Source organism: Salinifilum ghardaiensis, assembly GCF_054491345.1.
The window spans coordinates 3,767,126-3,881,030 of the sequence record NZ_CM137101.1 but is presented as its reverse complement, the minus strand read 5'-3'; the positions used below and the strand labels follow the sequence as shown (position 1 = coordinate 3,881,030).

The 113,905-nt window shown below is 73.4% G+C and carries 102 protein-coding genes and 1 pseudogene (2 of these 103 cut by a window edge); 74 read left to right on the top strand and 29 right to left on the bottom strand.

Annotated features, from left to right (window positions below; all coding sequences use genetic code 11):
* Positions 1-630, top strand: the end of a protein-coding gene (locus ACVGV0_RS17685; RefSeq protein ID WP_459156803.1) for an FtsK/SpoIIIE family DNA translocase. 2,058 nt of this gene lie to the left of the window's left edge; 630 of the gene's 2,688 nt are visible here — the last part of the coding sequence; its start codon lies off the left edge, out of view; it ends in the stop codon at positions 628-630.
* 34 nt (positions 631-664) lie between these two features.
* Here ACVGV0_RS17685 and ACVGV0_RS17680 read toward each other — a convergent pair whose 3' ends face one another.
* From ACVGV0_RS17680 to ACVGV0_RS17670, 3 genes are all read right to left on the bottom strand, one after another.
* Positions 665-1,252, bottom strand: coding sequence for a phospholipase (locus tag ACVGV0_RS17680; RefSeq protein ID WP_459156802.1), 588 nt, complete (start codon positions 1,250-1,252; stop codon positions 665-667).
* 119 nt (positions 1,253-1,371) lie between these two features.
* Complete coding sequence (locus tag ACVGV0_RS17675) at positions 1,372-1,893, bottom strand: amino-acid N-acetyltransferase (RefSeq protein WP_459156801.1); 522 nt, start codon at positions 1,891-1,893, stop codon at positions 1,372-1,374.
* A gap of 171 nt (positions 1,894-2,064) precedes the next feature.
* Positions 2,065-2,568, bottom strand: coding sequence for an amino-acid N-acetyltransferase (locus tag ACVGV0_RS17670; RefSeq protein WP_459156800.1), 504 nt, complete (start codon positions 2,566-2,568; stop codon positions 2,065-2,067).
* 270 nt (positions 2,569-2,838) lie between these two features.
* Between ACVGV0_RS17670 and pgsA the strand changes: the two genes are divergently transcribed.
* From pgsA to ACVGV0_RS17640, 6 genes are all read left to right on the top strand, one after another.
* The gene (gene pgsA, locus ACVGV0_RS17665) at positions 2,839-3,468 is read left to right on the top strand and encodes a CDP-diacylglycerol--glycerol-3-phosphate 3-phosphatidyltransferase (protein WP_459156799.1); all 630 of its coding nucleotides are present in this window, start codon (positions 2,839-2,841) and stop codon (positions 3,466-3,468) included.
* Positions 3,465-3,965, top strand: a complete 501-nt coding sequence (locus ACVGV0_RS17660) for a CinA family protein (protein ID WP_459156798.1) — start codon at positions 3,465-3,467, stop codon at positions 3,963-3,965. Before pgsA ends, ACVGV0_RS17660 begins: the two co-directional genes overlap by 4 nt.
* 242 nt (positions 3,966-4,207) lie before the next feature.
* Positions 4,208-4,705, top strand: coding sequence for a helix-turn-helix domain-containing protein (locus ACVGV0_RS17655; protein WP_459156797.1), 498 nt, complete (start codon positions 4,208-4,210; stop codon positions 4,703-4,705).
* A gap of 347 nt (positions 4,706-5,052) precedes the next feature.
* Positions 5,053-5,883 carry a PspA/IM30 family protein gene (locus ACVGV0_RS17650; protein WP_459156796.1) on the top strand — a complete coding sequence of 277 codons (831 nt, stop codon included), beginning with the start codon at positions 5,053-5,055 and terminating at the stop codon, positions 5,881-5,883.
* Between the two features lie 11 nt (positions 5,884-5,894).
* Positions 5,895-6,773 (top strand): phage shock envelope stress response protein PspM, encoded by an 879-nt coding sequence (pspM, locus tag ACVGV0_RS17645; protein ID WP_459156795.1) that lies wholly within the window; start codon positions 5,895-5,897, stop codon positions 6,771-6,773.
* A gap of 198 nt (positions 6,774-6,971) precedes the next feature.
* On the top strand, positions 6,972-8,234 hold the full coding sequence (locus ACVGV0_RS17640) for a uracil-xanthine permease family protein (protein WP_459156794.1): 1,263 nt from the start codon (positions 6,972-6,974) through the stop codon (positions 8,232-8,234).
* A gap of 30 nt (positions 8,235-8,264) precedes the next feature.
* Here ACVGV0_RS17640 and ACVGV0_RS17635 read toward each other — a convergent pair whose 3' ends face one another.
* Complete coding sequence (locus tag ACVGV0_RS17635) at positions 8,265-9,101, bottom strand: ParA family protein (protein WP_459156793.1); 837 nt, start codon at positions 9,099-9,101, stop codon at positions 8,265-8,267.
* Positions 9,102-9,203: 102 nt separating this feature from the next.
* On the opposite strand from ACVGV0_RS17635, the gene ACVGV0_RS17630 reads away from it, so the two are divergent.
* Complete coding sequence (locus ACVGV0_RS17630) at positions 9,204-9,935, top strand: class I SAM-dependent methyltransferase (RefSeq protein WP_459156792.1); 732 nt, start codon at positions 9,204-9,206, stop codon at positions 9,933-9,935.
* A gap of 232 nt (positions 9,936-10,167) precedes the next feature.
* Positions 10,168-10,581 (top strand): DUF3040 domain-containing protein, encoded by a 414-nt coding sequence (locus tag ACVGV0_RS17625; protein ID WP_459156791.1) that lies wholly within the window; start codon positions 10,168-10,170, stop codon positions 10,579-10,581.
* Positions 10,582-10,750: 169 nt separating this feature from the next.
* Here the strand turns inward: ACVGV0_RS17625 and ACVGV0_RS17620 are convergent, their stop codons facing one another.
* The 3 genes from ACVGV0_RS17620 to ACVGV0_RS17610 form a co-directional block, all read right to left on the bottom strand.
* Positions 10,751-13,012, bottom strand: a complete 2,262-nt coding sequence (locus tag ACVGV0_RS17620; RefSeq protein ID WP_459156790.1) for a transglutaminase family protein — start codon at positions 13,010-13,012, stop codon at positions 10,751-10,753.
* Complete coding sequence (locus ACVGV0_RS17615) at positions 13,009-14,253, bottom strand: DUF58 domain-containing protein (protein WP_459156789.1); 1,245 nt, start codon at positions 14,251-14,253, stop codon at positions 13,009-13,011. Before ACVGV0_RS17615 ends, ACVGV0_RS17620 begins: the two co-directional genes overlap by 4 nt.
* A gap of 78 nt (positions 14,254-14,331) precedes the next feature.
* Complete coding sequence (locus ACVGV0_RS17610) at positions 14,332-15,468, bottom strand: AAA family ATPase (RefSeq protein WP_459156788.1); 1,137 nt, start codon at positions 15,466-15,468, stop codon at positions 14,332-14,334.
* Positions 15,469-16,050: 582 nt separating this feature from the next.
* On the opposite strand from ACVGV0_RS17610, the gene mraZ reads away from it, so the two are divergent.
* From mraZ to ACVGV0_RS17540, 14 genes are all read left to right on the top strand, one after another.
* A complete protein-coding gene (gene mraZ / locus ACVGV0_RS17605) occupies positions 16,051-16,482 on the top strand; it encodes a division/cell wall cluster transcriptional repressor MraZ (RefSeq protein ID WP_459156787.1) in 432 nt (143 codons plus the stop codon).
* A 414-nt stretch (positions 16,483-16,896) separates the two neighbouring features.
* A complete protein-coding gene (gene rsmH, locus ACVGV0_RS17600; protein WP_459156786.1) occupies positions 16,897-17,904 on the top strand; it encodes a 16S rRNA (cytosine(1402)-N(4))-methyltransferase RsmH in 1,008 nt (335 codons plus the stop codon).
* The gene (locus tag ACVGV0_RS17595; RefSeq protein WP_459156785.1) at positions 17,904-18,785 is read left to right on the top strand and encodes an FtsB family cell division protein; all 882 of its coding nucleotides are present in this window, start codon (positions 17,904-17,906) and stop codon (positions 18,783-18,785) included. Before rsmH ends, ACVGV0_RS17595 begins: the two co-directional genes overlap by 1 nt.
* Complete coding sequence (locus tag ACVGV0_RS17590; RefSeq protein WP_459156784.1) at positions 18,785-20,647, top strand: peptidoglycan D,D-transpeptidase FtsI family protein; 1,863 nt, start codon at positions 18,785-18,787, stop codon at positions 20,645-20,647. The genes ACVGV0_RS17595 and ACVGV0_RS17590 overlap by 1 nt, the downstream gene beginning before the upstream one ends.
* A gap of 376 nt (positions 20,648-21,023) precedes the next feature.
* Positions 21,024-22,742 (top strand): IlvD/Edd family dehydratase, encoded by a 1,719-nt coding sequence (locus tag ACVGV0_RS17585; RefSeq protein WP_459156783.1) that lies wholly within the window; start codon positions 21,024-21,026, stop codon positions 22,740-22,742.
* An 87-nt stretch (positions 22,743-22,829) separates the two neighbouring features.
* Entirely contained in the window at positions 22,830-24,512 is a 1,683-nt protein-coding gene (locus ACVGV0_RS17580) for a UDP-N-acetylmuramoyl-L-alanyl-D-glutamate--2,6-diaminopimelate ligase (RefSeq protein ID WP_459156782.1), read from the top strand.
* Positions 24,509-25,969 carry a UDP-N-acetylmuramoyl-tripeptide--D-alanyl-D-alanine ligase gene (locus ACVGV0_RS17575; RefSeq protein ID WP_459156781.1) on the top strand — a complete coding sequence of 487 codons (1,461 nt, stop codon included), beginning with the start codon at positions 24,509-24,511 and terminating at the stop codon, positions 25,967-25,969. The genes ACVGV0_RS17580 and ACVGV0_RS17575 overlap by 4 nt, the downstream gene beginning before the upstream one ends.
* Entirely contained in the window at positions 25,966-27,048 is a 1,083-nt protein-coding gene (gene mraY / locus ACVGV0_RS17570; protein ID WP_459156780.1) for a phospho-N-acetylmuramoyl-pentapeptide-transferase, read from the top strand. The genes ACVGV0_RS17575 and mraY overlap by 4 nt, the downstream gene beginning before the upstream one ends.
* A gap of 200 nt (positions 27,049-27,248) precedes the next feature.
* On the top strand, positions 27,249-28,670 hold the full coding sequence (murD, locus tag ACVGV0_RS17565) for a UDP-N-acetylmuramoyl-L-alanine--D-glutamate ligase (RefSeq protein ID WP_459156779.1): 1,422 nt from the start codon (positions 27,249-27,251) through the stop codon (positions 28,668-28,670).
* 8 nt (positions 28,671-28,678) lie between these two features.
* A complete protein-coding gene (gene ftsW, locus ACVGV0_RS17560; protein ID WP_459156778.1) occupies positions 28,679-30,058 on the top strand; it encodes a putative lipid II flippase FtsW in 1,380 nt (459 codons plus the stop codon).
* Positions 30,055-31,185 (top strand): undecaprenyldiphospho-muramoylpentapeptide beta-N-acetylglucosaminyltransferase, encoded by a 1,131-nt coding sequence (gene murG / locus ACVGV0_RS17555; RefSeq protein ID WP_459156777.1) that lies wholly within the window; start codon positions 30,055-30,057, stop codon positions 31,183-31,185. Before ftsW ends, murG begins: the two co-directional genes overlap by 4 nt.
* Positions 31,186-31,286: 101 nt before the next feature.
* Positions 31,287-32,681: a UDP-N-acetylmuramate--L-alanine ligase gene (gene murC / locus ACVGV0_RS17550; RefSeq protein WP_459160046.1), complete on the top strand. Its 1,395-nt coding sequence runs from the start codon at positions 31,287-31,289 to the stop codon at positions 32,679-32,681.
* Complete coding sequence (locus tag ACVGV0_RS17545) at positions 32,678-33,421, top strand: cell division protein FtsQ/DivIB (protein WP_459156776.1); 744 nt, start codon at positions 32,678-32,680, stop codon at positions 33,419-33,421. The genes murC and ACVGV0_RS17545 overlap by 4 nt, the downstream gene beginning before the upstream one ends.
* A 51-nt stretch (positions 33,422-33,472) precedes the next feature.
* Positions 33,473-34,681, top strand: a complete 1,209-nt coding sequence (locus ACVGV0_RS17540; RefSeq protein WP_459156775.1) for a nitric oxide synthase oxygenase — start codon at positions 33,473-33,475, stop codon at positions 34,679-34,681.
* Between the two features lie 29 nt (positions 34,682-34,710).
* Here ACVGV0_RS17540 and ACVGV0_RS17535 read toward each other — a convergent pair whose 3' ends face one another.
* On the bottom strand, positions 34,711-35,577 hold the full coding sequence (locus tag ACVGV0_RS17535; RefSeq protein WP_459156774.1) for an esterase/lipase family protein: 867 nt from the start codon (positions 35,575-35,577) through the stop codon (positions 34,711-34,713).
* A gap of 608 nt (positions 35,578-36,185) precedes the next feature.
* On the opposite strand from ACVGV0_RS17535, the pseudogene ftsZ reads away from it, so the two are divergent.
* The 12 genes and pseudogenes from ftsZ to ACVGV0_RS17475 form a co-directional block, all read left to right on the top strand.
* Positions 36,186-37,217, top strand: a pseudogene (ftsZ, locus tag ACVGV0_RS17530) (cell division protein FtsZ); the annotation flags it as partial.
* A 795-nt stretch (positions 37,218-38,012) separates the two neighbouring features.
* Entirely contained in the window at positions 38,013-38,753 is a 741-nt protein-coding gene (pgeF, locus tag ACVGV0_RS17525; protein WP_459156773.1) for a peptidoglycan editing factor PgeF, read from the top strand.
* Complete coding sequence (locus tag ACVGV0_RS17520) at positions 38,750-39,478, top strand: YggS family pyridoxal phosphate-dependent enzyme (RefSeq protein ID WP_459156772.1); 729 nt, start codon at positions 38,750-38,752, stop codon at positions 39,476-39,478. The genes pgeF and ACVGV0_RS17520 overlap by 4 nt, the downstream gene beginning before the upstream one ends.
* Positions 39,479-39,550: 72 nt before the next feature.
* Entirely contained in the window at positions 39,551-40,171 is a 621-nt protein-coding gene (locus tag ACVGV0_RS17515; protein WP_459156771.1) for a cell division protein SepF, read from the top strand.
* Between the two features lie 18 nt (positions 40,172-40,189).
* Positions 40,190-40,474, top strand: a complete 285-nt coding sequence (locus ACVGV0_RS17510) for a YggT family protein (RefSeq protein WP_459156770.1) — start codon at positions 40,190-40,192, stop codon at positions 40,472-40,474.
* Between the two features lie 46 nt (positions 40,475-40,520).
* Positions 40,521-41,432 (top strand): DivIVA-like cell division protein Wag31, encoded by a 912-nt coding sequence (gene wag31 / locus ACVGV0_RS17505; protein WP_459156769.1) that lies wholly within the window; start codon positions 40,521-40,523, stop codon positions 41,430-41,432.
* Between the two features lie 106 nt (positions 41,433-41,538).
* Positions 41,539-42,249: a hypothetical protein gene (locus ACVGV0_RS17500; protein ID WP_459156768.1), complete on the top strand. Its 711-nt coding sequence runs from the start codon at positions 41,539-41,541 to the stop codon at positions 42,247-42,249.
* A gap of 338 nt (positions 42,250-42,587) precedes the next feature.
* The gene (gene ileS, locus ACVGV0_RS17495; protein ID WP_459156767.1) at positions 42,588-45,761 is read left to right on the top strand and encodes an isoleucine--tRNA ligase; all 3,174 of its coding nucleotides are present in this window, start codon (positions 42,588-42,590) and stop codon (positions 45,759-45,761) included.
* Positions 45,762-45,890: 129 nt separating this feature from the next.
* Positions 45,891-46,139, top strand: coding sequence for a hypothetical protein (locus tag ACVGV0_RS17490; RefSeq protein WP_459156766.1), 249 nt, complete (start codon positions 45,891-45,893; stop codon positions 46,137-46,139).
* 26 nt (positions 46,140-46,165) lie between these two features.
* Positions 46,166-46,840, top strand: a complete 675-nt coding sequence (gene lspA / locus ACVGV0_RS17485) for a signal peptidase II (RefSeq protein WP_459156765.1) — start codon at positions 46,166-46,168, stop codon at positions 46,838-46,840.
* 41 nt (positions 46,841-46,881) lie between these two features.
* Positions 46,882-47,769 (top strand): RluA family pseudouridine synthase, encoded by an 888-nt coding sequence (locus ACVGV0_RS17480; protein ID WP_459160045.1) that lies wholly within the window; start codon positions 46,882-46,884, stop codon positions 47,767-47,769.
* A gap of 86 nt (positions 47,770-47,855) precedes the next feature.
* The gene (locus tag ACVGV0_RS17475) at positions 47,856-48,191 is read left to right on the top strand and encodes a hypothetical protein (RefSeq protein WP_459156764.1); all 336 of its coding nucleotides are present in this window, start codon (positions 47,856-47,858) and stop codon (positions 48,189-48,191) included.
* Between the two features lie 30 nt (positions 48,192-48,221).
* Here ACVGV0_RS17475 and ACVGV0_RS17470 read toward each other — a convergent pair whose 3' ends face one another.
* Together ACVGV0_RS17470 and ACVGV0_RS17465 are read right to left on the bottom strand one after the other, a co-directional pair.
* Positions 48,222-49,247: an AsnC family protein gene (locus ACVGV0_RS17470; protein WP_459156763.1), complete on the bottom strand. Its 1,026-nt coding sequence runs from the start codon at positions 49,245-49,247 to the stop codon at positions 48,222-48,224.
* A 221-nt stretch (positions 49,248-49,468) separates the two neighbouring features.
* Positions 49,469-51,454 (bottom strand): arabinofuranosyltransferase, encoded by a 1,986-nt coding sequence (locus ACVGV0_RS17465; RefSeq protein WP_459156762.1) that lies wholly within the window; start codon positions 51,452-51,454, stop codon positions 49,469-49,471.
* A gap of 280 nt (positions 51,455-51,734) precedes the next feature.
* On the opposite strand from ACVGV0_RS17465, the gene ACVGV0_RS17460 reads away from it, so the two are divergent.
* Positions 51,735-52,346, top strand: a complete 612-nt coding sequence (locus ACVGV0_RS17460) for a DUF2567 domain-containing protein (RefSeq protein ID WP_459156761.1) — start codon at positions 51,735-51,737, stop codon at positions 52,344-52,346.
* A gap of 182 nt (positions 52,347-52,528) precedes the next feature.
* Positions 52,529-53,230 carry an LON peptidase substrate-binding domain-containing protein gene (locus tag ACVGV0_RS17455; RefSeq protein ID WP_459156760.1) on the top strand — a complete coding sequence of 234 codons (702 nt, stop codon included), beginning with the start codon at positions 52,529-52,531 and terminating at the stop codon, positions 53,228-53,230.
* 46 nt (positions 53,231-53,276) lie between these two features.
* Here the strand turns inward: ACVGV0_RS17455 and ACVGV0_RS17450 are convergent, their stop codons facing one another.
* The gene (locus ACVGV0_RS17450; RefSeq protein WP_459160044.1) at positions 53,277-53,942 is read right to left on the bottom strand and encodes an NUDIX hydrolase; all 666 of its coding nucleotides are present in this window, start codon (positions 53,940-53,942) and stop codon (positions 53,277-53,279) included.
* Positions 53,943-54,107: 165 nt separating this feature from the next.
* On the opposite strand from ACVGV0_RS17450, the gene nadA reads away from it, so the two are divergent.
* The 4 genes from nadA (at position 54,108) to ACVGV0_RS17430 (ending at position 58,604) form a co-directional block, all read left to right on the top strand.
* The gene (gene nadA, locus ACVGV0_RS17445) at positions 54,108-55,121 is read left to right on the top strand and encodes a quinolinate synthase NadA (protein ID WP_459156759.1); all 1,014 of its coding nucleotides are present in this window, start codon (positions 54,108-54,110) and stop codon (positions 55,119-55,121) included.
* The gene (locus ACVGV0_RS17440) at positions 55,118-56,710 is read left to right on the top strand and encodes an L-aspartate oxidase (RefSeq protein WP_459156758.1); all 1,593 of its coding nucleotides are present in this window, start codon (positions 55,118-55,120) and stop codon (positions 56,708-56,710) included. Before nadA ends, ACVGV0_RS17440 begins: the two co-directional genes overlap by 4 nt.
* A complete protein-coding gene (gene nadC, locus ACVGV0_RS17435; protein WP_459156757.1) occupies positions 56,707-57,564 on the top strand; it encodes a carboxylating nicotinate-nucleotide diphosphorylase in 858 nt (285 codons plus the stop codon). The genes ACVGV0_RS17440 and nadC overlap by 4 nt, the downstream gene beginning before the upstream one ends.
* 122 nt (positions 57,565-57,686) lie before the next feature.
* Positions 57,687-58,604: a CPBP family intramembrane glutamic endopeptidase gene (locus tag ACVGV0_RS17430; RefSeq protein ID WP_459156756.1), complete on the top strand. Its 918-nt coding sequence runs from the start codon at positions 57,687-57,689 to the stop codon at positions 58,602-58,604.
* Between the two features lie 112 nt (positions 58,605-58,716).
* On the opposite strand, the gene ACVGV0_RS17425 is transcribed toward ACVGV0_RS17430, so the two are convergent.
* The 3 genes from ACVGV0_RS17425 to ACVGV0_RS17415 all read right to left on the bottom strand — a co-directional run bounded on the left by ACVGV0_RS17425 (position 58,717) and on the right by ACVGV0_RS17415 (position 61,728).
* Positions 58,717-59,307 (bottom strand): rhodanese-like domain-containing protein, encoded by a 591-nt coding sequence (locus ACVGV0_RS17425; RefSeq protein WP_459156755.1) that lies wholly within the window; start codon positions 59,305-59,307, stop codon positions 58,717-58,719.
* Positions 59,308-59,358: 51 nt separating this feature from the next.
* Positions 59,359-60,795, bottom strand: a complete 1,437-nt coding sequence (locus tag ACVGV0_RS17420; protein WP_459156754.1) for an MBL fold metallo-hydrolase — start codon at positions 60,793-60,795, stop codon at positions 59,359-59,361.
* Between the two features lie 141 nt (positions 60,796-60,936).
* Positions 60,937-61,728 (bottom strand): carbon-nitrogen hydrolase family protein, encoded by a 792-nt coding sequence (locus ACVGV0_RS17415; protein WP_459156753.1) that lies wholly within the window; start codon positions 61,726-61,728, stop codon positions 60,937-60,939.
* A gap of 375 nt (positions 61,729-62,103) precedes the next feature.
* Here ACVGV0_RS17415 and ACVGV0_RS17410 point away from each other — a divergent pair, with 375 nt between their 5' ends.
* Positions 62,104-62,262 (top strand): hypothetical protein, encoded by a 159-nt coding sequence (locus ACVGV0_RS17410; protein ID WP_459156752.1) that lies wholly within the window; start codon positions 62,104-62,106, stop codon positions 62,260-62,262.
* Between the two features lie 27 nt (positions 62,263-62,289).
* Here ACVGV0_RS17410 and ACVGV0_RS17405 read toward each other — a convergent pair whose 3' ends face one another.
* A complete protein-coding gene (locus ACVGV0_RS17405) occupies positions 62,290-63,603 on the bottom strand; it encodes a hemolysin family protein (protein ID WP_459156751.1) in 1,314 nt (437 codons plus the stop codon).
* Positions 63,604-63,900: 297 nt separating this feature from the next.
* Between ACVGV0_RS17405 and ACVGV0_RS17400 the strand changes: the two genes are divergently transcribed.
* From ACVGV0_RS17400 to ACVGV0_RS17385, 4 genes are read left to right on the top strand one after another with little or no spacing between them, the layout of a single operon-like run.
* Positions 63,901-64,929 (top strand): NAD(P)-dependent alcohol dehydrogenase, encoded by a 1,029-nt coding sequence (locus ACVGV0_RS17400; protein ID WP_459156750.1) that lies wholly within the window; start codon positions 63,901-63,903, stop codon positions 64,927-64,929.
* A 40-nt stretch (positions 64,930-64,969) separates the two neighbouring features.
* On the top strand, positions 64,970-66,004 hold the full coding sequence (locus ACVGV0_RS17395; protein WP_459156749.1) for an amidohydrolase family protein: 1,035 nt from the start codon (positions 64,970-64,972) through the stop codon (positions 66,002-66,004).
* Complete coding sequence (locus ACVGV0_RS17390; protein ID WP_459156748.1) at positions 66,001-66,714, top strand: iron-sulfur cluster assembly protein; 714 nt, start codon at positions 66,001-66,003, stop codon at positions 66,712-66,714. Before ACVGV0_RS17395 ends, ACVGV0_RS17390 begins: the two co-directional genes overlap by 4 nt.
* Positions 66,711-67,529, top strand: coding sequence for an IclR family transcriptional regulator (locus tag ACVGV0_RS17385; RefSeq protein ID WP_459156747.1), 819 nt, complete (start codon positions 66,711-66,713; stop codon positions 67,527-67,529). The genes ACVGV0_RS17390 and ACVGV0_RS17385 overlap by 4 nt, the downstream gene beginning before the upstream one ends.
* A gap of 68 nt (positions 67,530-67,597) precedes the next feature.
* Here ACVGV0_RS17385 and ACVGV0_RS17380 read toward each other — a convergent pair whose 3' ends face one another.
* Complete coding sequence (locus tag ACVGV0_RS17380; protein WP_459156746.1) at positions 67,598-68,419, bottom strand: class I SAM-dependent methyltransferase; 822 nt, start codon at positions 68,417-68,419, stop codon at positions 67,598-67,600.
* Positions 68,416-69,168 (bottom strand): YqeB family protein, encoded by a 753-nt coding sequence (locus tag ACVGV0_RS17375; protein ID WP_459156745.1) that lies wholly within the window; start codon positions 69,166-69,168, stop codon positions 68,416-68,418. Before ACVGV0_RS17375 ends, ACVGV0_RS17380 begins: the two co-directional genes overlap by 4 nt.
* A 207-nt stretch (positions 69,169-69,375) precedes the next feature.
* Between ACVGV0_RS17375 and hisD the strand changes: the two genes are divergently transcribed.
* The 4 genes from hisD to ACVGV0_RS17355 all read left to right on the top strand — a co-directional run bounded on the left by hisD (position 69,376) and on the right by ACVGV0_RS17355 (position 72,775).
* Entirely contained in the window at positions 69,376-70,749 is a 1,374-nt protein-coding gene (hisD, locus tag ACVGV0_RS17370; RefSeq protein WP_459156744.1) for a histidinol dehydrogenase, read from the top strand.
* 78 nt (positions 70,750-70,827) lie between these two features.
* Positions 70,828-71,970, top strand: a complete 1,143-nt coding sequence (locus ACVGV0_RS17365; protein ID WP_459156743.1) for a histidinol-phosphate transaminase — start codon at positions 70,828-70,830, stop codon at positions 71,968-71,970.
* A complete protein-coding gene (hisB, locus tag ACVGV0_RS17360; protein WP_459156742.1) occupies positions 71,967-72,587 on the top strand; it encodes an imidazoleglycerol-phosphate dehydratase HisB in 621 nt (206 codons plus the stop codon). The genes ACVGV0_RS17365 and hisB overlap by 4 nt, the downstream gene beginning before the upstream one ends.
* Before the next feature lie 32 nt (positions 72,588-72,619).
* Positions 72,620-72,775, top strand: coding sequence for a hypothetical protein (locus tag ACVGV0_RS17355; RefSeq protein WP_459156741.1), 156 nt, complete (start codon positions 72,620-72,622; stop codon positions 72,773-72,775).
* 47 nt (positions 72,776-72,822) lie between these two features.
* On the opposite strand, the gene ACVGV0_RS17350 is transcribed toward ACVGV0_RS17355, so the two are convergent.
* A complete protein-coding gene (locus ACVGV0_RS17350; RefSeq protein ID WP_459156740.1) occupies positions 72,823-74,295 on the bottom strand; it encodes a cation:dicarboxylate symporter family transporter in 1,473 nt (490 codons plus the stop codon).
* 170 nt (positions 74,296-74,465) lie between these two features.
* On the opposite strand from ACVGV0_RS17350, the gene ACVGV0_RS17345 reads away from it, so the two are divergent.
* Both ACVGV0_RS17345 and ACVGV0_RS17340 read left to right on the top strand, forming a co-directional pair.
* A complete protein-coding gene (locus ACVGV0_RS17345) occupies positions 74,466-76,091 on the top strand; it encodes a sensor histidine kinase (RefSeq protein WP_459156739.1) in 1,626 nt (541 codons plus the stop codon).
* The gene (locus ACVGV0_RS17340) at positions 76,088-76,768 is read left to right on the top strand and encodes a response regulator (protein ID WP_459156738.1); all 681 of its coding nucleotides are present in this window, start codon (positions 76,088-76,090) and stop codon (positions 76,766-76,768) included. The genes ACVGV0_RS17345 and ACVGV0_RS17340 overlap by 4 nt, the downstream gene beginning before the upstream one ends.
* A 205-nt stretch (positions 76,769-76,973) precedes the next feature.
* Here the strand turns inward: ACVGV0_RS17340 and soxR are convergent, their stop codons facing one another.
* Complete coding sequence (gene soxR, locus ACVGV0_RS17335) at positions 76,974-77,447, bottom strand: redox-sensitive transcriptional activator SoxR (protein ID WP_459156737.1); 474 nt, start codon at positions 77,445-77,447, stop codon at positions 76,974-76,976.
* 88 nt (positions 77,448-77,535) lie between these two features.
* Here soxR and hisH point away from each other — a divergent pair, with 88 nt between their 5' ends.
* The 5 genes from hisH (at position 77,536) to hisI (ending at position 80,474) form a co-directional block, all read left to right on the top strand.
* Positions 77,536-78,162 carry an imidazole glycerol phosphate synthase subunit HisH gene (gene hisH, locus ACVGV0_RS17330; RefSeq protein ID WP_459156736.1) on the top strand — a complete coding sequence of 209 codons (627 nt, stop codon included), beginning with the start codon at positions 77,536-77,538 and terminating at the stop codon, positions 78,160-78,162.
* A complete protein-coding gene (locus tag ACVGV0_RS17325; RefSeq protein ID WP_459156735.1) occupies positions 78,159-78,356 on the top strand; it encodes a hypothetical protein in 198 nt (65 codons plus the stop codon). The genes hisH and ACVGV0_RS17325 overlap by 4 nt, the downstream gene beginning before the upstream one ends.
* 56 nt (positions 78,357-78,412) lie before the next feature.
* Positions 78,413-79,147, top strand: coding sequence for a bifunctional 1-(5-phosphoribosyl)-5-((5-phosphoribosylamino)methylideneamino)imidazole-4-carboxamide isomerase/phosphoribosylanthranilate isomerase PriA (gene priA / locus ACVGV0_RS17320; RefSeq protein WP_459156734.1), 735 nt, complete (start codon positions 78,413-78,415; stop codon positions 79,145-79,147).
* 212 nt (positions 79,148-79,359) lie between these two features.
* Positions 79,360-80,127: an imidazole glycerol phosphate synthase subunit HisF gene (gene hisF / locus ACVGV0_RS17315; RefSeq protein WP_459156733.1), complete on the top strand. Its 768-nt coding sequence runs from the start codon at positions 79,360-79,362 to the stop codon at positions 80,125-80,127.
* Entirely contained in the window at positions 80,124-80,474 is a 351-nt protein-coding gene (hisI, locus tag ACVGV0_RS17310; RefSeq protein ID WP_459156732.1) for a phosphoribosyl-AMP cyclohydrolase, read from the top strand. Before hisF ends, hisI begins: the two co-directional genes overlap by 4 nt.
* 103 nt (positions 80,475-80,577) lie before the next feature.
* On the opposite strand, the gene ACVGV0_RS17305 is transcribed toward hisI, so the two are convergent.
* Positions 80,578-81,228: a TetR/AcrR family transcriptional regulator gene (locus ACVGV0_RS17305; protein ID WP_459156731.1), complete on the bottom strand. Its 651-nt coding sequence runs from the start codon at positions 81,226-81,228 to the stop codon at positions 80,578-80,580.
* A gap of 139 nt (positions 81,229-81,367) precedes the next feature.
* Here ACVGV0_RS17305 and ACVGV0_RS17300 point away from each other — a divergent pair, with 139 nt between their 5' ends.
* From ACVGV0_RS17300 to ACVGV0_RS17270, 7 genes are all read left to right on the top strand, one after another.
* Complete coding sequence (locus tag ACVGV0_RS17300) at positions 81,368-82,942, top strand: anthranilate synthase component I (RefSeq protein ID WP_459156730.1); 1,575 nt, start codon at positions 81,368-81,370, stop codon at positions 82,940-82,942.
* Positions 82,939-83,544 carry a Trp biosynthesis-associated membrane protein gene (locus ACVGV0_RS17295; protein ID WP_459156729.1) on the top strand — a complete coding sequence of 202 codons (606 nt, stop codon included), beginning with the start codon at positions 82,939-82,941 and terminating at the stop codon, positions 83,542-83,544. The genes ACVGV0_RS17300 and ACVGV0_RS17295 overlap by 4 nt, the downstream gene beginning before the upstream one ends.
* Positions 83,545-83,871: 327 nt before the next feature.
* Positions 83,872-84,681: an indole-3-glycerol phosphate synthase TrpC gene (gene trpC, locus ACVGV0_RS17290; RefSeq protein WP_459156728.1), complete on the top strand. Its 810-nt coding sequence runs from the start codon at positions 83,872-83,874 to the stop codon at positions 84,679-84,681.
* Between the two features lie 29 nt (positions 84,682-84,710).
* Positions 84,711-85,967, top strand: a complete 1,257-nt coding sequence (trpB, locus tag ACVGV0_RS17285; protein WP_459156727.1) for a tryptophan synthase subunit beta — start codon at positions 84,711-84,713, stop codon at positions 85,965-85,967.
* 11 nt (positions 85,968-85,978) lie between these two features.
* The gene (gene trpA / locus ACVGV0_RS17280) at positions 85,979-86,776 is read left to right on the top strand and encodes a tryptophan synthase subunit alpha (protein WP_459160043.1); all 798 of its coding nucleotides are present in this window, start codon (positions 85,979-85,981) and stop codon (positions 86,774-86,776) included.
* 217 nt (positions 86,777-86,993) lie between these two features.
* Positions 86,994-88,043, top strand: coding sequence for a prolipoprotein diacylglyceryl transferase (lgt, locus tag ACVGV0_RS17275; RefSeq protein ID WP_459156726.1), 1,050 nt, complete (start codon positions 86,994-86,996; stop codon positions 88,041-88,043).
* Between the two features lie 48 nt (positions 88,044-88,091).
* Positions 88,092-88,277 (top strand): hypothetical protein, encoded by a 186-nt coding sequence (locus tag ACVGV0_RS17270; RefSeq protein ID WP_459156725.1) that lies wholly within the window; start codon positions 88,092-88,094, stop codon positions 88,275-88,277.
* A gap of 63 nt (positions 88,278-88,340) precedes the next feature.
* Here ACVGV0_RS17270 and ACVGV0_RS17265 read toward each other — a convergent pair whose 3' ends face one another.
* The 3 genes from ACVGV0_RS17265 to ACVGV0_RS17255 all read right to left on the bottom strand — a co-directional run bounded on the left by ACVGV0_RS17265 (position 88,341) and on the right by ACVGV0_RS17255 (position 91,361).
* Positions 88,341-89,156 carry an ABC transporter ATP-binding protein gene (locus ACVGV0_RS17265; RefSeq protein WP_459156724.1) on the bottom strand — a complete coding sequence of 272 codons (816 nt, stop codon included), beginning with the start codon at positions 89,154-89,156 and terminating at the stop codon, positions 88,341-88,343.
* A complete protein-coding gene (locus ACVGV0_RS17260; RefSeq protein ID WP_459160042.1) occupies positions 89,153-90,148 on the bottom strand; it encodes a FecCD family ABC transporter permease in 996 nt (331 codons plus the stop codon). The genes ACVGV0_RS17265 and ACVGV0_RS17260 overlap by 4 nt, the downstream gene beginning before the upstream one ends.
* A 172-nt stretch (positions 90,149-90,320) precedes the next feature.
* Complete coding sequence (locus ACVGV0_RS17255) at positions 90,321-91,361, bottom strand: ABC transporter substrate-binding protein (RefSeq protein WP_459156723.1); 1,041 nt, start codon at positions 91,359-91,361, stop codon at positions 90,321-90,323.
* Between the two features lie 606 nt (positions 91,362-91,967).
* Between ACVGV0_RS17255 and gltB the strand changes: the two genes are divergently transcribed.
* Both gltB and ACVGV0_RS17245 read left to right on the top strand, forming a co-directional pair.
* Entirely contained in the window at positions 91,968-96,530 is a 4,563-nt protein-coding gene (gene gltB / locus ACVGV0_RS17250) for a glutamate synthase large subunit (protein WP_459156722.1), read from the top strand.
* A complete protein-coding gene (locus ACVGV0_RS17245) occupies positions 96,523-98,025 on the top strand; it encodes a glutamate synthase subunit beta (protein WP_459156721.1) in 1,503 nt (500 codons plus the stop codon). The genes gltB and ACVGV0_RS17245 overlap by 8 nt, the downstream gene beginning before the upstream one ends.
* A 33-nt stretch (positions 98,026-98,058) precedes the next feature.
* Here the strand turns inward: ACVGV0_RS17245 and ACVGV0_RS17240 are convergent, their stop codons facing one another.
* A complete protein-coding gene (locus ACVGV0_RS17240) occupies positions 98,059-98,847 on the bottom strand; it encodes an IclR family transcriptional regulator (protein WP_459156720.1) in 789 nt (262 codons plus the stop codon).
* Between the two features lie 152 nt (positions 98,848-98,999).
* On the opposite strand from ACVGV0_RS17240, the gene ACVGV0_RS17235 reads away from it, so the two are divergent.
* From ACVGV0_RS17235 to hxlB, 4 genes are read left to right on the top strand one after another with little or no spacing between them, the layout of a single operon-like run.
* The gene (locus ACVGV0_RS17235) at positions 99,000-100,298 is read left to right on the top strand and encodes an MFS transporter (protein WP_459156719.1); all 1,299 of its coding nucleotides are present in this window, start codon (positions 99,000-99,002) and stop codon (positions 100,296-100,298) included.
* Positions 100,295-101,236, top strand: a complete 942-nt coding sequence (locus tag ACVGV0_RS17230; RefSeq protein ID WP_459156718.1) for a sugar kinase — start codon at positions 100,295-100,297, stop codon at positions 101,234-101,236. The genes ACVGV0_RS17235 and ACVGV0_RS17230 overlap by 4 nt, the downstream gene beginning before the upstream one ends.
* A gap of 2 nt (positions 101,237-101,238) precedes the next feature.
* Positions 101,239-101,865, top strand: coding sequence for an orotidine 5'-phosphate decarboxylase / HUMPS family protein (locus ACVGV0_RS17225; protein WP_459156717.1), 627 nt, complete (start codon positions 101,239-101,241; stop codon positions 101,863-101,865).
* Complete coding sequence (gene hxlB, locus ACVGV0_RS17220) at positions 101,862-102,416, top strand: 6-phospho-3-hexuloisomerase (protein WP_459156716.1); 555 nt, start codon at positions 101,862-101,864, stop codon at positions 102,414-102,416. Before ACVGV0_RS17225 ends, hxlB begins: the two co-directional genes overlap by 4 nt.
* An 87-nt stretch (positions 102,417-102,503) precedes the next feature.
* Here the strand turns inward: hxlB and ACVGV0_RS17215 are convergent, their stop codons facing one another.
* The 3 genes from ACVGV0_RS17215 to ACVGV0_RS17205 form a co-directional block, all read right to left on the bottom strand.
* Positions 102,504-104,807 carry a HelD family protein gene (locus ACVGV0_RS17215; protein WP_459156715.1) on the bottom strand — a complete coding sequence of 768 codons (2,304 nt, stop codon included), beginning with the start codon at positions 104,805-104,807 and terminating at the stop codon, positions 102,504-102,506.
* A gap of 288 nt (positions 104,808-105,095) precedes the next feature.
* Complete coding sequence (locus ACVGV0_RS17210; RefSeq protein ID WP_459156714.1) at positions 105,096-106,094, bottom strand: transglycosylase SLT domain-containing protein; 999 nt, start codon at positions 106,092-106,094, stop codon at positions 105,096-105,098.
* Positions 106,095-106,285: 191 nt separating this feature from the next.
* Entirely contained in the window at positions 106,286-108,643 is a 2,358-nt protein-coding gene (locus ACVGV0_RS17205; RefSeq protein ID WP_459156713.1) for an ATP-binding protein, read from the bottom strand.
* Between the two features lie 271 nt (positions 108,644-108,914).
* Between ACVGV0_RS17205 and ACVGV0_RS17200 the strand changes: the two genes are divergently transcribed.
* The 3 genes from ACVGV0_RS17200 (at position 108,915) to tesB (ending at position 112,324) form a co-directional block, all read left to right on the top strand.
* Complete coding sequence (locus ACVGV0_RS17200; RefSeq protein WP_459160041.1) at positions 108,915-109,601, top strand: DUF2461 domain-containing protein; 687 nt, start codon at positions 108,915-108,917, stop codon at positions 109,599-109,601.
* Positions 109,602-109,823: 222 nt separating this feature from the next.
* Positions 109,824-111,245 carry a pyruvate kinase gene (gene pyk / locus ACVGV0_RS17195; RefSeq protein WP_459156712.1) on the top strand — a complete coding sequence of 474 codons (1,422 nt, stop codon included), beginning with the start codon at positions 109,824-109,826 and terminating at the stop codon, positions 111,243-111,245.
* Between the two features lie 140 nt (positions 111,246-111,385).
* Positions 111,386-112,324, top strand: a complete 939-nt coding sequence (gene tesB, locus ACVGV0_RS17190; RefSeq protein ID WP_459156711.1) for an acyl-CoA thioesterase II — start codon at positions 111,386-111,388, stop codon at positions 112,322-112,324.
* Positions 112,325-112,396: 72 nt separating this feature from the next.
* On the opposite strand, the gene ACVGV0_RS17185 is transcribed toward tesB, so the two are convergent.
* Positions 112,397-112,831 (bottom strand): VOC family protein, encoded by a 435-nt coding sequence (locus tag ACVGV0_RS17185; RefSeq protein ID WP_459156710.1) that lies wholly within the window; start codon positions 112,829-112,831, stop codon positions 112,397-112,399.
* Between the two features lie 206 nt (positions 112,832-113,037).
* Positions 113,038-113,541: an Lrp/AsnC family transcriptional regulator gene (locus ACVGV0_RS17180; protein WP_459156709.1), complete on the bottom strand. Its 504-nt coding sequence runs from the start codon at positions 113,539-113,541 to the stop codon at positions 113,038-113,040.
* Between the two features lie 91 nt (positions 113,542-113,632).
* On the opposite strand from ACVGV0_RS17180, the gene ACVGV0_RS17175 reads away from it, so the two are divergent.
* A protein-coding gene (locus tag ACVGV0_RS17175) for a LysE family translocator (RefSeq protein WP_459156708.1) crosses the window boundary here: on the top strand, positions 113,633-113,905 show its start. 375 nt of this gene lie beyond the right edge of the window; 273 of the gene's 648 nt are visible here — the first part of the coding sequence; the start codon lies at positions 113,633-113,635; the stop codon falls past the right edge of the window.

Sequence of the window (113,905 nt, the reverse complement as noted above, 5' to 3'; positions counted from 1 at the left end):
GTCGTGCGGATCACGCAGAAGGCGCGCGCCGCCGGGATCCACCTGGTGCTGGCGACGCAGCGGCCGTCGGTGGACGTGGTGACCGGTCTGATCAAGACGAACGTGCCGTCGCGGCTGGCGTTCGCGACCTCCTCGCTGACCGATTCGCGCGTGATCCTGGACCAGCCGGGAGCGGAGAAGCTCATCGGCATGGGCGACGGGCTCTACCTGCCGATGGGGGCGTCGCGTCCGATCCGCGCGCAGGGCTCCTACGTCTCCGACGAGGAGATCAACCGCCTGGTGGCCTTCGCCAAGGACCAGGCGGAGCCGGACTACGCCGACGGCGTCACCACCGCCAAGGCGAGCGGGGAGGGCAAGCAGGTCGACTCGGACATCGGCGAGGACCTGGAGGTCCTGCTGCAGGCCGCGGAACTGGTGATCACCAGCCAGTTCGGGTCGACGTCGATGCTGCAGCGCAAGCTGCGGGTCGGGTTCTCCAAGGCGGGGCGGCTGATGGACCTGCTCGAATCGCGCGGTGTCGTCGCCCCTTCCGAGGGGTCGAAGGCGCGCGAGGTGCTGATCAAGCCGGAGGAGCTGGACAGCGCGTTGACCGCGATCCGCGGCGGCCCGGCCGAGGACTCCGGGGAGTGAACCGGAGGTCGGCCGGGCCCGCCGTGCGGTGGCCTCAGCGCGCGGTGAAGGTGACGGGATCGCCGGACTCGTCGACGGCCCGGAAGCCGACGATGCGGCCGTCGGCGTGCACCGGCCGGATGCGCGCCCGCTCGACGGCGTCCGATGTGGACGTGGCGACGTCGCCGAACTCCCGCACCGCCCAGTAGTAGACCTGCGCGGTGCCGTGGCACAGCGGGTTCACGCCGCACGTGCCGGTCATGTCCGCGCGGAAGTTCTCGTCGATGCGGGCGCGGTTGTCCTCGCTGAACCGCTGCTGCAGCTGGTAGTTGCGGTAGCCGAAGTCGTGGCGCCAGCAGCTGGCGGTGAAGTCGAAGCCCAGCGGCTCGTCGGGGGCCACCGAGCACCCGTCCGAGGACCAGTCGAGCTGGTCGGCGTGCGGAGCTCGTTCGTGCGCGGCGGCGAAGTCGTCGAGTCCGGTGTGGAACAGGTACTCGTCGGTGGCGGCCCGCAGCTGCGGCGGGTCGAGGGCGGCGGAGGCGACGGGGCCGGTGACGGGCAGGCTCGCGGCGGCGGCGACGGCGACCAGGCCGCGGCGGAGGCGTCCGCGCGTGCGGGTGCTTCGCTGAGTGGTCGTGATCACGGACGGTGTTATACCGCGTCGCGATCATGCTGTCTGCGTGTTCGCGGCCGAGATCGCCGGAACGCGGGATGCGCGGCCGCGTCGAGCTGGTCCGCCCGGGTGATCGCGCGGTTCCGCGCTCACCCGCCGTCGAGGTCGAGCAGCATGCGCGTGTTGCCGAGGGTGTTGGGCTTCACGTGGGCCAGGTCGAGGAATTCGGCCACGCCCTCGTCCTGGGAGCGGCGCATCTCGGCGAAGACCTCGGGGCTGACCGGGGCGCCCTCGATCGGCCGGAAGCCGTGCCGCGCGAAGAACGCGGTTTCGAAGGTGAGCACGAACAGGCGGGGGAGGCCGAGTTCCTCGGCCAGACCGATGAGCCGTCCGACGAGGTGGTGGCCCACGCCGTGCCCGCGGGCGGCGGGGCTCACCGCGACGGTGCGGATCTCCGCGAGGTCCTCCCAGAGCACGTGCAGGGCACCGCAGCCGAGGAGGGCGTCGCCGCGCTCGGCGACCCAGAACTCCTGGACGTCCTCGTAGAGGGTGACGAGCTCCTTGGCGAGCAGGACGCGACCGGCGTAGGAGTCGACGAGGTCCTTGATCCCGGGGACGTCGTGGATCCGCGCACGCCGGATGTTTATGTCTGACCCTGCATAGTCATTCATGCGCTCATCGTAGACCTCGCGTCGAGCCTCCTCCCGGCGCGTCCCGGCACGCGCTCCGGTGCGGGGGTCTCGGTGCGCGTCCCGACGCGCGGGCGGCCCCGTGCGGATGTGGCCCGGTGCGCGCGCTCCGGGGCCTTCGGAGATGGCAGGGGTGCGCCTGCCGCGCGGCCGCTACGCCGCGTCGAGTTCGAGCAGCATGCGCGTGTTGCCCAGCGTGTTGGGCTTGACGCGGGTGAGGTCGAGGTACTGCGCCACGCCTTCCGAGTGCGCGGGCTCCGTGGCGCCGTCGGCGGGCAGCGGCGTTTCGCGCACGGACTGGAAGCCGTGCCGGCCGAAGAACCGGGTCTCGAAGGTGAGGGCGAACAGCCAGCGCAGGCCCCGTCCGCGGGCGCGCTGCAGCAGCAGGTCCAGCAGCGCGCGCCCGATGCCGGCGCCGCGGTGCTGCGGGTCGACCGCCACCGTGCGGATCTCGCCGAGCTCGGGTCGGAGCACGTGCAGCGCGCCGCAGCCGACGAGGGTGCCGCGGAGCTCGGCCACGGAGAACTCCCCGAGGTTCTCGTGCAGCGTGGCCAGGTCCGCGCCGAGGACGGCCGTGCCGGCGTAGTGGTCGACGAGCCCCTTCACGGCCTCGACGTCAGCCGCTCGAGCTGGCCGCACCTGTACCGATTCATTCACGTTTTTCCAGGGTAACGTGCCGAATGGCGGGCGATGCGGGTGGTCGGAACTGCGGCGGCGGGCCCCGCGCCCGGCAGCGGCGCGGTCCGAGGAGGACCCCGACGTGGACGCTCCGGGACCCGTGCTCGATCCTGGGAGGGTCGCCGATGGGCGAAGTGTCACGCTGCCGCGTGATCGCCGGCGACGCGGCGTGATCACGGAAGGGCGAGCGGCACCCGTCGGAGCACGAGTGGTGACCGCGGTCCCAAGAGCACGGTTCGGGGAGTGACGATGACGGCCGACCGCGCGGCATCCGACCCAGCAGCCGGAGGGGCTGGTGGGTCCGGGGCGTCTCCCGTGCCGCTGCTCAACATCGCCAACGTGCTGACCGTGGTGCGGCTCGTGCTCGTACCGGTGTTCCTCCTCGCGCTGTTCTGGGCGGGCGGGCACGACGCGCTCTGGCGCGTCGTGGCCACGGCCGTGTTCGTGCTCGCCGCGGTCACCGACCGCGTCGACGGCGACCTCGCCCGCAGGCGGGGGCTGGTCACCGACTTCGGCAAAGTGGTCGACCCCATCGCGGACAAGGCGCTGACCGGTTCCGCCCTGCTCGGGCTCAGCGTGCTCGGCGAGCTGTGGTGGTGGGCCACCGCGGTGATCATCGGGCGCGAGGCGCTGGTCACGGTCCTGCGCTTCTGGGTCATCCGGCACGGTGTGATCCCCGCCAGCCGGGGTGGCAAGCTCAAGACGCTGCTGCAGACCGTCGCGATCGTGCTCTACCTGGTCCCCGTGGACGCGCTGGACCCCGCGCGCTGGGCGCTGCTCGCGGCCGCGTTGCTGGTGACCGTCGGCACGGGCGCCGACTACGCCGTGCAGGCGGTGCGCCTCCGCGCCGCGAGCCGGCGGGGCGGGGAGGGCCGATGAGCCCGGAGGCCCTCGGGCTCGACCCCGCAGCGGTGGCGCGCGTGCTCGACCGGTTGCGCGCGCGGGGCGAGACGGCGGCCACCGCCGAGTCGCTCACCGCGGGACTGGTGACCGCGGCGCTGACCGGCGTCGCCGGTGCGAGCGAGGTCGTCCGCGGTGGACTCGTGGTCTACGCGACGGACCTGAAGGCCGAGCTCGCCGAGGTCGACCGCGCGGTGCTCGACGAGCACGGCGCGGTGCACCCGCAGGTGGCCCGGATGCTCGCGGCGGGAGCGCGCCGTCGCTGCGCAGCGGACTGGGGAGTGGGGCTGACCGGGGTGGCCGGCCCGAGCGAGCAGGACGGCGTCCCGCCGGGCACGGTGCACGTCGGCGTGGCAGGTCCGGACACGAGCGCGGTGCGCAGCGTCCGCCTGCCGGGAGATCGGCACGAGGTCCGCGCTGCCGCCGTTCGGGTGGCGTTGGAACAGCTGGACCGGTCGGTGCGTTCTACCCAGTAGTGTGGGCGGGACGGGGCACCGCCTCCGCCGCCGTGCCGAGGTGGTGGGGCCTGCCGAGGTGGTGCCGTGCGGAGTCGACCGACGCCGCAGCGAGGATCGCGAGACGGAAGGGTTGTGCACGCGTGCGAGTCGTTCGCCCTCGGCGGACTTGGCTTGGATCGTTCTCGTTAAGGCCGCTGGATGAGTAACGTAGGGTGCGTTCACACGTCGCGACGGAGGCGACGGACGAAGGGAGGCGCGCGATGACCGTGATGTTGCGGGAAGCGGTCGGAGAACGGCTGCGCCGCGCCAGGGCCGCTCAGTCCCGCACCCTGCGGGACGTCTCGCACGCGGCTCGGGTGAGCCTCGGCTATCTCTCCGAGGTGGAGCGAGGACGCAAGGAAGCCTCCAGCGAGCTCCTCGCGTCCATCTGCGACGCGCTGGACCTCCCACTTCCGGAACTCCTGGTGACCGTCGCCGGCGATCTGGACAAGGGCGTGGTCGCGCCGGAGGTCGTCGGCCAGGGCGCCACCGGGGGCGACCAGCTCGTGCCGAGCCTGCTCGGTGCGCAGCTGCCCGAGGGGGAGCTGGCCGGCGCCGCCGCCCGGTCCGGAGCGGCCGGTTCCGACTGGGCCGACGAGCTCGTCGATGCGGAGCCACGGGCCACCGCGGACGGGAGCGCCGGAGACCTGTACCTCCAGTCGATGCTCAGCCACCGCATCGACGCACCGGTGCGCAAGGACGTCGTCGTCGCCGCCTGAGCGGCGGCACCCGGCGCGGGGCGCGCTGCGTCCCGCGCCGGGAAGCGCCCGTGCCGGGCGTGCGTTCCGCCCGGGGCGGTTCCTGCGGGGAGTTCGGCGGGCCTTCGCGCTGCGGGCTGTCGCTCCGCGGTGCGGGGCTGTCGCACTGACGAGCGAAACGAGGCCCCTGCGGGCGCGCAGTGGTGATCCTCGTTAAGCTCGCGGCAAATTTCCGAAGATCTTCCCGGCTCGGTGGAAGCGGTGGCGGTCACCTGACACGATGGACACGTGGGGCAGCCCACGTGCACGGGGTCGTGCTGTGGTCCGGCGACGGCAGCCGAGCAGGGGACAGAAGGCAGGCGGAGGAGATGGCCAACCCGTTCGTGAAGTTCTGGAAGTACCTGATGGCGTCGTTCTCGTCGAAGGTCGACGAGCACGCCGATCCGAAGGTGCAGATCCAGCAGGCCATCGAGGAACTGCAGCGGCAGCACCAGGACCTCTCGCAGCAGGCCGCCTCGGTCATCGGCAACCAGCGGCAGCTGGAGATGAAGCTCAACCGCCAGCTCGGCGAGGTGGAGAAGCTCCAGTCCTCGGCCAAGCAGGCGCTGCAGATGGCCGAGGACGCCCGGGCGCAGGGCGACGAGGAGCAGGCGCAGAAGTACGAGCAGAGCGCGCAGCAGTTCGCGAGCCAGCTGGTCAGCGCCGAGCAGAGCGTCGAGGACCTCAAGTCGATGCACGACCAGGCCCTGCAGGCCGCCGAGCAGGCCAAGCAGGCCGTGGAGCGCAACTCCCAGCAGCTGCAGCAGAAGATCGCCGAGCGGACGAAGCTGCTCAGCCAGCTGGAGCAGGCCAAGATGCAGGAGCAGGTCTCGTCCTCGCTCAAGCAGATGAACAACATGAACACCGCGGACAGCAGCACGCCGACGCTCGACGAGGTGCGGGACAAGATCGAGAACCGCTACAGCACCGCCCTCGGTGAGGCCGAGCTGGCGCAGAACAGCGTCGAGGGCCGGATGGCCGAAGTCGAGCAGGCCTCGATCGACGCGGCGGGGGCGAACCGGCTCAACCAGCTGCGCGCCTCGCTGGGCAGCAGCGGGACGAAGGACCAGCAGCAGGTCACCGGTGGCGCGAGCGGCGCTGCGGACGAGCCCGCGGCGCAGCCGCAGCAGCGGCAGAACCCGCAGGCCGACCAGGCCTGAGGGGAGTCGTCGTGGGCCGGGGTAAGCGCGAGCTGGTCGAGTGGGGGTTCTCCACGGCCACCCGCGTCGGCCAGGAGGTGCTGCCCGAGGTGCGCAAGCGGGTCGCGCGGTGGCGCGACCCCCGCGCGCGCTTGCTGCGCAAGCGCCGCTGGGCCAAGCGCACGGCCACCGGTGGCGGTCTCGCGACGGGTGTGTTCGGCGCGGGCGCGGTCGGTTCGGGGATGGCCGACTTCGTCCCGGCCCTCCTGCAGTACTCCGCGGCCACGGGTTTCGGCGGTCTGGCCGTGCTCAGCGGCGCCGGTGCCGTGGGGGCGGGCCTGCGCTACCGCAGGCTCAAGCGCGAGCCGCTGCCCGAGGCCGCGCCGGAGCCGGTGGAGCTGCCACCGAGCGACTCCGCGGCGCGGGAGCCGATGCGCCGGCTGCGCGACGCGGAGCAGAGCCTGCACCAGGCCCTGGAGCGGTTGCGCGGGGCCGCTGTCGTCTCCGACAGCGTCGCGGTCACCGAGGCGCGGGGCACGGCGGACGCCACGGCCCGGGAGTTGCGGCACGGTGCGGACCGGCTCGTCGCCGTGGAGGCCGCGCGCGAGCACGTCCCGGACGAGCAGCGGGCGCAGCTGGACGAGGACGTGCGGCGGCTGCGCGGCGAACTGGACGAGGGCGTCGAGGAGTACGGCAAGCTCGTGGCCGCGGCCGGGCGCGCGGTCGCGGCCAGCGACGCGCCGGAGCAGCGGGACCTGCTGCAGGACGCCACCGACCGGTTGGCCGGTCTCGCCGCGGGGTTGCGCGAGGTCCTCGGCGATGCGGGCGCGGGAGGAACCGCGCCACCGCTGGAGCGTCCCCCGCAGGGGGAGCCGCTGGAGCGGCCCTCGCAGGAGGACGAGTCCCGCTGAGTCGCCGCAGGGGCTCCGGCACCAGGGCCCCGGCATTCGGAGGCCGACCGCGCTCGGTCACTCGTCGTAAACCAGTGTGGTTCTCCTCGCCTACCTCAATGGCTTGATTGTGTGAGCTGATCGAGTAATCTCCCCGATGTCGCTACTAGGCGTGACAGCTCGTCGTTCTGATGCCTGGAATGTGTCGGGGGAGGCAACGTGGCGTTGTGGACCGTGCACGGCAACGGTCGGCGCCCGCTGCGCGATGCTGTCGTCGCTACCGAGGAGCGGCTGAGCTGGCCGGTCACGATCGGTTTCGGGATCCAGCACGCGGTGGTGATGTTCGGCAGCACGATGCTGGTGCCGCTGCTGACGGGCTTTCCCGCGTCCACCGCGCTGCTGTTCTCCGGACTGGGCACGCTGCTGTTCCTGGTCCTCACGCGCTACCGCGTGCCCGCCTACCTCGGTGCCTCGCTGGCGTTCGTCGTGCCGCTGAACGCTGCGGTGGAGCACGGGCGGGCCAGTCCGGCGGCGCTGCTCGGCGGCATCGTGACGGTGGGGCTGGCCGTGGTCGCCGTGGGCGTGGCCGTGAAGGCGCTCGGGGTGCGTCTGCTCGAAGCCGCCCTGCCACCGGTGATCACGGGGACCGTGGTGCTCATGTTCGGGGCCAGCCTCGCCCCCCGCGCGGTCTCCGCGTTCGACGGCCGCGCCGCTCCGGGAGTGGTCACCGTGGGCACCATCGTGCTCGTCACCGCGTGCAGCCGGGGCGTGCTGCGCCGCAGCGGCGTGCTGCTCGGCGTCGCGGCGGGCTGGGCCCACGGCGCGCTCACCGGAGCGGTCCCGGCCGAGCGGGCGGCGCGGCTGGACGCGGCGCCCTGGGTGGGGCTGCCGGAGTTCGTCGCGCCGGAGATCCACCTGACGGTGATGCCCTACCTGCTGCCGCTGGTGATCGTCCTCGTCGCCGAGCACGTCGCGCACATCAAGGCGGTCGCGGTCAGCAGCGACCGGGACCTCGACCCGCACATCGGCAACGCGCTCATCGGGGGCGGGGCGGCCACGGCGCTCTCCGCAGCGGGCGGTGGTGCCGCGCTGAGCAACTCCGGGCCGAACGTGGGGCTCATGGCGGCCACGCGCGTCTACTCCACGGCCGCGTGCTTCGCCGCGGCGGTCGTGGCGGTGCTCGTGTCGTTCTGCCCGAAGGTCAGCGCGCTGCTGAACACGATCCCGCCCGGCGTGGTGGGAGGCGTGCTGCTCGCGCTGGGCGGTCTGCTGGCGCTGGTCGGGGTGCGGGTGCTCGCCGAGTCCGGAGCGGACCTGGCCGATCCGGTGAACCTCCTCGTGCTCGGGACGGCGCTGCTCGCCGCGGTGGGCGACCTGACGCTGTCGCTCGGCGGGCTGCGCATCCCCGGACTGGTGTGGGGCTCGGTCGGCATCGTCGTGCTCTACCCGCTGCTGCGCCGGATCGCCGACCTGCGCGGCTGAGCCGCACCGCCCCCTCGGCGTCCCGGCACGTCAGACCTCGAGGTCCTCCTCGTCGGGTTCGTCGTCCTCCGGCGCGGCCTCGGAAGCGGGCCGGCCGCCGGCGCGCAGGGTCCGGGCGAGCAGCAGGTTGAAGCCCAGCGCGATCTCCCGGGCCCCGGGGGTGTCCCAGCGGTGGATCGGCACGCAGGCGCCCTGGGTCTGCTGCACGGCGAGCCGGTCCGGCAGCGACACCGGCATGACGAGCGGGCCGAAGATCTCGCGCAGCTCCTCCACGCGGAACTGGTGCTCCTGCGAGCGCGCGCGGATCCGGTTGACCACGACCCCGAGCGGCTGCAGGTCCGGGTTGCGCGCCTCCCGCTCGGCCTGCACCGCTTCGAAGGCGCGCTGGACCCCGGACACGGCGAAGATGGTCGGTTCGGTGACGAGCAGCGCGCGGTCGGCGGCGACGAGCGCCGCGCGGGTCGTCCGCTCCAGCGAGGGAGGGCAGTCCACCAGGACGAGCTGGTAGGGCGGTTCGTCCTGCTCGGCGGCCAGCGCCGACAGCGCCGCGGTCAGCCCGGTGAGGTGCGCGCCGCCGTCGCCGTCGTGCTGCGCGCCGCCCTCGGAGCCGACGAGGACGTCGACGTCCTCGTCCCACGAGGTCGGGCTGATCGCGGCGCGCAACGTCGCCGCGCCGGGGTCGGCGAGGACGTCGCGGAGGTCGGCCTCGGTCTCCCCGGGTTCCAGGCACGCCGTCGCGTTGCACTGCGGGTCGAGGTCCACCACGAGGGTGCGCACACCGCGGCGCATCGCGGCCGAAGCCAGTCCGAGCGTCACGGTCGTCTTGCCTACGCCGCCTTTGAGGCTGAGCACTGCCACCGTCTGCACGGTTCCGCAGCCTACGGGCCGCTCGGGAGTGTTGGGCAGGCGTCGTGATCGCACCGGCACGCCGCCGCGAGGTGCGCTGCGGGCTCGGATTACGCTCGGGCCATGCGATCCGACGCAGTCCACCGCGTGCTGGAAGACGAACTCGCCGAGGCGCGGCACCGCAGGGGAGGTGACCCGCCCCAGGTGCTCGACGTCGGTGGTGGCAGCGGCGTGTGGGCCGTGCCGCTCGCAGCGACGGGCTGCGTGGTCACGGTCGTCGACCCCAGCCCGAACGCGCTGGCGATGCTGCAGCGCCGCGCGGCGGAGGCGGGCGTCTCCGAGTGGATCAACCCGGTGCAGGGGGACACCGATGCGCTGGAGAACCCGCCCCTGCAGGGCGGGGCGGACCTCGTGCTCGGCCACGGGCTGCTGGAGTACGTCGACGACGTGGCTGCTTCGCTGCGCACCATGATCGCGGCGACCGCGCCCGCGGGTGCGGTGTCGGTCCTCGTCGCCAACCGGTACGCGGCCGTGCTGGGGCGCGCTCTCGCGGGGCGCCTGCCGGACGCGCTGAGCCTGTACCGCAATGCCGACGGACGGGTGCCGGACTCGGCCGAGCCGCTGCAGCGGCGGTTCGACACGGAGAGCCTCACCGCGGCGCTGACGGAGTCGGGGCTGGACGTGGAGCTGATCCAGGGGCAGGGCGTGCTCAGCGACCTGGTCCCGGGTTCCACCGTTGAGACCAACCCGAAGGCGCTCGAGGCGCTGCTGGAGCTGGAGCGCGCGTCCTCGGCGCAGCCCCCGTTGCGGGACATCGCGACCCGGTTGCACGGCATCGGACGCGTGGTCGGCTGATCCCGGGCATCCCCCGGTTGCGCTGGCGTACCGCCGCGATGGCAAGATCATTGCCCCGAGGGGATGATGTCGGCAACCTCGCACCGCCTCGGCACCGGGACCGGGTAGTCGTCGCGTCGCGGGCACCGTATCCTCGTAAATGACGCCCCCAAGCGTTCGCCGGACCGGCTCGCACCCAGGTGGTGGTGCGGGTTCCCGGCGCCACCGACAGACCTGTGCCGGAGGAGGAGCCATGCCACTCTCCGAGCACGAGCAGCGAATGCTCGACCAGATCGAGCGCGCGCTCTACGCCGAAGACCCGAAGTTCGCGTCCACCGTCCGTGGACGAGTGCACCGGCCGTCCCGCCGGCGCCGCCTGCAGGGCGGCGTCGTGTTCGCGCTCGGCCTGGTGCTGCTGGTGGTCGGTGTCGTGATACCGGTCAAACCGGCAGACATCCCCGTCGTGAGCGTGGTCGGCTTCCTCGTGATGTTCGCCGGAGCGGTGTTCGCCTTCACCGCCATGCGCGGTGGTGGCGACGAGGAGAACGGCGCACAGGGAACAGGTGAGCGAGAGGGCGGGGGTGGACGAAAAAAACGTGAGCCACGTGCTCGCGGTTCGCTCTCGCAGCGGATGGAGGACCGCCTCCGACGGCGGTTCGAGCAGTAGGGCCCCGGCGGCAGCAGGAACCCCGACGACAGCCCCAACGACAGCAGAGCCCCGGTGACAGCGGAGTCCCGGTAGTGCCGTCCTCGCCGGCCGCGCCGAGTCGCGGCCGGCGAATTCGTGCGCGCGGCGAGCGCTCCAGCACCGCGGGAGGCCGGCACCGCGGGAGGGATCAGCGCCGGGGGAGGAGGCCGCGCCGTCCCACCAGCACCGACCGGGGGAACAGCCGCCGGTGCCACGGCAGCGGTGCGGCCCGGTGCAGCCCGTCGAGGACCGCGTCCACCGCGGTCCGCAGCTCGTCCGGGGCGGGCTGCGGCACGGCGGGCGTTCCGGCCGGGGCGTACCAGGCGTGCTCGGTGACGTGGACCAGCTGCCGCAGCGCGCGCCGGCTCGGCTCGTCGAGCCCGTGCTGCTCGGCGAGCCGAGCCGCGGCCGTCCGCGCCGTCTCCGAGGAACCGAGCACCGACCCGCGGTCGGCGAACGCGTCCTCCACCTCGCGCCACGCCTGCCCCGCGGCCTCGGCACCGCCAGCTGCGGCGTCGCGGCGCCGCCGCTCCCGCCGCAACCGCCGCACCCCGGCGGGAACGCCGCACGCGGCAGCGGCGAGCACGAGCACGCTGGCGAGCACCGCAGGCCAGGCGGGCGCGTCGCCGCGCCCGCCCGCGGCGTCCGGCTGCGGAGGCTCGGGACGGTCCTGGGGTGCGGGGGTGCCGGTCTCCTCCGGTGGGGGGGAGTCCTCCCCGCTCGGCGGGGTGCCGTCCGGCGGGGGCGGCGGCTGCTGGTCGAGATACTGCGGCACGTCGGTGCGCCCGTCGTCCAGCGGTGTCGGGTCGAACGTCTGCCACCCCCAGCCGGGGAAATAGGCCTCCACCCAGGCGTGCGCGTCCTGCGTGGTGATGCTGCGCTCACCCTCCCCGTTCGGCGTTCCGGGGGTGAAGCCGACGGCGACGCGCGACGGGATGCCCACTTGCCGCAGCATCGCCGCCATCGCGGAGGCGTACTGCTCGCAGTAGCCGCGCCGGTTGCGGAACAGGAACTCGCTCAGACCGTCGGTCCCGGAGGCCGGTCCGGTGCTCTCGTCGTAGGTGAAGCCGTTCCGCGAGTCGGTGAAGAACCGGTTGAGCGCGACCGCGCGGTCGAAGTCGGTGGGCGCGTCGGCGGTGATCCGCCGGGCGAGGTCGCCCGCCCGGCGCGGGATCCCGCGCGTGTCCAGGTACGCGGGCGCGACCGCCACCGGGCCGTCGGCGTTGCGCAGGTCCTCGGCGCTGGGAGCGGGCAGCACCATCCGCTCGGTGTAGGCCTGGCTGTCCTGCTTGCGCTGGGTGAACACGATCCCGGCGGCGGGGTCGTAGCGCCACCCGGGCCCCATGCCGGACACGCCGGTGGGGGTGCCGAAGACCGGCAGCCACGGGTCGCGGTAGCTGACCGGCTGGATCCGCACCCGGGCCCGCTCGCCCTCGGTGATCGAGGTGCCCTCGGGCGTCGGCAGCTGCGGGCCGGCCGGGACGCCGCGGGTGAGCCCCGCCAGCGACCAGCCCCGGCGCGGGTCGAAGTTGCGCAGCGTCATCGCGCGCAGGTACGTGCCCTCCGGAAGTCCGCGCACGCGGAACAGCTCGGTCGGGTCGTCCTGGGTGAGCTGGCCGCGCAGCGAGGTGAACGGGCGCAGCCCGATGCCCTCGGTGCGGGTCGTGCTGTTGGGGCCACCGACGGGGAACCGGCCCTGCGTGCCCACTCCGGTGAACACCACGCCGCTGAGGAGGCCGAGGACGGCGGCGATCGCCACCGCGCTCAGCCCGGCGGGGCCGAGCAGGCCGCGGAGCACGCGACCGGGGCGCTCCCGCGCGCGCCAGTGGTGCTGCCGCGGGTCGGCGGTGAGCAGCAGGGAGAACCCCGCGGCGGCCAGCGCGAAGGTCCACCACGGCAGCAGGTCGCCCGACAGCGCCGAGGGGATCGCGAACACGCACAGCAGCACCAGCCCGGCCACGGCCGCGGAACGGGCGGCGACGACGATCGCGTCCACCGCGACCGCCACGATCCCCAGGCTCAGGCACAGCAGGCAGCGCAGCGCGCGCTCCGCCGGGACCGGGGGTGTTCCGGTGCGCACCACCTCGCCCGCCCGGCCGAGCAGCTCCGCGAACTCGCCGAGGCTGTCCGCGGTGGGCACGAACCCGAGCAGCGCGCGGTCGGAGAACAGCGCGCTCAGCAGCAGCGCCAGCCCGACGAGCTGGGCGAGCACGACCAGCGCCGGGTGCCAGTGCAGGGCGCGGGCGAGCACGCCGACGAGCACGACGCCGAGCACGGTGCCGAACGCCGGGGCCACCCAGGAGACGTCGGCCAGCACACCGGCGAACGCCGCCGAGGCGCACAGCACGGCCGCCGCGCCGGCGAGCGCGGCCAGCAGCGACGTGTCCAGCCGCCACGAGCGCGGGTTCACAGCGTCACCCCTTCCGCGGCCTCGGCGCCCTCGGCCGAGCACAGCAGCTGCCACGCCGCCGCCACGGACGTGCCGGGCGTGGCGACCACCGCGGTCCAGCCGCTCGCCCGCAGCCGGTCCGCGGCGCGGTACGGATCGGCGCCGCCGAACGGCTGCCCGGACCAGCGGCCCACGTCCAGCAGCAGCGCCAGGCTCTGCGTCCCCTCCGGGCGCAGCCGGCTGAGCTCGGCCACACCGGGGGCGGTGAGCTCGCCGAGCACGGCGATGAGCTCCTGCCCGTCACCGGGGTCGTCGGTGAAGCCGAGGTCGCGGTGCGCGCTGGTGCGCACCCCGGCCAGCGCGTCGAGCACGCGGTCATCGCCGTTCGGTCCGGCGGCCGCGGTGTCCAGCTGCTGGTCGTCCTCGGTGATCAGCTGCACCGGGCGGCCCGAGGCGCGCAGGTGCAACCAGATGCTCGCGGCGGCCGAGACGGCCCACTCGACGCTCGACTCGGCGCCGCTGCCGCGGTGGGCGGGGCCCCGGCGGTCCAGCAGGACGGTGGTGCCGCCGTGCCAGGGGTGCTCGTCGACCCGCACCATCAGCTCCTGGCGGCGCGCCGTGGACTTCCAGTGCACCCGGCGCATGTCGTCGCCGCGGCGGTACTCGCGCACCATCGCGTCCTCCACGCCCTGCCCCGGGTGCGGGCGGCTGCGCCCGCGGGCTCCCTGGCCGTGGCCCGCGCCGGGCGACATCCCCCGCAGCGGCACGGTCCGCGGCAGCACCGTCAACCGCGAGGGCCCGGCGATCTCCTCGCGCGCCTCGGACATGCCGAGCGGGTCGGCCACGCGGGTGGTCAGCGGCCCCAACCGGTAGTGGCCCCGCAGCCGGGGGTGCACGGTGTAGTGCACCGCAGCGGGGGCGTGCCGGGGCAGCGCGTCCAGCCGGAAGTGGCTCGCCGCGGGCAGGCCGTGCGGGGTGTGGTCGGACAGGACCAGTCCGCCGGAGGGCAGGCGGCTGGTGGCGGTGATCTCCAGGCGCACCCGCACCGGCTGCCCCGCTTCCACCCGCGCCGGTGCGACCTCACGCCGGGCGCGCAGCGCGCGCCGGGTGCGCAGGGTCCACGTCGCGGCCAGCAGCGGGAGGGCGAGCACGAAGGCGGCCACGCGCAGCAGGTCGCGCTCGTCGAGCAGGAGCGCGCTCACCACCGCGGCCAGTCCGGCCGCCAGCAGGCAGCGCCCGCGGAGCGTCAGGCCCGACAGCATCAACGATCAGTCTCGCCCCTCATTCGGATCGCACGCGGTGGGATGGTGGTGACGCCGCCGGAGCCCGGCACGCGCACTCTATCCCGCGTTGCGCGGCACCGGGACGTCCCGGAGCAGCCGCCGCACCAGCTCCGCTGCCGACTTGCGCGCGGAGCGGGCCTCGCTGGTGAGGACGAGCCGGTGCGCCAGCACCGGCACGGCGATCTCGTGGAGGTCGTCGGGGATGACGTAGGAGCGCCCCGACAGGGCGGCGTGCGCGCGGGCGGCGCGCACGAGGTGCAGCGTGGCGCGGGGGGAGGCGCCCAGGCGCAGCTCGGACAGCGACCGGGTGCCCGCGACGAGCTCGACGGCGTAGCGGCGCAGCTCGGTGCTGATGTGGATCACGCGCACGGCCCGCGCGAGCTCGTGCACCCGCTCGGCATCGGTCACCGGCGAGAGCTCCTCGAGGGGCTGGTGGCCGGAGTGCTCGTCGACCATGGCCAGTTCCGCCTCGGCGGTCGGGTAGCCGACCGACACGCGGGCGGTGAACCGGTCGCGCTGGGCTTCGGGCAGCGCGTAGGTGCCTTCCAGCTCCACCGGGTTCTGCGTGGCCACCACCATGAACGGCGCGGCCAGCGGGTACGTCTGGCCGTCCACTGTGACCTGATCCTCCTCCATGCACTCCAGCAGCGCCGACTGGGTCTTGGGGGAGGCGCGGTTGATCTCGTCGCCGACGACGATGTTCGCGAAGACCGCACCCGGGTGGAACTCGAAGGAGTCCGAGTTGCGGTCGTAGACCGATACGCCGGTGACGTCGCTGGGGAGCAGGTCGGGTGTGAACTGGATGCGGCTGACCGAGCAGTCGATCGAGCGCGCCAGCGCCTTCGCCAGCGAGGTCTTGCCGACCCCGGGCACGTCCTCGATGAGCAGGTGTCCTTGGGAGAGCAGGGTGATCAGGGCGATGCGCACGACCTCGGGCTTGCCGACGACGACGCGTTCCACGTTCGCGGCGATGCGGTGGATCGTGTCGGCCAGGGCCGCCGCGTCCGGTTCGACGCCCCGGTCGGTGCGGCTGCTGCCGGTCCCGGTGGTGCTGCCGGACTCCGCGTTGTGTCCGGACCCGGTGCCGTGCCCGGACCCGGCGAGGGGTTCGGTGCTCTCGCCGCGGGCGCGACCGCCGGAGGGCGCCGACTGCCCGCTCGTCTCGGCGAGACGGGAGGGGAACGGGTCGCGCATGGGTGGCCTCCAAGGACGGGTCGGACTCGGGCGGTCGTGCTCGGCGAGGGGCGCTCGCGGCCGCGCTGGTGCACCGGGCGTGCTGCGTTGTGCTGTTGCTCGGCCGGTGGCGCGGCGTCCCCGCCGTCCGCCGGCGACCGGTCCGAGGGCGACAGCCGAGCATAACCGCCGGAGGTGCCGCCCGGATCATGCCGTCGGCTCCGCGCGGGCGCGGCGCTCGGGTCCCGCGCCCGCGGTCGCGACGCGCCGGGCGGCGGAGCTCCCCACCGCCGCCCCACTGTCTCCCACCTGCTTTCACCAGCACAAATGCCTCGAAGGAGTGCGGTCGTGCCGCGGTGTTTCGTGTTGACGGTGGAGCGAAGTGGGGTACTGTGGTGCGCAGTGGGGAGATCGAATCGCAGGCTGTCGGTTCACGGGGTGGGTGCCGGTTCACGAGGTTCCGGTCCAACCGGGAGTGATCGAGGTTCCCGCGGACGGTAGCCGGTGCGTCCGCCGTGCTCGGGTCGTCCGGGGCGCCCCGGGTGGTCGGCGCGTTCGTCCGGAGCGGTGCGGAGTGTCCTCACTGTGGGGAGGTGGCCCGGGATGTTCCTCGGAACCCACCACCCACGACTCGACGACAAGGGCCGGCTCACGCTGCCGGCGAAGTTCCGGGAAGCGCTCGCAGGGGGGTTGATGGTCACCAAGGGGCAGGACCACTGCCTGTTCGTGTTCCCCCGCGCGGAGTTCGAGCAGATGGCGCGCAAGCTCGCCGAGGCCCCGTTCACGAACGAGACCGTGCGGGCCTACCAGCGCTACCTGTTCGCCGGGACCGACGAGCAGCAGCCCGACGGGCAGGGCCGCATCTCCATCGCTGCGGAGCTGCGGCGCTACGCCGATCTCCACAAGGAGTGCGTGGTGATCGGCGCGATCAACCGCCTCGAGGTCTGGAACGCCGAGCGCTGGCAGTCCTACTTGGACGAGCACGAGGAGGCGTGCGCGCAGGCGCAGGAGGAGGTGTTGCCCGGCGTGTTCTGAGGCCGGGACTTCCGGCGCGGCGCCACCGTTTCGGGTGCCGTTCGGCCTCGGTCCGCTCGGTTATCGCACGCCTGACGCACCTTCCCCGGCGTCAGGACGCGACGAGCGGGCGGGGACCTGGCGGTATCCGTCACGCGAGGACGAGGGCGCCGGCACGCCATCGGCGTGCGCGCAGGTGGGAGGTTCCGCGTGCAGGCGTGTTCGGTGGGTTGCGCGGCTCCGGGTGCAGCGTCCCGCGAGCACGCCGCGGAGCACGTCCGGAAGTCGCGCCCGCCGCGCGGGAGCGCCGCGGCAGGGCGCGTCCGCGAGCCCGCGGGGGAGCGTCGCGGGCCGAGCCGAACAACAGCGCACCGCACCGGCGAGGGGCCGGCAGGTGCACCGCATTCCGGCGCACGGGAGAGAAGGGGGACAGCCGTGGCCGAACGACGCGACGAGGGGGGATCCGGCGCCTCTCCTGCGGACCGGCACGTTCCGGTCCTGCTGGAGCGCACGCTGGAACTCCTCGCGCCGGCGCTGCGGCGGGAGTCCGCCGTGGTCGTCGACGCGACCCTGGGCATGGGCGGGCACGCCCTGGCGCTGCTGCAGGCGCACCCCGGTGTCACGCTGCTCGGGCTGGACCGCGACCCGGCGGCGCTGCGGATGTCCGGGCAGCGGTTGCGCGGCTACGCCGACCGGACGCGCCTGGTGCACGCCCGCTACGACCGGCTGGCCGAGGTGCTCGCCGAGCACGAGGTGTCCACGGTGGACGCCGTCCTGTTCGACCTCGGCGTGTCCTCGCTGCAGCTCGACGAGGCCGAGCGGGGTTTCGCCTACGCCCAGGACGCGCCGCTGGACATGCGGATGGACACCACGGCTGAGCGCACCGCTGCGGAGGTGCTCAACACCTATTCCGCCGGGGAGCTCACCCGCGTGCTCAAGACCTACGGCGAGGAGAAGTTCGCCGCGCGCATCGCGCAGGCGATCGTGCGGGGGCGCGCCGAGGAGCCGTTCGAGCGCAGCGAGCGCCTCGTGCGGCTGATCTACGACGCCGTGCCCGCCGCAGCGCGCCGCACCGGTGGCCATCCGGCGAAGCGCACGTTCCAAGCGCTGCGCATCGAGGTCAACGGCGAGCTGGAGGTGCTGGCCGACGCGCTGCCGGCGGCCGTGGACGCGCTGGCGCCGGGCGGTCGGATGGCAGTGCTGTCGTACCACTCGCTCGAGGACCGGGCGGTCAAGCGCGAGTTCGCCGAGCGCTCCCGGTCCCGCACGCCGGTGGACCTGCCCGTCGAATTACCGGGGCACGGCCCGGAGCTGCGGTTGCTGACCCGCGGCGCCGAGCAGGCCGGCGAGGAGGAGAGAGCGGCCAATCCACGAGCGGCGTCAGTGCGGCTCCGTGCTGTCGAGCGCATTCCGCCGGACGCCGACGACGCTACGGAGGCGTGATGACCGCACCGACGCGGAACAACCGGACCGGGCAGAAGCGCTCCCAGTCAGCCCGGAGCGCCACCGAGGACACCGCCCCCCGCGAGGAGCGCCGGTCCCGCGCGAACGCGGGGCAGCGCACCTCGCGCCGCGGCGGGCGGAGCGCGCCCTCGGGGAAGGGGCAGGGCACCAAGTCCGCGGAGCGGACGGCTCAGGGCACCAAGTCCGCGGGGCGGACGGGGCAGGGAGCCAAGTCCCGGCAGGCGGTGAAGGGGACGCCGCAGGGCGCGCAGCGGTCGGCGCGGTCCCAGCGCGCGGCCCCGCAGTCCTCCCCCGCGGTGCTGCGGCTGCGCAGCGCGGTGGACCGCATCCCGCTGGTGGGCGTGGTCATGACGCTGCTCGGCGTGGGGCTGGCCGCCACGCTGTGGTTGTCGATCGCCGCGGTCAGCGGCAGCTACCACCTGCAGCAGGGGCAAGCCGAGTTGAACTCGTTGAGCGAGCGCAAGGAGGAGCTGGTGCGCGAGGTCAACACGCTCAACTCGAGTCCGATGATCCAGCGCCGCGCCGAGCAGCAGGGCATGGTTCCCGGTCCGATGCCGGCGCACCTCGTGCAGCGCCCGGACGGTTCCGTGCAGGTGATCGGTGAGCCGGAGCAGGCGCAGGCCCCGGCACCGCCACCACCTCCGCGCGAGCCCGCCGGTCAGCGGGGCGAGCAGAACGGTCGCGGGGGCGGGCCGCAGTCCGATCAGGACGGTGGACGAGCTGCGCAGGACGCGCCGGACCAGGCCGCCGGGCTCGCCGGCGAGGGCCGGGGCGCCGACGGCGGGAACGCGCGGGGCGCTGCGCAGTCCGCCTCGGGTGCGCAGGAGACCCCCGGGACGCGTTCCGCGGGAGTTCCGTGATGGCGCGTGGCAGGCGGGGTTTCCCGCGGCGCAAGAAGTCCGGCCGGCCCGAGGTCGGGGGCAGCCGGCTGCGGCTGCGCACCGCGTCCGTGGTCATGGTGACGCTGCTCGCGCTCACCACGGTCAAGCTCGTGCACGTGCAGGCCTTCGAGGCCAGCGCGCTGTCCGAGCAGGCCGAGCAGCAGCGGGTCAGCAAGCAGGACGTCCCGGCCGAGCGCGGCACGATCAGCGACCGCCACGGCGCGGTGCTGGCGTTCAGCGGGGAGAGCCAGCAGCTGTACGCGAATCCGCAGCAGCTGACCGAGACGCTGCGCGAGGAGCGCGCCAAGGACCCGTCCTCGCCCACGCCGAAGCAGTACAAGGACGAGATCGCGCGGTTCGTCGCGAAGGTGACCGGCGGCCGGATCCCGGCGAAGGAAGTGCGCACGGCGCTGTTCAGCGATGACCAGTTCACCTACTTCGGCACGCCGATCGACTCCGGCCAGGCCCGCAAGATCACCGAGGAGTACCCGCAGATCGGCTCGGAGTACCGGGCTTCGCGGGAGTACCCGGCGGGCAGCGTGGCCGGGGACATCATCGGTGGCGCGAACTGGCGCATGGACGAGCGCAAGATCCGCGGGCTGATCGGGTTGGAGATGTCCCTGGACGACGAGCTCGCGGGCAAGAACGGGGTGCAGATCGCCGACACCGCGCGCGGCACGTCGGACGTGGTCATCCCGGGGACCCAGGAGTTGGAACCCGCGGTTCCGGGGTCGGACTTCCGGCTCACGATCGACGCGGACCTGCAGTTCATGGTGCAGCGCAAGCTCGCGGACTACGCGCGGCGGGTGCAGGCCGAGAGCGGCAGCGCGGTGGTGCTGGACGCCAAGACGGGGCAGGTGCGCGCGCTGGCCAACGACCGCACCTTCGATCCGAGCTCGAACGACTGGGGCGGGGACGGCCTGGGCAATCCGGCGGTGAGCTCGCCGTTCGAGCCGGGATCGGTGAACAAGGTGATCACGGCGGCGGCGGCGATCGAGAACGGCATCGTCCGCCCGAACCAGGTGCTGCAGGTGCCGGGGAAGATCAAGGTGGCGGACCGGACGATCGGCGATGCCTGGCAGCACGGCACGATTCCGCTGACGTTCACCGGTGTGCTCGGCAAGTCCTCCAACGTGGGCACGCTGCAGGTGGCGCAGGAGCTGGGGCCGGAGCGGTTCAACGAGATCGCCGAGAAGTTCGGGCTGGGGCAGAGCACCGGCATCGAACTGCCCGGCGAGTCCGCGGGCACGTACCCGGACCGCGAGGACTGGTCGGGCACCACGTTCGCCAACCTGCCGATCGGGCAGGGGTTGTCGATGACCGCGCTGCAGATGGCGAGCATGTACCAGGCGATCGCCAACGACGGGGTGCGCGTGCCGCCGCGCATCATCCGCTCCGAGGAGAAACCGGACGGCACGACGGTGCGGCACCAGCCGCCGGAGGGCGTGCGCGTGGTGAGCCCGCGGACGGCGAGCACCGTGCGGGACATGCTGCGCGCGGTCGTGCAGTCCCCGAACGAGGTGCAGGAGGGCACCGGGTCGGACGCGGCGCTGCCCGGCTACCAGGTCGCGGGCAAGACCGGTACCGCGCAGCAGGTCGACCCGGAGTGCGGCTGCTACAGCCAGTCGAAGCACTGGATCACGTTCGCGGGGATGCTCCCGGCGGACAACCCGCGGTACGTCATCGGGATCATGCTCGACAACCCGCGAGCGGGCGGCCACGCCTCGACGACGGCCGCGCCGCTGTTCCACGACATCGGCGCCTACCTGGTGCAGCGCCACCACCTGCCGCTGTCACCGCCGGCGCCGGAGCAGAAGCTGCGCGCGGACAAACCGCTGTGAGGCCCGGTCGCCGCGGCGGCGGGGCTCGGCCCTCGTCGCCGAGGTAGCGAGGTCGGCACATCGCGGGATCCGGCAGCCCGTGCTGCCGGCACCGTTCCCGGCTCCGCGGCGCATCGGGGAAGGGACCCGGGTGGTGCAGCAGCGTGCCGTCCCCGGTGGACAGCTGGTTCACCGGGGCGTCGAGCTCGTGCTCGAGGCGCTGCTGCCGCGCGGCCAGGCGGTGGGCGGTCCCGCCGCCCGCCGCCTCGCTGTTCGTGATCGCGTTCAGCATCCGAGGACACGAACATTTTTGCCGCGAGCTCTTGCCGCGCCGGGTGCGCTCCTGGTTGTCTCGCCGTGCACAACGGGTCCGCCGGAAGCAACGGAGAGGCAACGGATGAGCACCTCGCGGCGCAGCGCGGAATGGTTCGGCGCGTTCGGACGTGCCGGGATGCACGCGCGGTCGTGGTTGAAGAACCAGGGCCACACCGACGACGTCTTCGACGGCCGCCCGGTCATCGGCATCGCCACCACCTGGTCCGAACTCGCGCCGTGCAACGCGCACCAGCAGCGCATCGCCGAGTCCGTCAAGCAGGGCGTGTGGCAGGCCGGCGGGTTCCCCCTCGAGTTCCCGAACATGGCCCTCGGCGAGACGCTCATGCGTCCCACCGCGATGCTCTACCGAAACCTGCTGGCCATGCAGGCCGAGGAGACCATCCGCGCCAACCCGCTCGACGGTCTGGTGCTGCTGTCCGGTTGCGACAAGACCACTCCCGGGCTGCTCATGGGTGCGGCCAGCGTCGACCTGCCCACGGTCGCGCTCACCGGCGGGCCGATGCTCAACGGCAAGTACCGCGGTGGCGAGGTCGGCTCCGGAACGGCCGTGTGGCAGGCGGAGAACGACCTCATCGCCGGGCGGATCACCCAGCAGGAGTGCTACTTCCTCGAGGGGTGCATGTCCCGCTCCAACGGGCACTGCATGACCATGGGGACCGCCTCGACCATGGCGAGCATCGTCGAAGCGCTCGGCATGCAGCTGCCCGGCGCCGCGGCCTGGCCCGCCGTCGACGCGCGCCGCTACGCCACGGCCCGGCGCACCGGCCAGCGCATCGTCGACGCGGTCGACGAGGACCTCAAGCCCTCCGACCTGCTGACCCGCAGCGCCTTCGACAACGCCGTCCGCGTCAACGCCGCGATCGGCGGCTCCACCAACGCGGTCATCCACCTCATCGCCATCGCGCACCGCGTCGGCGTCGACCTCGGCGTCGACGACTTCGACCGCCTCGCCCGCGAGGTGCCCACCCTGGTGAACCTCATGCCCAGCGGCGAGCACCTCATGGAGGACTTCTGCTACGCGGGCGGCGTGCCCGCGGTCATGCGGGAGATCGAGGACCTGCTCGACACCGGGGCGCGCACGGTGACCGGAGCGACGATCGCCGAGAACATCGCCGACGCCGAGGTCCACGACCGCCGGGTGATCACCTCGCGCTCCGAGCCGTTCCAGCCGGAGGGCTCCGGCACGGCCGTGCTGCGCGGCAGCCTCGCCCCGGACGGCGCGGTGGTCAAGCAGTCCGCCGCCTCGCCGCGGTTGCTGAAGCACGAGGGCGCGGCCCTCGTCTTCGACGACGTCGACGACTACTACGCCGTCTGCCGCGACGACGACCTGGACGTGGACGAGAACAGCGTGCTCGTCGTGCGCAACCTCGGGCCGAAGGGATTCCCCGGCATGCCCGAGCTCGCCAACGTCCCGGTGCCGAAGAAGGTGCAGGACCGCGGGTTCGACGACATCGTGCGGATCTCCGACGGGCGCATGAGCGGGACCGCCTACGGCACCGTCCTCCTGCACGTCGCGCCCGAGTCCGCAGCGGGCGGTCCGCTGGCGTTCGTCCGCACCGGTGATCGGGTCGTCATCGACGTGCCGGGCCGCACGCTCGACCTCGACGTCCCCGCCGAGGAGCTCGAGCGGCGGCGGGCCGCGTGGCGCGCTCCGGAGAACCCCTACCCCCGCGGTTACCAGCGGCTGTACTGGGACCACGTGATGCAGGCCTCCGACGGCGCCGACCTGGACTTCCTGCTCGGCGGGTCCGGCAGCTACGTCCCCCGCGACGGGCACTGAGGCGGCACCTCGCTCGGGTGATCCCCGGTGACTTCTGCGGTGACCTTGCGCAGGTGCTGCCGAGGTCGACCGGTAGTCTTCCCAGACGTGCCATCCCCGGTCGCGACAGCCCCGCCCAGGCCCCGTCACGTCGTCCCCGTCGACGTCTCGGCCCTCGCCGAGACCGTCGGCGCGCGCCTCGTCCCGCCCGAGGGCGGCCCGGCCGGAACCGCGCGCGCCGTCACCGGGGCGACCCTGCGCGCCCAGCACGTGCAGGGCGGCGATCTCTTCGCCGCCCTGCCCGGCTCCCGCGCGCACGGGGCGGACTTCCTCGCCGACGCCGTGCGGGCCGGCGCCGCGGCGGTGCTCACCGATCCGGCCGGCGCCGAACGCGCCCGCGGCAGCGACGCGGTGCGCTCGGGCGAGGTCGCGCTGCTGGTGCACGAGGACCCGCGCGGCGTGCTGGGACGCGCCGCTTCCGCCGTCTACGGCGACCCCTCGCACCGGCTGAGCGTGGTCGGTGTCACCGGAACGTCCGGCAAGACCACGACGACATACCTCGTGGAGTCCGTGCTGCGGGCGGCCGGGCACACCACGGGGCTCGTGGGCACCGTGGAGACCCGGGTCGCAGGCGAGCGGTTGGACAGCGCGCTGACCACGCCGGAAGCACCGGACCTGCAGGCGCTGCTCGCCGTCATGGTCGAACGCGGGGTGACACACGTGCCGATGGAGGTCTCCAGCCACGCGCTGGCGCTCGGCCGCGTGGACGGAACGCGCTTCGCCGTCGGCGCGTTCACCAACCTCTCCCAGGACCACCTGGACTTCCACCGCGACATGGAGGACTACTTCGCCGCGAAGGCGCTGCTGTTCGACGGCCGCGCCGCCCGCGAGGTGGTCGCGGTGGACACCGGCTGGGGCCGCAGGCTCGTCGGGCCGGAGACCACCACCGTCACCGCGCGGGCCGCGGAGGGGCCGGAGGACGACGGCCGGACGGCCGACTCCCCGGAGGGCTCCGCCCCGCGGGCCACGTGGTCGGTCTCCGACGTGACCGCCTACCCCACCGGGGAGCAGACCTTCACCGCGCACCACCGCGCGGGCCGCTCCCTGGCGGTGCGCCTGCGGCTGCCGGGGACGTTCAACATCGCCAACGCCGTGCTGGCCGTGGCGGTGGTGGACGCGCTCGGCGTGCCGTCCGAGGCGGTCGCCCGCGGGCTGGCCGAGGTCGACGTGCCCGGCCGGATGGAGCGTGTCGCGGTCGGGCAGGACTTCACCGCGGTGGTGGACTACTCGCACAAGCCCGGTGCCGTGGCCGCCGTGCTCGAAGCCGCGCGGGCGCAAGTGGCCGGGCGCGTGCTCGTCGTGCTCGGCTCGGGCGGCGACCGGGACACCGCGAAGCGGCCGCTGATGGGCGAGGCGGCGGCGCGGCGGGCCGATGTGCTCGTGGTGACCGACGACAACCCCCGGGGGGAGGACCCGGCCGCGATCCGCCGCGCGGTGATCGACGGGGCGCACGCGGTGCCGCGGGCCGAACGTGGTGAAGTGTGGGAGATCGGTGACCGGCGCGCGGCGATCGCCGAGGCGGTCGAGCGCGCCGCGGCCGGCGACATCGTGGTCGTCGCCGGCAAGGGACACGAGACGGGGCAGGAGGTGGCCGGCGTGGTGCACCCGTTCGCGGACCGCGATGAGCTCGCCGCGGCGCTGCGGCGAGCCACCGACCCGGCGGCCCCGCACCCCGCCGGGGACGGCCCCGAGCTGCTCACCCGGGGGCAGGGCGATGAGGAGGCAAGGTGATCCGGCTCAGCCTCGCGGAGATCGCACGGGCGGTCGACGGAGAGCTCGTGCACGCGGACGGTTCCGAGACCGTCACCGCGAGTGTGGAATTCGACTCCCGCGAGATCCGGCCCGGCGGCCTGTTCGTGGCCGTGCCGGGTGAACGGGTCGACGGGCACGACTTCGCCGCGCGGGCGGTGGCCGACGGCGCGGCCGGGGTGCTCGCCGCGCGCGCGGTGGATGCTCCCGCCGTGCTGGTGCCGCCGGTGCCGTCCGGCAGCGCGGACGTGATGGCGCTGGCGGGGGACGCCGATGGTTCCGGCGCGGCCGTGCTGCACGCGCTGGCGAAGCTGGCCCGGTACGTGGTGGACCGGCTCGACGAGCTGACGGTCATCGGTCTCACCGGTTCGTCCGGGAAGACCTCCACGAAGGACCTGGTGGCCCAGCTGACCGAACCGCTGGGGCCGACCGTGGCCCCGCCCGGCTCGTTCAACAACGAGCTCGGCCACCCGTGGACCGTGCTGCGCTCCGACGAGGACACGCGGCACCTGGTGCTGGAGCTGTCCGCGCGCGGCGTGGGGCACATCGCGGCGCTGACGCGGGTCGCGCCGCCGAAGATCGGCGTGGTGCTCAACGTCGGTCACGCCCACGTCGGCGAGTTCGGCTCCCAGGAGGCGGTGGCCCGCGCCAAGGGGGAGCTGCCCGAGTCGCTGCCCGCCGACGGCGTGGCGGTGCTCAACGCCGACGACCCGCTGGTCGCGCCGATGGCCGAGCGCACCGCCGCGCGGGTGGTGCTCTTCGGCGAGTCGCCGCAGGCGCGGGTGCGCGCCGAGGACGTCCGCATCGACGAGCAGGCGCGGCCGCGGTTCACGCTCGTCGTCCCGGACGGCCGGGCCGCGGTCGCGCTGCCGCTGCACGGCGAGCACCACGTGAGCAACGCGCTCGCCGCGGCGGCGGTGGCCACCGAGCTCGGTGCGAGCGCGGAGTGGATCGCGCAGCGGCTCGGCGAGGTGCGCCCGGTGTCGGCGCGGCGCATGGAGGTCGTCGAAACGCCGGGCGGGGTGACCGTCGTCAACGACGCCTACAACGCCAACCCGGAGTCGATGCGGGCCGCGCTGAAAACCCTCGCGGAGATGACGCGGCACGGTCCGGGCCGGTCGTGGGCGGTGCTCGGACCGCTGGCCGAGCTCGGCGAGGAGGAGACCGAGGCCCACGACGGGATCGGCCGGTTGGCCGTGCGGCTCAACATCGAGCGCCTGGTCGTCGTCGGCGAGCAGGCCCGGGCGATGCACCAGGCCGCCTGCCACGAGGGGTCCTGGGGAGAGGAGTCCGCACTGGTGCCGGATGTCGACGCGGCACTCGAGCTGCTGCGCAACGAACTGCGCCCGGGTGACGTCGTGCTCACCAAGGCGTCGAACTCCGCCGCGCTGTGGCGGGTCGCCGACGCGCTGCTCGCGAACCAGGAGGGCTCGGCGTGAAGGCAATTCTGGTCGCCGCCGCGGTCTCGCTGGTGGTGTCGATCCTGTTCACCCCCTACCTGATCCGGCTGTTCTCGAGGCAGGGCTTCGGGCAGGAGATCCGGGAGGAGGTGCAGGCCTCGCACTCCTCCAAGCGGGGCACGCCCACGATGGGCGGCATGGCGATCATCGTCGCCATGTGGGCCGGCTACATCGTCACGCACCTGAGCGTGAGCATCGAGCCGCCCAGCGTGACGGCGCTGCTCGTGCTGGGGCTGACCACCGCGCTCGGCCTGGTCGGCTTCCTCGACGACTTCATCAAGATCCGCAAGCACCGCAACCTGGGGCTGAACAAGACGGCGAAGCTCCTCGGGCAGCTGGCGGCCGCGGTGCTGTTCGCGGTGCTGGCGATGCGGTTCCCGGACGCCAACGGGGTGACCCCGGCCTCGGAGCACCTGTCGTTCATCCGCGACATCGCGGTGATCTCGTTCGGCGCGGTCGGCTTCGTCATCTTCGCCTACGTGGCCATCAGCGGCTGGTCGAACGCGGTGAACTTCACCGACGGCATGGACGGGCTGGCCGCCGGCACCGCGGCGATGGTGCTGGCCACCTACGTGCTCATCTCGTTCTGGCAGCTGCGCAACTCCTGCTCGCCGCCGTCCGGGCCGATGCCCGCCTGCTACACGGTGCGCGACCCGCTGGACATCGCGATCGTGGCGGGCGCGGCGATGGCGGCGTGCGTCGGCTTCCTGTGGTGGAACGCGGCGCCGGCCAAGATCTTCATGGGCGACACCGGCTCGCTGGCCCTCGGCGGGCTCATGGCGGGGCTGTCCATGGTCACCCGCACCGAGCTGCTGATGATCATCATCGGCGGGCTGTTCGTCGTCGAGGCCCTGTCGGTGGTGCTGCAGATCGTGGTGTTCCGCACCACACGCAGGCGGTTGTTCCGCATGGCGCCGTTCCACCACCACTTCGAACTCGCCGGGTGGGCCGAGACCTCGGTGATCATCCGGTTCTGGATCCTCGCGGCGATCAGCTGCATGTTCGGCGTGGGGCTGTTCTACGCCGACTGGTTGGCCGGGGCGGGCGCGACGTTCTGACCCGGGCTGCGGCCCGCTCGGCGGGAACGCCGGGGCGGTGGCCGGGCTCGCTGATCCACCCGGCACCATGGCGGTGCGGGCGGCGCACCGGCGCCGCACCGGGGGCCGGGCGTTCCCGGCGCCGCGGACGGCGACCGCGCGGCGGTCGCTCGAACCCCGCCGCGTGCTGCGGCGCGAGCACGGTACGAGGAGGCGACGAGGTGGCGAGTCTCAGCGGCAGCCGGGTGGTGGTCGCCGGCGCGGGCATCTCCGGCAGGTCCGCGGCGGAAGCGCTGGTCGCGGCCGGGGCCTCGGTGACGGTCACGGACGCGTCCAGCGAGCGGCTCGCCGCGCTGGCCTCGCTGCACGCGCAGGACGTCCGGCTGGAGCCCGGGTTGGGCGAACCGCCCGCGGGCACCGACCTGGTGGTCACCAGCCCCGGCTGGCGCCCGGACGCACCGCTGCTGCACGCGGCCGCGCAGGCCGGCGTCCCCGTCTGGGGCGAGGTGGAGCTCGCCTGGCGGCTGGACCGCGAGTCGGCGCAGCCGGCCACGTGGCTGGCGGTGACCGGGACCAACGGCAAGACCACCACCGTCGGCATGCTGGAGGCGATCCTGCGCGCCGCGGGGGTCGACGCGGTCGCCTGCGGCAACGTGGGCCTGCCCGTGGTCGACGCGGTGCGCTCGGAGCACCGGGTGCTGGCCGTGGAACTGTCCAGCTTCCAGCTGCACTGGTCGCAGAAGCTCGCCCCGCGGGTCGGCGCGGTGCTCAACCTCGCCGAGGACCACCTCGACTGGCACGGCACGCTCGCCGAGTACGGCGCGGCGAAGGCCCGGATCTACCGGGGCAACGACGTGTCCGTGCACAACGCCGACGACGCGCGCGCGTCGCAGCTGGCACCGGTCCCGGACGGGGGGCACGCCGCCGGGGTCACCCTGTCCGAGCCGGAGCCCGGCATGCTGGGCGTGCTGCCCGGCGGGCGGGACGGGCGCGGCCTGCTCGTCGACCGCGCCTTCGGCGACGGAAGCGTGCTCGCCGACGTGGCCGATGTGCACCCGCCCGGGCCGCACAACGTGGTCAACGCCCTGACCGCGGCCGCGCTCGCCCGCGCCCACGGGTGCGCGCCCGCGGACGTCCGCGCCGGGTTGCGCGCGTTCGACCCGGGGGCGCACCGCTCGGTTCCGGTCGCCGAGTCCGGGGGTGTGTCCTACGTGGACGACTCCAAGGCGACGAACCCGCACGCCGCGGATGCCGCGCTGCGGGCGCACCCGCGGGTAGTGTGGATCGCGGGCGGGCTGCTCAAGGGCGCCGAGGTGGACGACCTCGTCGCGGCGAACGCGGAACGGCTCGACGCGGTCGTGCTGCTGGGCCGCGACCGCGCGCGCTTCGCCGAGGCCCTCGCCCGGCACGCGCCGGACGTACCGGTGCGCGAGGTGGCAGAAGGGGGCGAAGCCGGCATGGCGCAGGCGGTGCGGTTGGCGAGCGAGCTCGCGCGGCCGGGGGCGGTCGTGCTGCTCGCACCCGCGGCCGCGTCGATGGACATGTTCACCGACTACGCCCACCGCGGCCGGGCGTTCGCCGAGGCGGTCCACGCGATCGCGGGTGCCCCTGACGAGGTCGCGCGGCCGGCGCACGGCGGGTGAGTCCCGTGGTGGCCACCGGCACCGACTCCAGCAAGCGCCGCCGCTCCGCGCGCGGCGTGCTCAACCCGCTGACCGCGTGGCTGACCCGGCCGCTGGCCTCCTTCCACCTGCTGCTGGCCGTGTTCGGCCTGCTGACGGTGTTCGGGCTGCTGATGGTGCTCTCGGCGTCCAGTGTGGATTCGTACACTCAGGACGGTTCGTCGTACACCATGTTCGGCAAGCAGGTGCTGTACTGCGCGGTGGGGCTGGTCCTGTTCTACGCCGCCCTGCGCACCCCGGTGCGGATCGTCCGCAGGCTGAGCCTGCCGCTGCTGGTGGTGTGCCTGGCCCTGCTGGTGCTCGTGCTCACGCCGCTGGGCACCAGCGTCAACGGTGCGCAGAGCTGGTTCGTCGTCGGCGGTGTGTCGTTCCAGCCGGTGGAGTTCGCCAAGATCGCCTTCGCGCTGTGGGGCGCGCACGTGCTGGTCACCAAGCGGGCGCTGCTCAACCAGTACCGCCACCTGCTCGTGCCCGTGGTGCCCGCGGCGCTGGTGATGTTCACGCTCGTGGTCATGCAGCCGGACCTGGGCTCGACGATCACGCTGTTCGTCGTGCTGCTGGCGCTGCTGTGGTTCGCCGGCGCGCCGCTGCGGCTGTTCGGCGTGACGCTGCTCGGCGGGCTCACCGGCACCGTCGTGCTGGCCCTGCTGGAGGACTACCGCGCCGCGCGGCTGACCACGTTCCTCAACCCGGCCTCGGACCCCTCGGGCAGCGGCTACCAGTCGATGCAGGCGCTGTTCGCGCTCGCCGACGGCGGGTTCGTCGGCCGCGGCCTCGGCCAGGGCTGGTCGAAGTGGCAGTACCTGCCGTACGCGCACAACGACTTCATCTTCGCGGTGATCGGCGAGGAGCTCGGCTTCGTCGGCTGCGCCGTCGTCATCGCCCTGTTCGCCACCACCGGCTACGTGGGCATGCGCATCGCGCGGCGCAACACCGACCCGTGGATCCGCATGGTCGCCGCGACGCTGACGCTGTGGTTCGTCAGCCAGGCGGCGATCAACATCGGCTACGTCGTGGGCCTGCTGCCCGTGACCGGCCTGCCGCTGCCGCTGATCTCCTCCGGGGGTTCCTCGGTGGTGACGAGCATGCTCGTGTTCGGGTTGCTGGCGAACTTCGCCCGCAACGAGCCGGAAGCGATCGCCGCGCTACGGTCCCTGGGACCGGGCCGGGTGGGCAAGCTGCTGCGACTGCCGACTCCCGAGCCGTACCGGCCGCCGGCCCGGCGGCGGCAGGGACGCGCCGGTGCCCCCGCCCGCCCCGGCTCCGGTGCGAAGGCGCGGCCCGGTGGCGAGCGGCGACCGCGCAACGGCCCCGGGACCCGGACACAGAAACGAGGAGGACACCGGTGACCGGTGACGACACGGTCAGGATCGATACGGGTGCGGCGGTGCGGAAGGCCCCGTCCGTCGTCGTGGCGGGCGGTGGGACTGCCGGGCACATCGAGCCCGCGCTGGCGCTGGCCGACGCGGTGCGGCGGCAGCGGCCGGACGCCCGCGTCACGGCGCTGGGCACCGAGCGGGGCCTGGAGAACCGCCTCGTGCCCGCCCGCGGCTATCCGCTGGAGCTGGTGCCGCCGGTGCCGATGCCGCGCAGGCCCACGCCGGAGCTGCTGCGGCTGCCGTGGAAGGTGCGCGACGCCGTGCGGCGCACCCGCGAGGTGCTCACCCGCGTCGAGGCCGACGTCGTGGTCGGCTTCGGCGGGTACGTCTCGCTGCCCGCCTACCTCGCCGCCCGGGGCAAGCTGCCGATCGTCGTGCACGAGGCCAACGCGCGCGCCGGGTTGTCCAACAAGCTCGGCGCCCGCGTCGCCGAGCGCGTGCTCGCCGCCACCCCGGACAGCGGCCTGGCCGGTGCGGAGGTCATCGGAATCCCGCTGCGGGAGACGATCACCCAGGTCAACCGGGCCCAGCTGCGGGCGCAGGCCCGCGCCCACTTCGGGCTGCACCCGCACGCGCCGACGGTGCTCGTGTTCGGCGGCTCGCAGGGCGCGCGCACGCTGAACACCGCGTTCTCCGGCGCGGCCGACGCGCTGGGACGCGCGGGGGTGGGCGTGCTGCACGCGCACGGCCCGAAGAACACCGTCGCGGTGCAGCAGGTGCCCTCGGCCCCGCCGTACGTCACGGTGCCGTACCTGGAGCGGATGGACCTGGCCTACGCCGCCGCGGACCTCGTGGTCTGCCGGTCCGGGGCGATGACCGTCGCCGAGGTCTCCGCGGTGGGGCTGCCGGCGGTGTTCGTACCGCTGCCGCACGGCAACGGCGAGCAGGCGCTCAACGCGCAACCGGTGGTCTCCGCGGGCGGCGGGCGCCTCGTCCCCGACGAGGAGCTGACGCCGCAGCGCGTGGTCGACGAGGTGCTGCCGCTGGTGCGGGACCCGCAGCAGCTGGCGGCGATGAGCCGGGCCACCCTGGGCAGCGGGCACCGCGAGGCGGATCAGGTGCTGGCGCGGACTGTGCTGGAGGTGGCGGGACGGTGACTGCTGACACGCCGGTGGGGGCGGAGAACCTGCCGCGGACCCGGGACGGGGCCGCGGAGCTGCTGCGCCGGGTGCACCTGGTGGGCATCGGCGGCGCCGGGATGAGCGGCATCGCCCGCATCGCCCTCGCTCGCGGGTGCGCGGTGTCCGGTTCGGACGCGCGGGAGAGCCGCACGCTGCTCGCGCTGCGCACCCAGGGGGCGCGCATCGCCGCGGAGCACCGGGCCGAGAACCTCGACCAGTTCGACGCGCAGGAACCGCCGACGGCGGTGGTGACGTCGACGGCGATCCGCGCGGACAACCCGGAGGTCGCCGCGGCGCGCCGGCGCGGCATCCCGGTGCTCGCCAGGGCGGAGGCGCTGGCGACGCTCATGCTGGGCCACCGCGTGGCCTGCGTGGCCGGCACGCACGGCAAGACCTCGACCACCTCGATGCTCACGATCGCGCTGCAGCACTGCCGGTTCGACCCGTCCTTCGCCATCGGCGGGGACCTCAACGAGTCCGGGGCGAACGCGCACCACGGCGGCGGGGACATCTTCGTCGCCGAGGCCGATGAGAGCGACGGGTCGTTCCTCGTGTTCTCGCCCTCGGTGGCCGTGGTGACCAACGTGGAACCGGACCACCTGGACCACCACGGCACGGCCGCTGCCTACACGGACGTGTTCGGGGAGTTCCTCGAGCGCATCGATCCGGGCGGGGTGCTGGTCGCCGGCGCGGACGATCCGGGGGCGGCGGTGCTGGCCGACCGGGCCGAGGCCGCGGGGCTGCGGGTGCGCCGCTACGGCAGCAGCGCCTCCGGGGACGGGGACGCGCGGGTGGTGGACTACCGCACCGAGGACGGGACCGGCGTGGTGACGGTGCTGCTCCCCGCGCTGTCCGAGGAACCGGTGCAGGTGCGGGTCGCCGCGCCCGGGCGGCACATGGCGGACAACGCCGTGGCGGCGCTGCTGACCGGCCTCGAGCTCGGCGCCGATCTCGACGGGTTGCGCGCCGGGCTCGTCGCGTTCGGCGGGGTGCGGCGCCGCTTCGAGTACAAGGGGCGAGCGGGCGGTGTGCGGGTCTTCGACGACTACGCGCACCACCCGACCGAGGTGGCCGCGCAGCTGGCCGCGGCCCGGTCGGTCGCCGGGGCGGGCCGGGTGGTCGTGCTGTTCCAGCCGCACCTGTACTCGCGCACCCAGGCGTTCGCCGAGCAGTTCGCCGAAGCGCTCGGCGCGGCGGACGAGGTCGTGGTGCTCGACGTCTACGGCGCCCGCGAGGACCCGGTTCCGGGGGTGAGCGGTGAGCTCATCGCCGAGCAGGTGCCGCTGGCGCGCGAGCGCGTGCACTACGTGCCGTCCCTGGCGGACGTGCCCGGCAGGACCGCCCGGCTGGTGCGGGCCGGCGACCTCGTCGTCACGATGGGCGCCGGGGACGTGACGATGCTCGGGCCGGAGCTGCTGGCCGAACTGGACCGGGTCGGGGACGAGGACGCCGTCGAGGAGGAGCGCGGGTGAGCGAGGCGCCCCGCCGCAGCACGAACCGCCCCGGCGCCCGCACCACGCGCGGGCGGCCGGTGCGGGGAGGATCCCAGCGCGGCCCGTCGTGGCGGCGCTGGGTCGTGGTCGGCGCGCTCGCCACCGTGACCGCGCTGGTCCTGGTCGGGTACCTCACCCCGGTGCTGGGGGTGCGCGAGATCCGCGTCACGGGCACCCGTGCGCTGTCGGAGCAGCGCGTGCTCGCCGCCTCCGGGGTGCGCACGGGGACGCCCATGCCGCGGGTCGACGTCAGCGGGGCGCAGCAGCAGGTCGCGCGGCTGTCCCGGGTGGCGGGCGCCGAGGTGTCGCGGCAGTGGCCGTCCACAGTGGATATCCGCGTGCGGGAGCGCCGGGCCGCGGCGTACCAGAAGCGCGGCGGGGCGGTCGACCTCGTCGATCTCGAGGGGGTGCGGTTCGCGCGGGAGGACCGGCCGCCGCCCGGTCTGCCCGAGTTGCGGTTGCCCGCTGCGCGGGAGGGCAAGACCCGCGCGGTGATGGGGGTGCTGCGCTCCCTGCCGCAGGACCTGCGGGGCGAGGTGCGGCGGATCGTGCTGCGCAGCCCCGGTGACCTGCGGATGCGGTTCGCCGACGGCCGCGAGGTGCAGTGGGGTGCGCCGCGTGACTCGGCGCGCAAGGCCCAGGTGCTGGTGCCGCTGCTGACGCAGCCCGGTCGCGTGTACGACGTCGCGACGCCGGATCTGCCGACCATCGCCGAATGATCCTCTCTTCACTCCAAGGTGTGATACCTAGTGGAGCGAGAGGGGGTTGACGTGATCGAACCGGTTGATCTCGGCGAGGCCGAGGAGTTCCTCCGGCTGTTCTACGCCGAGAGCCGCAGCCCCGGACCGCTGTCGCTGGGCGACCGCCTCGCACAGGTCCGCAGCGCCGTCGAGGAGGACGGCTGGTACCGGCACACGCCGGAGGAGCTCACCTTCGGCGCCCGCGTGGCCTGGCGCAACAGCGCCCGCTGCATCGGCAGGCTCTACTGGCAGAGCCTCGTCGTCCGCGACCTGCGCCACGTGCACGGCGTCGACGACGTGGCCCGCGAGTGCGTGCGGCACCTGCGCCGGGCCACCAACGGCGGCAAGATCCGCCCGGTGATCAGCGTCTTCCCACCGGAAACGCCCGAACGGCCCGCCCCGCGGATCTGGAACGAGCAGCTCATCCGCTACGCGGGGCACGAGCGCGACGACGGCGGCGTGCTCGGCGATCCCGCCCACAGCGAGTTCACCGCCGCGGTGCGCGCCTACGGCTGGCGACCGCCGGCGGAGCCCAGCGCTTTCGACGTGCTGCCGCTCGTGGTGGAAACCGCGGCCGAAGGTCCGCACATGTACGCGCTGCCGGACAGCGCGATCACCGAAGTCCCGTTGCACCACCCCGACCACCCGTGGTTCGCCGAGCTCGGACTGCGCTGGCACGCCGTGCCCGTGATCAGTCACATGCGGCTGACCATCGGGGGCGTGTCCTACCCGGCCGCGCCGTTCAACGGCTGGTACATGGGCACGGAGATCGGAGCGCGGAACCTCGCCGACACCGACCGCTACGACCTCGTCCCCGTGGTGGCCGAGCGGCTCGGCCTGGACACCTCGCACGCCGACACGCTCTGGCGCGACCGGGCGCTGGTGGAGCTCAACCGCGCCGTGCTGCACTCCTTCCGCGCCGCGGGCGTGACCATCACCGACCACCACACCGAATCGCACCGGTTCCTGCGCCACCTCCAGCGCGAGGAGGACGCCGGGCGGCGCTGCCCGGTGGACTGGAGCTGGATCGTGCCGCCGATGTCCGGTGCGCAGACACCGGTGTTCCACCGCTACTACGACACCGAGCCGCAGCGCCCGGACTTCCTGCAGGACGACGACGCGGTGCAGCGCGCGCAGCGGGGCGGTCCGCCCCGGTTCGAGGTGGCCGGCGCCGCGACTTCCGGCGCCGCGACTTCCAGTGCGGGGGCCTCCAGCGCGGGGGAGGACGGCCTCCGCTGAGCGCGTCCGCCGGGAGCGCACCGCGAGTCCTACCGCCCGCTGGCCAGCGCCCGGCGGATCGTCTCCACCGGCGCCGGCCCGTCCGGGGTCTCGTGCTGCACGCCCTCCGCCGCGTGCCACCAGCGCAGGGGGAACGGCCCCGAGTCGGGGAACCGCTCGATGAGGCCGGTGTGCGAGACCTCGCCACCGGCCAGGTACCGGTGCTTGTGGTCGGCGGGGGAGCCGGTGTCCACAGCGGAGCCACCGCGGACGTTGACGTCGGAGTCCGAGCCCACGAGCGTCCAGTCGGTGCCGGACGCCCACGCGCGGTCCAGGAGGTTGGCCGGCTCGTGCAGCCTCCTCAGCAGTTCGGAGCCGGCGTGCATGGATTCCCACTGCACGTCGCGGGAGCGGTTCGGATCGGTCACCCCGCGGTGCGGCGCGCCGAGCGCGACGATCCTGCCCACGCGCAGTTCCCCCTCGGGGAATCCGCGCCAGTCGCGGGCGGTTCCGAGCACGGCCAGCCGCGCGAGGAGGCCGCCCATCGAGTGGCCCAGGACGTCCACCGCCTCGCCGTTGCTGGTGTAGCGGCGGTGGATGTGCCGCGCCAGGCGCGCGGCGAGTTCCGGGATCGGCGTGCTCGTGGTGGCGCGGGCGATGCCGGTGTCGCAGTTCCGGTCGCCGCGGTAGTACCCGATCGTGCGCATCGACTCCCGCGGGTGCCCGTGCTCGGCGAGGTGCTGTTCGGCGCGCCCCCACACGGCGGTGCAGTCGAGCCCCGCGTCCGCGGCGTGCCCGTGCACGAGCAGCGTGGTCCGGTGGGCTGGTTCGGGCACGGCGCTGCCGGTGAAGATCCCCAGGCAGAGCACGACCGCCGCGGCCAGCGCACCCGCGCGGCCCCTTCCGTTCCGTGCCATGTTCCCCTTCCCCGCTCGGTGTTCGGCCGTCCGATCTCCGCCGCCGCGGTGTCTTCCCGCCGCGGTTCCTCCCGCTGCGGTGCCCCCGGCGCTCCGGGCGGCGCCCGGAGCTCATCGTGCGCGAACCGGGGCGATCCTGGCGGGTCCGACACGTCCCGGCGAGTCGGTCACCACCGGCCGATCCGCGCTCCGATCCGCGTTCGGGTGGCGAGTGGCTCCACCGCGCTGGGATGATCGCGATACGGTGTGCGGTGTGATCACGTTCGTGTGATCGGAACGTGATCACGCTGCAAGGGGAGGAACTGTTCTGTTCGGTGTGCCGCTGGGGGTTCGGCAATCCCGGACCGGCGGCGGTCCGGGCGGGGAGCTGCAGGGCGGGAACGGCGCGACACGCCGGGAGAACCCATCGGCGTGGCTGCTGGACGCGGGGCCGAGGACGTGCCTACGGTCCGCTAGCAGGCTCGGTATCGTTCACGCAGGCGACGCCGCGGGCGACCCCTCGGCGGGTCGTCGACGTCACCGAAGCGCGCGAGTGCCCGAAGCCCCACCGTGATCGTTCCGGCGGTCGCAGTACAGAGCACAGAGCCAAGATCAGGAAGGCGGATCCGATGACGCCCCCGCACAACTACCTCGCGGTGATCAAAGTCGTCGGCATCGGAGGCGGCGGCGTCAATGCCGTGAACCGCATGATCGAGGTCGGGCTCAAGGGTGTCGAGTTCATCGCGGTGAACACCGACGCGCAGGCCCTGCTGATGTCCGACGCCGACGTCAAGCTCGACATCGGCCGCGAGCTCACCCGCGGCCTGGGTGCCGGCGCGGCGCCCGAGGTGGGGCAGAAGGCCGCGGAGGACCACCGCGAGGAGATCGAGGAGGTCCTCAAGGGCGCCGACATGGTCTTCGTCACCGCCGGCGAGGGCGGTGGCACCGGTACCGGTGGGGCGCCGGTCGTCGCCTCCGTCGCGCGCAAGCTCGGAGCGCTGACCATCGGCGTGGTGACCCGCCCGTTCTCGTTCGAGGGCAAGCGGCGAGCCACGCAGGGCGAAGAGGGCATCAAGACGCTCCGGGACGAGTGCGACACGCTCATCGTGATCCCGAACGACCGCCTGCTGCAGCTCGGCGACCTGGGCGTGAGCCTCATGGACGCGTTCCGCGAGGCCGACGAGGTCCTGCTCTCCGGTGTCCAGGGCATCACCGACCTGATCACGACTCCCGGTCTGATCAACCTGGACTTCGCCGACGTGAAGAGCGTGATGTCCGGTGCGGGCAGCGCGCTGATGGGCATCGGTTCGGCCAGAGGTGAGGGCAGATCGGTGCAAGCGGCGCAGAAGGCCATCAACTCACCGCTGCTGGAGGCCTCGATGGAAGGGGCCCACGGGGTGCTGCTGGCGATATCGGGCGGTTCCGACCTGGGCCTGTTCGAGATCAACGAGTCGGCTTCGCTCGTGCAGGAGTCGGCGCACCCCGAGGCCAACATCATCTTCGGCACGGTGATCGACGACTCCCTCGGCGACGAGGTGCGCGTCACGGTCATCGCAGCCGGTTTCGACGCGGGAACGCCGACGCACAAGAAGCTCGACCCGACCAAGGTCGGTGGCCACGAGGACGAGTCGGCCGCCGAGGCGGGCCAGGTCGACGGCGAAACCCTCGGCGAGACCAGCGTCACGCGGGAGGCCACCCGCAGCGCGGCCACCGGGCCGACGGCTGAGCAGGGCCGCCCGGCAGCGCCGAGCACCGCGGAGCAGCCCCGGCAGGACGCCGCGCAGGCACCGGGGCAGAGCTCTCCGGGGCAGGCCGCACCGGGCCAGGCCGCACCGGGGCCGCAGCAGGCGCCGAGCGCTCCTGCCGCCCCCGGCGAGACCGCCGCGCCGCAGCCGACCGCGCAGAACCCCGAGCCCGCCCCGCGCAGCGATGCGACCGCGCAGCACCGCCGTGCGGACCAGGGCCAGCAGGGCCCGATCGGCGGGGACGGTTCCGCCGTCGGGCAGCACCCCACCTCGGTTCCCGCCGCGCCGACTCCGCACAGCGGGCAGGAACCGGCACCGGACAACAGCGGCCCAGCCGGGGACGCGGGCAGTCCGGCCGGTGGGGCGAACTCGCCGACCTCCCCCGTGTCCGGGTCGAACCCGATGCACTCCGCACCGTCCGGCGGTTCGCCGCGCGGATCCGGCTACCCGACGCACACCGGCACGAACCAGAGCACCTCCGGCTCGCTGCCGAACCGCGGGATCCCGGTGAGCGACGACACCGACGACGACGTCGACATCCCGCCGTTCATGCGGCGCTGACGCCCCGCACCGGCTCCGGGCCGCGCTGCCGTCGGAGCCGGAGCGGGCATGCGCGAGAATCGACACCGGAAGCGCCGCGGCGCTTCCGGTGTCGAGCCATGTCGAGCGGGCGTGCCGCGGTGCGCGGCGCACCGCGGAGAAGGGGCAGCAGTGCGGATTCGACGCGTGTTCACCACGCGGGAAGGTGGGAGCTCCCGCCCACCCCTCGACTCGTTCAACCTGGGCGGCGCGGTCGGCGACGATCCGGAAGCGCTCGCGGCGAACGAGCGGAAGCTCGCCGACGGCATCGGGCTGTCCACCGACCACGTGGTGTGGATGGAGCAGATCCACGGTCGCACCGCGACGATCGTGGACGGACCGCGCTCCGCACCGGTTGAGGCCACTGACGCGCTGGTCGCGGCCCGCCCGAACCTGGCCGTGGCGGCGCTCGTCGCGGACTGCGTGCCGGTGCTGCTGGGTGATCCGCAGGCCGGGGTGGTGGCCGCGGTGCACGCGGGACGCGTCGGAGCCCGCGTGGGCGTGCTCGTGTCCGCGCTGAAGGGCATGCAGCGGGCCGGAGCCCGCATCGACCGCGTCGAGGCGGTTCTCGGCCCCGCGGCCTGCGGCAAGTGCTACGAGGTACCCGCCGAGATGCGCGCCGACGTGGAGGAGCACCTGCCCGGCAGCGCCTGCACCACGCGCAGCGGAACGCCGGGCCTGGACCTGCGGGCGGGGCTCGCCGAGCAGCTCGCGGGGGCGGGGGTCGCGGCCATCGGCGCGGACCCGCGCTGCACCGTGGAGTCGTCCGAACTGTACAGCCACCGGCGCGACCGGGGGCGCACCGGACGTTTCGCGGCCGTGGTGTGGTGCGAGCCGGACGAGGACGCCGCTGGGCAGGGGGAGCAGGCGTGAGCGAACGCGGTGCGGAGCTGGCCGCGGCACTGCGGGACGTGCGCGGCCGGGTGGACCGGGCGTGCAGCGCTGCGGGCCGCGCGCCCGGTGAGGTCGAGCTGCTCGCGGTGACCAAGACGTTCCCGGCCGCGGACGCGGCGCTGCTGGCCGACCTGGGGCAGTGCGCGTTCGCGGAGAACCGCCACCAGGAGGCCGCGCCGAAGGCCGCCGAGCTCACCGCGTTGCGCCCGGAGGCGGCGGTGCGGTGGCACATGGTCGGGCAGCTGCAGCGGAACAAGGCCCGCCAGGTGGCGCGGTGGGCCGACGTGGTCGAGTCCGTGGACAGCGTACGGTTGGCGGAAGCACTGGGGCGAGCCGCGGCGAACGCGCTCGAGGCGGGGGAGCGGCGCGATGTGCTGGACGTGCTGGTCCAGGTCGGACTGGACGAGGAGCAGGGGCGCGGGGGGTGCGCTCCGGAGGACGTGCCGGCGCTGGCGGAGGTGATCGCCGGTTCCGAAACGCTGCGGCTGCGTGGTGTGATGGCGGTGGCTCCGCTGGCCGGCGATCCCGATGTGTCCTTCGGCACACTTTCGCGGGTTGCGGAGCACCTGCGGCGTGATCACCCCGAAGCTGTGGATGTGTCCGCGGGGATGAGCGGTGACCTCGAGAGTGCTGTGGCGCACGGCTCCACGCGCGTGCGTGTCGGAACAGCGCTGCTCGGCGGCCGCCGGTTAACCTCGCCGTAGCCGCCAGCCGGCGGTCGTGTGGTCGGCCGCCTCGCGCTCGGTACTAGGGAGTCGCACAGGAAGGGCATGCCGATGAGTGCTTTGCACAAGCTGAAGGCCTACTTCGGCATGGTCCCGGCCGACGAGGTCGACGAGTACGACGACGAGGTCGATTACCGTGACCGGTACGCGGACTCGGACGCCTACGACGTTCCCGCCGACCGGATGGGCGGGCGGCGTCGGACGACCGGCGTGCGCGGAAGCTACCAGCCGGAGACCGATGGTGATGAGAACGGGTACGAGGAGTACCGCGATGCGGGGCGCTCGCGCCGCCAGTGGTCCGGCGAGCAGTCCGGACGCGCGGGGGGCGCCGAGGTGTCGCGCGAGTCGGTGTCCCGGCTGCGCGCCGTCACCGACACCGGGACCCAGTACAACTTGAGCAAGATCACAACCCTGCACCCCCGCTCCTACAGCGAGGCGCGCACGATCGGTGAGCAGTATCGCGACGGGACTCCGGTGATCATGAACCTGACCGAAATGGACGAAGCCGACGCCAAGCGGCTCGTCGATTTCGCGGCGGGGCTCGCCTTCGGGCTGCGCGGCTCGATCGAGAAGGTCACCAACCGCGTGTTCTTGCTCTCGCCGCCGAACGTGGACGTCGCTGCGGAGGACAAACGGCGTCTCGCGGAGGGGGCGTTTTTCAACTACGGGTGAAGGTGGCACAGTTGACGCGTGTATCCCGTGCAGATCGTCCTGTTCTACGTTCTGTTCTTCTTCTGGCTATTCCTGGTAGCCCGTATTGTGGTTGAGCTGGTACGTGTGTTCGCGCGCGATTGGCGACCCGCCGGGGGGGTTGCGATCGCGTTGGAGACCATCTACACAGTGACCGACCCGCCCGTCCGGCTGCTGCGTCGGATCATCCCGACCGTGCGGATCGGCGGTGTCGGATTGGACCTGTCGATTATGGTGCTGATGCTGGTTGTGTTCATACTGATGCAACTGGTTCGGCCCGGGTAGCGGGGAACCCGGGAAGGCGCAGCCGAGGAGTGCGTGAGGTGATCTTGTGGGTCTGACGCCCGCCGACGTGCACAACGTCGCGTTCAGTAAGCCCCCGATCGGGAAGCGCGGCTACAACGAGGACGAGGTGGACGCCTTCCTCGATCTCGTCGAAGCCGAGCTGGCCCGACTGGTGGAGGAGAACAACGACCTGCGCAGCCAGGTCGAGCAGCTGGAGTCCCAGCTGCAGACGGCCCAGTCCGACCTGGAAGAGGCGCGCAACCAGGCGCAGACCCAGGCGCAGCCGGCGGCGCAACCGGCCCCGTCCTCGACTGCTGCTGCGACGGCGCAGGAGGAGCCGCGCCGTCTCGCCCCGGTCCCCGCTGAGGCGCCGTCCGGCTCGAACGAGCAGGGCGGCTCGGGTGGCGATCACCACGTGCAGGCCGCCAAGGTGCTCGGGCTCGCCCAGGAGATGGCCGACCGGCTCACCGGCGAGGCCAAGACCGAGGCCGACGGCATGCTGTCCGAAGCGCGGACGAAGTCCGAGCAGCTGCTGTCCGAGGCCCGGACGAAGTCCGAGAGCATGGTCAACGACGCGCGCAGCCGCGCGGAGACGCTGCTCAACGATGCCCGGACCCAGGCGGAGACCCTGGAGCAGCAGGCCCGCGAGAAGGCTTCCACGCTGGAACGCGACGCGCAGCGCAAGCACGCCGAGGTGATGGGCAACATCACGCAGGAGAAGAACGCGCTGGAGAAGAAGATCGAGACGCTGCGGACCTTCGAGCGCGAGTACCGCACTCGGCTGCAGACCTACCTCGAATCGCAGCTGCGCGAACTGCAGGACCGCGGTTCGGCGGCTCCGGCCGCCGAGGACGGGGAGGGCCGCTCGTCCGGCCACTCCGCCTCGACGAGCCACTCGGCGTCCGGTCAGCAGAGCTCGGCCAGCTACAACTTCGGTGCACGCGCAGAGGCGGGCTGAGGGCGCGGGCGCACCTGCCCGGCGGAGGCCGCGCTCCGGTGCGGCCTCGCCGGTGACGGTGCCCGCGTCAGCGCGCTCGGTTCGCCCGATCGGGGAGTGACGCCACGTGCTCGTCGTGCTGCTGCTCGTGGTGCTCGCCGCCGGAGTGCTCGTCGCGGCGGTCGCGTTGCACACGCCCGAGCTGGCGTGGGGCTCGCTGCTGCTGGCCGTGCTCGGGGGCCTGCTGCTCCTGCTGCTGGAGAAGCGCAGGCGCCGCGCGGGCGGTTCGGGGCTTGCGAGCGGGCGGCACCGCGTGCGGCGCTCCGAGAACGCGGGGTCGCAGTCGACATCTCCGCCGGGGGAGTCGGGGAGCGGCCGCGGCCCGCGCAGCTCGGAACCGGTCGGCGGCACCGCCGCTCCTGCGGGTAGAACCGCGCTCATCGCTCCTGCTAGCAGCGCCACGCTCACCGCACCGGACAGCGCCGTGGCCGCGGACGGCGCCGCGGCCACGGCTCGCGGTGGGAGCGCGCGCATGTCCGGGTCCCTCGCGGAGTCCGCAGGTTCCGCCGGTTCCGGGGGTCGCTGGGCGTCCGCCACGCCCGATCCGGGCGTGGAGCGCGTCACCGTGGGCGTGCACAGCCGGGCCCAGCTCAACGCGCGGGTGCTCGTCGTCGACGGACGTCCGCGCTACCACCTCGAGGGCTGTCCCTGGTTGGCCGAGCAGGCAGGACCGCAGCCCATGGGGCTGACCGTGGAGAAGGCCCACGAGCTCGGCTTCACCCCGTGCGCGCGGTGCGGTCCGGACGAGCACCTCGCGCGTCGTCACCAGGCCGGATGAGGACCACCGGGCCGGGGCCGCGGGCGGGGTCCGCCCGGACGCCGCGGTGCCCGCCTGCCGGGCCGGGGGTGCGGCGGCTGCGCTATGCTGGCACGACAGCGGCGATGATCCGGCCATCACCGGGGAGCTTTCGGAAGAACGGGTGCGCGGCACCTCAGTAGAACCGAACGGGAACGGCCCGTCACAGCCGGCAACGAGCGGCCGTTCCGCGGGCACCGCGGAACGGCAAGCGGGGTGGTACCGCGGACCGGTGCGCAGCCGGCGCCGTCCCCGCCCGGGCGACCGCGGGTCGCCGTGTTGGCGGAGCCGAGGACACCACCGCGAGGAGCACAGCCGCGATGACCTATCCGAAAGTGCAGTTCAGCGGCGCGGAAGCGCCGGACACCGGGGTCGCTTCGCAACCATCCTTCCCGGAGATCGAGCGCGGGGTCCTCGACTACTGGGAGGCCGACGACACCTTCCGCGCCTCCGTCGAAGCGCGCGAGGCGGGGCACCACGGGGCCAACGAGTTCGTCTTCTACGACGGCCCGCCGTTCGCGAACGGCCTTCCGCACTACGGGCACCTGCTGACCGGCTACGTCAAGGACGCGGTGCCCCGCTACCGGACGATGCGCGGCAACCGGGTGGAACGCCGCTTCGGCTGGGACTGCCACGGCCTGCCCGCCGAGGTCGAAGCCGAGAAGCAGCTCGGCATCACCTCGAAGGCCGAGATCGAAGCGATGGGCGTGGCCGAGTTCAACGAGGCCTGCCGCTCCTCGGTGCTGCGCTACACCCAGGAGTGGCGCGACTACGTCACCCGCCAGGCCCGCTGGGTGGACTTCGAGAACGACTACAAGACGCTCGACCTGGACTACATGGAAAGCGTCATGTGGGCGTTCCGGACCCTGTGGGACAAGGGCCTGGTCTACCAGGGCTTCCGCGTGCTCTGGTACTGCTGGCGGTGCGAGACGCCGCTGTCGAACACCGAGACCCGCATGGACGACGTGTACCGGCAGCGGCAGGACCCGGCCGTGACCGCCGGATTGCGGCTGCGGGCGCCCGGCAAGACCTACGACGGCGCGCTGGCCCTGGTGTGGACGACCACGCCGTGGACGCTGCCGTCCAACCTGGCCGCAGCGGTAAACCCGGAGATCGAGTACGTCGTCGTCGCCCCGCCCAGCAGCGGTGAGCGCTACGTGCTCGCCGCGGCGCGCCTGCCTGCCTACGAGCGCGAGCTGGGCGAGGACATCGCCGACCACGTCCTCGCGCGGTTCTCCGGGACCGAGCTGCTCGGCACCGGCTACGAACCGCCGTTCGACTTCTTCCGCGGGCGGGAGAACGCCCACCGGGTGCTCGAGGCGGACTACGTCAGCACCGACGACGGCACGGGCATCGTGCACATCGCCCCCGCCTTCGGCGAGGAGGACAAGGTCGTCACCGACGCCGCCGGCATCGAACCGGTCGTGCCGGTCGACTCGCACGGCCGGTTCACCGCCGAGGTGCCGCCGTACGAGGGGCAGCAGGTCTTCGAGGCCAACCGCGACATCACCCGCGACCTCAAGGAGGCCGGGCTGCTGCTGCGGCACGAGACCTACGACCACCCGTACCCGCACTGCTGGCGCTGCGACAACGCGCTGATCCAGCGGGCCGTGTCCTCCTGGTTCGTCGCCGTGTCCCAGTTCCGCGACCGCATGGTCGAGCTGAACCAGCGCATCGACTGGGTTCCCGAGCACATCCGGGACGGCCAGTTCGGCAAGTGGCTGGAGAACGCCCGCGACTGGAACATCTCCCGCAACCGGTTCTGGGGCTCGCCGATCCCGGTGTGGGTCTCCGACGATCCGGACCACCCGCGGGTCGACGTGTACGGCTCGCTGGACGAGCTGGAGCGCGACTTCGGCGAGCGGCCCACCGACCTGCACCGGCCGAACATCGACCGGCTCACCCGGCCCAACCCGGACGACCCGAGCGGGCGGGCCACGATGCGGCGCGTGCCCGACGTGCTCGACTGCTGGTTCGAGTCCGGGTCGATGCCGTTCGCGCAGGTGCACTACCCGTTCGAGAACGCCGAGTGGTTCGAGCACCACTACCCGGGCGACTTCATCGTCGAGTACAACGGCCAGACCCGCGGCTGGTTCTACACGCTGCACGTGCTGGCCACCGCCCTGTTCGACCGGCCCGCGTTCGAGCACGTCGTCGCGCACGGCATCGTGCTCGGCCACGACGGCATGAAGATGTCGAAGTCCAAGGGCAACTACCCGGACGTCAACGAGGTCTTCGACCGCGACGGAGCGGACGCGATGCGCTGGTTCCTCATGTCCAGCCCGATCCTGCGCGGCGGCGACCTCGTCGTCACCGAGCGCGGTATCCGCGACGCCGTGCGCCAGGCCGTGCTGCCGCTGTGGAACTCGTGGTACTTCCTCGCGCTGTACGCCAATGCGGAAGGCCTGTCCGGCCAGCGCCGCACCGGCAGCACGCACGTGCTCGACCGCTACGTCCTCGCCAAGACGCACGAGCTCGTCGGCGACGTGCAGTCCAGCATGGACGCCTACGACCTGGCGGGCGCATGCGCGAGCGTGCGGGAGTTCCTCGAGGTCCTGACGAACTGGTACGTCCGCCGCTCCCGGGAGCGCTTCTGGAGCGGTGACCGCGACGCGATCGACACGCTGCACACGGTGCTCGAAGCGACCTGCCGCGTGGTCGCCCCGCTGCTGCCGCTGACCGCCGAAGCCGTGTGGCGCGGCCTCACCGGCGAGCGCTCGGTGCACCTGGCCGACTGGCCGCTGTTCGACGAGCTGCCCGCCGACCCGGCGCTCGTCTCCGCCATGGACCAGGTGCGGCGCGTCTGCTCGACCGCGCTCGGCCTCCGCAAGACGCACAAGCTGCGCGTGCGCCTGCCGCTGTCCCGGTTGGTCGTCGCCACGCCCGACGCGGAGGCGCTGCAGCCGTTCGTCGACCTCGTCCGCGACGAGGTCAACGTCAAGGAGGTCGAGCTCACCGAGGACGTGGCCGCGCACGGGCACTTCGAGGTCTCGGTCAACGCGCGTGCCGCCGGGCCGCGCCTCGGCCGCGACGTGCAGAAGGCCATCAAGGCGGTCAAGTCCGGTGAGTGGTCCCGCACCGCGACCGGCACGGTGCTCGCCGCCGGCGTGGAGCTGCGGGAGGGCGAGTTCGCCGAGCACCTCGTCTCCACCGGCTCCGGCGCCGCCTCCGCCCTGCCCTCGGGCACCGGTCTGGTGGCGCTGGACACCGACGTCACCCCGGAGCTCGCCGCGGAGGGGGTGGCCCGGGACGTGGTCCGCGTGATCCAGCAGGCGCGGCGCGAGGCCGACCTCGACGTCTCCGACCGGATCACCGTCACCGTGTCCGCACCGGAGGAGGTGCTCGCCGACGTGTCCGCGCACCGCTCCTTCATCGCGGGGGAGACCCTCGCGCGCGTCGTCGAGTCCGGTCCGGTCGAGGACGGGTTCGCCGGCAGCGTCGGGGACGGCACGCAGATCAGCGTCCGGGTGGCCAGGGCGCAGGCCCCGGTGTGAACGCCTCCGCGCCCCGTTCCCGGCCCCGGGTGTGCGTACGTTTCTCGGGAGATGTACGCACACCCGGTGGTACGTCGAATTGATCACCGCTGCTGCGGAGACCGGGGAGGCTGCCGGATACTGTCCGGCATGGCAGTAGTGATGCGCATCGACGAGGTTCCGGACGACGTCTACCGGCAGCTGCGCGACCAGGCGCGAGCCGCCGGGCAGCCCCTCGGCGACTACCTCCGCGAGCGGCTCGGCGACCTCGCCCGGGCCGCGGCGGACCCCGCTCCGCGCACGAGCGCGGACGCCGCGCGGACCGCGGCGAGCGTGCCGCTGCAGATGCGGCGCCGCATCGAGCGGGAACACACCGCCCCGGCCCGCTCGACCGAGTAACCCGTGCACTGCGCGACAATGGCGCGGTGAGCACACAACAGCCCCCCTCGGAGCAGCCGCACGACGCGGACGGCTCCTCCGCGGAGCCCGAGCGGTCGCAGGACGGGGACGAGCGGGCCGCCGAGCCCGGCGGCACCGGTGCGGGCGATGAGCGCGCCCCCCGCCCCCGCGGATCGCGGCGCCTGCTCGCCCTCCTGTTCGGCATCGCCGCGGGCGTCCTCGTCCTGGACGCGCTGACCAAGATCGCCGTGGTCGCCACGCTGGAGGGCGGCCCGCCGGTGCGGTTGCTCGGCGGGTTGGTCTACCTGGACGTGCTGCGCAACCCGGGTGCCGCGTTCTCCCTGGCCACCGGCATGACCTGGCTGCTGGCCCTGCTCGCGATCGGGTTCGTGGCCGGCATCGTCTGGCTGGCCCCGAAACTCCGCTCGACGGGGTGGGGCATCGGGCTCGGCCTGGTCCTCGGCGGTGCCTGCGGCAACCTGGGCGACCGGCTGTTCCGCGAACCCGGACCACTGCGCGGGCACGTGGTCGACTTCATCTCCGTCTTCGCCCCGAACGGCGCCTACTTCCCGGTGTTCAACATCGCCGATTCCAGCATCGTCTGCGGTGGTGCGCTGGTGATCCTGCTGTCGCTGCTGGGGCGCGACTACGACGGAACGGTGCAGCGCAAGCGAGGAAAGCGAGCTGAGGACGACACGTGAGCGACCTTCGATCCTTACCGGTGCCCGACGGGCTGGACGGCATGCGCGTGGACGCGGGGCTGGCCAAGCTGCTGGGGCTGTCCCGCAGCGCCGTGGCGTCCATGGCCGAGTCCGGTGACGTCGTCGTCGACGGCGCGCAGCTCGGCAAGTCCGAGCGGTTGATCGCCGGCAGCTGGTTGCAGGTCAGCCTGCCGGAGCCGGAGCGGCCTCCGGAGGTCGTCGCGGTGCCCGTCGAGGGGCTGGACATCCTCCACCAGGACGACGACATCGCCGTGGTGCACAAGCCCATCGGGGTCGCCGCGCACCCGAGTCCCGGGTGGGAGGGCCCGACCGTGATCGGCGGGCTGGCCGCGGCCGGGGTGCGCATCGCCACCTCCGGCCCGTCCGAGCGCCAGGGCGTGGTGCACCGCCTCGACGCCGGCACCACCGGGGTCATGGTCGTGGCCAAGAGCGAACGCGCCTACTCCGCGCTGAAACGCGCCTTCAAGGAGCGCACCGTGGAGAAGCGTTACCACGCGCTGGTGCAGGGGCACCCGGACCCCACGCGCGGCACGATCGACGCGCCGATCGACCGGCACCCCCGGCAGGACCACAAGTTCGCCGTCGTCACCGGCGGCAAACCCAGCGTCACCCACTACGAGACGGTGGAGGCGTTCCGGGCGGCCTCGCTGCTCGACGTGAAGCTGGAAACGGGACGCACCCACCAGATCCGCGTGCACTTCGCCGCGATGCGCCACCCCTGCGTCGGCGACCTGACCTACGGCGCCGACCCGGTGCTGGCGCGCAGGCTCGGACTGGGCCGCCAGTGGCTGCACGCGCGCACCCTCGCGTTCGAGCACCCCGCCGACGGCACGTGGGTGTCCTTCGACAGCCCCTATCCGGATGATCTGCAGCGCGCCGTGGACCTGCTGCGCGAACCGGAGGAGTAGGCTGCGGCGGATCAGCGAGACCGCCGGGCCGACCCGGGTGGGTCCCGGCCGGACCGGCCGGCGGGCGGACCGCGGACGGAGGGACGATGAACCGGCCGAACCCCGAAGAGCCCCAGGACTTCCCGCGCGGGGATTCCGCACCTCCCGAGGACGAGACCGCCACGCCGCCGGCGGGCATGTCCGCGCTGGGGAGCCTTGCCGTCCCGGAGGGGGAAAACCCGGCCTCCGGGGCGGACAACCTGGCCGACGTGATCCGGGCCGAGGACGTGGGCTCCGGGGCACCGAGCGTGCTCGGCGCCGCGCCGGAGCCGGACTCCTCCGGAGATCCGGGGGAGTGGCCCACGTTGCGGCGCGAACGCTCCCGGAGCGAGGACGAGTCCTCCCGCAGCGGTCCGCTCGGCCGGTGGTTGCGCAGCGAATGACCGGTGGGGCGGGTGAGCGGGCATCGCCTCTCAGAGGTCGGTGACGTCCCAGGTGAGGCTCCACCACGTCTCCTCGGCGGTGGGCGACCACCGCACGGCGACCAGCCGCGTCGGTTCGGGCACCACGTACACGGTGTGCCCGCCGGCGGTGGCGCCCGGCTGCACCGGGGCGCTGTGCGGGGGGCGCGAGGTCAGCGTCGTGCCCGACTTGCCCAGCGTCGTGCCGTCCTCGGCGACGAGGACGAGGTGCTCGTCCGGAACCTGCTGGTAGGTGACCGGGCTGCGGTTGGTGAGCTCGGTGTGCACCACCACGGCGCGCTCCCCCTCGCCGAGCTCGTGCCCGGCGGCGCTGAAGAAGTAGTCCGCGGGGTCGACGACCTCCACCAGCTGGATCGCGAGCTCCCCGCCCGGGCCGGCGACCTCGAGCGTGCTGCCGATCTTCCCCTGCTGCGGGTTCATCGCGGGCCGGGTGCGTTCCGCCGCGAGCGGGTCGACGGTGTTGCCGCCTCCCCGCGGGCCCGAGGGGGAGTGGTCACCGCGCGCCCAGGCCGCCGATCCGGCGGGCGGGCCCCACGTGTGCATCGGGTCCGGTGGCGCACCGCCCGTCTGCTGGGGCCCCGAGGGCTGGGGTCTCGATGGTCGGGGACCCGACGGGTGGGGGGAGGAGTGCGGTCCCGACGGGGACGGCGGCGCCGGCGGCACCGGATACCCCCCGCTGGGGTGTTGCGGTGGCAGCGCCCCGGGCGGTGGTGCGGGGTAACCACCGCTGGCGGAACCGGGCGGCGCGGCCGGCGGCTGCGGTGCGTTCGGCGGCATCGCCGGGCCGGGTGGGGCGGCGGTGAACGCCTGCGCCTGGGCGACCGCGTTGCGCAGCCCGCGCTGGTCGCAGTCCACCTGCACGGTCAGCGGAAGACCGGTCGTGGACAGCGCGGCCAGTCGCGCCGCGACGTCGCGCACGTCCATGCCGAGGTGTCCGGCGAGCTCGGGCACCGTCGTGTCGCCCGCGTCCGCGAGGGCGCTGAGCAGTCGTACGTCTACCGGATCCGGACCAGCCACGTCGTGCCACGCTACCCGTTCGGCGCGCGGCGGTGGGTGAGGGAGGCCGGGCCCGCGTCCCCTGCCGCCCCCGTCCGGCTGTCCTCCACCGCGCCCTCACACGATGGCGTGGTGATCAATCGTCGGCCAATCGTGTGGGGACAACTCGCAATTTTCAGGAAAATTGTGCTCTCTGGAACGAATCCAGAAAAGTGGGCGGGGTCCCGGGGCCTCGGTGGACCTCAGTGCCGCACGATGACGCGGTACTGGCCGACGTCGCGGTACTCGAACTCGGGGGAGTCGAAGACGGCCGGGTCGAAGAACACCTGGTAGTCGTGCACGTTCGGATCCCGGGGGAAGGCGTCGGCCTTGAGCTCCAGGCTCAGGTCCCCGGAGGTGCTGCCGGAATCCGCGGCCGCGCCGTCCTCGGGCAGGCGGAGCACGAGCGCGTTCGGCGCGGCGAACGCGCTGGAGTCGAGCATGCGCGCCAGCTGCTCGCCGCTGCGGGCGCCGGACCAGCGCTCGATCTCCGCGGCGCGCCGGTCGTACTCGGCCAGCGGGTTGGCGTAGTGCGGCGTCTCCTGCTGGAAGCCCCAGTAGGGCCGGAACGACATGATCTTGTAGTCGGTCGTCAGGAGGATGTTCTCCTGCGGCGCACGTCCGGTCATCGAGCGGATCGCCCGGTCGACCGCGGCGGTTTCGGCGCCCGGCTGCGAGCGGTCGGAGCCGCCGAAGGCGTTGGTGCCGTTCGGGTAGTAGTCCTCGTGGGCGGTCGTGACGGAGTCGGCGAGCTCGTCGCCCACCGCGGTCTGCGCGAGCGTCATCGCGCCGAAGAACGCCGCGGCGAAGCTGACCGCGCCGATGCGGACCGCGTACTGCGCCGGCGCTTTCCGGCGCACCCGCGCGATGACGTCGACGAGTGCGAACACCCCGGTCACGGCGAGCGCGGCGTCGAGGACGACGTTCAGCCGGAACGCCAGCAGCGTCGTCTCGGCGACCAGCGCCAGGGTGGACAGGGCGAACCAGGCGTACACGGCGAGCACGACCGTGAGCATCGCCGCGGCGATCTCGTTGCTGCGGCACCGCAGGATGAGCCACACCAGCCCCACCAGGGCCAGCACCCCGAGCGCGTCGGCCTCGGTCATCGGGATCGGCAGGTACGCGCCGGATTCCGGCAGGTAGTGCTGGGCGGCGCTGCGGGGGCTGTTCAGCAGGAAATCTGTGGCGATCAGGTACGGCGTCCACACGAGCAGGGCGAGGACGAGGCTGATCAGCCCGATCGGCAGCAGCCGGAGGAAGAGCCGCAGGGCGGTGGCGCCCCGGGGGTGGCCGGCGCGGACGCGGAACGCGCCGATGATCACCGCCATGGTCACCACCAGCAGCACCGCGAAGCCGAAGTGCAGGGTGTAGGTGACGGCGGCGAACCCGACGTAGCAGCCGATGAGCCCGTAGACCCACCGCGGCGAGGGGTGCTCGTGCCGCAGCACCTGCCAGGTCAGCGCGGCGATCGGCAGCAGCCACGCCGCCGACGGCCAGGCGTAGGGCTCCTCGATGCCGTGCAGCATGCCGGTCAGCGCGGTGACGAGCGCGGCGAGCGCCGCCAGCCGCCGCCGCACGACGATGCTCCACAGGGTGAACGCGACGACCGCGGTGACCGCCACCCAGGTCAGCGCGTACGGCTTGTACGCCGCCCAGCCCTCCCAGCCGATGAGGTTGGCGAAGCGGCCGCCGAGCCAGAACCAGCCGGCGGGGTAGTACGGCGCCAGGTGCGCGTAGTTCATGTCGACGAGGCCGGTGTTCTCGGCCATGCGCGTCATGTACTGCAGTCGGAACCCGTTGTCCACTGAGGACCCGCCGAAGTAGAAGCGGGTCGAGTGCAACGGGATGGCGAGGACGAAAGTGACGAATGTGGACAGTCCTGCCCAGATCCCGCCGAGGCGCAGCCACCGCGGTCGGTGCCGCCGTCCGAAGACGAGCGCGCCGAGGAGGGCCGCCAGCACCAGCGCCCCGCTGACGACGGCGAGCGCCTCCGGGGCGTTGCTCGGTTCGATGATGCTGAACCGGGTGATGGCGAACTGGATCAGCAGGCTCACCACCGCGCTCACCGCGGTGCCGAGGAGCAGTTCGGCGATCGTGGTGCGCAGGGTCAGGCGGACGGCCGCGCCGCGATGGGGTTCGTCGACCGGGCCCGGCCCGGTCAGCAAGGAACTCGGCAGGATTCCGGTCACTTTCGGGTCCTTCGCGTCAGGCACGGGGAGTGGGCGCAGAATAGTGGATGTCGGTGCGCCGTCGGGATCACGGGTGCGCGGCCCGGCGGGGGCGGGCGGTTAGGCTGTGCGGCCGCAGCGGAGCTGTGCTCCGGGAGCGCTTCGTGCGGGCGCCTGCCGCCACGGTCGTGCGGACCGCGTGCCGGGGACGCCGGTGCGGGTTCACCGGGTGCCCCGCCGCCTCCCGCGGCACGGCTCGTTCAGCGATACGACGCGTTTCCACCCCGGAGGAGGTTGGCGGGTGCCCGAGGAACCGGAGAACGGCTCGCGCGCCGCGTCGTCCTGGGCCGCGCCGACAGGCCCCGCCGACGACGCTTTCCTGCTCGCCGCACCCGCGCCGCGGCCCCGCGCGGTGGTCAAACCGGACCTGCTCCCCGGGCTCAGCGCGGCCTCGCTGGTGGCGATGCTCGGGGTGCCGCTCGGGTTCGTGTGGTCGCTGCTGGCCCCGCCCCGGCAACGCGGGGTCGCGCCGAGCGGTGATCTGGTGCCGCTGCTGACGGACAACTACCACGCGTTCGACGCGATGGCGATCTTCGCGCTGCTGGCCGCGACCGCCGGGGTGTGGACGGGCGCGGTGATGTGGATGGTGCGCCGCCGGCGGGGGCCGGTGTACGCGCTCGCCGGCGCGCTGGGGTCCGTCGGGGCCTCGTGGCTGGGCACGCAGCTGGGTGTGACGTTCGCGGCCCTGTGGTTCCCCTCTCCTGATCGGCCGCGGCCGGGGGACGTGCTCACCATGCCGCCGGAGGCGCCGACGGCGTGGGTCGTCCTGGTGCAGCCGATGGCGTTCGTGCTGGTCTACGCGCTGGCCGCGGCGTGGAACGGGCGGGACGACCTCGGCAGGCGCACCGGTTGATCACCTCCTCGTGGGAACGGGGAGGGGTTGCGCTTCGGTTATCGTGTTGCTGATGCCTGCGTTCAGCCTGTCGGACGTCGCTGGTGCGGTCCGGTGCGGCGGACTGCGCCCCGCAGGGCCTCCGAGAGCAGAGCATCCGACCGCGTAACGATTCGTCCTTCGGTGTGATGTGCGAGGCCACTGTGGATCTTCCGCTGTTCCCGCTCAACAGCGTGCTGCTGCCCGGCGGCTCCCTCCAGCTCCGCGTGTTCGAGAAGCGCTACCGCGAGCTCGTCAGCGACCTGTGCGAGCACGTGGTGCCGGACTCCCTGTTCGGGGTCGTGGCGATCCGGCAGGGGTGGGAAGTGGGTACCGACAACGTGGACGCGATGTACGACATCGGCGTCACCGCCCGGCTGTCCAGGACGACCTCGCTTCCCGCCGACCAGTACGAGATCACGGCTGCGGGGGAGCAGCGGTTCCGCCTGCTGCAGGTCGACTACCACGCCGCGCCGTACCTGATGGGGCGCGTGGAGCCGCTGCCCGACACCGAGGCGGAGTCCGATTCACCGCAGCGGCGCGCGCGGCTGGCCGAGTCGGCCCGCCGGGTGCGCCGCGACTACCGGGCCGTCGCGGAGTCCGCGGGCCGGTCGGGTGATCCGGAGCCGGCCGGGGCCTCCGCGGGGGAGGAGGACCCCGAGGACGTCGCGCTGCTGTCCTACCGGCTCGCCGACGACTGCGTGCTCAGCCCCGAGGACCGCCAGGACGTGCTGTCCGAGACGGATCCGCTGGCGCGGCTGCGGCTGGCGTGCCGGCTGGTGCGGCGGGAGACGTTCTTCCGGCACCGGCTCGGTGCGGTGCCCGCCGCCCTGGCCGAGTTCGCCCAGGAGTCGAGCTCGAACTGATCCCGCTCGCGGTGCGGCGAGCGCGCCGGCCGGTCCGCGGACTCCTTCAGTCCGGGGCGGGCCGCGAGTGGTTCGCGGCCTCCGGCGGGCGGAACACCGCGAACGGGTCGGTGACCTCGAGCTCGTGGTGGGTGAAGTGGAACAGCGCGGGCGGGCGGCCACCGGAGCGCCCCGCCGGCACGGTGCGACCGGTGGCGGTGATCGCGCCGCGGCGGGTGAGCACGCGCTGCAGGTTCGTGGCGGCCACCTCGTAGCCGAGGGCCGCGGAGTACAGCTTCCGGAGCTCGGTGATGGTGAATTCGCCGGGGGCGAGGGCGAAGCCGAGGTTGGTGTAGGACAGCTTGGCGCGCAGCCGCTCGCGCGCGGCGTAGATGATGCGGTCGTGGTCGAACGCGGTGCGCGGCAGCGCGTCCACGGGGTGCCACTGCGTGTCGCCGGGGATCTCCGGGCAGGTGTCGCTGGGCACGAGGCCGAGGAAGGCGGTGGCGAGCACTCGTGCCCCGGGCACGCGTCGCGGGCAGCTGAAGACCTGGAGCTGCTCGAGGTGGCTGAGCGTGCGCACGTCCACCTTGTCGGCGAGCTGGCGGCGGATCGAGCTGGCCACCTCCTCGTCGGTGGCCAGCCGCCCTCCGGGCAGTGACCACCGGTCCTCGTGCGGCGGGCGGGCGCGCCGCCACAGCAGCACGTGCAGGCGCGCGTCGTGCACCTGCAGCACCGCGGCCAGAACTTCGTGACGTATCTCGCTCCCCGTCGCGTTTGCGCCGTTGCTAGGATGAGGCACGTTTTCGATTATAAGGCGAAAACTTGCGGCGGCGAAACGGCGCAGTGCAGGAACCGGCCGACCGGCCGGGGGCGTCGTTCGGGACGGGAGGTTCGCATGGCCGCTGACGCCCAGCTCCGGGACCGGGCCGCGGAGGCCGACGTGGTGCCGGACGAAGCGTGGGCGCGGGAGATCCGCCGGCTCGTCGAGGAGCGCGACGCGGTCGTCCTCGCGCACAACTACCAGCTGCCCGAGATCCAGGACATCGCCGACCACACCGGCGACTCCCTGGCGCTGAGCCGCATCGCGGCCAGCAGCACCGCGAGCACCATCGTGTTCTGCGGAGTGCACTTCATGGCCGAGACGGCGAAGATCCTCGGTCCGGACAAGACGGTGCTCATCCCCGAGGAGCGGGCCGGGTGTTCCCTGGCCGAGTCCATCACCGGCGAGCAGCTGCGCGAGTGGAAGGCCGACAACCCCGGTGCGGTGGTCGTGTCCTACGTGAACACCACGGCCGAGGTGAAGGCCGAGACGGACGTCTGCTGCACCTCCTCGAACGCGGTGGACGTGGTCGGCTCCGTTCCGGCCGAGCAGCCCGTGCTGTTCTGCCCCGACCAGTTCCTCGGCGCGCACGTCCGGCGCGTCACCGGGCGGGAGAACATGGCCGTGTGGGCCGGCGAGTGCCACGTGCACGCCGGCATCAACGGTCCGGAGCTGACGCGCCGGGCCGAGCAGAACCCGGACGCCGAGCTGTACGTGCACCCCGAGTGCGGCTGCGCCACCTCGGCGCTGTACCTCGCCGGCGCGGGCAGCGTGCCGGACGAGCGCGTGAAGATCCTGTCCACCGGGGGCATGCTCGAGGCCGCCGGGAAGGCCGAGGCGCCCTCGGTGCTCGTGGCCACCGAGGTCGGCATGCTGCACCAGCTGCGCCGAGCCGCCCCCGAGGTCGACTTCCAACCGGTGAACGAGCGGGCCAGCTGCCGCTACATGAAGATGATCACGCCGGGCGCCCTGCTGCGCTGCCTCACCGACGGCACCGACGAGGTGCGCGTGCCCGCCGAGACCGCGCGACGCGCGCGGGGGGCGGTGGAGCGCATGGTGGCGATCGGCACGCCGGGAGGTGGCGAGTGACCTGGGAGACCCGGTGCGACCTGGTCGTGGTGGGCAGCGGCGTGGCCGGGCTCACCGCCGCCCGCACCGCCCGGCAGGCGGGCCTGCGGGTGCTCGTCATCAGCAAGGCCGAGCTGACCGAGGGCAGCACCGCCTGGGCCCAGGGCGGCATCGCCTGCGCCGACGGCGCGGCCCCCGGCGGGGACAGCGTGCAGCGGCACGCCGCGGACACCCTGACCGCGGGAGCGGGCCTGTGCGCACCCGAAGCGGTGCACGGCATCCTCGCCGACGGCGGCGCCGCGCTGCGCCGGCTGCAGGAGACCGGTGTGCGGTTCGACCGGGACGCCGGCGGCGGGCTCGCCCGGACCCGCGAAGGCGGGCACACCGCGTTCCGCGTCGTGCACTGCGGTGGTGACGCCACCGGTGCGGAGGTGCACCGGGCCCTGAGCGACAGCACGCGCGGCGCGGGAACCCCCGTGCTCGAGCGGCACTGCGTCGTGGACGTGCTGCGCGGTGAGGACGGGGCCGTGGTCGGAGCTCTCGTGCTCGACGAGCACGGCCGCCCCGGGACGGTGCGCGCCCCGGCGGTGCTGCTGGCCACCGGCGGGATCGGCCAGCTGTACGCGGTGACGACGAACCCGGAGATCGCCACGGCCGACGGGCTGGCGCTGGCGCTGCGGGCCGGTGCCTGCGTGGCCGACGTCGAGTTCGTGCAGTTCCACCCGACCGCGCTGTGCGCCCCCGGCGCCCCGGACGGCAGCCGGCCGCTCATCACCGAAGCGGTGCGCGGCGAAGGCGGCGTGCTCGTCGACGGGGCGGGGCGGCGGATCATGGCCGACAAGGACCCGCGGGCCGATCTCGCACCGCGCGACGTGGTCGCGGCCGCGCTCGACGAGCACCTGCGCCGCACCGGCGGGCAGGCGTTCCTCGACACCACGGGCGTGGACCGCTTCGCCGAGCGGTTCCCCACGGTCACCGGGACCTGCCGCGCAGCGGGCATCGACCCGGTCGCCGAGCCGATCCCGGTCGCGCCCGCCGCGCACTACGCCTGCGGCGGGGTCGTCACCGACCTGTCCGGGCGCACCAGCGTTCCCGGGCTCTACGCCGCGGGCGAGGTGGCCCGCACCGGTCTGCACGGGGCGAACCGGCTGGCCTCGAACAGCCTGCTGGAAGGACTCGTCGTGGGCGAGCGCGCTGCGCGCGCGGTCGCCCGGGACACCTCCGGCCAGCACCGCCGCTGCCGCGTGGAGGACCCGGCCGTGCCGGCGCACCCCGTGGTGGACCGCGGGCTGCTGCAGCGCACCATGGGCCGGCACGCCGCGCTGGAGCGATCGGCCGGCGGGCTGCGGGAGGCCGCGGAGGTGCTGGACCGCACCGCCGTGGTGCGGCCGCTGCAGGACCGCCGGGCCGTGGAGGAGTCCGCGCTGGCCCTGGCGGGGCAGACCCTGTTGACCGCGGCGGAGCTGCGCACCGAGTCGCGCGGGTGCCACCGGCGCGGCGACTTCCCGGAAGCCGACGGGCAGCAGGCCCGCAGCGTGGTGCTGCGGCTGGACGTCTCCGGCGCGCTCATCCGCACCACCGGTCCGGGCCTGGCGAGGGCGGCGGCATGACCGGGAGCGGTGCGGGACTGGACGCCGAGCACGTGCGCGCGCTGGTGCGCACGGCCTTGGACGAGGACCTGGCCGAAGGTCCCGACGCGACGACGCGCGCCACCGTGGGGCAGGCGCCGCTGGAGGCGGCGATGCACGCGCGCGGCGACGGGGTGCTCGCGGGTCTGGAGTTCGTGCGCGAGGTCTTCGACCAGGTCCTGGGTGCGGACTACGAGTGGGACCGCGACCTCTCCGACGGGGACGCCGTCGCCGCGGGGGACCGCGTGCTGCGGGTGCGCGCGGCCGGGGCGGGGCTGCTGACCGCCGAGCGGACCGCGTTGAACCTGCTGTGCCACCTGTCCGGAGTGGCCAGCGCGACCGCCGAGTGGGTGCGGGCCGTGGCCGGCACGGGCTGCCGCATCCGGGACAGCCGCAAGACGCTGCCGGGGCTGCGCGCGGCGCAGAAGTACGCGGTGCGCTGCGGCGGCGGGGTCAACCACCGGATGGCGCTCGGCGACGCGCTGCTGGTCAAGGACAACCACATCGCCGCGGTCGGTTCGGTGGGCGCCGCGATCGCCGCGTGCCGCCGCAGCGCGCCCGAACTCCCGCTGGAAGTCGAAGTGTCCACACTGGATGAACTCGCCGAGTCCCTCGAGGGGGAGCCGGAGCTGGTGCTGCTGGACAACTTCACGCCCCAGGGGTGCGCGGCGGCGGTGCACCGCGCGCGCAGCAGCGCCCCGCAGGTGCGGTTGGAGGCCTCGGGGGCGCTGACGCTGCAGCGCGCCCGCACCTACGCCGAGACCGGTGTGGACTTCCTCGCCGTGGGGCGGCTGACGCACTCCGCTCCCGCGCTGGACGTGGGCTTGGACATGTGACCGCCTCGGCGGCGCGTGCGCGGGCCCGGTGCGGCGGCGGGCACCCGCGGACGGCATGATCACCGCTGTGCGGTCGTGCGGGACGCGGCCGCGCAGCACGTGGCCGGAGAGGGGGATCTGCCGTGGTGAACGCGGTCGAGCGCGGCAACGCGCTGCTGGACGGGCCGGAGCGGGGGCGCAGGAGCACCGGCCCCGCCCTCGGCGCGGTGGTCGTGCTCGCGTGCCTGCTGGCCGGGCAGTACCTGGCCGGCCTCGTGCTGTTCCCGCTGCTGGGGGCGTCCCCGCTGGCCGTGCTGCGCGGTGACGTCGGCCCGGTCGACCAGGCGGCGATGCTGCTCACCGGTGCGGGAGCGCTGGTGCTGCTGGCGCTGTGGCTGCGGTTCCGGGAGGTGCGCCCGTTCGGCAGTCTCGGCTTCCCGCTCGCGCGGCGCGTCCCGGCGGTGCTGCTGGGCGGTGCCGCGGTCGCCGCGGTCGCGCTGAGCCTGCCGGTCGCGATCAACCTCCTCAGCGGGCAGTACGAGGTGCGCGCAGCGGGCGCCTCGGCGGTGGTGCTCGCGCTGCTGCCGGTCTTCGCCGTGCAGGCGAGCACCGAGGAGGTCCTCACCCGCGGGTACCTGCTGCAGGTCACCCACCGGCGCTGGGGATTGCCCGCGGCGCTGGCGGTGCAGGCGGTGCTGTTCGCGCTGCTGCACGTGACCAACCTCGAGATCAGCGTCATCGCCCTGGTCAACATCCTGCTCATCGGCGTGCTGCTCGGGCTGTGGGCCGTGGCCGAAGGAGGGCTGTGGGGCGTGTGCGCCTTCCACACCGTGTGGAACTGGGCGCAGGGCAACGTCTACGGCATCGAAGTGTCCGGGATGGACCTCGGAACCACCTGGTGGGACGTCTCCGCCGACCCCGCCGGTGCCACCCCGATCACCGGCGGCGGCTTCGGCGTCGAGGGCAGCGCGATCACCACCCTCGTGCTCGCCGCGCTGCTGACCGCGGTGGTGCTGGTGCTGCGCCGCGCCCGCCCCGCGGCCGCCGGGCAGTCCCGGTGATCCCGGAGCGGGCTCCGGGAGCGGCTGCCCGATGTCGGGGGCCCCGCAGCGAGGCCCCGCCGGAGGTTCCTCCCAGCTACCCCCATCCACCCCAGCCCATCCGCGGACTCCCCTAGTTCGCGGTGCTGCGCGGGGTGGTGATCGCCGACAGCCGCTCCAGCCCCTCGGCCGCGGGATCCCGGTTGTACGGCAGCAGCGCCAGCAGGCGGGCCATGCCGCAGGTGTTCGTCACCGCCGAGAACACCAGTCCGCCGCCGACGGCGGCGGCCAGCCACTTCGCCTTCGGCGCGACGGCACTGCCGAGCACGCCGGTGAGCACGAGACCCCCGGCGGCGAGGCGCACCTGCCGCTCCATCGCCCACTTCTGCGCGTCCCGCTCGACCGGACCGCCCTGCTGCCGCCAGGCGGCCATGCCGCCGTCGAGCACGACCGGATCGCCCAGGTCCGTCTCGGCCAGCAGCCTGCGGGCCTCCTCGGCCCGCGCGCCCGAGCTGCACACCAGCAGCAACGGGTCCTCGTGCGCGCCGCCGAGGTGGCCGCGGTGCGCGCGCAGCAGGTCCAGCGGCACGTTCCGCGCGCCCGGGATGTGCTCGGCGCGGAACTCGCCCGGCGTGCGCACGTCGATGACCCGGGCGTTCGGCGCGGAGGTGAGCAGGGCGCGCGCCGCGCCCTGGTCGAGGGCCTCGGGAAGTAAACGGCTCATCAGGTCTCCTCGCAGTGGTCGGCCGGAGGAATTCTTCCAGAGAGCGCGCCTTCACCGGGACTGCGCCGGTTCGGATTCCGCGGGCTCCGCGGAGGTGAGCGGCACGCCGGCAGCGGCGGCCCCGTCGAACCGGTCGTCCACGACCACCGCCGCGCGCCCGGCCGCCTCCAGCAGCGAGGCCGCCGTGGTCGCGCGGTACCCGCTGCCGCAGTGCACCCAGATCATCCCGCCCGGCAGCTCCGGGATCCGCCGGCGCAGCTCGTACAGCGGCACGTGCACCGCCCCGGTGACGTGCGCGGCGCGGAACTCGCCCGGGGTGCGCACGTCCAGCACGACCTCGGCCGGGGGCAGGGAACCGGGATCGCCGCGCAGCGCGGCGGCGAGCGCGCCGAAGTCGGCGGTGCGGGTGCTGCGCACCGGGCTGCGCTCGGTGGCGAGGTCCGCGGGCTCCCCGGTGGCCGCACCGGCGAAACCGTCGATGCCGATGCGGGCCAGCTCCCGCTGCGCGGCGGCGACCTGCTCGCGGCTGCGCCCGAGCAGCGTGATCGGCGCGCCCCAGTCGACCAGCCACCCCAGCCAGGTGGCCAGCGACCCGTCCAGGCCGAGGCTGACCGTCCCGGCGAGGTGCGCGGCCGCGTAGGCGCGGCGGTTGCGCAGGTCGACGATCCACTCGCCGCGGGCCAGCCCGTCGGCCAGGTCCGCGGGCGAGGCCGCGGCGGGCGGTCGCAGGTCCACCGGTTCCGGCCCGGCGAGGTTCCGCACGCCCATGTGCGCGTAGTAGGCGGGGTAGGTCTCCAGCCCGGACAGCACCGTGTCGACGAAGTCCTGCTCGGCCAGGGTGAACGCGGGGTTGGTGCCGCGTTCGTGCCCGAGCGTGGCGGAATCACCCCCCGCCGGGGTGGCCGAGCAGAAGCTGCCGAAGCCGTGCGTGGGCCAGATGCGCGCGCCGTCCGGCACCTCCTCGGCGAGGCGGTGCGCCGAGGCGTGCTGGTGCCGGGCCAGCGTCGTGCTGTGCTCCGGGCCGAGCAGGTCGGTGCGGCCGGTGGTGCCGAACAGCAGCGAGCCGCCGGTGAACACGCCCACCGCGCCCGCCTCGGATTCGAGGACGTAGGACAGGTGGTGGAAGGTGTGCCCCGGCGTGGCCAGGGCGCGGACCCGCAGCGCCGCGGAGACCGGCACGACATCGCCGTCGCGCAGCGGGGTGTGCGGGAACGGCGCCTCGTCGGCGGCGGCGAGGCCGTAGTCGGCGCCGGTCAGCCGGGCCAGGTCGAGCCCGCCGGAGACGTAGTCGTTGTGGATGTGGGTTTCCAGCACGAGCGCGATCCGCGCACCGAGCTGTCCGGCGAGGGCGAGCACGCGGTCCACGTCCCGCTGCGGGTCGACCACGACGGCGCGCTCGCCGTCGGTGGCCAGGTAGCTGCGGTCACCGAGCGAGGAGGTCTCGATGATCTCCACGCGGACGTCCCGGTCGGATCCGGTCGTTGCCATGGCGCACCCCCGGTCGCGGCGGTTTCGCACCATTGTCGGGGTCGGGGCGCGCCTGCCGCATGGCAGCGTCCCGCGGCGGTGCGGCCGCCGGCCCGGGGCGCTCCCCGCCCGGGCCGGCGGCCCGGGCCGCCTCCGGCACCGTCAGAACCGGCGGTTGGCGAGCACGGGCAGGCTCGAGCGCGCTTCCTCGACGGTTTCCCGGTCGACATCGGTGACGAGCACCTCGGGGGTCTCACCGGCCTGCGCGCGGATTTCGCCGAAGGGCGTGGCCACGAGGCTGTGGCCGATGCCGGTGGGGGCCTTGTCGCTCGGTTCGCGCCCGATGCTGCGCGGGTTCGCCTGGCCGCAGGCCACCACCCAGGTGGTCGAGTCGAGCGCACGCGCGCGGGTGAGCAGTTCCCACTGCTCCCGCTTGCCGGGACCCGCGCCCCACGAGGCCGCGGTGAGGACCACCGTCGCGCCGCGCTCGGCCAGCGTGGTGTACAGGCCGGGGAAGCGCACGTCGTAGCACGTGCTCAGGCCGAGGGTGGTGTCGCCGACGGTGATGGTCGCGGGTTCCTCGCCGCCGGTGACGGTGCGCGACTCGGCGAAGCCGAACGCGTCGTAGAGGTGGATCTTGTCGTAGGAGGTGTCCACGTCCGGGCCGGTGGCCAGCAGCGTGTTGCGCACGCGGCCGTCCTCGCCCGGGGTGAACATGCCCGCCACCACGGTCAGCCCCGCCTCGCGCGCCGCGCGGCGCACTTCGCCCGCCCACGGGCCGTCGAGCGGTTCGGCCAGCGGCGCCAGGCGCACGCCGAAGCACGCCATCGTCGCTTCGGGGAACACGGCGATCTGCGCCCCGGCCTCGGCCGCTTCGCGCACGCCGGCGCGGACGAGGTCGAGGTTCTCGCCGGGGTCGGGGGTGGACACGATCTGGCACGACGCGATGCGCATGTCGCTCCCTCTCTTCGCGGGCTTCCCGGCGTGTATACCAGCACGTCCGGCCCTCGGGGAGGGGAGCGCGGCCGGTGGTGGCGTGCGCACGGGGGCGGTGCGCGTCCACAGTGGGCGCGCCCAGCGGGAAACGCGCTCACGCGAACGTATTTCGCGTCCGTGGCCGCGCTGCGCCCCGCGGACGCGGTCGGGACGCGGTTTTGGCAGCATGCGGAGCGGTGGTGGCCGGCCCGGTCGCGCGCGTCACTGAATGCGGTGGCACGGTTGCGTCACGTGTCAACGCTCGCGGCCTCCGGACGATATGTCAGGCTGGAAGGACCGCGTGCGGCGAACAGCGCGGCGACCCCGCGCACGACGAGAACGAGGAGTCGGTTCATGAGCGAGGGCGACGGCACCACCTTCTTGCAGTGGAAGGAGCGGGCCCAGTCCGAGGCGCGCGAGGACGCGCCGCGATTCCGGATGATCCTGGTGACCGGGGTGGTCGTGGTGGTCGCCGCCATCGTGGTGGGTGCGCTGGTGCTGCTGCTCAGCTGACTGCTGCTCAGCTGCGGCGGCCGGTGCTCACTCGCGGTCCGGCTGCGGCGGAGCGGAGGCGTCGAGCGGCCGGATGTGCAGGCGGGCGATGCGGTGCCCGTCCATGGCCCGCACGGTGAAGCGGTGCCCGAGCGCGTCGAGGGCGTCCCCGGCCGCCGGCAGTGTGCCGAGCCTGCTGAGCACGAAACCGGCGACCGTGTCGTAGGGCCCCTCGGGCAGGCTCAGCCCCACCTGCTCGGCGAGGTCGTCGCGGTGCAGCAGGCCGTCCACGACGTACCCGCCGGCGGGGACCGGGCGCACCGGGGCGGCGCTCGGGTCGTACTCGTCCCAGATGTCCCCGACGACCTCCTCGACCAGGTCCTCGACCGTGACGATGCCCGCGGTCCCGCCGTACTCGTCGATCACGACGGTGAGGTGGCCGTGCTGCCGCATCAACGACAACGCCTGCAGCACGGGTTTGCTGCTCGGCCGCGAGGTGACCGGACGGGCCAGCTCGCCCACGCGGCGCCCCCGGCCGGTCGTCGCGGAGGTCCCGGCCAGCAGCAGGTCGCGGACGTGGACGAAGCCGATGACGTCATCGGCGGTGTCCCGCAGCACCGGGTAGCGCGAGTGCGGTTTGCCGCGGATCTCGGTGATCGCCTCCTCCAGGGGCAGCGCCTCGTCCAGGAAGTCCACTTCCGTGCGCGGCACCATGACCTCGCCGAGGACCAGCCCGCTGGCGTGGAACGTGTCGGTGAGCAGGCGCCGCTCCTCCACGCTGAGCTGCTCGTTGGTGCGCACCATGTCGCGCAGCTCTTCCTCGGAGACCGCTCCCGCCGCCGCCTTCGGGTCGAGCCCCAGCAGGCGCACCACGGCGTTCGTGGACACCGAGAGCAACCAGATCAGCGGGCGGGTCAGCGTGGCCGTGCGGTCCAGCACCCCGGCGGTGGCCAGGGCGGTGGTCTCCGCGCGGTGCAGCGCCAGCCGCTTGGGGACGAGCTCGCCGAGGACCAGCGAGAGGTAGGACACGAACAGCGTCACCGCGACCAGGGCCAGCGACGCGGCCAAGCCCACCGGGAGCCCCCACCCGGTCAGGGCCGGTTGCAGGCGCACGGCGATGGTCGCGCCCCCGTAGCTGGAGGCGAAGAACCCGGCGAAGGTGACACCGATCTGCACCGCCGAGAGGAACCGGTTCGAATCGGCCCGCAGGTTCGCGACCCGGGCTCCCCGCTTGCTGCGCTGCTCCAGCTGGTGCAGCTGGCTGTCGCGCAACGAGACCAGCGCGATCTCGGCAGCGGCGAAGTAGCCACCGATCAGGACGAACACGAGCACGAGTAGCAGGTTCCACGCGACGCCGCTCATCCGCCGAGTCTCGCATCGCGGGGAGATCCACACCGGACGTTCGAGCCCGTGCGCAGCTGCGCAGTTCGGCCGCGCTCCTCGCTCACCCGTCTCACCCCTGGAGCGGTAGGTGGTGGACGTTTCTCGAGAGATGTCCACCGCCCCTGCGTGATGCGCGCTCGCGCACACTCGATCGCGTGGTGTGCGCGTGCGGTTGTCAGCATGTGACAACGGGCTTCCCGCGCGGGTCGCGTCCGGGCAGGCTGTGAACTGCGACACAGAACGTCGCTTCGCTGCAGTCGGACGAAGGAGCCCGAGGTGAGAGCGGTACGAGTGCACGCCTACGGCGAACCGGCGAAGCTGGACACCGTCCCGGACCCGGCTCCGGCGGGGCCGCTCGACGTCCTCGTCGAAGTCGGCGCGGCCGGGGTGTGCCGGACGGACCTGCACATCATCGAGGGGCAGTGGGCCGACAAGAGCGGCGTCGCGCTGCCCTACATCATCGGTCACGAGAACGCGGGCACGGTCCGCGAGGTCGGCTCGGCCGTCACGAACGTCTCCCCCGGCGACAAGGTCATCCTGCACCCGCTGGTGACCTGCGGGCTGTGCCGCGCCTGCCGCTCCGGCGACGACGTGCACTGCGCGAACTCGCGGTTCCCCGGGATCAACGCGGACGGCGGCATGGCCGAGCTGGTGCTCACGCACGCCCGCTCGGTGGTCAAGCTCGACCCGGGCCTGCCACCGGCCGACGTCGCCGCCCTCGCCGATGCCGGGCTGACCGCCTACCACGCGGTGCGCAAGGCCGTGCCGCTGCTGCACCCCGGCGCGCACGCCCTCGTCATCGGCGCGGGCGGACTCGGCCACATCGGTGTGCAGGTGCTGCGCGCGCTCACCGCCGCCGAGGTCACCGTCGTCGACCGCTCCGAGCGGGCCCTGGACCTGGCCGCCCAGCTCGGCGCGGACCACACCGTGCTCGCCACCGGCGGTCACGTCGACGCGGTCCGCGAGGTCACCGGCGGAGCGGGCGCGCACGTGGTGTTCGACTTCGTCGGCGAGTCGGGCACGGAAGCCGAAGGGGTGGCGCTCACGCGCGACGCCGGTTCCTACTTCACGATCGGTTACGGCGGCCGCGTCGACGTTCCCACGATCGACATCATCTCCCGCGAGATCAACATCATCGGCAACCTCGTCGGCTCCTACAACGACCTCGACGAGCTCATGACGCTCACCGCCCGCGGCGCGGTGTCGCTGCGCACGCACACCTACCCGCTGGACGACGCGGTGGCCGCCCTCGACGACCTCGACCGCGGCCGGATCCCCGGCGGGCGGGCGATCCTCGTTCCCTGACCGCGCTCCCGCGAGCAGCAACGGAAAGGACGGAGCCAGCATGTACGAGAAGGACGGCGAGAAGTACTTCATCGTCGACAGCCACGTCCACTTCTGGGACGGGACGCCGGCCAACCAGGCCAACCGCTACGGCGAGGGATTCATCAACTGCTTCTACGACTACCACCGCAACCTCAGCCCGGAGTCCGAGGTGTGGTCGTTGGAGCACTTCCAGAAGCAGAGCGAAGCCGACGTGCTGCACGACCTGTTCGAAGTCGGCTACGTGGACAAGGCGATCATGCAGCCGACCTACCTCACGGACTTCTTCATCAACGGGTTCAACACCACCGAGCAGGACGGGGCGCTCGCCGAGAAGCACCCGGACAAGTTCCTCGTCAACGGCTCGTTCGACCCCCGCGACGGGGAGGCCGGCCTCGCCGCGCTGGAGCGCCTCGTGGAGCGCTGGCAGCCGCGCGGGATCAAGCTCTACACCGCCGAGTGGAAGGGCGAGTCGAAGGGTTGGAAGCTCTCCGACCCGTGGTCGTACCGCTACCTGGAGAAGTGCCGGGAACTCGGCATCAGCAACATTCACGTCCACAAAGGACCAACGATTTACCCGCTCAACCGCGATGCTTTCGACGTGGCCGATGTGGACGACGTGGCGACGGCCTTCCCCGAGTTGAACTTCATCGTCGAGCACGTCGGTCTGCCGCGCCTGGAGGACTTCTGCTGGATCGCCACGCAGGAACCCAACGTCTACGGTGGACTCGCCGTGGCGATGCCCTTCATCCACTCGCGGCCGCGCTACTTCGCCCAGATCCTCGGGGAGCTGCTGTTCTGGCTCGACGAGAACCGGATCACCTTCGCCAGCGACTACGCGATCTGGACGCCGAAGTGGTTGGTCGAGGAGTTCGTCGACTTCCAGATCCCGGAGGACATGCAGTCCGAGTACGGCGCGCTCACGCCGGACGTCAAGCGCAGGATCCTCGGGCTCAACGCGGCCCGGCTCTACGACATCGAGGTGCCCGCGGAGGCCGCGGTGCCGCAGCAGCGGCCGGGCGAGCAGGCCGGTTCCCCGGTGGTGATGAACGCATGACCCGCCTGGACAGCGACACCGCGGCCTGGCGCGCGCTCGGCACCGTGCTCGACCCGGAGCTCGACGAGTCGATCACCGAGCTCGGGTTCGTCGCCGGCCTGGTCGTCGACGGCGGCCGGGTCGACGTGGAGCTGCGACTGCCGACGTACTTCTGCGCGCCGAACTTCGCCTACCTCATGGTGGCCGACGCGCACGACGTCGTGGGCGAGCTGCCCGGCACCGAGCAGGTGCACGTCCGGCTGCTCGACCACTTCGCCGCCGAGCAGATCAACGCGGGCGTCGCCGCCGGCGACGGGTTCGACGCCGCCTTCTCCGGGCTCAGCGCCGGTGAGCTCGACGAACTGCGGCGCACGTTCCTGGCCAAGGCGCACGCGGTGTACCAGGAGCAGCTGGCCACGCGGCTGCTCCGGCAGGGCTTCGGCCACGGGGACCTGCTGCGGGCGCGGCTCGGCGACCTGCCCGCGGACGCCGAGCGGGAACGGCTCGAACGGCGCCGCGAGCGCCTCGGGCTGCCGAACGGGCCGGACGCCCCGCTGCTGCTCGACGAGCACGGGCAGCCGCTCGAGGAGGAGACGCTGCCGCTGCGGTTGCGGCTGGCCCGGACCACGCGGGTCAGCATCGAGGCGAACGCCGGATGGTGCCGCGGGCTGCTGGACACGCGGTACGCGTCCTGCCCGTCCGAGCGCAGCGACCTAACGTCGGAGGTATGACCACGCAGTCGCACACCCCGCGGGACCCGGCACCGCCCGCCGCGAGGGGCAGGTCGCCGGGTCCCGTCCTGCAGTCGGTCGACCGCGCGCTGCGCGTGCTCGAAGCCATCGCGGAAGCGCCCGGCGGGCTCAGCGCCAAGCGGATCGCCGCCGACCTGGGGCTGACGCTGTCCACGACGTACCACCTGCTGGCGACGCTGATCCACGCCGGGCACGTGGTGCACCTCAGCGACCAGCACGTCTACGGGCTCGGGTACAAGGCCCGCTACCTGGGGCAGGCGCTGTCGGAGCAGCTGGCCGTGCCCGCGGAGATCGCCTCGTGCGTGCGCGGGCTGCACCACCACGCCGATGCCGCGGCGTACTACGCGATCTACCGGGGGACCGAGGTCGTCATCGCCCACGTCGAGGACTCCCCGCAGCGCCCGCGGGTGCAGCCGCTCGACGTCGGCTTCCACCGGGCCCCGCACGCCACGGCGTTCGGCAAGATCATGCTCGCCGCCATGGTCCCGGAAACCCGGGAGCAGTACCTGGACAACGCGGGGCTCCTGCCGCTGACCGCGGCGACGATCCGCGACCGGGAACGGCTCGAGTCGCACCTGGCGCACGTGCGGCGTTCCCGCATCGCGCTCGAGGTCGGCGAGTTCCAGGACGGCCTGGCGTGCATGGCCGCCCCGGTGCACGATCCCACCGGCGCCGTGGTCGCCTCCGTGGCGCTGTCGTTCACCACGCACGACTTCCGCACGCGGAGGTGGAACCTCGAGCACGCCGTCCGGCAGGGCGCGGCGCGCGCCACGCGGGCGCTCGCGCGCGGGTAGGCGTCGTGCGGCCAGGTGTCGTGCGGCCCGGGTGCGCTGCCGGGCCTCGGGCCGGCTGATCTGCCCGGTCAGCTCCCGCCGAAGCCGAACAGCCGCAGGCGCATGGCGTCGCGGAGGGCGGGCACCGAGCTGTAGGCGCGGTAGGTCGCCCGCAGCAGCGGGTTGCGCGCGGCCGCGGTGGCCAGGCCGGTGACGCTGCGGTCGTCCCACCTCCGCAGGTCGGGGTGCCGGGAGGCGAACTCGTGCTGCCGGTACACCCAGGAGAAGCGGATGTCCTGCGGCAGGAAGTACTTGGTGAGCCCGGCGGCGCGCGCGGTCCACGGGGCCACGGTGTCGAAGGCGAGCCGCCCGGACGGGAGCGCGCTCACCGCCCGGTCCAGCAGCGCGTGCACCTCGTGCGGATGCAGGTACATCAGCAGGCCCTCGGCGATCAGGAGCGTCGGGCGGTCGGACGCCACCCGGTCCCACCAGCCGGGATCGGTGACCGAGGACGGGACCAGCTCCACGGGGGGAGGCAGGTCGTAGAGCCGCTCGCGCAGGTCGATCACGTCCGGGTAGTCGACGTCGACCCAGCGCACCGCCGCCGGCGGTGCGACGCGCAGCGGGCGGCTGTCCAGACCGCACCCGAGGTGCAGCACTTGCCCGCGCGGGTGCTCGGCGAGGAACCGCGCGGTCCAGGTGTCCAGGCACCGCGCGCGAGTGCAGACCAGCGGCGCGTCGCCGGCGGCGAGGCGCAGGCGGTGGAAGTCGTAGTCGATGCGTCCCATCACGTCGGCCGCGTAGCGGTCGCCGAGGATCGGGCGCGGCGATCGCGCGTCCCGCGCCCGCATGTACAACGTCACCAGCAGCGTCGCCGCAGCGCCGCGCAGGTCGGCCCGCTCGGTGGTCATGTCGCCGCCTCCCCGGACCGGGCTTCGGCGAAGCGCCAGCACTGCTCGCGGCCGCGGTCGCGCACCACCACGTCGAGCTCGCGCAACCGCACGCGCAGCGCCTCCGGGTCGGCGTGGTTGTTCGGCCGCAGCGCCCGCTGCCGCTCGGCGAGCAGCGCGTTCACGCGCAGCGGCAGGTCCGGGTCGTCCGCGTCCCACCGCCGGTACCGGCCGGCGTGCGGGTCCTCGGCGGCCCACCGGTAGCCGTGCTCCTGCAACGCCAACCGCAGCTGCCGCGCGTCGAGCTTCGTCGCGTACCGGGCGAGCTCCGCGCCGCGCGGGGTGAGCAGCACCAGCTGCCTCCCGTCCAGGAACGCGGTGCCCACCGCATCCGCCTCGAACCGCCGGGTGCGCGCGCCCTGGTGCACCGCCACGGCCTCGCGGGAGGCGGTCAGGCTCACCCGTTCCCGCGCCCACAGGCCGGGAAAGCCCAGGCCGATCGCCGCCCCGACCGCGGCGGCGGTGGCGCTCGCCCACGGTTCGTCGAAGTACACCGCCAGCTCGAACACGCCCTGGAACGGGAACCACTCCAGCGTGGTGATCCACTCGGCCGCCACCCGGACGAGCAGGGCGATCACCGCGCCGACCACCGGCATCAGCACCCACGCGCCGCGGCGGACCCACGCGGAGGCCCGCACGGTGCGCCCGGCCGCGGCCTGCCCGCCTGCGGCTGCCGGCTCGGAAGCGGAAGTGGGGGACCCGGTGCTCATGACGCCAGTATGGGCGTCCCGCCCGGCAGGGCGGTGCGGCCCCGCGGACCGGGTGCGTGTGAGCTGCGTCTCCGCCGCGCGCCGCGCAGCCGAGGTGGAACCCCGCGCAGGCCGGGCGGCGGTGTGGCGTGCGCCGGGAGCGTGACCGGCGCTGCTCGCCGACGACTACCCTGAGCGGGGACGGTCTTCGGTTCTGGAAGGATGCCCATGCTTAGCCGCTCCGACCTGCGCGGTCGTGTCCCGTCCACCGTCGAGCTGCGCGCGGGCCTGCCGCGCGCCGAGGTGGACGTCGAACACGTGGGGGAGAAGGTCGAGCCCGTGCTGCAGGCGGTCCGGGAACGCGGGTCCGAGGCCGCGCTGGAGCTGACCGAGCGCTTCGACGGGGTGCGCCCCGAGGCGGTCCGCGTACCCGCCGAGGCGATGCGCCGCGCCCTCGACGAGCTCGACCCGGCGGTGCGCAAAGCGCTGGAGGAGTCCATCGCCCGCGCCCGCGCGGTGCACCGCGAGCAGCGCCGCAGCGACGTGCGCACCCAGGTCGTGCCCGGCGGCACGGTGACCGAGCGCTGGGTGCCGGTCGGCCGCGTGGGGCTGTACGCACCGGGCGGGCTGGCCGCCTACCCGTCCAGCGTGGTGATGAACGTCGTGCCCGCGCAGGAGGCCGGGGTCGAGTCGCTGGTGGTGTGCAGCCCGCCGCAGGCCGCCTTCGGCGGACTGCCGCACCCGACGGTGCTCGCCGCGGCGCAGCTGCTCGGCGTCGACGAGGTGTGGGGCGTCGGCGGGGCGCAGGCGGTCGCGCTGCTGGCCCACGGCGCTCACGACACCGACGGCGCGGAACTCGCCCCCGCCGACATGGTCACCGGCCCCGGCAACGTGTTCGTCACCGCCGCCAAGCGGCGGCTGCGCAGCGTCATCGGCATCGACTCGGAGGCCGGCCCGACCGAGATCGCGATCCTCGCCGACGACGGTGCCGACCCGGTGCACGTCGCCGCGGACCTGGTCAGCCAGGCCGAGCACGACACGCTGGCCGCGAGCGTGCTGGTGACCACCTCCGAGCGGCTCGCCGACGCGGTCGACGCGGAGCTGCAGCGCCAGGTGGCGCGCACCCGGCACGACGAGCGGATCCGCACCGCGCTGACCGGGCAGCAGTCCGGATGCGTGCTCGTGTCGAGCATCGACGACGGGCTGCGCGTGGTGGACGCCTACGCCGCCGAGCACCTGGAGATCCAGACGGCCGACGCGGAGGACGTGGCCGCGCGGGTGCGCAACGCGGGTGCGATCTTCGTCGGCCCGTACGCCCCGGTCTCGCTGGGCGACTACTGCGCCGGGTCGAACCACGTGCTGCCCACCGGCGGCTGCGCCCGCCACTCCTCCGGGCTGAGCGTGCAGAGCTTCCTGCGCGGCATCCACGTGGTCTCCTACTCGGAGCAGGCGCTGCGCGACAGCGCCGACCACGTGCTCGCGCTGGCCTCGGCCGAGGACCTGCCCGCCCACGGGCAGGCCGTCGCGCTGCGCTTCCCGGCGGAGTACCGGGCGCTGGCCGGGGAGCTCGACCCCGCACTCGAAGGCCGCGGCGAGCAGTGAGGCGCCGCGGGTGAGCACCAGCCGGCCCGGTGCCCGCGCGGGCACCGGGTGCCGCAGAACAACCCGAGGATTGAACCCATGAACGACCTGCCTGGCACGGACCTGCCGGGAAGCGGCACCGCCCTGTCCGACCTGCCGCTGCGCGAGGACCTGCGCGGGCGCAGCCCCTACGGCGCGCCGCAGCTGGAGACGACGGTGCGGCTGAACACGAACGAGAACCCGTTCCCGCCGCCGGCGGAGCTCGTCGCCGACGTGGCCGAGTCGGTCCGCGAAGCGGCGAGCGCGCTGCACCGCTACCCGGACCGCGACGCGGTCGCGCTGCGCGCCGACCTGGCCGCGTACCTCACGCGGTCCACGGGCGTGTCCCTGGGCACGGAGAACCTGTGGGCGGCCAACGGGTCGAACGAGGTGCTCCAGCAACTGCTGCAGGCCTTCGGCGGTCCGGGGCGCACCGCGCTCGGTTTCGAACCGTCCTACTCGATGCACCCGATCCTCGCCTCCGGCACGCGCACCGAGTGGGTGTCCGCGCCGCGCCGCGCGGACTTCGGCCTCGACGGGGAGCGGGCCGCCGCGCTGGTGGCCGAGAAGCGGCCCGACGTGGTGTTCGTGACCAGCCCGAACAACCCCACCGGCCAGTCGCTGGGGTTGGCGGAGCTGCGGCGGGTGCTGCAGGCAGCTCCGGGCGTGGTCATCGTCGACGAGGCCTACGCCGAGTTCTCCTCGGAACCCAGCGCGCTGCACCTGCTCGCCGAGTTCCCCGCGAAGCTCGTCGTCAGCCGCACCATGAGCAAGGCGTTCGCCTTCGCCGGCGGGCGGCTCGGCTACCTGGCAGCTGCCCCGGCCGTGATCGAGGCGCTGCTGCTGGTGCGGCTGCCGTACCACCTGTCGGTGGTCACCCAGGCCGCCGCGCGCGCGGCCCTGCGGCACGCCGACGCCACGCTCGGCTCGGTGCGGCGGCTCTCCGACGAGCGGGACCGGGTCGCGACCGCGCTGCGCGGGATGGGCTTTTCCGTGGTGCCCAGCGACGCCAACTTCATCCTGTTCGGGCGGTTCGCCGAGCAGCACCGCGCCTGGCAGCGGTACCTCGAGTCCGATGTGCTCATCCGCGACATGGGCATCACGCACTACCTGCGCACGACCGTCGGCACGCCGGAGGAGAACGACGCGTTCCTGGCGGCGAGCAAGGGCGTGCTCGACGAACTGGAACGAGGTGCACAGTGACGACTTTCGAACCCGGAACCCGCGTCGGGAAGGTGGAACGCACCACCAAGGAGTCCTCGGTCCTGGTCGAAGTGGACCTGGACGGCACGGGAGCGGCCGATGTGGACACCACGGTGCCGTTCTACGACCACATGCTCACCTCGCTGGGCACGCACGCGGCGTTCGACCTGACGGTGCGCGCCGGCGGGGACACGCACATCGACGCGCACCACACCGTCGAGGACACCGCGATCGTGCTGGGGCAGGCGCTGCGCCAGGCCCTGGGCGAGAAGAGGGGCATCCGGCGGTTCGGCGACGCGTGGATCCCGATGGACGAAACCCTGGCGCACGCGGCCGTCGACGTCTCCGGCCGGTCGTACTGCGTGCTGGACGGCGAGCCGGAGAAGTACGACGCGTTCACCATCGGCGGCAACTACCCGTTCGTGCTCAACCGGCACGTGTTCGAGTCGATCGCCTTCCACGCGCAGATCAACCTGCACGCGCGGGTGGTCCGCGGGCGGGATCCGCACCACATCACCGAAGCGCAGTACAAGGCGATCGCCCGCGCGCTGCGCGCGGCCGTGGAGCCGGACCCGCGGTTCGCGGACGCGGTCCCCTCCACCAAGGGCAGCCTGTGAAGCGGCGCCGCTGAGACCGCGAGAAGCGCGCGATGCGAGATTTCCTGCCGATCCTGCTGCTGGGCCTGGCCGGGTTCCTGGCCGGGGGCGCCTACGCCACGTGGAAGACGTCGCGGGGGTTCGCGGTCGTCCTGGTCGTCGCCGCGGTGATGGCGCTCGCGGGCGGTCTCGGCTGGCTCGTCGGGTAGGGGCGCTTCCCGGGAAACGCCCCTACCCGACGAGGTGCCCGGTGGGCCTAGCGGGAGGTCCGGGCCGGTGCGGACGCCGAGGCGGGTGCGGAACCGCCGGTGCCCGCCGGGCTCCCGCTGCTGTCCGCGCTCCCCTCGTCGGGGCTCCCGCGGCTTCCCGGATCCGCCTCGTGCAGGGACTCCCCACCCGGTGAGTCCTCGCCGTCGGCGGCCGCGGAGTCCTGCATGGTGGCCTCGTCGAACGGTGCCTCGCCGGTGAGCACCGCGTTCATGCGGCCGCGGTCGACCTCCTTGGTCCACGCGCCGACGAGCACGGTGGCCACGGCGTTGCCGGTGAAGTTCGTCAGCGCGCGGGCCTCGGACATGAACCGGTCGATACCGACGATCATGCCGACGCCGTCGACGAGCTCCGGGCGGTGCGACTGCAGGCCGCCGGCCAGGGTGGCCAGCCCCGCGCCGCTGACGCCGGCGGCGCCCTTCGAGGCGATGACCATGAACAGCAGCAGCGACACCTGCTCGCCGACCGCCAGCGGATCACCCATCGCCGAGGCGACGAACAGCGAGGCCATGGTCAGGTAGATCGCCGTGCCGTCCAGGTTGAACGAGTAGCCGGTGGGCACGGTGATGCCCACGACCGGCTTGCTCACCCCGAGGTGCTCCATCTTCGCGATCAGGCGCGGCAGCGCGGCTTCCGAGGACGAGGTGGCCACGATGATCAGGTACTCGCGGGCGAGGTACTTCAGCAGCGCGAAGATGTTCACCCGGGCGACGAACCACAGGATCGGCCCCAGCACGACGAACACGAACAGCACGCACGTGACGTAGAAGCCGAGCATGATCACCGCGAGGCCCTGCAGCGCGTCCACGCCGGTCGCGCCGACCACGGCCGCGATCGCGCCGAACGCGCCGACGGGGGCGACCCACATGACCATCGACAGGATCTTGAACACGAGCTTCTGCAGGTGTTCGATCCCGCGCAGGATCGGTTTGCCCGCGTCGCCGAGGGCCTGCAGCGCGAAGCCGGTCAGCAGCGCCACGAGCAGGGTCTGCAGCACTTCGCCCTCGGTCAGCGCGGACACCAGCGAGGTCGGGATGATGCCGAGCAGGAACTCCGTGGTGGACTCGCCGCCCTCGCCGGCCTGCTGCGCGCCCTGGCTGGCCATTTCCTGGGTCATCTGCATCCCCTCGCCGGGGTGCAGCACGTTGCCCACGAGCAGGCCGATGATCAGCGCCACGAGCGACATGACCATGAAGTAGGCGAGCGCGAGCCCGCCGACCTTGCCGACCTTGGCCGCTTGCCGGATGCTGCCGACGCCGAGCACGATGGTGCAGAAGATGACCGGCGAGATCATCATCTTGATCAGCTCGACGAACCCGCTGCCCAGCGGTTTCAGCGCCATGCCCACGTCGGGGGCCGCGAATCCCACCGCGATGCCGCCGAGCACGGCGAGGATCACCGCGATGTAGAGGTAATGCGTCCGGTCCCGACGCCGCGCGGGCGCCTCTGCACGCGCAGTCATGCACACTCCTTTGCCGCCGAAGAGGCTCGTGACCCGCTGCGCCGGGGAGCGTGGCGCGGGTCACGGCGTAAACCGGAGGAAACTATCGGAGCCGGTTGTCCCCGTCGTCACGGTTGTGTTCATTGAGTTCACGTTCGAGTTACTTTGCTGACGCCTTCCGGTCACGCAGCGTGCGGGATCGTCCGGCGCGGCTGCGGCGGTGGAGCCTGGCGCGCCGCCTGTTCGTGCTGCAGGTGGTCGTCGTCGCCTTCGTCGTCCTGGCCGGTGCCGGTTTGGCCTGGTACGACGCGTCCCGGCGCACCCACCGCGAGGCCACCGAGGAGGTCACGGCGGTGGCGCGCACGCTGGCGTCCCTGCCCGAGGTGCGGCGCGCCGTGCGCGGGCCGGATCCGAGCCGCGCGCTGCAACCGCTGGCGGAGGAGGCGCGCGCCGAGACCGGGGTCGCCTTCATCACGATCATGTCGCCGGAGGGCGTGCGCTACACCCATCCCGATCCGCGGCGCATCGGCGAGCACTTCGTCGGGCACATCCCGCAGGGCGGCGGGCACCTCACCGAGACCTACACGGGCACGCTCGGGCCGTCGGCGCGCGCGGTGGTGCCGGTCAACGACGACGAGGGCCGGCTGCACGGCTTCATCTCCGCGGGCATCAAGCTGAACGTGCTGAGCAGCGAGCTGCGCGCGCAGCTGATCGCCCTCGGTGCCGTGGCGGTCGGCGCGCTGGCCGCGGGCGGCGCGCTCACCGCGCTGGTCAGCGCCCGGCTGCGCCGCCACACCCACGGGCTGACCCCGGAGGAGCTCGCGCGGCGCGCCGAGTTCCACGAGGCCACCCTGCACGCGGTGCGGGAGGGGATGCTGCTGGTCTCCGCGGACGGGCGGATCCTGCTGTGCAACGACGGCGCCGCCGAGCTGCTCTCCCGCCCCGTGGAGCGGCTCGGCGGGGCGCGGGTGCCCGACCTCGGCCTGCCCGGGCAGCTGACGGAGACGCTCACCGGCGGCGGACAGGTGCGCGACGAGGTGCACGTGACCGACGACCGGGTGGTCGTCGTCAACGTCTCCCCGGTGCGCAGCTCCGGGATGCAGGAGGGGACCGTGGTGACCCTGCGCGACCACACCGAGCTGCAGGCGCTGAGCGGCGAGCTGGACTCGGTGCGCGGGTTCGCCGAGGCCCTGCGCGCGCAGGCGCACGAGTCCGCCAACCGGCTGCACGCGGTGGTCTCGCTCATCGAGCTCGGCCGCACCGAGCGGGCCGTCGAGTTCGCGACGGCGGAGCTCGCCGCGGCGCAGGAGCTCACCGACCGCGTCGTCGGGGCGGTGACCGAACCGGTGTTGGCGGCGCTGCTGCTGGGCAAGAGCGCCGATGCCGCCGACCGCGGCGTGGAGCTCGTGCTCGCCGAGGGGATCGAGGTCGACGATGCCACCATCGAGCACGTCCGGCGGGGTGACCTGGTCACGATCGTCGGCAACCTCATCGACAACGCGGTGGAGGCGGTGCAGGACCGGCCGGATCCGCAGGTGACCGTGGACGCGCGGTCCGAACCGGACGGCGTGTGGTTCGAGGTCGCCGACAACGGCCCCGGCGTCGACGCCGAGTCCGTGCGCAGCGTGTTCCAGCGCGGCTGGTCGACGCGCGGCGGGTCCGGTCGCGGCCTCGGGCTGGCCCTGGTGGGGCAGGCCGTGCGCCGCCACGGCGGCAGCGTCGACGTGCAGCACGACGAGGGGGCGGTGTTCACGGCGTGGCTGCCGGCCGCGGAGCGCACCGGAGCGGAGCGCGGCAGCGAGGGGGGACAGGTGTGATCTCGGTGCTGGTGGTGGAGGACGACCCCGTGGCGGGACAGGCGCACGACAGCTACGTGCGCCGCATCGACGGGTTCACCGTCGCGGGCAGGGTCACCACGGGGCAGGAGGCCCTGCAGTTCGTCGAGCGGCACCCGGTCGATCTCGTCCTGCTGGACGTGCGGTTGCCGGACATGGACGGGCTGCGGGTGGCGCGGGCGCTGCGCACCACCGGCAGCGGTGCCGACGTGATCGCGGTGACCTCGGCCCGCGACCTGAAGGTGGTGCGCGCCGCGGTCTCCAGCGGCGTGGTGCAGTACCTGCTCAAGCCGTTCACGTTCGCCGCCATGCGGGACAAGCTGGAGCACTACGCCCGGTTCCGCGCCACGCTCGGCGACGACCGGGACGTCAGCGGGCAGGCCGAGATCGACCGCGCGTTCGCCACCCTGCGGGAGGAGAGCCCGACCGCCCTGCCCAAGGGCATGGGCGAGGAGACGCTGGACGCGGTGGTCGCCGTGGTGCGCGCCCACCCGGAGGGGGTTTCCGCCGGGGTGGTCGGGCGGGAGACCGGCACCTCGCGGGTGACCGCCCGCCGGTACCTCGAGTACCTCGTGCAGCAGGGCACGGCGGTGCGCGCACCGCACTACGGCGGCGTGGGCAGGCCGGCCGTGACCTACCAGTGGACCGACGCGGAGTGAGCCGGTGCGGAACGAGCCCGCAGGGGTGCCTCGAGTTGTTGTGCGTTCCGTTCAGGGCGGGCGCTCGGGGCGGCCGGGAGGCCGCGAGCTGGCACGTCGAAGCGGGGAACACGTGCGACCGGCAACGGCCAGTGACGAAGCGGAGCGCTGTTGCTCCTGCTGCTGCGCGCGGGGTCAGCAGGGGCGCGGATGTGCCGCGGTGGGCTCACTCGCCGGTGCGGCCCCGGCGGTCGGCGCGGGGCTGCAGCACCGGTGAGCCGGGGCCCTGCGCGGCGAGCGCGTCGTCCGGGTTGTGCAGCGAGCAGGCGCGCAGCGACAGGCAGCCGCAACCGATGCAACCGGTGAGCCGGTCGCGCAGCCGCTGCAACCCGTCGATGCGCGCGTCGAGCTCGTCGCGCCAGCGCCGCGACAGGCGCGCCCAGTCGGCCTTGGTGGGCGCGTGCTCGTGCGGCAGGGTGTCCAGCGCTTCGGCGATCTGCTCGAGGCTGAGTCCGACGCGCTGGGCGGCGCGGATGAACGCCAGCCGGCGCAGCACCGCGCGTTCGTAGCGGCGCTGGTTGCCGCTGGTTCGGCTGGAGGTGATCAGGCCGCGGTCCTCGTAGAAGCGCAGCGCCGTCTGCGGGATCCCGCTGCGCCGGGCCACCTCGCCGATCGTCAGCTGCTCCGCTCGTTTGACCATGCCCGCAGCCTACGCGAACTTCGACCTTACTTCAGAGATGTGCGGGCGGGCCGCCTGCGCCCGGGGGCGGGGCGGTACGCTGGCGCTCGTGGCACGAGTGGTCGTACTGGATTACGGATCGGGCAACCTGCGCTCCGCCGAGCGCGCGCTGGAGCACGTCGGCGCCGAGGTCGAGGTCAGCTCCGATCACCGTGCCGCCGTGGAGGCCGACGGGCTCGTCGTGCCCGGGGTGGGCGCGTTCGCGGCGTGCATGCGCGGCCTGCTCGCCGTGGGCGGTGACAGGATGATCGACCAGCGGCTGTGCGGCGGGCGGCCGGTGCTGGGGATCTGCGTCGGCATGCAGGTGCTGTTCGAGCGCGGTGTCGAGCACGGCATGGCCGTCGACGGCTGCGGCCAGTGGCCCGGCACGGTGCAGCGCCTGCACGCCGAGGTGCTGCCGCACATGGGGTGGAACACGGTGCAGGCCCCCGCCGGCAGCACCCTGTTCGCCGGCCTCGACGCGCGGACGCGGTTCTACTTCGTGCACTCCTACGGCGTGCTGGGCTGGTCCTCCGAGGGGTCCTCCTTCTCGCGCGCGCAGGTGACCTGGGGCGAGCACGGTGCTCCGTTCGTGGCGGCGGTGGAGCAGGGACCGTTGGCGGCCACCCAGTTCCACCCCGAGAAGTCCGGTGAGGCCGGAGGGCAACTGCTGCGGAACTGGGTGGCGGGACTGTGACACGACGCTACGGGTTGATGGGCCAGGGCAAGGCGACCCGCGTGGTCGCGGTGCTGCTCGTGTTCGGCCTCGCCGCGGGCTTCGGGCTGCCCCACCTGTCCCAGGCGGGTGTGCCGATGTGGGGCGTGCTCGTGCTGGCGATGCTCGTCATCGGCCTGCCGGTGTACGCGGTGGCGCGCTCCGAGCGCCGCTGACCGCCGCGGGCGGACCGCGCGTCGGGCGGCGGCCGCGGGCGTCGTAGGCTGGGCCCGTGAGCTTCACGTTGCTTCCCGCAGTCGATGTGGCCGACGGCCAGGCGGTGCGCCTGGTGCGTGGCGAGGCCGGAACCGAGACGTCCTACGGCGACCCGTTCGAGGCCGCGCTGACGTGGCAGCGGGCCGGTGCCGAGTGGATCCACCTGGTGGACCTGGACGCGGCGTTCGGGCGGGGGAGCAACCGCGAGCTGCTCGCCGACGCGGTGCGCCGGTTGGACACGCGGGTGGAGCTCTCCGGCGGCATCCGTGACGACGACTCGCTGCGCGCCGCGCTGGACACCGGCTGCGCGCGGGTCAACCTGGGCACGGCAGCGCTGGAGAACCCCGAGTGGGCCGACCGCGTCGTCGCCGAGCACGGCGAGCGGGTCGCCGTCGGGCTCGACGTGCGCATCACCGAGCAGGGCCACCGGCTGGCCGCGCGCGGCTGGACCTCCGAGGGCGGTGACCTGTGGGAGGTGCTGGCCCGGTTGGACGCCGCCGGCTGCCGCCGCTACGTGGTCACCGACGTCAGCAAGGACGGCACGCTCGGCGGTCCGAACACGGAGCTGCTGCGCGCGGTCTGCCGCAGCACCGACGCCGCCGTGGTCGCTTCCGGAGGTGTCTCCAGCGTGGATGATCTGCGCGCGCTGGCGCGGCTGTCGGACGAGGGCCTGGAGGGCTCGATCGTCGGCAAGGCCCTCTACGCCGGCAACTTCACGCTGGCGGAGGCCTTCGCCGCCGTCTCCGGTTAGGAACCGCTTCACCCGCAGCGATGGTTGCCGCGGGGATGGTGCACACGTCGAGGTGCTTTCCCGCGCCCCGCTCCACCAGCTCCCAGCGGCACCCCACCTGGCCAGGGGCGCGTGCAGGTCGCGGGAAATGTGCCCGCGGTCGGCCGGGCACCTCCCGGCCGGGACCACCGCGGGCCCTCCGGTGCGCGCGCTCGGCCGGGTATTCTGCGGCCATGGCCGTCGCGGTGCGCGTGATCCCGTGTCTGGACGTCGACGCGGGACGAGTCGTCAAGGGCGTCAACTTCGCCGATCTGCGGGATGCGGGCGATCCGGTCGAGCTGGCGCAGCTCTACAACGGGGAGAGCGCGGACGAGCTGACCTTCCTGGACGTGACCGCGTCCTCCGCTGACCGCGAGACCACCTTCGACGTGGTGCGCCGCACCGCCGAGCAGGTCTTCATCCCGCTGACCGTCGGCGGCGGGGTGCGCAGCACCGACGACGTGGACCGGCTGCTGCGCGCCGGGGCGGACAAGGTGAGCCTGAACACCGCCGCGCTGGCCCGCCCGGAGCTGCTGCGCGAGGCCTCGGAGCGCTTCGGCGCCCAGTGCGTCGTGCTGTCGGTGGACGCGCGCCGCGCGCAGGAGGCGGAGACGACCTCCGGGTTCGAGGTGACCACGCACGGCGGCCGCAGGGGCACCGGCGTGTGCGCCGTCGAGTGGGCCCGCCGCGGGCAGGAGCTCGGCGTCGGCGAGGTCCTGCTGAACTCGATGGACGCCGACGGGACCAAGGCCGGGTTCGACCTGGAGATGATCCGCGCGGTGCGCGAGGTGGTGAACGTGCCGCTGGTCGCCAGCGGTGGTGCGGGAGCGGTGGAGCACTTCGCCCCCGCGGTGCACGCGGGGGCCGACGCGGTGCTCGCCGCCAGCGTGTTCCACTTCGGACAGATGCGGATCAGCGAGGTCAAGGCGGCCATGGCGGCGGAAGGGATCACGGTGCGATGAGCGGGCTCGACCCGGCGGTGGCCGACCGCCTCAAGCGCAACGAGCAGGGGCTGGTGAGCGCGGTCGTGCAGCAGCGCGGCAGCGGCGAGGTGCTCATGTTGGCGTGGATGGACGACGAGGCGCTGCACCGCACGATGACCACCCGGCGCGCCACCTACTACTCCCGCAGCCGCGGCAGCCACTGGGTCAAGGGCGAGACGTCCGGGCACACCCAGTACGTGCACGAGGTGCGGCTGGACTGCGACGGGGACGCGGTGCTGCTCGTCGTCGACCAGGTCGACGGCGCCTGCCACACCGGGGATCCCACCTGCTTCGACCAGGACGTGCTGCTGGCGCCCGAGAGCTGAGGCCGGGGTGGCTCGCGGGCCCCGTGGTGGCTCGTGCCCCTGGATGCCCACCCGCCTGCGATGAGTACCACCCCTCTGCCCGACCGCACCGCCGCGCGGTGCGTCACTCGGGGGCGTTCGCGGAGGTGCCCGCGACGGTCTCGGCGGGCAGTTCGCCGGTGAGGTAGCGCTGCAGGTTCGGGGCGATCGAGGCCACCACCGCGTCGTGCCCGGCCGTGGCCAGCGGATCCAGCCGCAGCACGTAGCGGGCCATGCCCAGACCGATCATCTGCGTGGCGCACAGCGCCGCGCGCAGCTCGGGGCGGTCCGCCCCGAGCCACGTGGTGACCTGCTCGAACAGGGCGGTCTGCAGGAACTCGCGCAGCATCGCCACCGCCTGCTCGTGCCCGGCCAGGCTGCGCACCAGCGCCGCGAACGCGCCGCCGCCGGCCTCGTCCCAGGCGGTGAGGAACCGGCGCACGATGCGCTCGCCGATCCGCTCCGGGTCCCCCTGCAGCACGCGGGAGACCTGCTCCGCCGGGTTGACCGGCAGCGCCACCGCGGCGGTGAACAGCCCGTCCTTGCCGCCGAACCAGTGGTTGACCATGGCGGGGTCCACCCCGGCGCGCCCGGCGATCAGCCGCACCGTGGCGCGGTCGTAGCCGTGCTCGTGGAACACCGCGCGCGCCGCCTCCAGCAGTGCGGCGCGCGTGTCCTCCTCGCGACCGCGCCGCCCGCGGCGCGCCTCGCGGTCCCGGGACTCGGAATCGTGCACGGGTGCATCCTCGCCGGGCGAACGCGGGTGGGCAACGGCCTCCCCGGCGCGGGGTGCGCGGGGGAGCGGTGCCGCCGGGGTCGGCCTGCTCGGCGGAGCCGCCGCCGAGCGGGACCGGGACGGCAGGCACAATGTTGCCATGGTCGGCGACGGCGACATCGGCAGCGTCAGCCCGGGACGCGAGGAATTCCGCGAGCTGGCCACCGACCACCGGGTGATCCCGGTGGTGCGGCGGCTGCTGGCGGACGACGAAACCCCGCTGAGCGTGTACCGCAAGTTGGCGGGGGACCGCCCGGGCACGTTCCTGTTCGAATCGGCGGAGAACGGGCGCTCCTGGTCGCGGTGGTCCTTCATCGGCGTGCACAGCGCCGCCGCGCTGACCGTGCGCGAGGGGCAGGCGCACTGGACGGGCACGCCGCCGGTCGGGTTGCCCGCCGACGGCGATCCGCTGGCCGCCCTGCGGGAGACCGACCGGCTGCTGCGCACCGAACCGCTGCCGGGACTGCCCCCGCTGACCGGCGGCATGGTCGGCTACCTCGGCTACGACATCGTGCGGCGGCTGGAGGACATCACCGCGGACACCACCGATGACCTGCACATCCCCGAGATGGGCATGCTGCTGGCCACGGACCTGGCGGCGCTGGACCACCACGAGGGCACGATCACGCTCATCGCCAACGCGGTGAACTGGGACAACAGCCCCGAGCGGGTCGACGCCGCCTACGACGACTCGGTGCGCCGGCTCGACGAGATGACCGAGCGGTTGTGCACCGCCAGCGAACCGACCGTGGCGACGTTCTCCCGGCCCCGCCCCGATTTCCGGCGGCGGCGCACCCGGGAGGAGCACTTCGGCGCGATCGAGCGGGCCAAGGAGGCCATCCGCGCGGGCGAGGCCTTCCAGGTCGTCGTCTCGCAGCGGTTCGAGATGGACACCGGGGCCGACGGGCTGGACATCTACCGCGTGCTGCGCACCACCAACCCCAGCCCGTACATGTACCTGCTGCGCATGAGCGACGAGGGCGGGACGCCGTTCGACATCGTCGGCTCCAGCCCCGAGTCGCTGGTCACCGTCCGGGACGGCCAGGCCACGACGCACCCGATCGCCGGCACCCGGTGGCGCGGCGTGGACGAGGACGAGGACCTGCGGCTGGAGAAGGAGCTCGCCGGCGACGAGAAGGAGCGGGCCGAGCACCTCATGCTCGTCGACCTGGGGCGCAACGACCTCGGGCGGGTGTGCGAGGCGGGATCGGTGCGCGTCACCGACTTCTTCCGGATCGAGCACTACAGCCACGTCATGCACCTGGTCTCCACCGTGACCGGGGCGCTGGCCGAGGGGGCCACGGCGTTCGACGCGGTGACCGCGTGCTTCCCCGCCGGAACCCTGTCCGGCGCGCCGAAACCGCGCGCGCTGCAGCTGATCGAGGACCTCGAGCCGACGCGGCGCGGCCTGTACGGCGGGGTCGTGGGCTACCTCGACTTCGCGGGCAACGCGGATACGGCCATCGCCATCCGCACCGGGCTCGTGCGGGACGGCACGGCTTACGTGCAGGCGGGCGGCGGGATCGTCGCCGACTCGGACCCGGCGGCCGAGGACGACGAGTGCCTGAACAAGGCCCGGGCGGTGCTGAACGCGGTGGCGACCGCGGAGACCCTGCGCCTGCCCGCGGACTCCGAACTGCCCGCGGACTCCGAACTGCAGGGAGGACGAGGTTGAGCACCGGCTCGGCGCCCCGGACGGCGAGCCGCGGCCTGCTGAGCGCGGTCGTCCTGCTCGCGCTCGCCGCGGCCGGGCTGCTCTGGGGAGCGAGTTCCACGACCTGGGTCGAGCAGGCGTACCGGGACACCTTCGGTCGGCAGGACGCGGTCACCGCCGACGGCGCGCGGCTGTTCCCGGAGCTGGTGCCGATCGCGCTGGCCGCGCTGGCGGCGGTCGCGGCGGTGCTGGCGACGGCCCGGTGGCTGCGGCGCCTCGTGGGTGTGCTCGTCGCCCTGGCCGGTGGTCTGCTCGTGTGGCGGGTCGCCGCTCGCGTGCTCGGCGGGGCGCTCGGCGGCGACCGCGTGCCCGCGGGGACGACGCCGCTGGGGCGGCCCGAGGTTCACCCGCTCGGTGCGCTGCTCGCGCTCGCCGCGGGAGTGGTGCTGCTCGTGGCGGGCGCGCTCGTGCTCGGTTGGGCGCACCGCCTGCCCGTGATGGGCGCGAAGTACTCGGCCCCCGGCGCGGCGAAGGAACGACCGAAGGACCCCGATCGGGTGTTGTGGGACGAGTTGGACGAGGGGCGCGATCCCACAGTCCGGGACGAGGACGATCGCCGCTGAATCGGTCAGGAAGCCCGCAGCAGGACGGATCGGACGGCCCCCGGTCGTGCCGCCGCGCCGGCGCGGCGCGCGGAACCGCAGGGCTGCGGTGCGGGCGCGGTCCCGCTCGCGGAGGGCACTCGGGTGCGGACGACCACTGCGAAACACGGACCAAGGTCCCTGGTGTGCTGGGACGTTCGGGCGACCCCTGGGACGGGCCGGCGGTGCGCGAGGTTTAGCATCAGCGATGCGACGGCACGGCGGGAAGGGGAGTGTCGTGATCTGGCGCAACGAGTTCGTCAACGCACAACCGCGGGTTCTTCCGGAATCGGCCTGCGAGGTGTTCGCGTGAGCGTGTTGGAATCCATCATCGACGGCGTTCGCGAGGACCTGGCCGAGCGGGAGGCCGCGGTCTCCTTCGAGGAGATCAAGCGGCTGTCCGCTCTGGCGCAGCCGCCGCGCGACGCGCTCGCCGCGCTCGGCGAACCCGGCGTGGGGGTCATCGCGGAGGTCAAGCGGCAGAGCCCCTCGCGGGGCGAACTGGCCGACATCGGCGAGCCCGCGGACCTCGCCGCGGACTACGCGGCCGCGGGGGCGCGCGTGATCAGCGTGCTCACCGAGCCCCGCAAGTTCGGCGGCTCGCTGGCCGATCTCGACGCGGTCCGCAGCCGGGTGAACGTGCCGATCCTGCGCAAGGACTTCGTGGTCACGCCGTACCAGGTGCACGAGGCGCGGGCGCACGGCGCGGACATGGTGCTGCTCATCGTCGCCGCGCTGGAGCAGAACGTCCTCGAGGCCCTGCTGGACCGGGTCGAGTCGCTCGGCATGACCGCCCTGGTGGAGGTGCACACCGCCGAGGAGGCCGACCGGGCCATGGAGGCCGGTGCGAAGATCGTCGGCATCAACGCCCGGAACCTGCACACGCTGGAGGTCGACCGGGACGTGTTCGGGCGGATCGCGCCCGGCCTGCCGCTGGAGCTGCTCAAGGTCGCCGAGTCCGGGGTGCGCGGACCGAGCGATCTGATGGCCTACGCCGGTTCCGGGGCGGACGCGGTGCTGGTCGGCGAAGGCCTGGTGACCAGTGACAGCCCCAAGACGGCGGTGACGCAGCTGGTCACGGCGGGGTCGCACCCCGCCTGTCCGCGGTCGAGCCGCTGACCGGACGAGGAGAGCAGGAGGCAGCAGCGATGAGCGGCGCGGACATCGGCCGTACGCACCAGCCGGGCAAGCCGGTCCCCGAAGGTCACGACCCCGATGCGGCCGGGCACTTCGGCGAGTACGGCGGCCGGTTCCTCCCCGAGGCGCTGATCGCCGCGCAGGACGAGCTGGCCGAGGAGTACGCCAAGGCGCAGCGGGACCCGGAGTTCCTGGCCGAGCTCGACCGGCTGCTCCGCGAGTACGCGGGCCGCCCCTCGCTGCTGACCGAGGCGAGCCGGTTCGGTGAGCACGCGGGCGCGCGGGTGCTGCTCAAGCGCGAGGACCTCAACCACACCGGATCGCACAAGATCAACAACGTGCTCGGGCAGGCGCTGCTCGTCCGGCGGATGGGCAAGCGCCGCGTCATCGCCGAGACCGGCGCGGGCCAGCACGGCGTGGCCACGGCCACCGCCTGCGCCCTGCTCGGGCTGGACTGCGTGATCTACATGGGCGCGGTCGACACCCGCAGGCAGGCGCTGAACGTGGCCCGCATGCGGCTGCTCGGCGCCGAGGTCGTCCCGGTCGAGAACGGCTCGGCCACGCTCAAGGACGCGATCAACGAGGCGCTGCGCGACTGGGTCGCCAACGTCGACTCCACGCACTACCTGCTGGGCACCGCCGCCGGCGGGCACCCGTTCCCGCTCATGGTGCGCAACCTCCACCGGGTCATCGGCGAAGAGGCCCGGGCCCAGAGCCTCGAACGGCTCGGCCGGCTGCCGGATGCGGTCGCCGCCTGCGTCGGCGGCGGGTCGAACGCCATCGGCATCTTCCACGGCTTCCTCGACGACCCGGACGTGCGCCTGGTCGGCTGCGAACCCGCCGGGCACGGAATCGACAGCGGGGAGCACGGCGCCACCCTCAGCGAGGGCAGCGCCGGCACGCTGCACGGCGCGCGGTCCTACCTGCTGCAGGACGACGACGGGCAGGTCACCGAGGCGTACTCGATCTCGGCCGGGCTCGACTACCCGGGCGTGGGGCCGGAGCACTCGTACCTGAAGGACAGCGGTCGCGCCGAGTACCGCCCGGTCACCGACGACGAGGCCATGCACGCGTTCCAGCTGCTGTGCCGGACCGAGGGCATCATCCCCGCCATCGAGTCGGCGCACGCGCTCGCCGGCGCCCTGCGGATCGGCCCGGATCTCGGGCCGGACGGGGTCGTGCTGGTGAACCTCTCCGGACGCGGCGACAAGGACATGGACACCGCCGCCCGCTACTTCGGGCTGGTCGACGGGGAGGAGACGGCGTGAGCCTGCACGCGATGTTCCACGAGTGCCGCGAGCAGCGGCGGGCCGCGCTCATCGGCTACCTGCCCGCCGGTTTCCCCACGACCGCCGAGTCGAAGCGGCTGCTGGCCGCGATGGTCGAGGGCGGCTGCGACCTCGTCGAGGTGGGCCTCCCGTTCTCCGACCCGGTCATGGACGGGCCCACGATCCAGGCGGCCACCACGACGGCGCTGCGCGCCGGTTTCCGCACCGCGGACGCGTTCGACGTCGTCTCCGCGGTGTCGTCCGCGGGCGGACGCGCGGTCACGATGACCTACTTCAACCCGGTGCACCGCTACGGCCAGGACGCCTTCGCCCGCGACCTCGCCGCCGCCGGCGGGCTCGGAGCGATCACCCCGGACCTCGTCCCGGACGAGGGCGAGGAGTGGATCACCGCCACCGACGCGCACGGCGTGGACCGGATCTTCCTCGTCGCTCCGTCCTCCACCGAGCAGCGGCTGGCGCTGACCACCAAGGCCACCACCGGCTTCGTCTACGCCACCTCGGTCATGGGCGTGACCGGCGCCCGCGACAGCGTCGGCGCCGCGGCCTCCGGACTCGTCACCCGCACCCGGGCGCACACGGACCTGCCGGTGTGCGTGGGACTGGGCGTGCGGTCGGCGGAGCAGGCGGCGGAGGTGGCCGGCTTCGCCGACGGAGTCATCGTCGGTTCGGCGTTCGTCGACCGGGTCCGCGCTGCCGGCTCCACCGAGGAGGCGGTGCAGCGCGTGCGCGAGCTGGCCGCCGAGCTCGCCGGGGGCGTGGCGCGCGGCCGCGAGGTCGTGCGCGGCTGATCGCCCGTTCGAGCCGCCGCGGTGGGAGCTCGCGGTGGCGCAGCACCGGCGCGGCAGCGGTCCCCGAGCCGGGCTCGGGGGGCGGCGGTGCAGTGCACCGCCCGTTGGCGCACCCGCGCCGACCCGCTTCCGGAGCGCTCCGCGCGGAGCCCGGCCGCTGATCACCGACTGCGGCCCCGGACCCGTGCGGGCGGTCCGGGGCGATACGGTGTGCCTCGTGAGTGCCCCGGTTGTCGCCTCGGCGAACGCGCATCTGGCCACCATCCCCAGCCCGGATCGGGGGGTCTGGTACGTACCGATACCCGGACTGGACGTGTCGGTCCCGATCCGCGCGTACGCGCTGTGCATCGTCGCGGGCATCATCGTCGCCGTCTGGTGGGGAAGCCGGCGCTGGGTGGCGCGCGGCGGCCGTCCGGGCACGGTCCTCGACGTGGCGGTGTGGGCCGTTCCGTTCGGCCTCGTCGGCGGACGGCTGTACCACGTGGCCACGGACTACGACAAGTACTTCGGGCCGGGGCAGAACCCGCTCGACATCCTCAAGGTGTGGCAGGGCGGCCTCGGCATCTGGGGCGCGGTCGCGCTCGGCGCGCTCGGCGCGTGGCTCGGCTGCCGCAGCCGGCGCATCCCGCTGCCCGCCTTCGCCGACGCGGTGGCCCCGGGCGTCGTCCTCGCCCAGGGCATCGGCCGGCTCGGCAACTGGTTCAACCAGGAGCTCTACGGCGCGTCCACGGACGTGCCGTGGGGGCTGGAGATCTACCGCCGCATCGACCCCTCGACGGGGCTGGCCGACCCGATCGGCGGGGTGGCGTTGGACCACACCCCGATCGCCGTGGTGCACCCCACGTTCCTGTACGAGCTCGTGTGGAACGTGCTCGTCTGCGTGGCCGTCGTGGTGGCCGACCGCGCGCTCCGCATGGGCCGCGGCCGGGTGTTCGCGCTCTACGTCGCGGGCTACACCTTCGGCCGGTTCTTCATCGAGATGATGCGCACCGACGAGGCCACGCACGTCCTCGGCGTGCGCATCAACGTGTTCACCTCGGCCATCGTGTTCCTGCTCGCCGTCGCCTACCTCCTCCTCGTCCGTGGCCGGCGGGAGGACCCGTCCGAGCTGCGCGGACTGCCGGCGCCGGGCGAGGAGGACGAGCAGGACCTCGCCACCGCGCGCAACGGCGACGCGGCGGAAGGATCCGCCGGGGGGTCCGAGCAGGAGCGCGGCGGCTCCGCCGAGGACGAGCGGCCCTCCGGAGGGGGCGGCGGCGGTTCCTAGCAGGGTTCGAGGGCGACAGGGTTCGAGGGCGACGGAGTCCCGGCGCCCGTGACGAACCGCGCGCGTCCCGGGTGGCTGCACCATGTTCGGCTCTCCTCCGGGGGGTGTGTCATGACCGAGCAGGTGCGCGCCCTCGCCCGCGACACGTTCCGCCGCCGGGCCGCCGAGCTGGACCCGGACGACGAGGAGATGGCGGAGATCCGCTCCGCGCTGGCGCGCATGCTGCACATGTGACCGAGGAACCCGGTTGGTGCCGCGGTGCTGCGCGCGGCCGGCCCGGCCTGCTCCGCGGCGGGCTCACCCCTCCGAAGGCAGGGGGCTCTCCGACCGAGCGGACTCGTCCGGGCGCACGGGCGCGACCACGGGCGCTCCCTGCGGGGTGTGCAGCACGGTCACGCGCGCCGCGTAGCGCTCGCCGAGCGTCTCGGCGGTGAGCACCTCCCCGGGCGCGCCCGCGGCGGCCACACCGCCCTCGTGCAGGAACAGCACCCGCTCGGCGTACTGGGCGGCCAGGGTGAGGTCGTGCAGGGTGGACACGACCGTCGTGCCCAGTTCGCGCCGCAGCTCGTCGACGAGGTCCAGCAGCCCCTGCGCGTGCCCCACGTCCAGGCCGGTGGTGGGTTCGTCGAGCAGCAGCACCCCGGCTCGTTGGGCCAGGGCGCGCGCCAGCACGGTCCGCTGCCGCTCGCCGCCGGACAGCGTGGACAGCCACCGGTCGGCCAGTCGTGTCAGGTCGAGCCTGTGGAGGAGCTCACGCACCAGCTCGAGGTCCGCGGGCCCCTCGCGGCCGAGCGGTCCCAGGTGGGGGGTCCGGCCGAGCAGCACGTAGTCGGTGACGGTCAGCCCGATCGGCAGCTGCGGGATCTGCGGGGCGTAGCCGAGCACGCGGGCGCGCTGCCGGCGGGACAGCGCGTCCACCGAGCGCCCGTCCACCGCGACCTCGCCGCCGTGGCGCACCAGCCCGGCGATCGCCTTCAGCAGGGTCGACTTGCCGGAGCCGTTCGGTCCGATGACGCCGAGCCAGCCGCCCGCGGGCACTTCGGCGGACACGCCGGACAGCACCGGCGTGCTGCGGTACCCGGCGGTGAGGTCGGTGACGCGCAGCTCGCTCAAGAGCCCCTCCGGTGCAGCAGCACGGCGAAGAACGGGGCGCCGGTGAACGCGGTGATGACGCCGATCGGGATTTCCGCCGGGGCCAGCAGGGTGCGCGCCAGCATGTCCGCGCACACCAGGAAGATCCCGCCGATCAGCAGCGACAGCGGCACGATGATGCGGAAGCTGCCGCCCGCGGCCAGCCGCACCAGGTGCGGCACGACGAGCCCCACGAAGCCGATCAGCCCTGCCACCGACACAGCCGCGGCCGTGGCCAGCGATGCCGCCCCCAGCACGAGCAGGCGCACCCGCCCGGGGCGCACGCCGAGGGCAGCGGCCTCCTCGTCCCCGGTGCCCAGCAGGTCCAGCAGCCGGGCGCTGGGCAGCAGCACGGCCGCGGCCACAGCCAGGTACGGCAGCACGATGAGCACCTCGCTCCAGCCGGTGGTGCTCAGCCGGCCCAGGATCCACAGGTAGACGGCGTCGAGCGATTCCAGGTTGAGCTGCTGGGTGAAGCTCTGCACCGCGGTGAGGAACGCGCCCACGGCCACCCCGGCGAGCACGAGCGTGCCCGTGTCCCGGCCGGCCGAGCGGCCCACCAGCCAGGTCAGGCCGACACCGGCGAGCGCGCCGGCGAAGGCGACCAGCTGCACGAGACCGGAGGAACCCGCGGCGGGAGCGGTGGTCAGCACGACCGTCACCGCCAACCCGGCACCCGAAGCGGCCCCGAGCAGGTACGGGTCGGCCAGCGGGTTGCGGAACACGCCCTGGAACGCGGCGCCGGACACGGCCAGCGCGGCGCCGACGAGGACCCCGAGCACCACGCGCGGGGCCCGCAGCTCCCACAGGATGGCGGCTTCGCGCTCGGACAGCGGGGAGACGCCGCCGGTGAGCTGCGCGCCGATCTCGGCGAGAACGCGGTCGGCGCCGAGCTCGGCGGCACCGAGCACGAGCGAGGCGAGCACGCTCACCGCCAGGGCGGCGAGCGCGATCACCAGGTGACGCGGGCGCAGCCGCGAGCGCCGGGCTGCAGGGGCCTGCGGGGCGGTCGTGCTCGCGCCGTGGCGGGAACGCGCACCGTGCGCGCTCACTCCGCTCGTGCTCGCCCTGCGTGTGGACACGGCGACCACGGTGCCCGCGCCGCGGGCGGCGCCGCCCACCGGGGGGTGCGCCGGGTCGCCTGGCTCACGGGGAGCCGTTCCCGCCCTGGCCCGGCTCCTCGCCGGATCGCTGCTCCTCGCTGGGCTGCTGCGTCCCGCTGGCGTTCCCGCTGCCGGGGCTCCGCGTGGTGCTCGGCCCCTGCGCCTCGGTCACGGCCTTGCCGATGCTGCGGACCAGGTCGACCACCCTCGGCCCCCACCGCGAGGCGACGTCCTCGTCGAGTTCGACGACGTTGTCCCGCCGCACGGCTGTGAGCGTGTTCCAGCCCGGTCGGTTGCGGACGCCTTCGGCCGTGGCCGGGGTGGACTTCGTGTCGGCCAGGAAGACCAGGTCCGGGTCGGCCTGCACCACGCGCTCCTCGGACAACTGCGGGAACTTCCCGGACCCCTCGGCGATGTTGCGCAGCCCGAAGCGCTCGTAGATGCTGCCGACGAAGCTCTCCGGCCCCGCGGTGTAGCCGTCGGGGCTGACCTCGTGGTAGAAGCTCAGCTGCCGGTCGGGTTTCGGCGTCTCCTCGACGATGCGGTCGATCTCGGTGCGCATCTGCTGCGTGAGCTGTTCGGCCCGCTGCCCGTGCCCGGTGGCACGCCCGAGCACCTCGATCTGCTGGAACGCCTCGTCGAGGTCGTTGGCGGAGGGGGTGAGCAGCACCGGGACGTCGGCCGCGCGCAACCCCTCGGCCAGGTCCTGCGCGCTGTCCGGGGCGATCACCAGGTCCGGGTCGTGCCCGGCCACGGCGGCCGCGTCGGTGGTGAGCGCGGACATCTCCGTGCGCGGAGCCCGCTGCGGGTGGTTCGAGTGCTCGTCCGCGGCCACGACCTCGCTGCCCGCACCGATCTCGTACAGCGTCTCGGTCGCGGTCGGCGACAACGAGACGATGCGCTTCGGCTGCTGCGGCAGGGTCACGGGGTCCTGGCCGGGCAGCTCCACGCGGACCGGGAACGCGGACGCCGGATCGTGCGCCGGGGGCTGCGGGTCCGAGTGCGGCCGGCTGGCACAGGCGCCGACTCCGAACAGCAGCGTCAGGGCGAAGAGCAGTGCGAACAGACGGCGGAACCGGGTCATCTCATTCCTCGGATCGGTTGCGATCGTGGCCACCCGGATGCGGGCCGGCCGGGGCGGCCTCTTGCGCACCCGTGACAACGAGTGTCTGAGCTGGAAAGATATCAGGAGACGATCGGTCAGTCGCGTCCGCTGGTGACGCGCGGGAAGGTGTGCGGGTCCCGCGGGGCGCGGGACGAGTAGCAACCCGTCCGAGTGAAACCGCGTCGCAGCTCCGCCGACGCCCCGCCGGTGGCTCCCGCGGGGACGCCACCGGTGGCGGGATTCCCGACGACAGGTGCGGCGACCGGGATCCGCCGTCAGGGCTCAACGCCGACGGGATCAGCCGGGACGGTCGGTCCGCGGAGCAGGCGGTCAACGGGGACGGTCGGTCAACGGGGACGCTGTCAACAAGAGGTGAGTATCACTTCTCCGTGAGTGCTCGAGAGTGGTGCGGGCTGCTAAAGTTTCGAAACGCTCTCGGTTTTCGCCGGGGGAAATCAGCCGGGTATTTCTTCTTCGGCAGCTTCTGCCTGCCGAATCACGTGTTCTCGCGGGCCAGTGCCGTCCCGTGTGCTGTCCATTGACTGGAAGCTCCCAGCACGCGCTCGTCACAGGGAGGTCTGCGCAGTGGTCTTCTCCGCCTTCCCACCAGCCCGAGGGCTGTACGACCCCTCCGCGGAACGCGATTCCTGCGGTGTCGCCGTGGTCGCCGACGTCCGGGGCCGTCGTTCGCGCGGCATCGTCTCCGATGCGCTGACCGCGCTGGAGAACCTCGAACACCGCGGGGCCGCCGGGGCGGAGCCGACGAGCGGGGACGGTGCCGGAATTCTCGTGCAACTGCCCGACGAGCTGCTGCGGGCGGAGAGCCCGGTGGCGCTGCCGCAGCCTGATCCCGCCGGGCAGCACCGGTACGCGACGGGCCTGGCCTTCCTGCCCGCCGCCGCCGACGAGCGCGCCCGGGCGGTCGAGCTGGTGGAGGACCTCGCCGCTGAGGAGGGCCTGCGGCTGCTCGGGTGGCGCGAGGTCCCCACCACCCCGGACCTCGCCGGTGTCGGTGAGACCGCGCGCCGCTGCATGCCGCACTTCGCCATGCCGCTGCTGACCGGTCCGGACGGGCAGGCGGGCCGCGAACTCGACGCCCGCGCGTTCGCGCTGCGCAAGCGCGCCGAGCACGAGGCGGAACGGCTCGGTCTCGAGCTGTACTTCTCCTCCCTGTCCAGCCGCACGGTCGTGTACAAGGGCATGCTCACCACCGGGCAGCTCCCGCACTTCTTCGGCGACCTCACCGACGAGCGCACCGCCAGCGCCATCGCGATCGTGCACAGCCGGTTCTCCACGAACACCTTCCCGTCGTGGCCGCTGGCCCACCCGTTCCGCTACGTCGCGCACAACGGGGAGATCAACACGATCCGCGGCAACCGCAACCGCATGCGCGCCCGGGAAGCGCTGCTGCGGTCGGACGCGATCCCGGGCGAGCTCTCCCGGCTGTTCCCCATCTGCACCGAGGAGGGCTCGGACTCGGCCTCGTTCGACGAGGTGCTGGAGCTGCTGCACCTCGGGGGGCGCAGCCTGCCGCACGCGGTGCTGATGATGATCCCGGAGGCGTGGGAGAACCACGACGAGATGGATCCGAAGCGCCGCGCCTTCTACGAGTTCCACGCCAGCCTGATGGAGCCGTGGGACGGTCCGGCGTGCGTCGCGTTCACCGACGGCGCGCAGGTCGGGGCCGTGCTCGACCGCAACGGCCTGCGGCCCGGGCGCTGGTGGCGCACCCGCGAGGACCGAGTGGTGCTGGCCAGCGAGAGCGGCGTGCTCGACGTCGAACCGTCCGACGTGGTCGCCAAGGGGCGCCTGCAGCCGGGGCGGATGTTCCTCGTGGACACCGAGCGCGGCCGCATCGTCGACGACGACGAGATCAAGTCGGAGCTGGCCGAGCAGCACCAGTACGCGGACTGGCTGCACGCGGGGCTGCTGCGCCTCGAGGAGCTGCCGGACCGGGAGCACGTGGTGCACAGCCGCGCCTCGGTGCGGCGGCGCCAGCAGGCCTTCGGCTACACCCAGGAGGAGCTGGACCTGCTGCTCACGCCGATGGCGCAGGACGGTGGCGAGGCCCTCGGCTCGATGGGCTCGGACACGCCGCCCGCGGCGCTGTCGCAGCGCCCGCGGATGCTCTACGACTACTTCGTCCAGCAGTTCGCGCAGGTCACGAACCCGCCGCTGGACGCTATCCGCGAGGAGGTCGTCACCTCCATGTCGCGGGTCATGGGCGCCGAGCAGAACCTGCTGGACCCGTCCCCGGCGTCGTGCCGGCACATCGCGCTGCCGCAGCCGGTGATCGACAACGACGAGCTGGCCAAGCTCATCCACATCAACGACGACGGCGATCTGCCCGGGTTCGACAGCGCCGTGCTGTCCGGGCTGTACGAGGTCGGCGGTGGCGGCGCCGCGCTGGCCGCGGCGATCGACCGCGTCTGCGCGGAGGCCTCCGCGGCCATCGCCGGCGGGGCCCGCGTGCTGGTGCTGTCCGACCGCGACTCGGACCACCGCAGGGCGCCGATCCCCTCGCTGCTGCTCGTCTCGGCCGTGCACCACCACCTGGTGGGCACCAAGGAGCGGCTGCGCGCGGCCCTGGTCGTCGAGTCCGGTGACGCCCGGGAGGTGCACCACGTCGCGGCGCTGCTGAGCTACGGCGCGGCCGCGGTGAACCCGTACCTGGCGTTCGAGTCGATCGAGGACCTGCTCGCCGATGAGCAGATCACCGGCGTGTCCGCAGAGGTCGCCGTGCGCAACTACATCGGTGCGCTGGTCAAGGGCGTGCGCAAGGTGATGTCCAAGATGGGCATCTCCACCGTCGGCGCCTACACCGCCGCGCAGGTGTTCGAGGCCGTCGGCCTGTCCGAGGACGTCGTGTCGGCCTACTTCGCCGGCACCGCCTCGAAGCTCGGCGGGGTCGACCTGGACACGCTCTCCGAGGAGGTCGCGCAGCGGCACCGGTTGGCCTACCCGCAGAACCCGAACGCGCGCGTGCACCGCGAACTCGAGGCGGGCGGCGAGTACTCCTACCGCCGCGAGGGCGAGCTGCACCTGTTCTCCCCGGAGACCGTGTTCCTGCTGCAGCACTCCACCAAGTCCGGCCGCTACGACGTGTTCCGGCGCTACACCGCCGAGGTGAATCGGCTGTCCGCGGAGGGCGGCACGCTGCGCGGCCTGTTCCGGCTGGCGCCGCAGCGCGAACCCGTCCCGGTCGAGGAGGTCGAACCGGTCTCGGAGATCGTGCAGCGCTTCTCCACCGGTGCGATGAGCTACGGCGCGATCTCCGCGGAGGCGCACGAGACCCTGGCCGTGGCGATGAACCGCATCGGCGGCAAGTCCAACACCGGCGAGGGCGGCGAGGACGCGGACCGGTTCACCCCGGACAGCAACGGCGACTCCCGCCGCTCGGCGATCAAGCAGGTGGCTTCTGGGCGGTTCGGGGTGACCAGCGAGTACCTGGTCAATGCCGATGACCTGCAGATCAAGATGGCGCAGGGGGCCAAGCCGGGCGAGGGCGGTCAGTTGCCGGGGGGCAAGGTCTACCCGTGGATCGCGGGGACGCGGCACTCCACGCCGGGGGTGGGGTTGATCTCGCCGCCGCCGCACCACGACATCTACTCGATCGAGGACCTGGCGCAGCTCGTCCACGACCTGAAGAACGCCAACGACCGCGCGCGGGTGCACGTCAAGCTCGTCAGCGAGTTGGGCGTGGGCACGGTGGCGGCCGGTGTGTCGAAGGCGCACGCGGACGTGGTGCTCGTCTCCGGCCACGACGGCGGCACGGGCGCGGCACCGCTGACCTCGATCAAGCACGCGGGCACGCCGTGGGAGGTCGGTCTGGCCGAGACGCAGCAGACGCTGCTGCTCAACGGTCTGCGCGACCGGATCGCGGTGCAGGCCGACGGCGGGTTCAAGACCGGCTGGGACGTCATCGTCGCCGCGCTGCTCGGCGCCGAGGAGTACGGCTTCGCCACGGCGCCGCTGGTGGTCGAGGGCTGCGTGATGATGCGGGTGTGCCACCTGGACACCTGCCCGGTGGGCGTGGCCACGCAGCAACCGCAGCTGCGCGAGCGCTACGCGGGCCAGGCCGAGCACGTGGTGAACTTCTTCGAGTTCATCGCCCAGGAGGTGCGGGAGTACCTGGCGCAGCTGGGTTTCCGGAGCCTGGACGAGGCGATCGGCCGGGTCTCCGCGCTGCGCACCGACGAGGCGGTGCGGCACTGGAAGACCGCGGGCCTGGACCTCGCCCCGGTGTTCGCCGAGCCGGAGGCGCCCTGCGGAGCGGATCGGCGGAAGACCAGGGAGCAGGACCACGGCCTGGACCAGGCGCTGGACCGCACGCTGATCCAGCTGTCCGAGGCCGCGCTGGAGGACGCGCACCCGGTGCGCCTGCAGCTGCCGGTGCGCAACGTCAACCGCACCGTCGGCACCCTGCTCGGCGCCGAGGTCACGCGCCGCTTCGGCGGCGAGGGCCTGTCCGAGGACACCATCCACATCGGACTGAACGGATCGGCGGGCCAGTCGCTCGGCGCGTTCCTGCCGCGCGGCGTCACGCTGGACCTGCGCGGCGATGCCAACGACTACGTCGGCAAGGGCCTGTCCGGCGGGCGGATCGTCGTCCGGCCGCCGGAGGACGCCGGGTTCGCCGCCGAGCAGCAGGTGATCGCGGGCAACGTGGTCGGCTACGGCGCCACCGGCGGGGAGCTGTTCCTGCGCGGGCAGGTCGGCGAGCGCTTCGCCGTGCGCAACTCGGGTGCGCTGCTGGTGTGCGAGGGCGTCGGCGACCACGCGTTCGAGTACATGACCGGTGGGCGCGCCGTCGTGCTCGGTGGCACCGGGCGCAACACGGCGGCCGGCATGTCCGGCGGCACCGCCTACGTGCTCGACCTGGACCCGATCCGGGCGAACACGGCGATGGTCGACCTGCAGGCCCCGGACGCCGAGGACCTGGAGTGGCTGCGGGAGGTGGTGCGGCGGCACCGCGACATGACCGGCTCCGCGGTGGCGGCCTCCCTGCTCGGGGACTGGAAGCGCCGCTCCACGGCTTTCACGAAGGTGATGCCCCGCGACTACCGGCGGGTCCTGGAGGCGACGCGACTGGCCCGGAACGAGGGCCGGGACGTGAACGAGGCGATCATGGAGGCTTCCCGTGACTGACCCGAAGGGCTTCCTGGAATTCCAGCGCGCCGAGGCTCCCAAGCGCCCCACCGACGAGCGGCTGGGCGACTGGCGCGAGGTGTACGCCGCGCTGTCCACATCGGAACGCGATGAGGCGGTGCGCACCCAGGCCTCGCGCTGCATGGACTGCGGGATCCCGTTCTGCCACTCGGGGTCCGCGGGCTGCCCGCTCGGCAACCTGGTCCCCGAGTGGAACGAGCTGGTCCGCCGTGGACAGTGGTCCGAGGCGGGGGAGCGGTTGCACGCGACGAACAACTTCCCCGAGTTCACCGGGAAGCTGTGCCCCGCGCCGTGCGAGTCCGCCTGCGTGCTCGCCATCTCCCCGGAGGCCGGCGGACCCGTCACCATCAAGCGCGTCGAGGAGACGATCGCCGAGGTCAACTGGGAGAACGGCACCGTCGCCACCCGCGGACCCGAGGACGACACCGGCTTCCGCGTCGCGGTGGTCGGCTCGGGACCGGCGGGGTTGGCCGCGGCGCAGCAGCTCACCCGCGCCGGCCACGAGGTCACCGTGTTCGAGCGGGACGACCGCATCGGTGGCCTGCTGCGCTACGGCATCCCCGAGTTCAAGATGGAGAAGTCCGTCGTGGACCGGCGGTTGGCCCAGATGCGCGCCGAGGGGACGAAGTTCGTCACGAACTGCGAAGTCGGCGTCGACCTGCCGGTGGACCGGCTGCGCGCCGAGCACGACGCGGTCGTGCTCGCCGTCGGCGCGCTGCGCGGACGCGACGACGCGAGCATCCCCGGCCGCGAGCTCGACGGGGTGCACCTGGCGATGGAGCACCTCGTCCCGGCCAACCGGGAGTGCGCCGGTGACGGCGCCGCGCGGATCACCGCCGCGGACAAGCACGTGGTGGTCCTCGGCGGCGGCGACACCGGTGCCGACTGCTACGGCACCGCGCTGCGGCAGGGCGCGCGCGACGTGGTCCAGCTGGACAACTACCCGCAACCGCCGACCGAGCGCGACGACGAGCTCTCGCCGTGGCCCACGTGGCCGCACGTCCTGCGGACCTACCCCGCGCACCAGGAGGGTGGTCAGCGCAGGTTCGCGGTGGCGATCGAGGAGTTCGTCGACGACGGCGAGGGCCGGGTCCGGGCGGTGCGGCTGCGCGAGGTCGAGGTGCGCCGCGACGGGGTCGGCCGGCGGGAGGTCGTGCCGGTCTCGGCGGAGGCCGAGGAGCTGCCGTGCGACCTGGCGCTGCTGGCGATCGGTTTCGAGGGCGTCGAGCGGATGCCGGTGCTGGAGCAGTTCGGCCTGCAGCTGTCGCGCCGCGGCACGCTCGGCGTGGGCGCGGACTGGCAGACCACCGAACCGGGCGTGTTCGCCTGCGGTGACGCGCACCGCGGGGCGTCGCTGGTCGTGTGGGCCATCGCCGAGGGGCGCTCGGTGGCCAGCGCCGTGGACTCGTACCTGACGGGCGCCTCGGAGCTGCCCTCGCCGGTGCACCCCACCGCGCTTCCGCTGGCGGTGTGAGCGGGCGGGCACGTCCCGCCTGCCGCAGCGCGGTCACCGGTGCGGCAGTCCCACCGCGAGCTCGCGGGCGGCCTGCTGCAGCACCGGCAGGTGCGCGTGCAGTTCCGCGGTGGTGCTGCGGAACGAGGGCACGGCGGTGGACAGCGCGGCGGCGGCCACCCCGCTCGCGCCGAGCACGGGCACGCCGATGGCCAGGATGCCCTGCTCGTGCTCCTCGTCGGCGAGGGCGTAGCCGTCCCGCCGGACCGCGTCGATCTCCTCGCGGAACCGCGCGCGGTCGGTGATCGCCTTCGGGCCGAGCTCGGTGAGCTCGAGTTCGGAGAGCAGTTCCCCGCGCACGTCGTCGGGGGAGAACGCGATGAGGCACTTGCCCATGGAGGTGCAGTGCAGCGGCCCGCGCCTGCCGGGCTGGCCGGTGATCTGCACCTGGCCGGCGCCTTCGACGAAGTGCACGTACAGCTGGTGCTGTCCGTCGAGGACGGACAGGAGCGTGGATTCGCCGGTGTGCCTGGTGACGCGCTGCAGCACCGGTTTGGCGACGTCGGCCAGTCCGCGCGCCTGCAGCACCCGCTGGCCCATCTCGAACATGCGCAGTCCGAGCGTCCAGCGGCGCTGCTCGTCGAGCGCGGCGAACCCCTCGCGCGCGATCGTGGTGAGCAACCGGTGGGTGGTGCTGACGGGGTAGCCCGCCTGGCGGGCCAGTTCGGACAGCGTGACTCCGCGCGGCTGTTCGCTGAGCAGCGCGATCAGGCGCAGCGCCTTCGCCGCCATGTCCCCGCGCGGGGGTTCCGGCGGCTCCGGACTCCCGGACGTGCCCGTCAACTGTTCCTCCTCGCCTCGTCGGCCGCCGCGCATCGTATCGGTGCGGGTGGTGGTGTTGACCGCGTTGTGGCCGCTTCGTAAAGTCAGCACAGGTTTTCATCATACAGGAAAGTTTCCCGTATTGCGGAAACTGGCGACGAAGGAGTCGGCCCGTGCACACTTCCGCGGCAGAACCGGCCGAGCTCGGCAGGCAACGCTGGTTCCGGTTGCTCCCGGTCGCGTTCGTCACCTACTCGCTGGCGTATCTCGACAGGTCCAACTTCGCCATCGGCGTCGCCGGCGGGATGGAGCAGGACCTGCAGCTCAGCGGTGCGGTGTCCTCGCTCATCGGGGCTTCGTTCTTCCTCGGCTACTGCCTGTTCCAGATTCCCGGCACGCTGTACGCGGAACGCCGCAGCGTCCGCGAGCTGATCTTCTGGTGCACCCTCGCCTGGGGCCTGCTCGCGGCGGCGCAGGGGCTGCTGCACAGCGCCTGGCTGCTCGTCCTCGTGCGCTTCCTGCTCGGTGCGGTGGAGGCCGCCGTGCTGCCGGCGATGGTCGTGTTCCTCGCGCGCTGGTTCACCAAGCGGGAGCGCGGCAGCGCCAACGCGGTGCTCATCCTGGGCAATCCGATCACCGTGATGTGGCTCAACGCCGTCTCGGGCTACATCGTCGAGCTCACCAGCTGGCGCGAGATGTTCATCATCGAGGGGCTTCCCGCCGTGGTGTGGGCGTTCGTCTTCCGCGCCCTGGTCACCGACCACCCGGAGCAGGCCCGCTGGCTCAACGAACCCGAACGGCGCGGGCTGACCGCGGAACTGGCCGCCGAGCGCGGCGGCAGGACACCGGCGAACTCGTTCCTCGCCGCGCTGCGCTCGCGGGTCGTGGTGGTGCTCTCGCTGCAGTACCTGCTGTGGAGCATCGGCGTGTACGGGCTCGTGTTCTGGCTGCCCAGCATCGTCACCGCCGGCACCGGACGGGGCATCGGGATGAGCGGACTGCTGTCGGCGATCCCGTTCGGCGTCGCGGCCCTGGCCATGGTGGTGAACTCGCGCGCCTCGGACCGCTCGGGCAGCCGTCCGCGGTACGTGTGGCCGTGGCTCGCGCTCGGCGGTCTGGTCTTCTTCCTGTCCTACGCGGTCGGCCCGGAGCACTTCTGGATCGCGTTCGCCCTCCTCGTGGTGGCGGGCGGCGCGATGTACGCGCCGTACGGGCCGTACTTCGCCTACGTCTCCGAGAGCCTGCCGGCGAACTTCGCCGGTGCCGGGGTGGCCGTCGTCAACACGGCCGGTTCCGTCGGCGGGTTCGCGGGGACCTACCTCGTCGGCTGGCTCAACGACACCACCGGTGGCAACGCCGCGTCGTTCGTGCTCATGGCGGGCACCCTCGTGCTCTCCGCGGTGCTGACACCGCTGGTGCGCGCCGGCTCGTACGAGCGCGCCGGCGGCCAGGAGGAGGTGGCGCACCGGTGACCGAGGTGCTCACCTTCGGCGAGGTCATGGCCATGTTCGTCGCCCGCGACGGCGGAGATCTGTCCGAAGTGGACCATTTCGACGCGCGGCTGGCCGGGGCCGAGATGAACGTCGCGGTGGGGTTGAGCCGGCTCGGCCACCGCGTGCGCTACCTCGGCGTGGTCGGCGAGGACCCGTTCGGCCGGCGCGCACGCGCGCGGTTGCGGGACGAGGGGGTCGACGTCTCCGCGCTGTCCACCGATCCCGCGGCCCCGACCGGTTTCCAGCTCAAGGAGCGGGTGTCCGGCCGCGATCCGGAGGTGGTGTACTTCCGCCGCGGATCGGCCGGTTCCCGCTTGCGCTGGAGCGCTGCGGCCGAGGACGCGGTCCGCCGCACGCGGCACCTGCACCTCACCGGCATCGCCCCGGCGCTGGGCGAGCGGACGCGGGAGTTCGCCTTCCGCGCGGCGGAGGTGGCGCGGAGCTCGGGTGCGACCGTGTCGTTCGACCCGAACCTGCGGCCAGCACTGTGGACGGACGGGGCGGAGATGAGCGCCGTGCTCAACGATCTCGCCGCGCGCGCCGACTGGGTGCTGCCGGGCGCCGGGGAAGGGCGGATCCTCGCCGGCACCGATGATCCCGGCGGGATCGCCGCGTTCTACCGTTCCCGCGGGGCCTCGCACGTCGTCGTCAAGCTCGGTGGGGACGGTGCCGCGGTGCACGGCCCCGCCGGGGTCGTGCGGCAGCCGGCGTTCCCCGTCGACGTGGTCGACACCGTCGGCGCCGGGGACGGGTTCGCCGCCGGGTGGATCAGCGCCCGCCTCGACGGTGCCGACGACGCCGACGCCCTGCGGCGGGCCTGCGTGGTCGGCGCGCTGGCCACCACGAGCGAAGGGGACATGGACGGACTGCCCGCACGCCGCACCCTGGACGAGCTGGCGGCGGCCGAGAGGGGATGAGGATGCAGCTGCAAGTCGCGCTGGACCGGATCGCGCTCGACGAGGCGGTGCGCATCGCCGGCGCGACGGCGCCGCACGCCGACTGGGTCGAAGTCGGCACCTCGCTGATCAAGCGCTACGGCATGCGCAGCGTCTCCGAGGTCTCCGCGGCGGCCGGGGAGGTGCCGGTGCTGGCCGACCTGAAGACCGCCGACGACGCGGCGACCGAGTTCACGATGGCCTTCGACCACGGGGCCCGCGCGGCGACGGTGCTCGGAGCCGCCGCCGATGCGACGCTCGACCGGTGCACCGAGGTGGCGGAGCAGGCCGGGGCGCAGGTCGTCGTCGACCTGCTGGCCGTGCACGGGGCGCGCCGCGTCGAGCTGCTCGACCGCCTGCCCGGGCACGTCGTCTTCGCCGCGCACCTCGGCAAGGACGTGCAGGGCGGCGGAGCGGCCGCCGCGGAGGCGCTCGGCACGTGGGCGCGGCACCGCCGCGTCGCGCTGGCCGGCGGGTTGCGCCGCGCGGACCTGCCGGGACTGCGCGGGTACCCGGACCTGCGCGTGATCGTCGGCTCGGCGATCACCCGCGACGCGGACCCCGCGGCGCGGGCGCGCGAATTCACCGCAGCCATGGGAGGAGTGTCGTGACCACCGATCCGTTGGAGCTCATCCGCGACGAGATCGCCGGCGTGCTCGCCGGAACCGACCGGGAGGCGGTCGACCGCTTCGCCACCGAGATCGACGCCGCCTCGCGGGTCTTCGCGAGCGGAGCGGGGCGGTCCGGGTTCATGGCGAGCGCCTTCGCCATGCGCCTGGTGCACCTGGGACTCACCGCGCACGTCGTGGGCGAGGCCACCGCACCGGTCGTGCGCCCCGCTGACGTCCTCGTGGCGGTGTCCGGTTCCGGGGGCACCGCCGGAACCGTGCGCGCGGCCGAGGACGCGGCCGGCCGCGGGGCGCGCGTGCTCGCCGTGACCACCGACGAGGACTCGTCACTGGCCGCTCTCGCGCGGGACGTGCTGCTCGTGCCCGCCGCGACCAAGCACCGGCGTGCGGGCGAGGCCGCGACGGCGCAGCCGCTGTCGAGTCTGTTCGACCAGTGCACGCACGTGCTGTTCGACGCGGTGTGCCTGCGCCTGGCCGCGCGGCGCGACGTGGACAACGCCGCCGCCAAGGCAGCGCACGTCTCCGGCGAGTGACCGCGCCCCGAGCGCGCACCCGGGTGGGTGGACATTTCCGCGGGCCCGCCGGGGTGTGCGCGCGGGCCCGGGTGAGCCCCGCCGGGATCATTCCACCTGCAGCTCCGCGGGCAGGTCGCCGGTGTGCACCAGGCCGAGGCGCTGGGTCGCGCGGGTGAGCGCGACGTAGAGGTCGTTGTGGCCGCGCTCGGACTCCTCCAGGATCGCCGCGGGTTCGACGAGCACCACCGAGTCGAACTCCAGCCCCTTGGCCTGCTCCACGCTCAGCAGCACCGTCGGGGACTGGAGGTTCTCCGGCTCGGCGCCCACGCTCGCCTCGCCGAGCGCCGCCGCCAGCGACTCGCCGTGCTCGGCGAGCAGCTCGCCCGGCATGAGCACCGCGAGCTTGCCGTCGCCGAGGACTTCCCGCTCGGCCGCGAGCACCGCGGGCAGCTCCGCGACCAGCCCGCCGGCGGCCGGCCGCCGGAACCAGGGTTCGTGACCGCTGCTGCGCACGGACATCGGCGTGGAGGCGTCCGCGTCCGCGGCGGCGAGCACGTTGCCGGCCATGTCCATGATCTCCGCGGGCGTGCGGTAGTTGACCGTCAGGTCGGCCAGCCGCCACCGCCGCTGCACGTAGGGGTGCAGCACCTCGCCCCACGAGCTCGCGCCGCCCAGCGCCCCGGTCTGCGCGGTGTCGCCCACCACGGTCATCGAGCGGCTCGGGCACCGGCGCATGAGCACGCGCCAGGCCATGGGCGACAGCTCCTGAGCCTCGTCGATGATCACGTGCCCGAACGTCCACGTGCGGTCCTGGGCGGCGCGCTCGGCGGCGCTGAGATCGCTGCTCGTGCGGTGCCGCTGGGCCAGCAGCTCCGCGTCGAGGACGTCCTTGACCCGCAGGCGCTCCTCGTCGCGGATCTCGTCGTCCTCCTCCATGATGTGCAGCACGCCCTCGGCGTAGGCGAGCTCCTCGCGCTCCTGGCGCTCCTGCTCGGCGCGGGCCGCGCTGTCGTCCTCGCCGATGAGCTCGGCCAGCTCGTCGAGCAGCGGCACGTCCGCCGGTGTGACCGCGGAGCCGGCTTCGCGGAGGAGTTCGGCGCGCTCGTCCTCGTCGAGCTGCTTGCGCACCACCCGTTTGAGCCGCGCGGCGTCGGAGAACAGCTCGTCGAGCACGCGGGTCGGTTCCAGCTGCGGCCACAGCCGCTCCAGCGCTCGGTCCACGGCGGAGTCGGCGCGGAGCTCGCGATCGATGTCGTCGAGGTCTCGGCTGTCGAGCAGGTCGCGCCCGAGCCGGTCGGCCACGCGCAGCGTCAGCGCCGAGTACATCTCGTTGCGGAAGGTCTTGCGCGCCACGTTGTGCGGTTTGCGGGTGCGCCGGGCCTTGGTGCGCGCGTTGCTGACCTCCTTGCGGTCGACGCGCACCGGTTCGCGGTCGAAGGTGACCTCGAAGTACTCCTTCGGCACCTGCTGGTAGTCCCGCACGGCGCCGGTGAGGACCTTGACCATGGACTCGCGCCCCTTGATCTCGGCGGCGCGGGGCGAGTCCTCGGCGGTGGCGGTGACTCCCGGGTACAAACCGCCCACTGTGGACAGAAGTACGCCGGTCTCGCCGAGCGAGGGGAGGACCTGCTCGATGTAGCGCAGGAACGTCTGGTTCGGGCCGACGACGAGCACCCCGCGCTTGGTCAGCTGCTCGCGGAAGGTGTACAGCAGGTAGGCCGCGCGGTGCAGGGCCACCGCGGTCTTGCCGGTGCCCGGGCCGCCCTGCACGACGAGCACCCCGTTCAGCGGCGCGCGGATGATCTCGTCCTGCTCGGCCTGGATCGTGGCGACGATGTCCTGCATCTGACCCGTGCGGCGGGCGTCCAACCGCGCCAGCAGGGTGGCCTCGCCGGCCAGCCCGAGATCGCTGCCCTCCTCGGCCGCGTCCAGGTCGAGGACCTCGTCCTCGAGGTCGCGGACCCGGCGCCAGCCGGTGTGCAGGTGCCTGCGCCGCCACACGCCGTCGCGGGAGGTGGCGGTGGCGAGGTAGAACGGCCTGGCCGCGGGGGCGCGCCAGTCGACCAGCAGGGGTTCGTACTCGTTGTCCTCGTCGAACAGGCCGAGACGTCCGATGTGGAAGCGCTCACCGCTGTCGAGGTCGATGCGGCCGAAGCACAGGCCGTGCTCGACCGCGCTGAGCTGGTTGAGCCGCTCGGTGTACATGCGCGCGGAGATGTCCCGCTCGGTGCGGGCCTGCGGCGGCCCCCCGGTTTCGGCGAGTGTCGCCTTGAGCCGCCGCGTCGTGTCCTCGCGCACCGCGTCGAGCTTGTCGTAGAGCATCGCCACGTACTCCTGTTCGGCGGCGATGTGCTGCTCACGTGCGGAGTCCCGGTCCTGGGACGATACGGGTTCGGGCGATGCTGTCACGGTTTACTGGAGCTCCAGCTCGGCAACGAGGGTGCGGTCACCGGGCCGCTCGGCGCGGCGTCCGACCAACCAATATACCGCGGTGCTCCGCGGTGCCCGTTTCCGCGAGCGGAGCACGGCCTCCGGGGCGGAGCGCGGTGGCGGGCGGTGGGGACGCGGGCCGAACGTAGCGGGGCACCCCCGCCGAGCGGCGGAGGTGCCCCGTGTGACACGGAAAACTCGAAACCCCGAACCGATCTGGGGTGGCATGGCTCGTCCACCCCGTTCCCGTGCCGGGTCCTGGTGCGATCAGTAGCCCTGGTACGAACCTCCGGAGCGGACGCCGTCGACGCCGGGGACCTCGGAGACCGATCCGTACCGGTCGATCGCGTAGCGCGTGGCGGCCACGATGTTGTCCACCGGGTGGAGGATGTTGCCGTGGCCGGGCGCGGCGTACTGCCGGAAGGTCGGCTCGATCGTCTGCATCAGCCCCTTGGAGGGGGTGCCGGCCGAGGCGTTGGAGTCCCAGTTGTTGACGGCGTTCGGGTCGCCGCCGGACTCCTTTTCGATGATCATCCGGATGGCCTCGTGGTCGAGCTGCTCGCGCGGCACGCCGTTGCGCTCCAGCACGGTCGTCGCCTGGTCGATCCAGCGGTCGATCCGGTCCTCCGGCGGGCCGGCGGGAGCCTGCGAGCGGTCGCCGCCCCGGTCGCCGGCCTCCTCGTCCTCATCGGTGCCGCCGCTCCTGCCGGAGCTCTCGCCCTCGCCGGCGCGGTTCTCCTCGTCGGAGCTGCCACCCCTGCCGGAGCTGTCGCCCTTGCCGGAGTCACTGCTCTCGTCGCTGTCGTCCTCGCGGTGCTCCGCGTCCCGCTTCCGGTCACCGCCCTGCTTCGCGCCACCCCCCTGCTGGGAGGCGTCGCGCTGGGCCCAGGGGTCCTGCGAGCGCTGGCGCGGGTGGTGGGACTCGCGGTGACCGCCGCTGTCGGCGGCCGCGCGGGTCTGGGCTGCGGAGTCCGCCGACCGCCCCGCGTCGGCGGAAGCGGTACCGGCGGAAGCACTGCGCTGCTCGGGGGCGCTCAGCGGTGCCGCCTCGGCCGCCTGGTGCACGGCCGCGCGCTGGGTACCGGCCTGCGGCTCGTGCTCGCTCGGGGTGGCGAACACGCCCAGCACGCCGATCGCGACGGCGGCGGTGCCGACCTGCACCGAGCGCATCCGGGGCGGCACGCGGTGCTGGCCGTGCTGGTCGGCGAGCGCGGAGCGGAACCAGTCGCACGTCCGCTGGGTCGTCTGAATCGCGGGGTGCGCCACCCTCTCCCAGAAGCGCCGTCCCGCTCGACCGGACGTCCGACCCTCGTCCTCGGGGGAATGAGATGAATCGGGGGCCATGCCTCCGAGACTCCCGATACTCACCGTGTACGCACATGGAGGTTTCTACGTGCATCTGTACCTAGATGTGCACCGAGGGATTACGGAGAACGGCAAAACGACTGCGCAGTGTTTCAACGATCTTGTGACTCTGTGTGGCTCGCCTCATCCGCGCGCTGCCCGGCGACCCAACCGGCGATCTGCGCCCGCGAGGTGAAGTCCAGTTTGGTGAGGATGTTCTGCACGTGCCCCTCGACCGTGCGCTGGGCGATCACCAAGCCCTCGGCGATCTCCTTGTTCGTCTTGCCCTCGGCCACGAGGTCGGCGATCTGCCGCTCCCGGCGGGTCAGCGGCATCGGGTGCACGTTCTCGCTGCGGGCGCGGGTGTGCTTCTTGCTCTCCAGCGCCAGATCGATCGCCTGGCCGTGCGGCGTGTGGTACCCGCGGTCGAAGGCCTCCTGGAACGCCGTCTCCCCGAGGTCCTGCCGGGCGGCGTGCTCCTCCTCGGCGTGCGTGCGGGCGAAGGTCGCGTAGAAGCCCGGCTGCGCCCGCACCGCTTCCCACGCGGCCGCGGCCGCGCCGAACAACCGCGCGGCACGTGCGCTGCGCCCCTGCCGCCTGGCGATCCAGGCCAGCGTGTCCAGCGCGAACGCCATGCCGAGCCGGTTGTCCATGCGGCGCTGCATGCGCAGCGCGTCCTTGGCCGCCTCCTCGGCCCGTTCCCGCTTGCCGCGCTGGAAGTTCACGTGCGCGGCGGCCCACAGGGCGTAGGAGCGCCAGAACAGCTCGCCGCGCTCCGCGCTGATCTGGATGTTCTCCCCGATGAGGCCGAGCCCGCGTTCGACCTCCCCGCGCAGGCCGCGGGTGAGGCCCAGCAGGAACAGGGCCGAGAGCTGCCCCGCGACGAGCTCGCCGCGCCGGTAGCCGGACAGCGACTGCTCCAGCTGCGCGGCAGCCCCGTCGAGATCGTCGCCGGACAGCAGCCGCAGCCCGCGGATGAGCGCCAGGTGCGCCCGCGGAGCGCTCGACTCGTCCCCGCCGAGCAGGTCCTCGGCCTCGTGCAGCAGCCCGTCGGCCGCGGCGGTGTCGCCCTGCAGCAGGGCGAACCAGGCCGTCAAGCGCAGTGCCGGCCCGCGCTCCGGGTCGTCGGCGGGCGCGCCCTCCAGAGCGATCTGCAGCCAGTGCCGCGCCTCGCCCACCAGGCCCCGAGCGGCCCAGTACGTGCTCAGCTCCGCGGCCATCCGCAGCGCGGTGGACGTCGTCGCCGCGTCCCCGGCGGCGGTGTGCAGCGCCACCCGCAGGTTGCTCTGGTCCCGGCGGATGCGCTCGACCCACTCCACCTGCTCCGGGCCCACCCACTCCGCGGCGAAACGCGCCGCCAGCTCCTGGTACCAGGCCCGGTGCCGATGGGCGATGCGCTCCTGCTCGCCGCTCTCGGCGAGCCGTTCCTGCCCGTACTCCCGCAGCGTGTGCGGCAGGCGGTAGCGGACCACGTCGCCCACCTCCTCGCGGGCGAGGACCGACTGGTCCACCAGCGAGTGCAGCGTGCGCAGCACGTCCGTCTCGGACCACCCGTCGCCGCAGACGTGCTCGGCGGCCTCCAGGTCGAACCCGCCGGAGAACACCGAGACCCGGGACCAGGCCCGCTGGTCGGCCTCCGAGCACAGCTCCCAGCTCCAGTCGACGAGCGCGCGCAGCGTCCGCTGGCGGGGCGGGGCGCTGCGGCGTCCCTCGGCCAGCACGTCGTAGCGCTGCGCCAGCCGCTGCTCCAGCTGCTGCGGCGACAGCGAGCGCAGCCGCACGGCCGCCATCTCGATCGCCAGCGGGTTTCCGTCGAGGTGGTGGCACAACCGCATCAGCGCCGGCGCGTTGTCCGAGTTCACCTCGAACTCCGGCACCGCGGCCCGGGCGCGGTCGACGAACAACCGCACCGAGGCGAACTGCTCGTAGGCCTCCGGCGGCGGCAGGTGGTCGACGTCCGGGACCTGCAGCGGCGGCACGACCATCGTGCTCTCCCCGGCGATCCCGATCGACTGGCGGCTGGTCGCCAGCACCCGGACCCCCGGGCACCAGCGGATGACGTCGCTGGTCAGCTGCGCCACCGCGTCGACGACGTGCTCGCAGTTGTCCAGCACCAGCAGCGCCTCCCGGTGGCGCAGGTGCTCGACGACGGTGGTGGCGACGTCGGAGGTGGACGGACCCCCGAGGCCGAGCTGCTCGACCACCGCGTCCGGGACGAGCGCACCGTCGCGGAGGTCCTCGAGCTGCACGAACCAGGCCTTGTCGCGGAACGTGCGGCGCATGTTCGCCGCCACGCGCAGCGCCAGGCGCGTCTTCCCGACACCGCCCGGGCCGGTGAGCGTCACCACGCGGGACTCGGCCAGCAGCCGCTTGGTCGCGGTGATCTCACGACGCCGGCCGACGAACGTCGTGACGTCGGCCGGGAGGTTGCCCGAGGACTCGCCGGGGCGGGCGCGCGCGATGGAGACCACGCCCCGAGCGTAACCCGGTTCGAGCCCTGTGACCTGCGATCTTGCGGTGACATGGGCGGGCGCGTGAGCTCTCGCACGTCTGGTGGTGCCCGAGGTGCGGAGGAGGCGCCGCCCCGGAGGAACGGGTGGTCGAGCCCTTGGCAGACTGGGCCCCGGACGGACCGGGCCCGGGCAGGTGGGGCGTGGTCCGGTGGTGCCGCGCAGTGCGGCGGAAGGCGCCTCCGGGGAGGTGCCGCGGCGGCGCGGGGTGCACGGCGATGCGGGAGGTGCGGTGGCCGGCGACGCCGAGCAGCGGCGGTTCGAGGGCTTCGGCGAGGGGGCGGTCGACTTCTTCGAGGGCCTCGAAGCGGACAACTCCAAGGCGTACTGGAACGACAACCTCGCGCTCTACCGCGAGCACGTGCGCCGCCCCGCGGAGGCGCTGCTGGCCGAGCTGGAACCCGCCTTCGCCCCCGGCTTCGGCGCGGGCAAGGTGTTCCGCCCGCACCGGGACGTGCGGTTCAGCAACGACAAGTCCCCGTACAAGACGCACTGCGCCGCCGTCGTCGAACCGGGCCGGGGCGGAGGTGCGTTCTACTTCGAGATCAGCTCCGCGGGGATGCTCGTCGCGGGCGGCTGCCTGCACACCGAACCCGACCAGCTGGCGAGGTTCCGCGCGGCCGTGGACGCCGAGCCGCACGGCGAGGAACTGCGCCGGCACGTCGACGAGCTCACCGGTCGGGGCTGGCACCTGGCCGGGGACCGGTTGGCGACCCGGCCGCGCGGCGTCCCCGCCGACCACCCGCGGTTGGAGCTGCTGCGGCACCGCACGCTCCACGCCTGGTGGGCGTGGGAACCGGACGACGCGCTGCACAGCCGCTCCTGCCTGGAGCGGGTGCGCAACTCGTGGGAGCAGCTGCGCCCGCTCAACGACTGGTGCGCAGCGCACGTCGGCGTCACCGAACGCCGGCGCCGGTGACGGCTCCCGGGCGCGCCGCGGAGCCGGAGGGCGCGGATCCGGCGCGGTGCTGCCGTCCCGCGGGTGCGGTGGGCGCACCTGATCCGGGAAGGAATAGGATGAACGGGCTCGCCACCGCGGTGCTGGAGAACGGGATTCGCCCGGCGGCGGGCGCACTCGATCGGCTCGGATCGAGGCGGCGGAGTGCTGCGGACATCGGTCAACGGACTAGGCTGGAACAACGTGAGTCGACGAGCGAAGATCGTTTGTACCATGGGCCCCGCCACCGCCACGAAGGAGAAGGTGGCTGAGCTCGTCAGCAGCGGGATGAACGTGGCGCGCATGAACTTCAGCCACGGCTCCCACGAAGATCACCAGCACGTGTACGACCTGGTGCGCGCCGAGGCCGAGGGGTCCGGACGCGCGGTCGGCATCCTCGGCGACCTGCAGGGTCCGAAGATCCGGCTGGGCACGTTCGCCGACGGTCCGGTGGAGTGGCGGACGGGAGAGGTCGTCCGGATCACCGTGGACGACGTCCAGGGCACGCACGACCGCGTGTCCACCACCTACGAGGGGCTCGCCGAGGACGCCAAGCCCGGCGACCGCCTGCTGGTCGACGACGGCCGTGTCGGGCTGACCTGCACCGCCGTCGAGGGCAACGACGTGGTCTGCGAGGTCACCGAGGGCGGGGAGGTCTCCGACCACAAGGGCCTCTCGCTGCCGGGCATGGACATCTCCGTGCCCGCGCTGTCCGCGAAGGACGTCGAGGACCTCGAGTTCGCGGTGCGCCTGGGCGTGGACTTCATCGCGCTGTCGTTCGTGCGCAGCCCCGCGGACGTGGACCAGGTGCACCAGGTCATGGACCGCATCGGCCGGCGCGTCCCGGTGATCGCCAAGCTGGAGAAGCCGGAGGCGGTGGACAACCTGGAGGCCGTCGTGCTGGCCTTCGACGGCGTCATGGTCGCCCGCGGCGACCTGGGCGTGGAGCTGCCGCTCGAGCACGTCCCGCTGGTGCAGAAGAAGGCCATCCGCATCGCGCGGGAGAACGCCAAGCCGGTGATCGTGGCCACGCAGATGCTGGACTCGATGATGCACGCCTCGATGCCCACCCGGGCCGAGACCTCCGACGTGGCCAACGCGGTGCTGGACGGCACCGACGCCGTCATGCTCTCCGGTGAGACCAGCGTCGGCGAGTACCCGGTGGAGACGGTGCAGACCATGGCGCGGATCGTGGAAGCGGTCGAGGCCGGGTCCACGACGCCGCCGCCGCTGAGCCACGTCCCGCGGACCAAGCGCGGCGTGCTCTCCTACGCGGCCCGCGACATCGGGGAGCGGCTCAACGCCAAGGCGCTGGTGGCCTTCAGCCAGTCCGGCGACACGGTGCGCCGTCTCGCGCGGCTGCACACGCACCTGCCGCTGTTGGCGTTCACCCCGGAGGAATCCGTGCGCAGTCAGCTCGCTCTCACTTGGGGGACGGAGACCTTCCGGGTGCCTAAGGTGGACACGACGGACCAGATGGTGCGCCAGGTCGATCAGGCGATGCTCTCGCTGGGGCGGTCCCAGCGCGGCGACATGGTGGTGATCGTGGCCGGTTCCCCGCCGGGGACCGTCGGCTCCACCAACCTGATCCGGGTGCACCGGTTGGGCGAAGAAGACCACGTGTGAACGATCGACAGTAGCCGGCGCGGCGCGAGCGCCCGGTCGCGCCGCTCGGTCGCACCGCGTCGACCGGGGCGGTGCGACCGGGCGTTTCGCGTTGCCGGGCCGGCGGCGCCCGCGCGGCGCCCGAACGCAAGGAGTCCGCAGTGACCGAGGCAGCGCGAGCCGCGGCTGCTGATCTGGCAGCGACCGGTCAGACCGAGGACGTCCCCCGCGACGTGAACGGGATGCCGTGCGGCCAGCCGGTGGTCGACGGCCTGGTCGCCCTGCTCGACCTGGAGCGGATCGAGGAGAACATCTTCCGCGGGGTCAGCCCGCCCGGTTCGCCGGTGCGCGTGTTCGGCGGCCAGGTCGCCGGGCAGGCGCTGGTGGCCGCGGGGCGGACGGTGCCCAGCGACCGGCACGTGCACTCGCTGCACGCCTACTTCATCCGCCCGGGCGACCCCGACATCCCGATCGTCTACCAGGTCGACCGCACGCGCGACGGGCGCTCGTTCACCACGCGGCGCGTGGTCGCCGAGCAGCGCGGCGAGACGATCTTCTCGCTGTCCGCCTCCTTCCAGGCCGCCGAGGAGGGCATGGAGCACGCCGACGAGATGCCGGACGTGCCCGCGCCCGAGTCGCTGCCCTCGTTCGGCGAGAGCATCGGCGACCTGGTCGAGAAGCTGGGGCGCGACCAGCCCCGCCCGATCGACGTCCGCTACGTGACCACCCCGCCGTGGGTGCGGCGCGAGCAGGACGAGCGGCAGGCGAAGAGCCAGGTGTGGATGCGCGCCGACGGCTCCCTGCCCGACGATCCGCTGCTGCACGTGTGCGTCGCCGCGTTCGCCTCGGACATGACCCTGCTCGACTCGGTCCTGGGCCGGCACGGCGTGTACTGGGGACTGGACGACGTCTCCGGCGCGAGCCTCGACCACGCCATGTGGTTCCACCAGCCGTTCCGCGCCGACGAGTGGCTGCTCTACGACTGCTCCTCGCCGGCCGCCTCCGGCGCGCGGGGGCTGGCCACCGGCCGGTTCTTCACCCGGGACGGGCGGCTCGTGGCCACCGTGGTGCAGGAGGGACTGCTCCGGGTCAAGGACTGAGACGCCGCTCGAACACCGGCCCCGGTGCGGGAAGGCCACTTCCGGCACCGGGGCCGGTGCGCGTCTGAGCACCTACTCCGCGAGGAACTCCGTCGTGCCGTCCGGGGCGAAGCGCAGCCACGGGTTGTGGCAGATTTCCCAGAGCACGCCGTTCGGGTCGGTGACGTGGCCGTGGTAACCCCCGAAGTTCGCCCGCTGCGGTGTTTTGACCAGCGTTCCCCCGGCCTCGACGGCCGCGCGCACCGTCGCGTCGACCTCCTCGGTGCTGTCCACGTTGTGCGCCAGGCTGATCCCGGTGGCACCTGTTCCCGGGGTCGCGGAACCGATGTCGCCGTGGAACTGCCCGGTGTCGAACAGTCCGAGCAGCATGCCGGGTGCGGTCTGGAAGAAGATGATTTCGCCGGGGACGTCGAGCGCTGGTTGCCAGCCGAGCCCGTCCACGTAGAACGAGCGGGCCGCGTGCAGCTCGTCGGTGGCGAGCGTGATCACGTGCGTGCGCTGGTCCATGGCGGTGCAGTGTTCCAGAGCCCCGCGCACCGCACGCGGAGTTCGCACGCACCGCGGTGCGCGTGTCGGTCGGCTCCGGAGCGGCGCTGCTGGCCGGCCCGGCGCCCGCGTGCGCACGCCCGCGCGATGACCCCGCTCGCCGGCCGCGGTCCCGCGGGTGGGTGCGGACCGGCACCCGCCGGGAGCGGTCGTGGTTCCGCGGGAGCTCACTCGCGGCGGCGCCGCTGCGGGCGCAGCTGCGGCGGGGGCGTCAGCGCGCGGGTGTGCACCTGCTCGAGCACGATCGAGCTGGTGAAGTGCCGGACCTCCGTGCGGCCGGCGAGCTTGTCCACGAGGAAGCTCTGCAGGTGGGTCGTGTCGGCCACGGCCACGTGCAGCAGGAAGTCCGCCTGCCCGCTGACGTGCAGCAGCGAGCGCGTCTCGGGCTGGGAGAGGACGAACTCGCGGAAGCTGTCGACGACGTCCCGGGTGTGCGGGCGCACGTTGACCGAGACGACCGCCTCCAGCGGCAGTCCGGTGGCCGCCGGGTTGACGTCGATGTGCGAGCCGGTGATCACGCCGCGCTCGCGCAGCCGCCGCACGCGCTGCAGGCAGCTGGAGGGCGCGAGGCCGATGCGTTCGGCCAGGGTCCGGTTCGGCAGCGTCGCGTCGTTCTGCAATTCCTCCAGGATCCGCCAGTCCACCGAATCGAGTTCCACTGCTTCGCTCATTGCCGAACATCGTATGCGGCGAGTGGAAGTTCGGCGAACTGGAGGGGCACGATGGGATTACTGCTCGAACGAATGACTACCTGGAGGTGTGGTGACTATCGACTGGGGGCCGTTCCTGCTGGCCCTGCTGGTGATCGTGATCGTGCCGGGACCGGACTTCGTGCTGGTCACCAGCAACGCGGCGACCAGCAGCCGCTGGGGGTGGCTGGCGGCGATGGGCGTGACGGCGGGGCTCGTGCTGCACGCCACGGCGGCGACGCTCGGCCTGTCCGCGCTCGTCGCGGCGGTTCCGGCCGCGCTGTGGGTGGTCAAGGGCCTCGGCGTGGCCTACCTCTGCTGGATGGGCCTGCGGATCCTGCACAAC

What these genes read in the sequence shown, in the direction of transcription:
- ACVGV0_RS17385 (WP_459156747.1), top strand. Translation starts at nt 66,711, where the DNA reads ATGACCACGCAGTCGCACACCCCGCGGGACCCGGCACCGCCCGCCGCG.
- trpA (WP_459160043.1), top strand. Translation starts at nt 85,979, where the DNA reads ATGTTCCACGAGTGCCGCGAGCAGCGGCGGGCCGCGCTCATCGGCTAC.
- ACVGV0_RS17420 (WP_459156754.1), bottom strand. Translation starts at nt 60,795, where the DNA reads ATGGCAACGACCGGATCCGACCGGGACGTCCGCGTGGAGATCATCGAG.
- ACVGV0_RS17425 (WP_459156755.1), bottom strand. Translation starts at nt 59,307, where the DNA reads ATGAGCCGTTTACTTCCCGAGGCCCTCGACCAGGGCGCGGCGCGCGCC.
- ACVGV0_RS17515 (WP_459156771.1), top strand. Translation starts at nt 39,551, where the DNA reads ATGAGTGCTTTGCACAAGCTGAAGGCCTACTTCGGCATGGTCCCGGCC.
- ACVGV0_RS17375 (WP_459156745.1), bottom strand. Translation starts at nt 69,168, where the DNA reads ATGAGCACCGGGTCCCCCACTTCCGCTTCCGAGCCGGCAGCCGCAGGC.
- ACVGV0_RS17395 (WP_459156749.1), top strand. Translation starts at nt 64,970, where the DNA reads ATGTACGAGAAGGACGGCGAGAAGTACTTCATCGTCGACAGCCACGTC.
- ACVGV0_RS17255 (WP_459156723.1), bottom strand. Translation starts at nt 91,361, where the DNA reads ATGACCCGGTTCCGCCGTCTGTTCGCACTGCTCTTCGCCCTGACGCTG.
- ACVGV0_RS17595 (WP_459156785.1), top strand. Translation starts at nt 17,904, where the DNA reads ATGACCGCACCGACGCGGAACAACCGGACCGGGCAGAAGCGCTCCCAG.
- ACVGV0_RS17655 (WP_459156797.1), top strand. Translation starts at nt 4,208, where the DNA reads ATGACCGTGATGTTGCGGGAAGCGGTCGGAGAACGGCTGCGCCGCGCC.
- ACVGV0_RS17355 (WP_459156741.1), top strand. Translation starts at nt 72,620, where the DNA reads ATGCGAGATTTCCTGCCGATCCTGCTGCTGGGCCTGGCCGGGTTCCTG.
- ACVGV0_RS17625 (WP_459156791.1), top strand. Translation starts at nt 10,168, where the DNA reads ATGCCACTCTCCGAGCACGAGCAGCGAATGCTCGACCAGATCGAGCGC.
- ACVGV0_RS17675 (WP_459156801.1), bottom strand. Translation starts at nt 1,893, where the DNA reads ATGAATGACTATGCAGGGTCAGACATAAACATCCGGCGTGCGCGGATC.
- ACVGV0_RS17350 (WP_459156740.1), bottom strand. Translation starts at nt 74,295, where the DNA reads ATGACTGCGCGTGCAGAGGCGCCCGCGCGGCGTCGGGACCGGACGCAT.
- hisF (WP_459156733.1), top strand. Translation starts at nt 79,360, where the DNA reads ATGGCCGTCGCGGTGCGCGTGATCCCGTGTCTGGACGTCGACGCGGGA.
- ACVGV0_RS17650 (WP_459156796.1), top strand. Translation starts at nt 5,053, where the DNA reads ATGGCCAACCCGTTCGTGAAGTTCTGGAAGTACCTGATGGCGTCGTTC.
- ACVGV0_RS17180 (WP_459156709.1), bottom strand. Translation starts at nt 113,541, where the DNA reads ATGAGCGAAGCAGTGGAACTCGATTCGGTGGACTGGCGGATCCTGGAG.
- ACVGV0_RS17630 (WP_459156792.1), top strand. Translation starts at nt 9,204, where the DNA reads ATGCGATCCGACGCAGTCCACCGCGTGCTGGAAGACGAACTCGCCGAG.
- ACVGV0_RS17480 (WP_459160045.1), top strand. Translation starts at nt 46,882, where the DNA reads ATGCGCGTGGACGCGGGGCTGGCCAAGCTGCTGGGGCTGTCCCGCAGC.
- ACVGV0_RS17405 (WP_459156751.1), bottom strand. Translation starts at nt 63,603, where the DNA reads ATGAGCGGCGTCGCGTGGAACCTGCTACTCGTGCTCGTGTTCGTCCTG.
- ACVGV0_RS17615 (WP_459156789.1), bottom strand. Translation starts at nt 14,253, where the DNA reads ATGCTGTCGGGCCTGACGCTCCGCGGGCGCTGCCTGCTGGCGGCCGGA.
- ACVGV0_RS17365 (WP_459156743.1), top strand. Translation starts at nt 70,828, where the DNA reads ATGAACGACCTGCCTGGCACGGACCTGCCGGGAAGCGGCACCGCCCTG.
- ileS (WP_459156767.1), top strand. Translation starts at nt 42,588, where the DNA reads ATGACCTATCCGAAAGTGCAGTTCAGCGGCGCGGAAGCGCCGGACACC.
- ACVGV0_RS17660 (WP_459156798.1), top strand. Translation starts at nt 3,465, where the DNA reads ATGAGCCCGGAGGCCCTCGGGCTCGACCCCGCAGCGGTGGCGCGCGTG.
- ACVGV0_RS17585 (WP_459156783.1), top strand. Translation starts at nt 21,024, where the DNA reads ATGAGCACCTCGCGGCGCAGCGCGGAATGGTTCGGCGCGTTCGGACGT.
- ACVGV0_RS17490 (WP_459156766.1), top strand. Translation starts at nt 45,891, where the DNA reads ATGGCAGTAGTGATGCGCATCGACGAGGTTCCGGACGACGTCTACCGG.
- trpB (WP_459156727.1), top strand. Translation starts at nt 84,711, where the DNA reads ATGAGCGGCGCGGACATCGGCCGTACGCACCAGCCGGGCAAGCCGGTC.
- ACVGV0_RS17185 (WP_459156710.1), bottom strand. Translation starts at nt 112,831, where the DNA reads ATGGACCAGCGCACGCACGTGATCACGCTCGCCACCGACGAGCTGCAC.
- ACVGV0_RS17475 (WP_459156764.1), top strand. Translation starts at nt 47,856, where the DNA reads ATGAACCGGCCGAACCCCGAAGAGCCCCAGGACTTCCCGCGCGGGGAT.
- ACVGV0_RS17415 (WP_459156753.1), bottom strand. Translation starts at nt 61,728, where the DNA reads ATGCGCATCGCGTCGTGCCAGATCGTGTCCACCCCCGACCCCGGCGAG.
- hisD (WP_459156744.1), top strand. Translation starts at nt 69,376, where the DNA reads ATGCTTAGCCGCTCCGACCTGCGCGGTCGTGTCCCGTCCACCGTCGAG.
- ACVGV0_RS17380 (WP_459156746.1), bottom strand. Translation starts at nt 68,419, where the DNA reads ATGACCACCGAGCGGGCCGACCTGCGCGGCGCTGCGGCGACGCTGCTG.
- nadC (WP_459156757.1), top strand. Translation starts at nt 56,707, where the DNA reads ATGACCGGGAGCGGTGCGGGACTGGACGCCGAGCACGTGCGCGCGCTG.
- ACVGV0_RS17225 (WP_459156717.1), top strand. Translation starts at nt 101,239, where the DNA reads ATGCAGCTGCAAGTCGCGCTGGACCGGATCGCGCTCGACGAGGCGGTG.
- ACVGV0_RS17590 (WP_459156784.1), top strand. Translation starts at nt 18,785, where the DNA reads ATGGCGCGTGGCAGGCGGGGTTTCCCGCGGCGCAAGAAGTCCGGCCGG.
- nadA (WP_459156759.1), top strand. Translation starts at nt 54,108, where the DNA reads ATGGCCGCTGACGCCCAGCTCCGGGACCGGGCCGCGGAGGCCGACGTG.
- soxR (WP_459156737.1), bottom strand. Translation starts at nt 77,447, where the DNA reads ATGGTCAAACGAGCGGAGCAGCTGACGATCGGCGAGGTGGCCCGGCGC.
- ACVGV0_RS17535 (WP_459156774.1), bottom strand. Translation starts at nt 35,577, where the DNA reads ATGGCACGGAACGGAAGGGGCCGCGCGGGTGCGCTGGCCGCGGCGGTC.
- ACVGV0_RS17300 (WP_459156730.1), top strand. Translation starts at nt 81,368, where the DNA reads ATGGTCGGCGACGGCGACATCGGCAGCGTCAGCCCGGGACGCGAGGAA.
- murC (WP_459160046.1), top strand. Translation starts at nt 31,287, where the DNA reads ATGAGCGGCATCGCCCGCATCGCCCTCGCTCGCGGGTGCGCGGTGTCC.
- hisI (WP_459156732.1), top strand. Translation starts at nt 80,124, where the DNA reads ATGAGCGGGCTCGACCCGGCGGTGGCCGACCGCCTCAAGCGCAACGAG.
- pgsA (WP_459156799.1), top strand. Translation starts at nt 2,839, where the DNA reads ATGACGGCCGACCGCGCGGCATCCGACCCAGCAGCCGGAGGGGCTGGT.
- ACVGV0_RS17410 (WP_459156752.1), top strand. Translation starts at nt 62,104, where the DNA reads ATGAGCGAGGGCGACGGCACCACCTTCTTGCAGTGGAAGGAGCGGGCC.
- mraZ (WP_459156787.1), top strand. Translation starts at nt 16,051, where the DNA reads ATGTTCCTCGGAACCCACCACCCACGACTCGACGACAAGGGCCGGCTC.
- ACVGV0_RS17610 (WP_459156788.1), bottom strand. Translation starts at nt 15,468, where the DNA reads ATGCGCGACCCGTTCCCCTCCCGTCTCGCCGAGACGAGCGGGCAGTCG.
- ACVGV0_RS17390 (WP_459156748.1), top strand. Translation starts at nt 66,001, where the DNA reads ATGACCCGCCTGGACAGCGACACCGCGGCCTGGCGCGCGCTCGGCACC.